This is a genomic window from Kitasatospora sp. NPDC004614, from assembly GCF_042873675.1.
Classification (GTDB): domain Bacteria; phylum Actinomycetota; class Actinomycetes; order Streptomycetales; family Streptomycetaceae; genus Kitasatospora.
Genome location: NZ_JBIALR010000017.1, coordinates 1 through 110,896 on the forward strand (window position 1 = coordinate 1; position 110,896 = coordinate 110,896).

At 71.9% G+C, this 110,896-nt stretch carries 107 protein-coding genes and 2 pseudogenes (1 of these 109 cut by a window edge); 46 read left to right on the top strand and 63 right to left on the bottom strand.

Annotated elements, in window-relative coordinates; all coding sequences use genetic code 11:
• A partial coding sequence (locus ACFYST_RS28020) for an ABC transporter ATP-binding protein (RefSeq protein ID WP_387866273.1) occupies positions 1 to 717 on the top strand: 717 nt, incomplete at its 5' end.
• A gap of 128 nt (positions 718 to 845) precedes the next feature.
• Here ACFYST_RS28020 and ACFYST_RS28025 read toward each other — a convergent pair.
• From ACFYST_RS28025 to ACFYST_RS28040, 4 genes are all read right to left on the bottom strand, one after another.
• On the bottom strand, positions 846 to 2,036 hold the full coding sequence (locus tag ACFYST_RS28025) for an acyl-CoA dehydrogenase family protein (protein ID WP_387866276.1): 1,191 nt from the start codon (positions 2,034 to 2,036) through the stop codon (positions 846 to 848).
• A gap of 73 nt (positions 2,037 to 2,109) precedes the next feature.
• A complete protein-coding gene (locus tag ACFYST_RS28030; protein WP_387866278.1) occupies positions 2,110 to 4,080 on the bottom strand; it encodes an acetyl/propionyl/methylcrotonyl-CoA carboxylase subunit alpha in 1,971 nt (656 codons plus the stop codon).
• A gap of 46 nt (positions 4,081 to 4,126) precedes the next feature.
• The gene (locus ACFYST_RS28035) at positions 4,127 to 5,725 is read right to left on the bottom strand and encodes an acyl-CoA carboxylase subunit beta (protein WP_387866281.1); all 1,599 of its coding nucleotides are present in this window, start codon (positions 5,723 to 5,725) and stop codon (positions 4,127 to 4,129) included.
• On the bottom strand, positions 5,722 to 7,374 hold the full coding sequence (locus ACFYST_RS28040) for an acyclic terpene utilization AtuA family protein (RefSeq protein WP_387866558.1): 1,653 nt from the start codon (positions 7,372 to 7,374) through the stop codon (positions 5,722 to 5,724). The genes ACFYST_RS28035 and ACFYST_RS28040 overlap by 4 nt, the downstream gene beginning before the upstream one ends.
• A gap of 300 nt (positions 7,375 to 7,674) precedes the next feature.
• Between ACFYST_RS28040 and gcvH the strand changes: the two genes are divergently transcribed.
• The 3 genes from gcvH (at position 7,675) to ACFYST_RS28055 (ending at position 9,867) form a co-directional block, all read left to right on the top strand.
• Complete coding sequence (gcvH, locus tag ACFYST_RS28045; RefSeq protein WP_387641249.1) at positions 7,675 to 8,058, top strand: glycine cleavage system protein GcvH; 384 nt, start codon at positions 7,675 to 7,677, stop codon at positions 8,056 to 8,058.
• 155 nt (positions 8,059 to 8,213) lie between these two features.
• A complete protein-coding gene (locus ACFYST_RS28050; RefSeq protein WP_387866283.1) occupies positions 8,214 to 9,200 on the top strand; it encodes an endonuclease/exonuclease/phosphatase family protein in 987 nt (328 codons plus the stop codon).
• A gap of 88 nt (positions 9,201 to 9,288) precedes the next feature.
• Entirely contained in the window at positions 9,289 to 9,867 is a 579-nt protein-coding gene (locus ACFYST_RS28055; protein ID WP_387866286.1) for a SixA phosphatase family protein, read from the top strand.
• 11 nt (positions 9,868 to 9,878) lie between these two features.
• Here the strand turns inward: ACFYST_RS28055 and ACFYST_RS28060 are convergent, their stop codons facing one another.
• Both ACFYST_RS28060 and ACFYST_RS28065 read right to left on the bottom strand, forming a co-directional pair.
• Positions 9,879 to 10,313: a VOC family protein gene (locus tag ACFYST_RS28060; protein ID WP_387866288.1), complete on the bottom strand. Its 435-nt coding sequence runs from the start codon at positions 10,311 to 10,313 to the stop codon at positions 9,879 to 9,881.
• Positions 10,314 to 10,391: 78 nt separating this feature from the next.
• Positions 10,392 to 10,544, bottom strand: a complete 153-nt coding sequence (locus tag ACFYST_RS28065) for a hypothetical protein (RefSeq protein ID WP_387866289.1) — start codon at positions 10,542 to 10,544, stop codon at positions 10,392 to 10,394.
• Between the two features lie 28 nt (positions 10,545 to 10,572).
• On the opposite strand from ACFYST_RS28065, the gene ACFYST_RS28070 reads away from it, so the two are divergent.
• Both ACFYST_RS28070 and ACFYST_RS28075 read left to right on the top strand, forming a co-directional pair.
• Positions 10,573 to 11,016 carry a hypothetical protein gene (locus tag ACFYST_RS28070; protein ID WP_387866291.1) on the top strand — a complete coding sequence of 148 codons (444 nt, stop codon included), beginning with the start codon at positions 10,573 to 10,575 and terminating at the stop codon, positions 11,014 to 11,016.
• A 24-nt stretch (positions 11,017 to 11,040) separates the two neighbouring features.
• Positions 11,041 to 12,102, top strand: coding sequence for a hypothetical protein (locus ACFYST_RS28075; RefSeq protein ID WP_387866294.1), 1,062 nt, complete (start codon positions 11,041 to 11,043; stop codon positions 12,100 to 12,102).
• A 23-nt stretch (positions 12,103 to 12,125) separates the two neighbouring features.
• On the opposite strand, the gene ACFYST_RS28080 is transcribed toward ACFYST_RS28075, so the two are convergent.
• The 5 genes from ACFYST_RS28080 to ACFYST_RS28100 form a co-directional block, all read right to left on the bottom strand.
• Positions 12,126 to 12,320, bottom strand: coding sequence for a hypothetical protein (locus ACFYST_RS28080; protein ID WP_387641232.1), 195 nt, complete (start codon positions 12,318 to 12,320; stop codon positions 12,126 to 12,128).
• A gap of 428 nt (positions 12,321 to 12,748) precedes the next feature.
• Positions 12,749 to 13,750, bottom strand: a complete 1,002-nt coding sequence (locus ACFYST_RS28085; protein WP_387866297.1) for a phosphatase PAP2 family protein — start codon at positions 13,748 to 13,750, stop codon at positions 12,749 to 12,751.
• Between the two features lie 233 nt (positions 13,751 to 13,983).
• Complete coding sequence (locus tag ACFYST_RS28090) at positions 13,984 to 14,607, bottom strand: MBL fold metallo-hydrolase (protein ID WP_387866300.1); 624 nt, start codon at positions 14,605 to 14,607, stop codon at positions 13,984 to 13,986.
• Between the two features lie 91 nt (positions 14,608 to 14,698).
• Positions 14,699 to 16,264, bottom strand: a complete 1,566-nt coding sequence (locus ACFYST_RS28095) for an AMP-binding protein (protein ID WP_387866303.1) — start codon at positions 16,262 to 16,264, stop codon at positions 14,699 to 14,701.
• A gap of 94 nt (positions 16,265 to 16,358) precedes the next feature.
• Positions 16,359 to 16,766, bottom strand: a complete 408-nt coding sequence (locus ACFYST_RS28100; RefSeq protein ID WP_387866305.1) for a heavy metal-responsive transcriptional regulator — start codon at positions 16,764 to 16,766, stop codon at positions 16,359 to 16,361.
• Between the two features lie 83 nt (positions 16,767 to 16,849).
• Between ACFYST_RS28100 and ACFYST_RS28105 the strand changes: the two genes are divergently transcribed.
• Positions 16,850 to 17,197, top strand: a complete 348-nt coding sequence (locus ACFYST_RS28105; RefSeq protein WP_387866306.1) for a hypothetical protein — start codon at positions 16,850 to 16,852, stop codon at positions 17,195 to 17,197.
• A gap of 228 nt (positions 17,198 to 17,425) precedes the next feature.
• On the opposite strand, the gene ACFYST_RS28110 is transcribed toward ACFYST_RS28105, so the two are convergent.
• Positions 17,426 to 18,367, bottom strand: coding sequence for a nucleotidyl transferase AbiEii/AbiGii toxin family protein (locus ACFYST_RS28110; protein ID WP_387866309.1), 942 nt, complete (start codon positions 18,365 to 18,367; stop codon positions 17,426 to 17,428).
• 246 nt (positions 18,368 to 18,613) lie between these two features.
• Here ACFYST_RS28110 and ACFYST_RS28115 point away from each other — a divergent pair, with 246 nt between their 5' ends.
• The 5 genes from ACFYST_RS28115 (at position 18,614) to ACFYST_RS28135 (ending at position 24,030) form a co-directional block, all read left to right on the top strand.
• Positions 18,614 to 18,769 carry a hypothetical protein gene (locus ACFYST_RS28115; protein WP_387641214.1) on the top strand — a complete coding sequence of 52 codons (156 nt, stop codon included), beginning with the start codon at positions 18,614 to 18,616 and terminating at the stop codon, positions 18,767 to 18,769.
• 112 nt (positions 18,770 to 18,881) lie between these two features.
• The gene (locus tag ACFYST_RS28120; protein WP_387641212.1) at positions 18,882 to 19,025 is read left to right on the top strand and encodes a hypothetical protein; all 144 of its coding nucleotides are present in this window, start codon (positions 18,882 to 18,884) and stop codon (positions 19,023 to 19,025) included.
• A 123-nt stretch (positions 19,026 to 19,148) separates the two neighbouring features.
• The gene (locus ACFYST_RS28125) at positions 19,149 to 21,536 is read left to right on the top strand and encodes a DUF4135 domain-containing protein (protein ID WP_387866311.1); all 2,388 of its coding nucleotides are present in this window, start codon (positions 19,149 to 19,151) and stop codon (positions 21,534 to 21,536) included.
• The gene (locus ACFYST_RS28130; protein WP_387866314.1) at positions 21,533 to 22,729 is read left to right on the top strand and encodes a hypothetical protein; all 1,197 of its coding nucleotides are present in this window, start codon (positions 21,533 to 21,535) and stop codon (positions 22,727 to 22,729) included. Before ACFYST_RS28125 ends, ACFYST_RS28130 begins: the two co-directional genes overlap by 4 nt.
• Positions 22,726 to 24,030, top strand: coding sequence for a JmjC domain-containing protein (locus ACFYST_RS28135; RefSeq protein WP_387866316.1), 1,305 nt, complete (start codon positions 22,726 to 22,728; stop codon positions 24,028 to 24,030). Before ACFYST_RS28130 ends, ACFYST_RS28135 begins: the two co-directional genes overlap by 4 nt.
• Here the strand turns inward: ACFYST_RS28135 and ACFYST_RS28140 are convergent.
• The 8 genes from ACFYST_RS28140 to ACFYST_RS28175 all read right to left on the bottom strand — a co-directional run bounded on the left by ACFYST_RS28140 (position 24,017) and on the right by ACFYST_RS28175 (position 31,829).
• The gene (locus tag ACFYST_RS28140) at positions 24,017 to 24,820 is read right to left on the bottom strand and encodes a hypothetical protein (RefSeq protein WP_387866318.1); all 804 of its coding nucleotides are present in this window, start codon (positions 24,818 to 24,820) and stop codon (positions 24,017 to 24,019) included. The genes ACFYST_RS28135 and ACFYST_RS28140 overlap by 14 nt on opposite strands.
• A 233-nt stretch (positions 24,821 to 25,053) precedes the next feature.
• Positions 25,054 to 25,980 carry a Gfo/Idh/MocA family protein gene (locus ACFYST_RS28145; protein WP_387866321.1) on the bottom strand — a complete coding sequence of 309 codons (927 nt, stop codon included), beginning with the start codon at positions 25,978 to 25,980 and terminating at the stop codon, positions 25,054 to 25,056.
• 103 nt (positions 25,981 to 26,083) lie between these two features.
• The gene (locus tag ACFYST_RS28150; RefSeq protein WP_387866323.1) at positions 26,084 to 26,500 is read right to left on the bottom strand and encodes a type II toxin-antitoxin system death-on-curing family toxin; all 417 of its coding nucleotides are present in this window, start codon (positions 26,498 to 26,500) and stop codon (positions 26,084 to 26,086) included.
• Positions 26,497 to 26,661, bottom strand: coding sequence for a hypothetical protein (locus ACFYST_RS28155; RefSeq protein ID WP_387866326.1), 165 nt, complete (start codon positions 26,659 to 26,661; stop codon positions 26,497 to 26,499). Before ACFYST_RS28155 ends, ACFYST_RS28150 begins: the two co-directional genes overlap by 4 nt.
• Positions 26,662 to 26,756: 95 nt before the next feature.
• Positions 26,757 to 27,689 (bottom strand): LysR family transcriptional regulator, encoded by a 933-nt coding sequence (locus ACFYST_RS28160; protein ID WP_387641196.1) that lies wholly within the window; start codon positions 27,687 to 27,689, stop codon positions 26,757 to 26,759.
• 253 nt (positions 27,690 to 27,942) lie between these two features.
• Entirely contained in the window at positions 27,943 to 29,133 is a 1,191-nt protein-coding gene (locus ACFYST_RS28165; RefSeq protein ID WP_387641194.1) for a glycine C-acetyltransferase, read from the bottom strand.
• Positions 29,134 to 29,179: 46 nt separating this feature from the next.
• Positions 29,180 to 30,211: an L-threonine 3-dehydrogenase gene (gene tdh, locus ACFYST_RS28170; protein WP_387641191.1), complete on the bottom strand. Its 1,032-nt coding sequence runs from the start codon at positions 30,209 to 30,211 to the stop codon at positions 29,180 to 29,182.
• Positions 30,212 to 30,542: 331 nt separating this feature from the next.
• Entirely contained in the window at positions 30,543 to 31,829 is a 1,287-nt protein-coding gene (locus ACFYST_RS28175; protein ID WP_387866328.1) for a hypothetical protein, read from the bottom strand.
• 59 nt (positions 31,830 to 31,888) lie between these two features.
• On the opposite strand from ACFYST_RS28175, the gene ACFYST_RS28180 reads away from it, so the two are divergent.
• Positions 31,889 to 32,272, top strand: a complete 384-nt coding sequence (locus ACFYST_RS28180) for a hypothetical protein (protein WP_387866330.1) — start codon at positions 31,889 to 31,891, stop codon at positions 32,270 to 32,272.
• 209 nt (positions 32,273 to 32,481) lie between these two features.
• On the opposite strand, the gene ACFYST_RS28185 is transcribed toward ACFYST_RS28180, so the two are convergent.
• The gene (locus ACFYST_RS28185) at positions 32,482 to 33,699 is read right to left on the bottom strand and encodes an FAD-dependent monooxygenase (RefSeq protein ID WP_387866333.1); all 1,218 of its coding nucleotides are present in this window, start codon (positions 33,697 to 33,699) and stop codon (positions 32,482 to 32,484) included.
• A 170-nt stretch (positions 33,700 to 33,869) separates the two neighbouring features.
• On the opposite strand from ACFYST_RS28185, the gene ACFYST_RS28190 reads away from it, so the two are divergent.
• Positions 33,870 to 34,835: a TetR/AcrR family transcriptional regulator C-terminal domain-containing protein gene (locus ACFYST_RS28190; RefSeq protein ID WP_387866335.1), complete on the top strand. Its 966-nt coding sequence runs from the start codon at positions 33,870 to 33,872 to the stop codon at positions 34,833 to 34,835.
• Here ACFYST_RS28190 and ACFYST_RS28195 read toward each other — a convergent pair.
• Complete coding sequence (locus ACFYST_RS28195; protein ID WP_387866338.1) at positions 34,808 to 35,872, bottom strand: ATP-dependent DNA ligase; 1,065 nt, start codon at positions 35,870 to 35,872, stop codon at positions 34,808 to 34,810. The genes ACFYST_RS28190 and ACFYST_RS28195 overlap by 28 nt on opposite strands.
• A gap of 119 nt (positions 35,873 to 35,991) precedes the next feature.
• Here ACFYST_RS28195 and ligD point away from each other — a divergent pair, with 119 nt between their 5' ends.
• Complete coding sequence (ligD, locus tag ACFYST_RS28200; protein ID WP_387866341.1) at positions 35,992 to 36,984, top strand: non-homologous end-joining DNA ligase; 993 nt, start codon at positions 35,992 to 35,994, stop codon at positions 36,982 to 36,984.
• A 7-nt stretch (positions 36,985 to 36,991) separates the two neighbouring features.
• On the opposite strand, the gene ACFYST_RS28205 is transcribed toward ligD, so the two are convergent.
• Entirely contained in the window at positions 36,992 to 37,786 is a 795-nt protein-coding gene (locus tag ACFYST_RS28205; RefSeq protein WP_387641173.1) for a class II aldolase/adducin family protein, read from the bottom strand.
• 156 nt (positions 37,787 to 37,942) lie between these two features.
• Here ACFYST_RS28205 and ACFYST_RS28210 point away from each other — a divergent pair, with 156 nt between their 5' ends.
• Positions 37,943 to 39,043 (top strand): helix-turn-helix domain-containing protein, encoded by a 1,101-nt coding sequence (locus ACFYST_RS28210; protein ID WP_387866344.1) that lies wholly within the window; start codon positions 37,943 to 37,945, stop codon positions 39,041 to 39,043.
• Positions 39,044 to 39,118: 75 nt separating this feature from the next.
• On the opposite strand, the gene ACFYST_RS28215 is transcribed toward ACFYST_RS28210, so the two are convergent.
• The 4 genes from ACFYST_RS28215 to ACFYST_RS28230 all read right to left on the bottom strand — a co-directional run bounded on the left by ACFYST_RS28215 (position 39,119) and on the right by ACFYST_RS28230 (position 43,120).
• Positions 39,119 to 39,355, bottom strand: a complete 237-nt coding sequence (locus ACFYST_RS28215; protein WP_387866347.1) for a chaplin — start codon at positions 39,353 to 39,355, stop codon at positions 39,119 to 39,121.
• A 203-nt stretch (positions 39,356 to 39,558) separates the two neighbouring features.
• On the bottom strand, positions 39,559 to 40,287 hold the full coding sequence (locus ACFYST_RS28220; RefSeq protein WP_387641164.1) for a succinate dehydrogenase/fumarate reductase iron-sulfur subunit: 729 nt from the start codon (positions 40,285 to 40,287) through the stop codon (positions 39,559 to 39,561).
• Positions 40,284 to 42,227, bottom strand: a complete 1,944-nt coding sequence (locus ACFYST_RS28225) for a fumarate reductase/succinate dehydrogenase flavoprotein subunit (RefSeq protein ID WP_387866561.1) — start codon at positions 42,225 to 42,227, stop codon at positions 40,284 to 40,286. The genes ACFYST_RS28220 and ACFYST_RS28225 overlap by 4 nt, the downstream gene beginning before the upstream one ends.
• A gap of 161 nt (positions 42,228 to 42,388) precedes the next feature.
• A complete protein-coding gene (locus ACFYST_RS28230) occupies positions 42,389 to 43,120 on the bottom strand; it encodes a succinate dehydrogenase cytochrome b subunit (RefSeq protein WP_387866350.1) in 732 nt (243 codons plus the stop codon).
• An 84-nt stretch (positions 43,121 to 43,204) separates the two neighbouring features.
• Between ACFYST_RS28230 and ACFYST_RS28235 the strand changes: the two genes are divergently transcribed.
• Genes ACFYST_RS28235 through ACFYST_RS28245 form a run of 3 tightly spaced genes read left to right on the top strand, consistent with a single transcriptional unit; the run spans position 43,205 to position 45,313 of the window.
• Positions 43,205 to 44,128: a LysR family transcriptional regulator gene (locus ACFYST_RS28235; RefSeq protein ID WP_387866353.1), complete on the top strand. Its 924-nt coding sequence runs from the start codon at positions 43,205 to 43,207 to the stop codon at positions 44,126 to 44,128.
• 24 nt (positions 44,129 to 44,152) lie between these two features.
• Positions 44,153 to 44,722, top strand: a complete 570-nt coding sequence (locus ACFYST_RS28240) for an MOSC domain-containing protein (protein WP_387866357.1) — start codon at positions 44,153 to 44,155, stop codon at positions 44,720 to 44,722.
• Between the two features lie 9 nt (positions 44,723 to 44,731).
• Positions 44,732 to 45,313 carry a hypothetical protein gene (locus ACFYST_RS28245; protein ID WP_387866359.1) on the top strand — a complete coding sequence of 194 codons (582 nt, stop codon included), beginning with the start codon at positions 44,732 to 44,734 and terminating at the stop codon, positions 45,311 to 45,313.
• 6 nt (positions 45,314 to 45,319) lie between these two features.
• Here ACFYST_RS28245 and ACFYST_RS28250 read toward each other — a convergent pair whose 3' ends face one another.
• A complete protein-coding gene (locus ACFYST_RS28250; protein ID WP_387866362.1) occupies positions 45,320 to 45,886 on the bottom strand; it encodes a Uma2 family endonuclease in 567 nt (188 codons plus the stop codon).
• A 107-nt stretch (positions 45,887 to 45,993) separates the two neighbouring features.
• On the bottom strand, positions 45,994 to 46,755 hold the full coding sequence (locus ACFYST_RS28255; RefSeq protein ID WP_387866365.1) for a PP2C family protein-serine/threonine phosphatase: 762 nt from the start codon (positions 46,753 to 46,755) through the stop codon (positions 45,994 to 45,996).
• A 481-nt stretch (positions 46,756 to 47,236) separates the two neighbouring features.
• Between ACFYST_RS28255 and ACFYST_RS28260 the strand changes: the two genes are divergently transcribed.
• Positions 47,237 to 49,378 carry a M4 family metallopeptidase gene (locus ACFYST_RS28260; protein WP_387866367.1) on the top strand — a complete coding sequence of 714 codons (2,142 nt, stop codon included), beginning with the start codon at positions 47,237 to 47,239 and terminating at the stop codon, positions 49,376 to 49,378.
• A gap of 57 nt (positions 49,379 to 49,435) precedes the next feature.
• Here the strand turns inward: ACFYST_RS28260 and ACFYST_RS28265 are convergent, their stop codons facing one another.
• The 3 genes from ACFYST_RS28265 to ACFYST_RS28275 all read right to left on the bottom strand — a co-directional run bounded on the left by ACFYST_RS28265 (position 49,436) and on the right by ACFYST_RS28275 (position 51,124).
• Positions 49,436 to 50,110, bottom strand: coding sequence for an HD family hydrolase (locus ACFYST_RS28265; RefSeq protein ID WP_387866369.1), 675 nt, complete (start codon positions 50,108 to 50,110; stop codon positions 49,436 to 49,438).
• A gap of 144 nt (positions 50,111 to 50,254) precedes the next feature.
• On the bottom strand, positions 50,255 to 50,515 hold the full coding sequence (locus ACFYST_RS28270; RefSeq protein WP_387641142.1) for a hypothetical protein: 261 nt from the start codon (positions 50,513 to 50,515) through the stop codon (positions 50,255 to 50,257).
• 330 nt (positions 50,516 to 50,845) lie between these two features.
• The gene (locus ACFYST_RS28275) at positions 50,846 to 51,124 is read right to left on the bottom strand and encodes a hypothetical protein (RefSeq protein ID WP_387641139.1); all 279 of its coding nucleotides are present in this window, start codon (positions 51,122 to 51,124) and stop codon (positions 50,846 to 50,848) included.
• A 435-nt stretch (positions 51,125 to 51,559) separates the two neighbouring features.
• On the opposite strand from ACFYST_RS28275, the gene ACFYST_RS28280 reads away from it, so the two are divergent.
• Together ACFYST_RS28280 and ACFYST_RS28285 are read left to right on the top strand one after the other, a co-directional pair.
• Positions 51,560 to 55,156, top strand: a complete 3,597-nt coding sequence (locus tag ACFYST_RS28280; protein WP_387866372.1) for an NACHT domain-containing protein — start codon at positions 51,560 to 51,562, stop codon at positions 55,154 to 55,156.
• A 48-nt stretch (positions 55,157 to 55,204) separates the two neighbouring features.
• On the top strand, positions 55,205 to 58,750 hold the full coding sequence (locus ACFYST_RS28285) for an NACHT domain-containing protein (RefSeq protein ID WP_387866374.1): 3,546 nt from the start codon (positions 55,205 to 55,207) through the stop codon (positions 58,748 to 58,750).
• Between the two features lie 12 nt (positions 58,751 to 58,762).
• Here ACFYST_RS28285 and ACFYST_RS28290 read toward each other — a convergent pair whose 3' ends face one another.
• From ACFYST_RS28290 to ACFYST_RS28300, 3 genes are all read right to left on the bottom strand, one after another.
• A complete protein-coding gene (locus tag ACFYST_RS28290) occupies positions 58,763 to 61,531 on the bottom strand; it encodes an AAA family ATPase (RefSeq protein ID WP_387866376.1) in 2,769 nt (922 codons plus the stop codon).
• Between the two features lie 133 nt (positions 61,532 to 61,664).
• Complete coding sequence (locus tag ACFYST_RS28295) at positions 61,665 to 63,818, bottom strand: M4 family metallopeptidase (protein WP_387866378.1); 2,154 nt, start codon at positions 63,816 to 63,818, stop codon at positions 61,665 to 61,667.
• A 513-nt stretch (positions 63,819 to 64,331) separates the two neighbouring features.
• Positions 64,332 to 64,589: a hypothetical protein gene (locus ACFYST_RS28300; protein ID WP_387866379.1), complete on the bottom strand. Its 258-nt coding sequence runs from the start codon at positions 64,587 to 64,589 to the stop codon at positions 64,332 to 64,334.
• Positions 64,590 to 64,717: 128 nt separating this feature from the next.
• Here ACFYST_RS28300 and ACFYST_RS28305 point away from each other — a divergent pair, with 128 nt between their 5' ends.
• The gene (locus ACFYST_RS28305; RefSeq protein WP_387866381.1) at positions 64,718 to 65,770 is read left to right on the top strand and encodes a DUF2599 domain-containing protein; all 1,053 of its coding nucleotides are present in this window, start codon (positions 64,718 to 64,720) and stop codon (positions 65,768 to 65,770) included.
• Here the strand turns inward: ACFYST_RS28305 and ACFYST_RS28310 are convergent, their stop codons facing one another.
• Positions 65,771 to 67,288, bottom strand: a complete 1,518-nt coding sequence (locus tag ACFYST_RS28310; protein WP_387641123.1) for an APC family permease — start codon at positions 67,286 to 67,288, stop codon at positions 65,771 to 65,773. It lies immediately after the preceding gene.
• Between the two features lie 66 nt (positions 67,289 to 67,354).
• Positions 67,355 to 67,816 (bottom strand): MarR family winged helix-turn-helix transcriptional regulator, encoded by a 462-nt coding sequence (locus ACFYST_RS28315; RefSeq protein ID WP_387866383.1) that lies wholly within the window; start codon positions 67,814 to 67,816, stop codon positions 67,355 to 67,357.
• A 78-nt stretch (positions 67,817 to 67,894) separates the two neighbouring features.
• Between ACFYST_RS28315 and ACFYST_RS28320 the strand changes: the two genes are divergently transcribed.
• The gene (locus ACFYST_RS28320) at positions 67,895 to 68,758 is read left to right on the top strand and encodes an SDR family NAD(P)-dependent oxidoreductase (protein ID WP_387641118.1); all 864 of its coding nucleotides are present in this window, start codon (positions 67,895 to 67,897) and stop codon (positions 68,756 to 68,758) included.
• 321 nt (positions 68,759 to 69,079) lie between these two features.
• Entirely contained in the window at positions 69,080 to 69,967 is an 888-nt protein-coding gene (locus ACFYST_RS28325; protein ID WP_387642142.1) for a chitosanase, read from the top strand.
• A 54-nt stretch (positions 69,968 to 70,021) separates the two neighbouring features.
• On the opposite strand, the gene ACFYST_RS28330 is transcribed toward ACFYST_RS28325, so the two are convergent.
• Together ACFYST_RS28330 and ACFYST_RS28335 are read right to left on the bottom strand one after the other, a co-directional pair.
• Positions 70,022 to 72,379, bottom strand: a complete 2,358-nt coding sequence (locus ACFYST_RS28330) for a glycoside hydrolase family 9 protein (RefSeq protein ID WP_387866386.1) — start codon at positions 72,377 to 72,379, stop codon at positions 70,022 to 70,024.
• 97 nt (positions 72,380 to 72,476) lie between these two features.
• Positions 72,477 to 72,623: pseudogene (locus tag ACFYST_RS28335) on the bottom strand (GntR family transcriptional regulator); the annotation flags it as partial.
• Between the two features lie 188 nt (positions 72,624 to 72,811).
• On the opposite strand from ACFYST_RS28335, the pseudogene ACFYST_RS28340 reads away from it, so the two are divergent.
• Positions 72,812 to 72,862, top strand: a pseudogene (locus ACFYST_RS28340) (hypothetical protein); the annotation flags it as partial.
• 118 nt (positions 72,863 to 72,980) lie between these two features.
• Entirely contained in the window at positions 72,981 to 73,322 is a 342-nt protein-coding gene (locus ACFYST_RS28345) for a hypothetical protein (RefSeq protein WP_387641113.1), read from the top strand.
• A 6-nt stretch (positions 73,323 to 73,328) separates the two neighbouring features.
• On the opposite strand, the gene ACFYST_RS28350 is transcribed toward ACFYST_RS28345, so the two are convergent.
• From ACFYST_RS28350 to ACFYST_RS28360, 3 genes are all read right to left on the bottom strand, one after another.
• Complete coding sequence (locus ACFYST_RS28350) at positions 73,329 to 74,504, bottom strand: 8-amino-7-oxononanoate synthase (protein ID WP_387866388.1); 1,176 nt, start codon at positions 74,502 to 74,504, stop codon at positions 73,329 to 73,331.
• Positions 74,505 to 74,604: 100 nt separating this feature from the next.
• Positions 74,605 to 74,829, bottom strand: a complete 225-nt coding sequence (gene infA, locus ACFYST_RS28355) for a translation initiation factor IF-1 (protein ID WP_043911924.1) — start codon at positions 74,827 to 74,829, stop codon at positions 74,605 to 74,607.
• A gap of 52 nt (positions 74,830 to 74,881) precedes the next feature.
• Positions 74,882 to 75,643 (bottom strand): GNAT family N-acetyltransferase, encoded by a 762-nt coding sequence (locus ACFYST_RS28360; protein WP_387866391.1) that lies wholly within the window; start codon positions 75,641 to 75,643, stop codon positions 74,882 to 74,884.
• 409 nt (positions 75,644 to 76,052) lie between these two features.
• On the opposite strand from ACFYST_RS28360, the gene ACFYST_RS28365 reads away from it, so the two are divergent.
• From ACFYST_RS28365 to ACFYST_RS28400, 8 genes are all read left to right on the top strand, one after another.
• Positions 76,053 to 76,220, top strand: a complete 168-nt coding sequence (locus tag ACFYST_RS28365; RefSeq protein WP_387866394.1) for a hypothetical protein — start codon at positions 76,053 to 76,055, stop codon at positions 76,218 to 76,220.
• Positions 76,220 to 76,870, top strand: a complete 651-nt coding sequence (locus tag ACFYST_RS28370; RefSeq protein ID WP_387866397.1) for a hypothetical protein — start codon at positions 76,220 to 76,222, stop codon at positions 76,868 to 76,870. The genes ACFYST_RS28365 and ACFYST_RS28370 overlap by 1 nt, the downstream gene beginning before the upstream one ends.
• A gap of 361 nt (positions 76,871 to 77,231) precedes the next feature.
• Positions 77,232 to 77,678, top strand: coding sequence for an RrF2 family transcriptional regulator (locus ACFYST_RS28375; RefSeq protein ID WP_387641097.1), 447 nt, complete (start codon positions 77,232 to 77,234; stop codon positions 77,676 to 77,678).
• Between the two features lie 84 nt (positions 77,679 to 77,762).
• The gene (locus ACFYST_RS28380) at positions 77,763 to 79,226 is read left to right on the top strand and encodes an MFS transporter (protein WP_387866399.1); all 1,464 of its coding nucleotides are present in this window, start codon (positions 77,763 to 77,765) and stop codon (positions 79,224 to 79,226) included.
• A gap of 95 nt (positions 79,227 to 79,321) precedes the next feature.
• Positions 79,322 to 80,161 (top strand): SDR family NAD(P)-dependent oxidoreductase, encoded by an 840-nt coding sequence (locus ACFYST_RS28385; RefSeq protein ID WP_387866401.1) that lies wholly within the window; start codon positions 79,322 to 79,324, stop codon positions 80,159 to 80,161.
• Positions 80,162 to 80,349: 188 nt separating this feature from the next.
• Positions 80,350 to 82,110, top strand: a complete 1,761-nt coding sequence (locus ACFYST_RS28390; RefSeq protein WP_387866403.1) for a hypothetical protein — start codon at positions 80,350 to 80,352, stop codon at positions 82,108 to 82,110.
• Positions 82,111 to 82,171: 61 nt separating this feature from the next.
• A complete protein-coding gene (locus ACFYST_RS28395) occupies positions 82,172 to 82,612 on the top strand; it encodes a hypothetical protein (protein WP_387866404.1) in 441 nt (146 codons plus the stop codon).
• Between the two features lie 53 nt (positions 82,613 to 82,665).
• Positions 82,666 to 83,820, top strand: a complete 1,155-nt coding sequence (locus ACFYST_RS28400) for a hypothetical protein (RefSeq protein ID WP_387866406.1) — start codon at positions 82,666 to 82,668, stop codon at positions 83,818 to 83,820.
• Here ACFYST_RS28400 and ACFYST_RS28405 read toward each other — a convergent pair.
• The 8 genes from ACFYST_RS28405 to ACFYST_RS28440 form a co-directional block, all read right to left on the bottom strand.
• Positions 83,766 to 84,290, bottom strand: coding sequence for a MarR family winged helix-turn-helix transcriptional regulator (locus ACFYST_RS28405; RefSeq protein WP_387866408.1), 525 nt, complete (start codon positions 84,288 to 84,290; stop codon positions 83,766 to 83,768). The genes ACFYST_RS28400 and ACFYST_RS28405 overlap by 55 nt on opposite strands.
• A 60-nt stretch (positions 84,291 to 84,350) precedes the next feature.
• A complete protein-coding gene (locus tag ACFYST_RS28410; RefSeq protein WP_387866410.1) occupies positions 84,351 to 85,208 on the bottom strand; it encodes a nitroreductase/quinone reductase family protein in 858 nt (285 codons plus the stop codon).
• Positions 85,209 to 85,310: 102 nt separating this feature from the next.
• Positions 85,311 to 85,790, bottom strand: a complete 480-nt coding sequence (locus ACFYST_RS28415; RefSeq protein ID WP_387866412.1) for a macro domain-containing protein — start codon at positions 85,788 to 85,790, stop codon at positions 85,311 to 85,313.
• Between the two features lie 39 nt (positions 85,791 to 85,829).
• Entirely contained in the window at positions 85,830 to 87,296 is a 1,467-nt protein-coding gene (locus tag ACFYST_RS28420) for a multicopper oxidase family protein (protein WP_387866414.1), read from the bottom strand.
• Entirely contained in the window at positions 87,293 to 88,294 is a 1,002-nt protein-coding gene (locus ACFYST_RS28425; protein ID WP_387866417.1) for a TIGR03842 family LLM class F420-dependent oxidoreductase, read from the bottom strand. The genes ACFYST_RS28420 and ACFYST_RS28425 overlap by 4 nt, the downstream gene beginning before the upstream one ends.
• A gap of 17 nt (positions 88,295 to 88,311) precedes the next feature.
• On the bottom strand, positions 88,312 to 89,700 hold the full coding sequence (gene hydA / locus ACFYST_RS28430; protein ID WP_387866420.1) for a dihydropyrimidinase: 1,389 nt from the start codon (positions 89,698 to 89,700) through the stop codon (positions 88,312 to 88,314).
• Positions 89,701 to 89,705: 5 nt separating this feature from the next.
• On the bottom strand, positions 89,706 to 90,548 hold the full coding sequence (locus tag ACFYST_RS28435) for a nitrilase-related carbon-nitrogen hydrolase (RefSeq protein ID WP_387866422.1): 843 nt from the start codon (positions 90,546 to 90,548) through the stop codon (positions 89,706 to 89,708).
• Positions 90,549 to 90,741: 193 nt separating this feature from the next.
• Positions 90,742 to 91,203, bottom strand: a complete 462-nt coding sequence (locus tag ACFYST_RS28440; RefSeq protein WP_387866425.1) for a hypothetical protein — start codon at positions 91,201 to 91,203, stop codon at positions 90,742 to 90,744.
• Positions 91,204 to 91,320: 117 nt separating this feature from the next.
• Between ACFYST_RS28440 and ACFYST_RS28445 the strand changes: the two genes are divergently transcribed.
• Both ACFYST_RS28445 and ACFYST_RS28450 read left to right on the top strand, forming a co-directional pair.
• Positions 91,321 to 91,926, top strand: coding sequence for a TetR/AcrR family transcriptional regulator (locus tag ACFYST_RS28445; protein WP_387641065.1), 606 nt, complete (start codon positions 91,321 to 91,323; stop codon positions 91,924 to 91,926).
• The gene (locus ACFYST_RS28450) at positions 91,923 to 92,288 is read left to right on the top strand and encodes a VOC family protein (protein WP_387866428.1); all 366 of its coding nucleotides are present in this window, start codon (positions 91,923 to 91,925) and stop codon (positions 92,286 to 92,288) included. Before ACFYST_RS28445 ends, ACFYST_RS28450 begins: the two co-directional genes overlap by 4 nt.
• 7 nt (positions 92,289 to 92,295) lie before the next feature.
• Here ACFYST_RS28450 and ACFYST_RS28455 read toward each other — a convergent pair whose 3' ends face one another.
• From ACFYST_RS28455 to ACFYST_RS28465, 3 genes are read right to left on the bottom strand one after another with little or no spacing between them, the layout of a single operon-like run.
• Positions 92,296 to 93,192, bottom strand: coding sequence for a serine hydrolase (locus ACFYST_RS28455; protein ID WP_387866430.1), 897 nt, complete (start codon positions 93,190 to 93,192; stop codon positions 92,296 to 92,298).
• Positions 93,193 to 93,249: 57 nt separating this feature from the next.
• Positions 93,250 to 93,813, bottom strand: coding sequence for a YrhB domain-containing protein (locus ACFYST_RS28460; protein ID WP_387866431.1), 564 nt, complete (start codon positions 93,811 to 93,813; stop codon positions 93,250 to 93,252).
• Between the two features lie 28 nt (positions 93,814 to 93,841).
• Complete coding sequence (locus tag ACFYST_RS28465) at positions 93,842 to 94,453, bottom strand: TetR/AcrR family transcriptional regulator (protein ID WP_387866433.1); 612 nt, start codon at positions 94,451 to 94,453, stop codon at positions 93,842 to 93,844.
• 237 nt (positions 94,454 to 94,690) lie between these two features.
• Between ACFYST_RS28465 and ACFYST_RS28470 the strand changes: the two genes are divergently transcribed.
• Entirely contained in the window at positions 94,691 to 95,125 is a 435-nt protein-coding gene (locus ACFYST_RS28470) for an ester cyclase (RefSeq protein ID WP_387641052.1), read from the top strand.
• Positions 95,126 to 95,138: 13 nt separating this feature from the next.
• On the opposite strand, the gene ACFYST_RS28475 is transcribed toward ACFYST_RS28470, so the two are convergent.
• The 3 genes from ACFYST_RS28475 to ACFYST_RS28485 form a co-directional block, all read right to left on the bottom strand.
• Positions 95,139 to 96,299 carry a hypothetical protein gene (locus tag ACFYST_RS28475; RefSeq protein WP_387866435.1) on the bottom strand — a complete coding sequence of 387 codons (1,161 nt, stop codon included), beginning with the start codon at positions 96,297 to 96,299 and terminating at the stop codon, positions 95,139 to 95,141.
• A gap of 461 nt (positions 96,300 to 96,760) precedes the next feature.
• Entirely contained in the window at positions 96,761 to 97,099 is a 339-nt protein-coding gene (locus ACFYST_RS28480) for a hypothetical protein (protein ID WP_387641047.1), read from the bottom strand.
• Between the two features lie 302 nt (positions 97,100 to 97,401).
• A complete protein-coding gene (locus ACFYST_RS28485; RefSeq protein ID WP_387866437.1) occupies positions 97,402 to 97,803 on the bottom strand; it encodes a spore-associated protein A in 402 nt (133 codons plus the stop codon).
• Positions 97,804 to 98,502: 699 nt separating this feature from the next.
• On the opposite strand from ACFYST_RS28485, the gene ACFYST_RS28490 reads away from it, so the two are divergent.
• Positions 98,503 to 99,453 (top strand): beta-ketoacyl-ACP synthase III, encoded by a 951-nt coding sequence (locus ACFYST_RS28490; RefSeq protein WP_387641041.1) that lies wholly within the window; start codon positions 98,503 to 98,505, stop codon positions 99,451 to 99,453.
• A 1-nt stretch (position 99,454) separates the two neighbouring features.
• On the opposite strand, the gene ACFYST_RS28495 is transcribed toward ACFYST_RS28490, so the two are convergent.
• The gene (locus ACFYST_RS28495) at positions 99,455 to 99,766 is read right to left on the bottom strand and encodes a hypothetical protein (RefSeq protein WP_387641039.1); all 312 of its coding nucleotides are present in this window, start codon (positions 99,764 to 99,766) and stop codon (positions 99,455 to 99,457) included.
• A gap of 156 nt (positions 99,767 to 99,922) precedes the next feature.
• On the opposite strand from ACFYST_RS28495, the gene ACFYST_RS28500 reads away from it, so the two are divergent.
• Positions 99,923 to 102,457: a DEAD/DEAH box helicase gene (locus ACFYST_RS28500; RefSeq protein WP_387641036.1), complete on the top strand. Its 2,535-nt coding sequence runs from the start codon at positions 99,923 to 99,925 to the stop codon at positions 102,455 to 102,457.
• Positions 102,458 to 102,588: 131 nt separating this feature from the next.
• Here ACFYST_RS28500 and cpt read toward each other — a convergent pair whose 3' ends face one another.
• From cpt to ACFYST_RS28530, 6 genes are all read right to left on the bottom strand, one after another.
• Positions 102,589 to 103,155, bottom strand: a complete 567-nt coding sequence (gene cpt / locus ACFYST_RS28505; protein ID WP_387866440.1) for a chloramphenicol phosphotransferase CPT — start codon at positions 103,153 to 103,155, stop codon at positions 102,589 to 102,591.
• Positions 103,152 to 103,616 (bottom strand): hypothetical protein, encoded by a 465-nt coding sequence (locus ACFYST_RS28510; RefSeq protein ID WP_387866443.1) that lies wholly within the window; start codon positions 103,614 to 103,616, stop codon positions 103,152 to 103,154. The genes cpt and ACFYST_RS28510 overlap by 4 nt, the downstream gene beginning before the upstream one ends.
• Before the next feature lie 5 nt (positions 103,617 to 103,621).
• Positions 103,622 to 103,801, bottom strand: a complete 180-nt coding sequence (locus tag ACFYST_RS28515) for a hypothetical protein (RefSeq protein WP_387866446.1) — start codon at positions 103,799 to 103,801, stop codon at positions 103,622 to 103,624.
• 70 nt (positions 103,802 to 103,871) lie between these two features.
• Entirely contained in the window at positions 103,872 to 104,744 is an 873-nt protein-coding gene (locus ACFYST_RS28520; protein WP_387866449.1) for an MBL fold metallo-hydrolase, read from the bottom strand.
• A gap of 158 nt (positions 104,745 to 104,902) precedes the next feature.
• A complete protein-coding gene (locus ACFYST_RS28525) occupies positions 104,903 to 105,631 on the bottom strand; it encodes a maleylpyruvate isomerase family mycothiol-dependent enzyme (protein WP_387866452.1) in 729 nt (242 codons plus the stop codon).
• Positions 105,632 to 105,711: 80 nt separating this feature from the next.
• Positions 105,712 to 106,248, bottom strand: coding sequence for a TetR-like C-terminal domain-containing protein (locus ACFYST_RS28530; RefSeq protein WP_387866563.1), 537 nt, complete (start codon positions 106,246 to 106,248; stop codon positions 105,712 to 105,714).
• A gap of 269 nt (positions 106,249 to 106,517) precedes the next feature.
• On the opposite strand from ACFYST_RS28530, the gene ACFYST_RS28535 reads away from it, so the two are divergent.
• The 6 genes from ACFYST_RS28535 to ACFYST_RS28560 form a co-directional block, all read left to right on the top strand.
• Positions 106,518 to 107,528 (top strand): zinc-binding dehydrogenase, encoded by a 1,011-nt coding sequence (locus ACFYST_RS28535; protein ID WP_387641022.1) that lies wholly within the window; start codon positions 106,518 to 106,520, stop codon positions 107,526 to 107,528.
• Positions 107,529 to 107,659: 131 nt separating this feature from the next.
• Positions 107,660 to 108,088 carry a carboxymuconolactone decarboxylase family protein gene (locus ACFYST_RS28540; RefSeq protein WP_387866454.1) on the top strand — a complete coding sequence of 143 codons (429 nt, stop codon included), beginning with the start codon at positions 107,660 to 107,662 and terminating at the stop codon, positions 108,086 to 108,088.
• A 117-nt stretch (positions 108,089 to 108,205) separates the two neighbouring features.
• Positions 108,206 to 108,499 (top strand): hypothetical protein, encoded by a 294-nt coding sequence (locus ACFYST_RS28545; RefSeq protein ID WP_387866456.1) that lies wholly within the window; start codon positions 108,206 to 108,208, stop codon positions 108,497 to 108,499.
• 96 nt (positions 108,500 to 108,595) lie between these two features.
• A complete protein-coding gene (locus ACFYST_RS28550) occupies positions 108,596 to 109,363 on the top strand; it encodes a hypothetical protein (protein ID WP_387866458.1) in 768 nt (255 codons plus the stop codon).
• A gap of 63 nt (positions 109,364 to 109,426) precedes the next feature.
• Positions 109,427 to 109,957: a hypothetical protein gene (locus tag ACFYST_RS28555; protein ID WP_387866460.1), complete on the top strand. Its 531-nt coding sequence runs from the start codon at positions 109,427 to 109,429 to the stop codon at positions 109,955 to 109,957.
• A 109-nt stretch (positions 109,958 to 110,066) separates the two neighbouring features.
• Positions 110,067 to 110,896: the 5' portion of an aminoglycoside phosphotransferase family protein gene (locus tag ACFYST_RS28560; RefSeq protein ID WP_387866463.1), read on the top strand. It continues 79 nt past the right edge of the window; the window shows 830 of its 909 coding nt (coding positions 1-830); the start codon lies at positions 110,067 to 110,069; its stop codon lies beyond the right edge, outside the window.

Sequence of the window (110,896 nt, forward strand, 5' to 3'; positions counted from 1 at the left end):
GGACTCGACACCCCCACCGCGGGCAACGCCACCGTCGCCGGCCGCGACCTCCTCACCATGACCCCCAAGGACCGGCTGAGCTACCGCCGCGAGGTCGTCGGCTTCATCTGGCAGCAGACCGCACGCAACCTTCTCCCCTTCCTCACCGCCGCCCAGAACGTCGCCCTGCCGATGGAGCTCCGCTCCGGCCACCGCGCCGCCAAACGCCAGCAAGGCCGCGTCACCGAACTCCTGGAAGCCCTGGACATCGCCGAACTGGGCCACCGCCGCCCCGCCGAACTCTCCGGCGGCCAGCAGCAGCGCGTCGCCATCGCCGTCGCACTCGCCAACGACCCCGCCGTGCTGCTCGCCGACGAACCCACCGGCGAACTCGACTCCGAGACCGCCGTCGGCATCTTCGAAGCATTCCGCACCGTCAACCGCGAACTCGGCACCACCGTCGTCGTCGTCACCCACGACCCGATGGTCGCCGGCGAAGTCCGCCGCACGGTCGCCATCCGCGACGGCCGCACCAGCAGCGAAGTCCTCCGCCGCACCGTCACCGACGAGCACGGCCAGGAGACCGTCAGCGAACGCGAATACGTCATGCTCGACCGCACCGGCCGCGTCCAGCTCCCCGCCAAGTTCCTCGCCGCCCTCGGCATGGAACACCGGGTCGCCGCCGACCTCGCCGCGGACCACATCGCCCTGTACCCGGACGACACCGACCAGGACTAACCGCTGGGCGGCGCAGCGCAGTTGGGGTGTGGCCGAGGTGGTGGCGGGCGGTGCGGGCGGTGGGCTTCGCCGGGCCGTGGTCGCGGCTTCCGGATCCGCCCGAGCGCCCGACCGGATCTGTGGATGCGTCAGTAGGAGCGGGGCAGGCCCAGGGTGTGCTGGGCGACGTAGTTGAGGATCATTTCGCGGCTGACGGGGGCGACCCGGCCGACCCGGGTGGCGGTGATCAGGGCGGCGAGGCCGTACTCCTGGGTGAGGCCGTTGCCGCCGAGGGTCTGGACGGCCTGGTCGACGGCTCGGCAGGAGGCTTCGCCAGCCGCGTACTTGGCCATGTTGGCGGCCTCGCCGGCGGCCAGGTCGTCGCCCGCGTCGTAGAGGTGGGCGGCCTTCTGGGTCATCAGGCGGGCGAGTTCGACCTCGATGGCGCACTGGGCGAGCGGGTGCGCGATGCCCTGGTGGGCGCCGATCGGCTTGTCCCAGACGGTGCGGGTGCGGGCGTAGCCGACGGCGGTGTCGAGGGCGTACCGGGCGATGCCGAGGGTGAAGGCGGCGGTCATGATCCGCTCGGGGTTGAGTCCGGCGAACAGTTGCAGCAGCCCGGCGTCCTCGTCGCCGACCAGGGCGCCGGCGGGCAGCCGGACGTCGTCCAGGAAGACCTGGAACTGCCGTTCGGGGGCAGTGAGTTCCATCGGTATGGGGCGGTACTCGAAGCCGGGGGTGTCGCGCGGGACGACGAACAGGGCGGGCTTGAGCTTGCCGGTGCGAGCGTCCTCGGTGCGGCCGACGAACAGGACGGCGTCGGCCTGGTCGATGCCGGAGATGAACACCTTGCGGCCGCTGAGCAGCCAGTCCTCGCCGTCGCGGCGGGCGACGGTGCCGATCCGGTGCGAGTTGGAGCCGGCGTCGGGTTCGGTGATGCCGAACGCCATCACCTTGCTGCCGTCGGCGAGGCCGGGCAGCCAGCGCTGCTTCTGCTCCTCGGTGCCGAACCGGGCGATCACGGTGCCGCAGATCGCGGGCGAGACGATCAGCATCAGCAGTGGGCAGCCGGCCGCGCCCAACTCCTCCAGCACGATGGCGAGTTCGCTGATTCCGGCGCCTCCGCCGCCGTATTCGACGGGCAGGTTGACGCCGAGGTAGCCCAACTTGGCGGCCTCCGACCAGAGTTCCTCGACGGGCTGGTTGGCGCGGGCCTTGCGCTGGAAGTAGTCGCGCCCGTAGCGGCGGCCGAGCGCGGCGACGGCTTCGCGCAGGGCGCGGCGGTCCTCGGACTCGATCAGCGGGGAGGCGGGTAGCGAGGTGGTGCGCGGTGCGGACATCACGGGGTCCTTCCGGGCGGGGTCGCCGGGCGGCGCGGATCGCACAACCGGCTTTCTGTTAAGGGGAGTTGGTTCAGGGTTCGGCGCGGACCACGGCGAGTACGGCGCCGGTCTCGACCTGTTGGCCTACGGTGACGGGGAGTTCGGCGAGCATGCCGTCGGCCGGGGCGGCGACCTGGTGTTCCATCTTCATCGCCTCCAGCCAGAGCAGCGGCTGGCCGGCGGTGACGGGCCGGCCCGCCTCGGCGGCGATCCGGATGACCGTGCCGGGCATCGGGGCGAGCAGTGTTCCGGGGGCCAACTGGGCTGCGGGGTCCGGGAATCGGTCGAGGACGGTCAGGGTGTGGTGTTCGGTCGGGCCGTCCACGAAGACCTGGTCGCCGTGTCGGGCGATCCGGTAGCGGCGGCGCAGCGGGCCGACCGCGAGGTCGACGGATTCGGCGGTGCTGCCGAGGAGTTGGACGTCGGGGTGGTCCTCGGCGAGCAGGCCGTCGCGGGTGAGGCGGTAGCGGACGTCGAGTTCGGTGCCGTCGCCGATGCGGTAGCGCTTGAGTTGCGGCTGGGAGGGGAGGTTGCGCCAGCCGGACGGTCCGGTGCCGGGGTGGCGGGCGGCGTCGGCGAGGGCTGCGGCGAGGGCGGCCAGTGGCGCGGATTTGCCGTCCTGGCCGAGGAGTTGGTCGGCGTGATCGGCGAGGAAGGCGGTGTGTACGGCGCCGTCCAGGAAGGCAGGGTGGCGCAGTGCGCGGACCAGCAGGTCGCGGTTGGTGGCCGGGCCGTGCAGGCGGGTGCGGGCGAGGGCGTCGGCGAGACGGCGGGCGGCGGCGCGGCGGGTGGGGGCCCAGGCGATCACCTTGGCGAGCATGGCGTCGTAGTGGACGGTGATCCGGTCGCCGCAGGTGCTCGTGCCGGCCGCGCTGCCGGTGCCGGTGCGTTCGCCTATTCCGGCGTCCAGGCGCAGGCCGGCGGGGGCCGGGAGGGTGTCGAACTCGACTTCCACGCCCGGGACTTCGAGCAGGTGCACGGTGCCGGTGGCGGGCTGCCAGTCGCGGGTGGGGTCCTCGGCGTACAGCCGGGCCTCGATCGCGCAGCCCTGGGTGGGCGGCGGGGTGGCGGGGAGCTTCTCGCCTTCGGCGACGGCGAGTTGGAGGGCGACCAGGTCGAGTCCGGTGACGGCTTCGGTGACGGGGTGCTCGACCTGGAGGCGGGTGTTCATCTCCAGGAAGGCGAGTCGTCCGTCGGGGGCGAGCAGGAACTCGGCGGTGCCGGCGCCGCGGTAGCCGATGGCGCGGGCGGCGGCGGTGGCGGCGGTGTGCAGGCGGGTGCGGAGTTCGGGGTCGAGGCCGGGGGCGGGGGCTTCCTCGATCACTTTCTGGTGCCGGCGCTGCAACGAGCAGTCGCGGTCGCCGACGGCCCAGACGGTGCCGTGCGCGTCGGCCAGCAGCTGGACCTCCAGGTGCCGGCCGGTGGGCAGGTAGGGCTCGCAGAACACCTCGTCGTCGCCGAACGCGGCCGCCGCCTCGGCCCGGGCGGCGGCCAGCGCGGCGGGCAGTTCGGCAAGGGTGCGCACCACCCGCATGCCGCGTCCGCCGCCGCCGGCCGCGGCCTTGACCAGCAGCGGCAGGTCGGCCTCGGCGGGCTCGGGCCCGACGCTCAGCACGGGGACGCCGGCGGCGGCCATCAGCCGTTTGGCGGCGGTCTTGGAGCCCATGGCGGCGATCGCGGAGGGCGGCGGGCCGACCCAGACCAGTCCGGCGTCCTGGACGGCCCGGGCGAAGCCCGCGTTCTCGGAGAGGAAGCCGTAGCCGGGGTGGACGGCGTCGGCGCCCGCGTCCAGTGCGGCGCGGATCAGCAGGTCGGCGCGCAGGTAGGTGTCGGCGGGCGCGGCGCCGGGCAGCCGGACGGCGGTGTCGGCCTCCCGGACGTGCCGGGCGTCGGCGTCCGGGTCGGCGTACACGGCGACGGTGGCGATGCCGAGGGTGCGGCAGGTGCGGAAGATCCGGCGCGCGATCTCACCGCGGTTGGCCACCAGCACAGAGCTGATCATCCGTCAGTTCGCTTTCGCTGTAGGGAAGTTGACCTTACTGGTGGCGCTACATCCGGAACACGCCGTAGCCGCGGGCGCCTTCGACCGGTCCGCTGTGGATCGCGGAGAGGCAGAGGCCGAGCACCGTCCGGGTGTCGCGCGGGTCGATCACCCCGTCGTCGTAGAGCCGGCCGGACAGGAAGGCGGGCAGCGACTCGGCCTCGATCTGCTGCTCGACCATGGCACGGATGGTGGCGTCGGCGTCCTCGTCGTAGGGCTGGCCCTTGGCGGCGGCGGACTGGCGGGCCACGATCGAGAGCACACCGGCGAGTTGCTGCGGTCCCATCACGGCGGACTTGGCGCTGGGCCAGGCGAACAGGAAGCGCGGGTCGTAGGCGCGGCCGCACATGCCGTAGTGCCCGGCGCCGTAGGAGGCGCCCATCAGGACCGAGATGTGCGGGACGGTGCTGTTCGACACCGCGTTGATCATCATCGCGCCGTGCTTGATGATGCCGCCCTGCTCGTAGTCGCGGCCGACCATGTAGCCGGTGGTGTTGTGCAGGAACAGCAGTGGCCGGTCGCGCTGGTTGGCGAGCTGGATGAACTGGGCCGCCTTCTGCGACTCCTGGCTGAACAGCACGCCCTGCGCGTTCGCCAGGATGCCGACCGGGTACCCGTGGACGGTGGCCCAGCCGGTGGCCAGGCTGCTGCCGTAGAGCGGCTTGAACTCGTCGAAGTCGGAGCCGTCGGCGATCCGGGCGATCACCTCGCGCGGGTCGAACGGCGCCTTCAGGTCGCCGGGGACGATGCCCAGCAGCTCGTCCTCGTCGTACTTCGGCGGCTCGTACCAACTCGTCGGCTGTGGGCCGGACTTGCGCCAGTGCAGCCGGTGCACCACCCGGCGGGCGAGGCGCAGCGCGTCGGGTTCGTCGAGGGCGAGGTGGTCGGCCAGGCCGGAGGTGCGGGCGTGCATCTCGGCGCCGCCGAGGGATTCGTCGTCGGACTCCTCGCCGGTGGCCATCTTGACCAGTGGCGGTCCGCCGAGGAACACCTTGGCCCGCTCCTTGACCATGATGACGTGGTCGGACATGCCGGGCACGTACGCGCCGCCGGCCGTGGAGTTGCCGAACACCACGGCCACGGTGGGGATTCCGGCCGCGGAGAGCCGGGTGAGGTCGCGGAAGAGTGCGCCGCCCGGGATGAAGATCTCCTTCTGGCTGGGCAGGTCCGCGCCGCCGGACTCCACCAGGTTGACCAGCGGCAGCCGGTTGCGCAGCGCGATCTCGTTGGCCCGCAGGGCCTTGCGCAGTGTCCACGGGTTGGACGAACCGCCGCGCACGGTGGGGTCGTTGGCGGTGATCACGCACTCGGTGCCCTCGATCACGCCGATCCCGGTGACCAGCGACGCGCCGACCGGGTAGTCGCTGCCCCAGGCGGCCAGCGGCGACAGTTCGAGGAACGGCGAGTCCGGGTCGATCAGCAGCTCGATCCGCTCGCGGGCCAGCAGTTTGCCCCGACTGCGGTGCCGCTCCACGTACTTGGGCCCGCCGCCGGCCAGCGCCTTGGCGTGCTCGGCGTCCAGCGCGGTGAGCTTCTCCAGCATAGCGGCGCGGTTGGCGGTGTACGCGGGCCCGCTGGTGTCCAGCCGGGTGGGCAGTACGGTCACAGCAGTGCCTCCGGGATGTCGAGGTGCCGGGAGCGCAGCCACTCCCCCAGTGCTTTGGCCTGCGGGTCGAACCGGGCCTGGGCGGCGACGCCCTCGCCGAGCAGGCCGCGGATGGTGAAGTTGACGGCGCGGAGGTTCGGCAGCAGGTGCCGCTCGATGGTCAACTGTGCGGTCTCCGGAAGGAGTTCGCGGAGCCTGTCGATGGTCAGGGTGTGCGCGAGCCAGCGCCAGCCGGCCTCGCTGCGGGCCCACACGCCGAGGTTGGCGTCGCCGCCCTTGTCGCCGCTGCGAGCGCCCACGATCAGGCCGAGCGGGGCCCGGCGGGTCGGGCCCCGCTCGGGCTCCGGCGGCAACTTCGGTTCATCGGGAGCGAGTTGTCCCGATCCCACCCGCCCGGGCTGGACGGCGACGGTGGCGCCGCCGGGCAGGTGGGCCAGGTGATCGACCTCCTTCGCGTCCAACTCCCTTGCCTCGAAGACGCCGTAGGGCGCGGCCGGGGCGGGCGGGGCGGTCAGGTGGAAGCCCGGGTAGCCGGCCAGGCCGAGTTCGACGGCGGCGGCGGTCAGGGCGCGGCCGACCTTGGCCTCCTGCGGATCGCGGGCGGTGAGCCGGAGCAGCGCGCTGGCCCGTTCCTCGGTGTCGGCGTCCGGGTGGTCGGTGCGGGCCAGCGTCCAGCGCAGTTCGGCCGGCGGGTCGGTCAGGGCCCGGGTCAACTGCCGTTGCACGAAGGCCGATTTGGCCTCGATGTCGAGCCCGGTGAGGACGAACTCCAGCTCGTTGCGATAGCCGCCGATCCGGTTCAGCCCGACCTTGAGGGTGGCCGGCGGGGCCTCGCCGCGCACCCCGTCGATCCGCACCCGGTCCGGCCCGTCCTGGGTGAGCGTCACGGTGTCCAGGCGGGCGGTGACGTCTGGGCCGAGGTAGCGCGGTCCGCCTGTCTCGTACAGGAGTTGGGCGGTGACGGTGCCGATGTTCACCACGCCGCCGGTGCCCGGGTGCTTGGTGATGACGCTGCTGCCGTCGACGTGCAGTTCGGCGAGCGGGAAGCCGGGGTGGTCGAGGCCCCCGTCGTCCCCGTGTTCGGCGAAGAACGCGTAGTTCCCGCCGGTGGCCTGCGCCCCGCACTCCAGTACGTGCCCGGCCACCACCGCACCTGCCAGCGCGTCCAGGTCTCCGGGCGTCCACCCGTAGTGCGCGATCCCCGGCCCGACCACCAGCGCGGCATCGGTCACCCGTCCCGTCACCACCACGTCCGCGCCGCCGCGCAGGCACTCGGCGATGCCGAACGCCCCCAGGTACGCGTTGGCGGCGAGCAGCGGGCGCCGCGGGTCCTCGCCCGTCCAGCCGAACTCAGGGGCTCGGGGCAGTAGTTCGTCGCCCGTCAGGTAGCCGATCCGGGCCTGCACGCCCTGCCGGTCGGCGAGTTCCCCGAGCGCTTCGGCCAGCCGCGCCGGATTGAGGCCGCCCGCGTTGACGACGATCCGCACCCCGCGGTCGATCGCCTCCGCGAGGCACTCCTCGGCCTGCCGCAGGAACGTCCGCGCATACCCCCGCTGCGGGTCGCGCAGCCGGTCGCGGGCCAGGATCAGCATCGTCAACTCGGCCAGGTAGTCGCCCGTCAGCACGTCCAGCGGGCCGCCGGTCAGCATCTCCCGGAACGCGGCGAACCTGTCCCCGTAGAACCCCGAAGCATTGCCGATCCGCAGCACGAAGCCTCCCAACTCCCGGCCGTCCGACCACCGTTCGCGATCCGGTCGCGACCGAGCGTGGCACTGGCCCGCCGACAAATCAAGCACGTGTGCTTGTTTTTCTGCCGACAGTGGCCCGCCCGCCCGCCTGTCAAGCAAAACTGACGTTTCGCCGGTTTTGCGGAGGAAATCCACCGGCGAGGAGACGGCCTCGGGCATGCTGAGCCTGCTGTGATCGACCCACCTTCCAGAGGAGCGAGCATGTCGACCATCCCTGCTGATCTGCGGTTTGCCGAGTCCCACGAGTGGGCGCGCCTGGAGGCCGACGGCACCGTGCTGATCGGAATCAGCGACCACGCCCAGAAGGCGCTCGGCGACGTGGTGTTCGTGGAACTGCCGGAGGTGGGGAGGGCCCTCAAGGCCGGCAACCCGGCCGGAGTGGTCGAGTCGGTCAAGGCCGCATCGGACATCTACGCGCCGATCGGCGGCAAGGTGCTCGCCGTCAACGAGGAGTTGAACGAGAGCCCGGAACTCCTCAACGACGAGCCCTACGACGCCTGGATCTTCAAGCTCCAGCCGACCGACAAGTCCGACCTCAAGAACCTGCTGGACGCGGCCGGCTACAAGAAGGTCATCGGCGAATAGCCGTCCGGCCGGACCCGACGGGCCCGGCCGCGGCCCGCACACGGCCGGGGCCCGCGCACAGCTGTCCGGAACTGAGCTCCGCCCCCGGACGTCTTCTCCCGACAACGGCGACCGGTGATCATGAATGCCACCGGCGCCCCCATCGGAGGAGCATCGTGGCTGACGGCAGGTCGGAAACCGGTTCACCCGCGCGGAGACGGTGGTGGCGTCCGACGCTGACCACCCTGTGCGGCCTGCTGCTGCTCGGACCGGCCGCCCTCGCGGCGGTCCGGGTCCTGGGCCTGGACGACGGGACCGTCCTCGCCCTGCCGATGGCCGGGCTGCAGTACGCCGCTCTGCTCACGCTGCTGCTGACGGCGGCGCTGGCCGTGCTGCGCCGCCGCTGGCTCGCAGGCCTGGCGGCCGTCCTGGTCGGGCTGCAACTGTGGTGGCTGGTACCGCGGTTCGTCCCGGACGGGACGGAGGTGCCGGCCGGTGCGCCGCGACTGCGGGTGGCCACCAGCAACGCCTACATGGGCAACATCTCACCGAAGGCGCTGGTCGACCTGGTCCGGTCGCAACGCCTGGACGCGCTGGCGGTCGAGGAGTTGAGCGGTTCGGCGGCGGACGCGCTGGACGCGGCGGGCATCCGCGAGCTGCTTCCGCACCGGGAGCTGCCGGACGGCACCGACACCGCGATCTACACCCGCCTGCCCGTGACGGCGGCCGCCGACCCGGCCTGGCCGACCACCAACGTGACGATCACCGTGGACGGCCGGCCGGTCCAACTCGTGGCGGTGCACACGTACTACCCCCTGGGCGACGCCCGCAAGTGGGCGGCCGGAATGCACGCGCTGCGGGACGCCGTGCCGGGCCGCAACCACAACGCGGTACTGCTGGGCGACTTCAACGCGACCCTCGACCACGCACCGATGCGGAGCCTGCTGGCCACCGGACTGGCGGACACGCACGACGAGTTGGGGGCCGGGCTGTTCCCGACCTGGCCGGAGCACAACCTCGACCTCCCGTACCTGCCGCCGATGCTCCAGATCGACCACGTCCTGCACGGCCCGGCGCTGCTCCCGGTGTCGATCGAGGAACACACCCTGGCCCGGACGGACCACCGCGCGGTGGTGGCCGAACTCGCCGTCCGCGACAGCTGAGCTCCGGAACGACGGGTAGCGTGCGGGGGAAAACGACCAAGCGATTCCGCCGGGCCGCACCACCGGCCGGCGGGCGAGGGAGGGCAACGTGAGCGCGGGTACCGGTCGCAGGCTTGTGCTGGTTCGGCATGCGCAGGCGGAGCGGGAGACGGCGGTCGATCAGGAGCGGCGTCTCGACGGGCCGGGGCGGGCGGAGGCGTTCGCGGCCGGCCGGTGGCTCGCGGGTCGCGGCGTCGCGCCGGATCTCGCGCGGGTGTCCGGCGCCCGGCGGACCAGGGAGACCTGGGAGTGCGTGGCCGCGGCGCTGTCGCGGCTGCCCGAGACGGTCCACGAGCAGGGGCTTTACGACCTCAGCGTGGAGATCCACCGGCGGGCGAACGGTATCGGCGAGCTGGTGACGCTGCTGCGGGAGACGTCCGACGACGTGGACGAGCTGGTCGTGGTCGGGCACAACCCGAGCCTGCCCGAGCTGATCGGGCTTCTCGTCGGACCGGCCGGCGGCGCACTCTCGCAGCGGGTGGCGGATTCCGGGTTCCCGACCGCCTCGGTGGCCGTCCTGGAGTTCGACGGTTCCTGGCAGGACCTCGGGCCCGGCGCCGCACGGATCACCGGCTTCTGGGCGCCGACGCAGGATGCCCGGCCCAGTGGTGGGCCGGGCATCGGGTGACGGGCGGACCGTCAGTCGAGGCAGAACTCGTTGCCCTCGACGTCCCGCATGTTCTGGCAGGACTCGTTGACCCCGTCGGCGATCAGGAGCTGCCCGCGGGTCGCGCCGAGGGCTTCGAGGCGGGCGCATTCGGCTTCGAGAGCGGCGAGGCGCTCCGCGCCGACCAGGCCGGTGCCGATCCGGACGTCGAGGTGGACGCGGTTCTTGACGACCTTGCCCTCGGGGACGCGCTGGAAGTACATCCGCGGGCCGACACCCTCCGGGTCGCTGGCCACGAACCAGGATCCGCGCGTCTCGGCCGGCTGCGCCTCCTGGTACGCGTCCCAGCTGTCGAAGCCCTCCGGCACGGCCGGGGGAACGTAACCGAGCGCCTCGCACCAGAAGCGGCCGACGCGCTCCGGCTCGGCGCAGTCGAAGGTGACCTGGAACTTCTTGACCGTTGGCATCGCGCCACCGTAGCAGCAGCCGATCTTGCCCTCGACCGAATTAAGCGGCGGCGCCGGACAGTTGACGCCAGGCGGGCGTCAGCCGCGGGTGGCCTCGAAGGTCCACACCTCGTCGGCGGCGGTCGGCGCGCTGCCCGCCCGGTAGCCGCCGTGCACGGTGATCCCGGTGAAGCCGGCCCGCTGCAGCATGGTGCGGAACTCCAGGCCGAACCAGAGACGGAGCGGCGACATGTCGGTGCGTCGTGTGATGCTCCGGCATATGGGAACGCTGATCGGCTACTTCGCCGCCACTGACGATGACGACGCCCTGGGGGCGATCGTCCGGGACGACGACGAGCCCTTCGGGGCGGGGTACGACGAGGTGGTGGTGAAGGGCATCGATCCGGTCGTGATGCTCGGGCCCGCCGAGGAGTTGGTGACGGGCCGCTCGCCCGCCGAACTCTGGGCGGACCCGCGGCGCGCGGCGCTGGTCGGCATGATCGAGGACGGCGAGGTGGTGGTGCTGACACTGTCGGACGCGTTCCGGGACGCGCTGGCGCGGCACGAGGACGCCGCGCTGCGCGAGGTCGCCGAACGGTGGGCGGTGGCCGAGGGCGTCCACTACGAGCCGGCCGACCTCGCCGATTTCCTGCGGGAGTTGGCCGGGCTCGCGTCGCGGGCGGTGGCCGGCGGTGCGCGGCTGTACTGCTGGGCCTGCCCCTGAGGGCGGACGGTAGGGTCGGGCGGCATGGCGGTCGATGCGGTGTTGCGTGGTGCGGTGGCCCTGCCGGGCGGGCGGGAGTTGGTGCTCGGGTTCGGGTGGGAGGGGCGCCCGGGTGCGCGCCGCGCGGCGCTGCGGGACGGGGCGCGGCTGGCGGTGTTCGAGCTGGACGCGGTGTTCGGCGGGCGGCCGGAGCCGTCCGTCACCTTTCCGCTGCCGTGGCCGGGCTGGTCGGGCGGGGTGCATTCGGTGAGCCCGGCCGGCGCGTTCGCCGCGTTCTCGGGGCAGCGCGCCGTCCGGGCCGTGAACCGTGACGGCTCGACCCGGTGGGAGTACCGGCATGCCTGCTGGGGGCCGGAGGTGGGGCATCCGCACAGCGGGGACGAGCAGCAGGTGTGCGAGGGTTCCGAGCACGGTTCCTGCCGGGTCTCGGACGACGGCCTGCTGGTGTGGGCGCACGTTCCGGTGTCGGGCCCGGACGAGGACGACTACGCGGAGGCGTGGGTGGTGCTGGACGCCGAGGACGGCCGGGAGCTGGCCCGCCTGCCGCTGGAGTCCGTCGCGGAGGGCTCGCACCAGCAGTCGCACCCGGACACCGGCCACGTGGGCCTGTGCGTCGGCATGGGGCAGGACGGCATCGGCCTGTACTGGGCGCGCTGGGACGGCGAACGGCTGCGCGACGTCCGCGTGGAGGAGGTCGGCGAGCGCATCCTGACCGACGTCCACCCCGAGCGTCCCGCCTACCTGACCGTGCAGCACGACGGCTGGGACGTCCAGCTGCACGACCTGGACGGCACGCTGCTCGCCGAGGGCACACCCCCGCCGTCCACCGACCCGGACAGCCCGGCCGGCTGGGACTGGCAGTGCGGCTTCGTCGACCCGCGCACCGTCCTCGCCTCCACCCTGGACTACGACGACGACGGCGCCCACTGGCTGCTGGACGCCGCCACCCTCACCCTACGCAACCGGCTCACCTACCCGCCCGGCCACACCCCGGGCTACGCCCGCCCCCTCGGCGACGGCACCTGGCTGACCTTCGAACCACGCTCCGGCCTCGTCCACCGCTGGTCGCTCGCGCCCACCGGCTGATCCACGAGCCGCGCCCGGACCGGTCAGAGGAGCCAGAGGCCGAAGCCGGTGACCAGGATGCCGGTGGCGATCAGGAGCGGGCCGAGGAGGTGGTCGCGCGGGCGGTCGGTGCCGGGGCGGATCCGGATGGTGGAGGCCAGGCCGATGCCGAAGAGCAGGACGCCGAGCGGGGTCAGGACCACCCAGAGCAGGGGCGCGACAGCGTAACCGGAGATCATCGGGCCGTCTGCTGGGTGGCGGCCGGTCGGGGGCGCCCGCCGGGCGCAGATGGGGCGTGGGGTGCGGCCATGGTGGGTCCTCCTGCGGTGTTCCGCACGACGCTACCTCCGTCCGTAACAAGACTCCGCCACGGATTGGCAAAGCCTTCACCGCGACCGTCGGGCGGTCGGGCGGGTTCCGGTTTTTGACGGCGCGTCAGCTCGTGCACGCGGTCCAACCGGCGGCGACGGGCGTCGTTCGATTCCCAGCGAACGCCCAGGAAACTCCCGGCCCGCTCGTAGGGGGGTTCCGCGAGGGTTGCGCGGATGGTGAGGAGAACGCGACGAGTGCGCGGCGGCTCTGCGGAGGTCGTGCGCAAAAAGCCCCCGGGCCCGGTCCGGCACCACCTTGCCGAAACCGGGGCCGGGGGCCCGGGGGAAATCGAGGATCAGCCGACCGGGACGGTGGTTGGCGTCGCGTTGACGGCGACGGCCTCCTGCTTCGCGGCGCGGGCCGCGGCCCGGCGGGCGACGAAACGGTTCACCAGGGCGACCGCCACCCAGGCGTAGGCCCAGCCGACCAGCACGTCGATGATGAAGTGCTCGCCGCCGTAGACCAGCGTGAAGCCCATGGCCAGGGGGTACGCGGCGAGCAGCACCCGCAGGGTGCGGCCGGCCCGGGGCCAGAACACCAGGGCGATCATCATCGGGTACGCGGAGTGCAGCGAGGGCATCGCGGCGACGTCGTTGGCGAAGCGGCTGCCGTTCTCGAAGATGGTGCCGGCCCGGTGCAGGCCGCTGTTCTCCAGGACGGCGTTGACTATCCGGTCGACGGCCGGCATGTGGTTCTCGATCCCGGCCAGCCACGGCGGCACGGCCGGGTACAGCACGTAGGTGAGGAAGCCGGCGAAGGTGATGGACAGGTAGCAGGCGAGGAAGTGCCGGAACCGGGTGTGGTCGCGCTTCCAGAGGACGGCGAGTATCACGAACACCGCGAAGAAGTGCGACATGTACACGCCGACTATCGCGTAGTCGTACCACTGCGGCCGGCCTGGGTGGTAGAGCAGGTGCTGAAGGCGCACCGTCCACGTATCGCCGAAGCCGAGGACCTTGTCGAAGGCGAGCTGGGGAGCGTAGTGCGGCTGCCAGGGCGTGTGCGCGCCGTAGCCTCTGAGCAGCGAGTACGCCCAGACCACGGCCATCACCGGCACCCAGTCGCGCAGCACGTACAGCCAGCCCTTGCGGCCGCCGCTGTGCACGGACGCGGCGACCAGCGCGCCGATCAGCCAGAGGAAGACCACGTCGTTGGCGTACGGCAGTCCGTAGACCGCGAGGTACCACCAGAAGGTGAGGGCGAACAGGGGCCAGGCAACGTGCCGGGGGCGGAGTCTGGTCACCAGATTGACCATCAGCGAGCGTGACCGGGCTGCCAAGTGGGACGAGTCGATCATGCGTCACGAAGCTAGCAAGACCGTCTTTGAGAAACCTCGAGCCGCGCGACCGGGCTCCCAGTGAATTCCCAGACGGCACACGGACGGGCCACGAGGGTGAGCCGCCTCCCCCGACGCCCCTCCGGCCCGCCCCGACGCCCCTCCGGCCCGCCCCGACGCCCCTCCGGCCCACCCCGGGGCCCGGCCGGCCCGGCGCTGCCGGGTGGCCAGGCGGGGAGGGAAAGCGCCCGGTCTCAGCCGAGCCGGACGGACTCGCCGACGGCGATGCGGGTGTAGCGGGCGTCCGCCTCGCCGTCGAGCCAGCCGTCGAAGTTCTCCCTGCCGGCCTCGCTGTGGTAGGCGTCGTGGATCGGGACGACCTGCCCTGGGCGGACGGCGCGCACCATCTCGATCGCCCCGCGCATCGTCAGCCACGGCCCGGTGGTGGGCAGCAGCAGGGCGTGCACCTCCTGGTCGGGGACGTGCAGCGAGTCGCCCGGGTGGTAGACGCCCTCGACCAGGTAGCCGAGGTTCGGGCAGTCCGGGTGGTTGTCGATCACCTGGGCGTGTCGCCCGCCGACGGCGCGCACCGCGAAGCCGCCGGCCTCGAAGCGCTCCCCCACCGCCAACGCCCGGACGCCGTCGCCCAGTTCGGCCGCGACGTCCTCGGGGGCGAACACCTCGAGTGCCGGGTCGGCCTTCCGGGCCGCCGCCAGCAGCTCGTGGTCCAGGTGGTCGCGGTGACCGTGGGTGATCAGCACGGCGCGGACTCCCGCGAAGGCTTCCGGCGCCGTCCAGCACCCCGGGTCGATCAATACGGACTTCTTCTCGTCGTCCTCGATCCGGACGCACGCGTGGGCATACTTCCTCAGCAGCATCCGGTCAACGTACCGGCCCCCTCCGGAGAGCCGCCGCCCTTTTTCCCCAGGCCCCCTGACGCCTCGTCAGTGCCGGGGGCTCCGGGAGTCGTCAGCGCGCCGCGGCCGCGCGCAGGCGCTTCTTGTCCGGCTTGCCGACGGGCGTCAGCGGGATCTCGTCGACCAGGTGGAGCACCTCGGGGGCGTAGATCCGCCCCTTGCGGGCGGTGACGAAGGCGCGGAGTTCGTCCAGGTGCGGCTGCCGGCCGGGGGCGGGGACGACGGCGACGTGGACGTGCTCGGTCTCCTGCTCGTCGCGGACGCCGAAGACCGCGCAGCGGGCGACCGCCGGGTGGGTGAGCAGGAGGTCCTCGACCTCGGAGGGGTAGACGTGCCCGCCGACCACGATGATCAGGTCCTTGGCCCGGTCGGAGAGGTGGAGGAAGCCGTCCTCGTCGAGGTAGCCGACGTCTCCGGTGTTCAGCCAGCCGTCCCGGAGCACCTCGGCGGTGAGGTCGGGCCGCTTCCAGTACCCGGCCATCAGGGTGTCGGAGTGCACGTGGATCTCGCCCTGCTCGCCGGCCGGCAGGTCGGCGCCGTCGAGTCCGCGGATCGCCACCTCGACGCCCGGCAGGGGGCGGCCGACCGGGACGGGTTCGCCGTTGGTGATCCGGTCGTGGTCCTCGGGGGCGAGCACGGTGATCAGCTGGGCCTCCGACATCCCGTAGCCGCCGACCAGGACCGGCCCGAAGACCTTGAGCGCCTCGCGGAGCCGGGTCGGCGAGGCCGCGCTGCCGCCGTAGATGATCTGCCGGAGGCTGGACAGGTCGGTGCGGCCGATCGCCGGGTGGTCGAGCAGCTGGTGGAGCAGCGCGGGCAGCACCCAGAACTCGGTGATGCGTTCGCGTTCGACGGCCCGCAGGACGGCGCCGGGGTCGAAGGAGCGCAGCAGGACCACCGTGCCGCCGCGGTACAGGGTCATGTCGGCGAGGACGCCGGAGAGGTGGGCGAGCGGGGTGGCGGCGAGCAGGCGGGGCGCGCCTTCGGCGGGGTCGCTGCCGACCGGGGCGTCGAAGATGCTGCGGTAGGGCCCGTGCAGGCTGAGGATGCCCTTCGGGATGCCGGTGGTGCCGCCGGTGTGGCGGATGTTGAGGTCGTCCTCGGGGCCGATCCGGACGTCCGGCGGTTCGGCGGGGCGGTGGGCGGAGGCGGCGATCACGTCCTCCGCGACGGCGCTGCCCGGGCCGAGGGCGAGAATGGTCGGGACGTCGATCAGCGGGATCAACTCGGGTGCGTCGGCGTACCGTTCGGCGTCGATCAGCAGCACGCCGGTGTCCACGCTGGTGGTGATCTCGGCCAGGATCGGGGCGCTCATGCCGTCGTACAGGTTCACCACCCGGGCACCGGCGAGGCCCGCCGCGAACCGGGCGCTCAGCGCCTCGGGGGTGTTGCCGGTCAGCAGGGTGACGGTGGTGCCGCGGGTGACGCCGCGGGCGATCAGTTCGTGGGCGAGGCGGTAGGTGGCGGCGGCGAACTCGCCGGCGATGATCTCGGTGCCGTCGGCGGCGACGACGGCCCGCCGGTGGGGGTCGGTGGCGAGGGACCGGAGGACTGTCGCGGGACCGCTGACGAACTCCGCGTCGGGCATGGCTACTTCTTCGTTGTGGTTGGCAACCATGGCCTCAGGCTAACCCCGCAGGGCCGCCGCACCGGGGAGGGATTGCGGGGAATTGGCGCGAACTGTCCGTCACCGGCGCATTTCTGACGGTGCGTCATGTCAATGTTTCGGGGCTGACGATGGTGCAGATACCGTCCGTGCCGCACGCGGCGGGATCGGTGCTCGCGGCGCGCGCGGCGAGGCCGCGCAGCGCCTCCCGGGTGGCGGCGAGGTCGGCCATCCGCCGCTCGATGTCGGCGAGGTGCTCGTGGATGAGATCGGTGACGTGGGCGCACGGCGCGTGGCCGTCGTCGCGCAGCTCGAGCACCGAGCGGATCTCGGCGAGCGTGAGGCCCGCCCGCCGCGCGTCGCGGACGAAGGCGAGCCGGGTCACCGCGGTGTCCGGGTAGTCCCGGTAGCCGCCCGGGGTGCGCGGCGGCGCGGGCAGCAGGCCGCTGTCCTCGTAGAAGCGGATGGTCTTGGTCGTCAGCCCGGCCCGGGCGGCGAGGTCGCCGATGCGCATGCCCTCCACGCTAACGCTTGACCTTCCAGCGCGGTGGAAGGTTTAGCCTCGGACGACGACCCGGAGGAGTGGAGGACTCGCCCATGCGCATCACGGTGCTGACGGTGGCGGACTGCCCGAACGCGCGCCCCGCGCTGGACTTGGTGACCGGCGCGCTGGCCGGACGGGAGGCCGAGGTGAGCCTGGTCGAGGTGGCAGACGAGGCCGAGGCCGCCCGGCTGGGCATGTACGGCTCGCCGACCGTCCTGATCGACGGCGCCGACCCGTTCGCCCCGCCCGGCGCGGAGCCCAGCCTGTCCTGCCGCCTCTACTGGCACGCCGACGGCACGATGTCCGGCCTGCCGGACGCCACCGCCCTCCGCCGGGCCCTCGCCGGGCAGGCCGCCCCGGCGCAGCACGGCAGGGCCGCGGACTGCTGCTCGACCGACTGACCGGCTCGGGCCTGACCGGCTCGGGCCTGACCGGCTCGGGCCTGGCCTGCCGGTCCTGTCGGATGATCCGGCGGCGCGCGCTCGGCAAGATCGGCCGGGCAGGCCGCCCCGGCGCAGCACGGCGGGGCCGCGGACTGCTGCTCGACCGACTGACCGGCCCGGGCCCGGCCGACCGGTCCTGCCGGATGATCCGGCGACGCGCGCTCGGCAGGATCGGCCGACCAGGGCCTACGGATGGAGCGGGGCGAGGGCGGTCCGCAGTCGTCCGAGCCACTCGTCGGCGGTGCCGGTGATCCGGGGGTCGGCGGCCCGCAGGTCCGCCCAGTCGGACGGGGCGACGGCGAGGGTGTCCAGCCGCAGCCGCCCGGGGTGGCCGGGTTCGCGGGCGAGGACGCGGCGGAGGAGGCCCGGGGTGAGGGTGCACACTTCGGCGAGCAGGACGGCGTCGTACAGGTCCTTGGCCCGGCCCCGGCCCTCGGCGCCGTGGCTGTCGGCGTGCAGCCACAGCAGCTTCCAGGCGAGCGAGAGTTCCCTGCTCGCCGTCCGCACCACCGTCGCCCCGGCGCCGTCACCGCGCGGCAGGGCCGTCAGCACGGGCGGCTCGGGCAGCCGTTCGTCGCGCGCGAAGTCGATGCTCACCTCGCCCGCCGGCCGCCCGTCCGCCGTCCACTGCACGGCGATCCGCACGCCCGGCACCTCGCCGTCGTCCTGGTACGTCCACCCGCCGTCGACGCGGACGGAGTCGGGGTCGAGCGCGATGCCCGGGGCGGCGACCGGGTGCCGGGCGATCAGTTCGCGCAGCACCGCCTCCGGCCCGTCGGTGTCGGTCTCGGCCTCCGGCACCCAGTGGCACCCCTCGGGTGGGAGGTGTGCGCGCAGGCCGCGCGTTTCGAACTCCTCGAACGCCCACATCTCGTACCGGGCCGCGCCGTCGGCCGCCTCGGGCCACTGCTGAACCGCCGTCAACTCCTCGACGTACGGGTGGGGGTCGGCCAGGTCGACGGGCACCAGGGTGGACGGCTCCACGACCCAGTCCAGGTCGGCGGGTTCGCGTGCCGCCTCCCCCACCCAGGCGGGCAGCACCATGCTCCCGCGCAGCACCAGCGCGTCGCCCCAGGCCGACTCCGCCAGCAACGCCACCAAGTGGTCGAGCACCGCCCGCCGTCCCACCCGTCACTCCCTTTCCGTCCCGTTCCGCGCGGGCGACAGTAGCGGGCCGCACGGACACCGGACCGGGCTGTGACAGCCAATGCTGGTGTTACGTGTGGAAGTTATGTTGACGAACCGGTTCCACTGGGTAAACACTTGCTGACGCGGTCACGTCATGCGTGGCCACGGCTGATTCGGTCCACCGCACGACGCCCCGTCACCGGATGTTGCGGTGGTCAGTCGTGCACTCTTGCCAGGAGGACTCTCGTGGAAGCTCCTACCCTGCAAGCACCCAAGGGCGAAACCCTCGTCACCGACGCGGAGTTCGACCTCATGGTCGGCGAACTGGAGCTGGACGCTCCGGAGCACACGCCGAGCGCCTCGACCTGCGCCATCAACCACATGTACTGCGCGCTGCAGTAGGAAATCCCGGCGCGCCGTACCTGGAGCAACTCCCCCGAAAGAACGTCGCGGTGCCGCCGGATCCGGCGGTGCCCGACTCCTGCTGTGCCACTTCTACCGACAGGAGAAATCGATGGAGACGACCGTTGCTTCCACCCTCACCGTGGACGAGGAGTTCGACCTGGTGATCGGCGACCTGGAGCAGAGCCTTCCGGCGGACAGCGCCGCGCCGACGGCCGGGACGTGCGCCCGCATCTACTGCAGCCCGTACCTCTAGGCCTCACGGCCGAACAGGCCTCACGGCCGAACAGGCCTCAGGCACCACGCAGCACCACGACGCCGCGCGGCCGGCCCGACCGGCCGCGCGGCGTCGCGCATCGACCACCCGACCAGGAGCCGAATGGAACTGCGCGACCACGGCAGCACCGTCCGTGCGCCCGAACTCCCGCCCGTGACACGCCGGTTGCTGACGGCGCTGGCCGAGGGCGGGGCCGGCCGGGCGTTCCCGCCGGTGGCCGTCCCCGGGCCGGACGGCACGCTCGCCGTCGAACGCCCGCTGGGCGGCCCGTCCGAGGCGCGGGCCCTGGAGCACGCACTGGCCGACGCCCGCTTCGCGCCGCTGCACGAGGTGCTGCGGCAGATCGACGCCTGGTCCGCGCGGGCCGGCGCCGACCCCCGGCTGATCGATCCGCAGGCACTGCGGCCGGAGAACGCGGACCTGTTCGGGCCGCTGCTCACCGAGACCCTGGAGAGCTGCGTCGGCGGACCGCCCGAACGCGCCGCCGCCTTCGCCGCCGGGCGGGCCGGGCAGTTCCTGGAGTTCCTCACCCTGTTCGTCGAGCGGCTGACCCGCGACCGGCCCTCCGAACACCGGGTCACCGGCCTGTGGGCGAACGGCGACGAGACCCACAACGGCGGCCAGCGGGTGCTGCGCGTCGAATTCGCCGACGGCGCCCGGCTGGCGTACAAGCCGCGCCCGGCGACCGGCGAACTGCTCTTCCTGGCCACCGAGGGCTCGGTGTTCGCCCTGCTCGACGCGCTGCCCCCGGCGTCCGGCCCGGTCCGGCTGCCGACCATGCGGATCCGCCCGGGCAGCGGCCCGGACCGGGCGTGCTACTCCTGGCAGGAGTGGATCGAACCGCCGGACGCGTGGGGCGTCCTGCGCGCCGACGGCGGGTTCAGCCTGCGCGGTGCCATCCTCGACTCCACTGCGGCAGACCGCTACTGGCACCGCGCCGGGTCGCTGGCAGCCGCCGCGTTCGCCTTCGGGATCACCGACCTGATCGGCGGCAACCTGCTGATCGGGCAGCGCCCGGAGGACGGCGAACCGCTGCCTTTCCCGGTCGATCTGGAGGCGTACTTCGCCGACACCAAGCGCCTCTTCGAGACCGGGCTGCTGTTCGATCCCGCGGTCTCCGCGCAGCACCACACCGGCCTGGAGAACCTCGCGCGCTGGTGCGACCTGGACGGCCCCGCGACCTGCTGGCGCCCCCAACCGGACGGCTCGCTGCGCCTGGAGCGGCGAACCTTGCCGCTGACCCGGACCGAGACCCGCACCGTGGTCGGCGACACCGGGGGCCGCACCGGATACGGCCCCCACCTGACGGCCATGCTGCGCGGCATGTTCGACGCCTGGACGCTGATGTGCCGAAACCGGGCCCGGATCGCCGAGTTCCTCGCGGAGCGGGCCGCCGGCCACCTCGTGCGGGTGATCGCCCGCCCGACGGCCGAGTACCCGGACGGCGGCGAACTCCCGTTCAGCGACAGCGAGTCGGAGCAGCTCGCCCGCGGCGACGTCCCGTACTTCTTCCGCACCGCCGACGGCGGCCCGCTGCTCGCGATGCGGATGCCGCCCGGCCGCGAACCGCGCACCGACCCGGCCGACGCCCCGCAGTGGAGCGCGGACCGCCCGTGGCCGCCCGTCGCCGCCGTCCGCGAGGGCGGCAAGCTGGACCTCGCCGGCCTCGGCATCGCCCTGCGCGACGCGGTCGAGCACGTGTACGGCGACCTGGATCCGCAGCGAGAAGACCTGTACGACCCCGGGCGCGGAGTTCGGCTGAGCCTGCGCGGCCCCCGCGAGGGCGAGGTGTCCTTCGACTGGCCCGGGGCGGCCCGCCGCATCACCTACCTGTGGGACGAGACGACCCTGCGGCTGCGCATCGACCCGCTGAGCAGCCCGGCCGCCGAGGTCCGCGAACGGCTGCTGCGCCTGGGCCGGATCGACGCCTCGCTGCGCGACCCCTGGGCCCTCGGGGGCTTCACCGACACCGAGCTGGAGGCGAAACTCGACCGGCTGACCGCCACCGGGATCGCCTGGCTGCGCGGCGTGGTCGCCGAGCACGGCTGGCCCGGCCACGGCCTGGTCGGCAGGGAGGCCGCCACGGTCGCGAGCGCGCTGCTCCAGCACCACACCGGCGACCTCGCCTTCGCCCGTGAGTGCCTGGCGCTGATCGAGGCGGCGGCCGAGCGCGGCGACATGCACCGGCGCGACGCCGCCTACCTCGCCGACTCGCTGCGCCGGGCCGAGGGCCGCCCGCAGCTGTACGGCACGAAGTTCGAACGGGTCGCGGGCGGCGAACTGCGCCCCTGCCCGATCGAGGACGGGGACCGGGTGGACGAGCGCCGCGCGGCCGTCGGCCTCCCCCCGCTCGCCGACTACGCCGCCCTGCTGGCGGAGAAGTACCCGGCGCCCGAGAACCACCCGGCGCCCGAGAACTGCCCGGCGCCCGAGAACCACCCCGCGCCCGAGAACTGCCCGGCGCCCGAGAACGAAGGGGTCAAGGCGTGATCGCGACCGACTGGACCGAACTCCTCGCCCGGGTCTGGGGCAAGGAGCCCGCGCTGCTCCCGGCACCCGCCCCGGCGGACCCGGCCCACCTGCACCGCACGATCGTCGCCGCCTGCGAGCCGTTCCGGGCCGGCACGGTGTTCCGGACGCTGCCGCAGGTCCGCCTGCACACCGCGCTCGGCTGGCTCGGCGCGCCGGGGCGGCTGCTGCCCGACGCCGCCGACGCGAGCCCGGCCGACTACCAGGCCCGGCTGCGCGGCGAACCAGCCGGCAGCGGGCCGGACGCCGGATTCCTGCTGAGCGTCCGCCAACCCCTGCACACCGACTGGCCGTTGTGGTCGGCCGTTCGCGACACCCTCACCGAGCTGTGGCACCAGGTCGGCTGGCCGTGCCTGCCGGTCGAGGCCGAGCTGACCGAGGGCGACGGTTTCACCCGCGCCCGGGGCCTGGGCCGCGCCTCCGACCACGCGGTCCTGACCTGGGTGCTGGCGGGCACCATGGAGGCCGAACTGCCCGAGGCGGACGGCGGGTTCCGCGTCCTGCGGGCCACCGCCGGCGAGCTGCTGTACTGGCCGGAGGGCTCGCGCTGGCGCGAACACCACCGCGACGGCTGCATGACGCTGCGGATCTCCGTCCCCCGCGCCCAGCGCCTGGCGACCGGCGCGGTCAAGAACCTGCTGGCCGAGGACGTCCGGAACCGCCTGGAGTACGACGGCACCGTGCCCCACCTGCCCTTCCCCCCGCCCACCGACCGGCCGCCCGGCCCGGCCGCCCCGATGGTCGCCGTCGGCGAGGCGGCCCGCGCGGCGGCCGGGGGCGCGGAGCTGCCCGCCGCGCTGCGCACCCGGTGGGCGGCCTGGTACTCCACGGCCGGACTGGAACCCGCACCCGAGCCCCGCGCCGACGTCCCCCTCACCCCCGGGCACCATCTGCGGGTGGCGGGCGGGATCGTCCGGCTGCCCGACGGGCCCGGCCGCTGGATCTGGGCCGTCAACGGGCACGCCTTCCCGATCGCCGGGGCCGCGGGCGAGCGGATCGCCCAGCAGCTGCGGCCCGGCCGCGAACTGACGGTCGGCGAACTGTGCCGGGCGGTGGGCGCGGACGAGCACAACGGCGCCGTGACCGCGCTGCTGCGCAAGCTCCACCGGCTGCGGGCGATCGACCTGACCGGCAGCGAGAGGACGGACCGATGACGACGGCACACGCGAGCGACCTGGCCGTCGTCCAGGGCCCGCTCGACTGGGACGAGTTCACCACGCACTACTGGGACCGGCGACCCGTGCTGATCAAGGGCGTCCTCCCGGCGCCCTACGAGCCGCCCGAGGTCTTCGCCGCCGCCACGATCGCCACCCGGCCGCCCGGCCCGCACCTGATGCCGCCGAGCGCCCAGTTCGCCGTCGGACGCTTCCAGCAGTCCGAGCCCGCGACGTGGTTCCCGCGCGCCGAGGACGGCGCCTTCGACGGCTACCGGCGGCGGCTGGACGCCGAGTTGGCGGCCTTCTCGCGGGAGACCCGGTACGCGCTGATCGTGCACGCCTTCCACGCCTTCCACTCCGGCCAGTGGGAGCGCCAGCGGGCGTTCTTCGAACCGCTGTGGGAGCGCACCGGAATGCCGCTGTCGGGGGCGATCACCACGCTCTTCCACGGCAGTTACGACCACACCCCGGTCGGCGTCCACAAGGACCGCTTCGCCACCTTCCTGTTCGCCCTCGAAGGCCACAAGCGGATGCGGTTCTGGCGCGAGTGCCCGTGGACCGAGCCGGTGACCACCAAGCTGGACTACCAGGCCCACCTGGACACCTCGTTCACCGCCGAACCCGAGCCCGGCGACCTGCTGTACTGGCCCTCGAGCTACTACCACGTCGGCGAGAGCGTCGACGGCAGGGCCGCGACCAGCGTCAACGTCGGCGTGCCGCGCGAATCGCACCGCGCGGTCTACGACGTGGACGACCTGCTGCTGGGCCTGGACCCGGACGCGATGGTCGATCCGGACGCCGCCCTGGTGCGGCTGCCCGCCGCCACCGCCCCGCTGTCGGTGCCCGAACCACCGGCGGACGGCGCGCTGCCCGAGGCACTGGAGCAGACCCTGCGGGTCTTCCAGGAGTACCGCGACCCCGGCCTGATGGCGGAACGGGTCGCCTCGCTCTCGCTCCGCAACATGAGCGCGTCCGGCCTGTGCCCCGTCCCGCCGCCCGAGCCGCCGCGGCCCCTGGACGACGGCACGGCGGTGCGGGCCCGCGCCCGGGTGCTGTACGAGCCGGTCGGCGGGGCGCTGCTGTGCGCCGCCAACGGGCACGTGCTGCGCAGCACGCTGACGCCGCCGCAGGCGCAGCCGCTGCTGCGCCGGCTCGCCGAACGGGAGCCGGTGCCGGTCGGCGAGTTGCTGGCCGCCCTGCCGTCCGCCGCCCGCGCGGAGGCCCGCCGCCTGCTGGAGGCGCTGGAGAGCTTCCGCGCCCTGACTCGCGACCAGGAGGAATCTCTCACCAGATGGTGACGTCGAGCTTGACCAGGCCGAGGTCGTACGGGATGTCGGCGATCCGGAGGGCGATCACGGCGCCCTGGCTGCTGGTCAGGCAGAGCGTCGCGCCGGCCCGGATGCCCTTGGCGTCGTTGGCGGGGCGTTCGGCGGCGGTGGCGTAGCGGAAGCTCTTGATGGTGCCGGCCCGGGCCGCTTCGCGGCAGGTGGCCTCGGTGACCCCGGTGCCGGGCGCGAGCACGGCGGCGAGGTTGCCGAGCACCAGGGTGGGCGCCGGGTGGTCGTGGGCGACGAGCTCGTAGGACTTCTGGTCGGCCTCGGGCATCGCGTTCCAGTCCTCGTCACTGACCAGGGCGGAGAGCGGCTTGTCGTTCGGGGCGTCCAGGTCGATCAGCTCGTAGCCGGTGCTGACCACGTCGATCTGGAACGAGACGGTGCGCGGCGCGCGGACGCTCGGACTGGGCTCGGCGGACGGCGACGGGAGCGGCGGCGACGGCACGGGCGTGGAAGCGGGTGGTGACGGTGGTGCGTGGGGGGTGCTGACGGCTCCGGGGGACTTGATGCCGATGGGGAGCGCCGTGATGATGCCGGCCGCGTTCATGGCGAGGACGGCGATCGTGGCGACCGTCCCGATGATGGCGAGCGACAGCAGCATGGCGCGCCGGTCGGCCGGGGTGTCGGGGGCCTCCCAGGAGATGCCTTCGCGGCCGGCGTGGAACGTCACCCGGTCCGGGTGGCCCGCGGCGGGGTGCGGGCCGTCGGGCTGCTCACCGTCGTGAGGCGGGTGCCCGGAGTCGGGTGCGGTCACGTGGCTCTCCTGCGGTCAGATCTCGTCCGCCACCGTACAGTTGCGCCGCCGGCCCCCGGCCGCCGTCCGATGCCTGGTCAGGGGCTCGTCGGCGGCCGGTCGGCGGCTGCTCTGCTGGGCGGATGCCCCGTCCCGCGGCCGGTGGAACTGATCCTTTCGGGGTGCGCACCGATCGGGTGAATCGCTCGTTCGAGCGACCCGTGCAGGGGCCGGGGCGGTTCGAGATCCGAACGTCAGGCGGTCTCGAGGCGCTCCACGATCAGTTCGCACAGTTCGTGGGTGCGCAGCGCGTCGGTGGCGTCGAGGGTCTTGCCGGCCCGCAGCGCGTCCAGGAAGTGCAGCACCACCTGTTCGATGCCGCGCTGGCGGGCGACCGGCACCCAGTCGCCGCGCCGGCGGACGGTGGGCTGGCCCTTGTGGTCGACGATGTCGGCGAGGTTGTGGACCTCGCGCTTGGAGTCGGCGCCGGACACCTCGAGGATCTCCTCGGTGGAGCCGGAGACCCGGTTCATCAGGCCGAGCGCGGTGAACCCCTCGCCGGCCAGCGTCAGCACGACGTGCTCGACCAGGCCGCCCCGGACCCGGGAGCGGACGTCCACGTGCTCGATCTCGCCGGGAGCCAGGAAACGCAGCGTGTCCACCACGTGGATGAAGTCGTCGAACACCAGGGTGCGGGCCTGCTCGGGCAGTCCCTCGCGGTGCTTCTGCAGCACGATCAGGTCGCGCGGGCGTTCGGCGGCCAGCAGGTAGCCGGGGGCGTGGCGCCGGTTGAAGCCGACCATCAGCGATCGCCCGGTGCGCCCGGCCAGGTCGACCAAGTGGCGTGCCCCGTCGAGGTGGTAGGCCAGCGGCTTGTCCACGTACACGTCGACGCCCCGGGTGAGCAGCTTCTCCACGATCGGGACGTGCTGCTCGGTGGCGGCGTGCACGAACGCGCCCCGGATCCCGGAGTCGATCAGCTCGTCCAGGTCGGTGGTCCGGAACGGGATCCGGTAGGCGTCGCCGATCCGGTCCAGCTTGGCCCGGTCCCTGGTCATCAGCCGCAGGTCCAGGCCGGGTTGCGCGGCGAGGACCGGCAGGTAGGCCTTCTGCGCGATGTCACCGAGCCCGATGACACCGATCGGAAGGGCGGCGGTGAGGTCCGTCTCGTTGTCGCTCATTCTGGGCACTCCTGCAAGGTGGTTGACGGCCGGCGCGGGCCACCCGGCAGCATATGTCAGACCGCTGTTGAGCAGTCAGGACGCGGGTGGCCCGGCCGGTTCGTCAGCCCTCCCGACCGCCCGGCACCGCCGCCGGTGCGCCCAGCATGCGGCGGAAGTCGGCGACCGCGCCGGGCAGTTGGCCGGCGTAGCCGCCCTGCGCCAGGCGCAGCACGAAGGCGACGGCGTCGTCCGGGTGCGGGTCGGTGTAGGGCTGGTGGTTGTAGTCGAGGAACAGCAGCATCGACTCGAAGGTGGTGCGCTTGTTCCGGTCCGTCATGGGGTGGTTGCGGGACAGGGATTCGCCGAGGGCGACCGCCTTGGTCCACACGTCCGGGTAGGCGTCGGCGCCGAACACGGAGGCCTGCGGGCGGCCCAGCGCGGATTGCAGCAGGGAGCGCTCGCGGACGGTGGCGACGTCGCCCAGCAGGTGGGTGATGTCGTCCTCGTCGAGGAAGTCGGTCGGCTGGACGGTGCTCACAGGTCGGCCAGCCTCTCCAGCGTCTCCGCGTTGGCCGCGCGTATCCGCGCCACCAGGGCGGCCCGCCGCTCGGCGCGCTGCGCGGGCACCCAGGCGTGGCGCCGCGGATCGTGCTGCTCGTCCTGCTCCTGCCTGCCCTGCTGCTCGTGCTGCTGCTCCATCGCGGCGCGCCCCCTCCCGGTTCCGTCGGTTCGGGCACCGACGGTAGTGAACCGGAAGCTCTCCGTCCACCGGTTTAACGGCGGCGGGAAAGCCGTCAGACGGCTTGCCCGGCGCGGCGGTCGAGGTGCCCGGCGGCTTCGGCGAGGGCGTGCAGGACGGGCCGGATCAGCGGGTGGAGTTCGGCGCCGGCCCTGGTCGCGGCGAACACCTTGCGGGTGGCGAGGGCGCTGGTGACGGGGCGGACGGCGACCCGGCCGCGGTCGGCGGCGCGCAGCGCGGAGCGGGGGACGAGGGCGACGCCCGCGCCGGCCGAGGCGAGTGCGGTGACGGCGCTGAAGTCATCGGAGGAGTGCATCAGCCGGGGCTGGAAGCCGGCGTTCTCGCAGGCCAGCAGGACCACGTCGTGGCAGGGGTTGCCGGGGTAGGGGCCGATCCACGGTTCGTCGGCGAGTTCGGCGACGGCGACGGGGCCGGTGCCGGCGGCGAGCGGGTGGTCGAGCGGGAGGACGGCGTCGAAGGGTTCGGCGTACAGCGGGAGCCGGGTGAGCCGCCGGTCGTCGGGGCGTGGCGCGCCGCGGTACTCGACGGCGACGGCGATGTCGGCGCGGCCGTCGAGCAGCATCGGCAGGCTCGCGTCGCCCTCGGAGTCGCGGGCCTTGACGCGCAGGCCGGGGTGGGTGCCGGCGAGTGCGGCAATCGCGGGGGCGAGGACCATGGCGATGCCGGTGGCGAAGGCGGCGACGGTGACTTCGCCGGCGGCGCCGGAGCTGTAGGCGGCCAGGTCGGCCTCGGCGCGTTCGAGCTGGGCGAGGACGGCGTCGGCGTGGCCGAGCAGGATCTCGCCGGCGGCGGTGAGGCGGACGCCCCGGCCGTCGCGGACCAGCAGGGTGTGGCCGGTCTCCTGTTCGAGGGCGGCGAGCTGCTGGGAGACCGCGGAGGGGGTGAGGTAGAGCGCGGCCGCCGCGGCGGTCACGGTCCGGTGGTCGGCCACGGCCCGCAGGGTCCGTAGCCGTCGTGCGTCGATCACGGGTCAATTCTGCCAGCGCCGCGGGACTGCTCCGTACGGGTGGCCGGAGGGTGGCGCGGGGAGCCGAGGAGGTTGGCTCCCCGCGCCTTTTGCGAGCCGCCCGGGGGATGGGATGGGGGCGGCACGAAGGGTGGCGCGGGAAGCCGGGGGGTTGGCTCCCCGCGCCTTCGGCGGGCCGCCCGGGGGATGGGATGGGGGCGGCCCGTCGCGGATGGCGCGGTTGAGGGTTCGGCCCGCGCCAGGCTGTAGGGGTCTACTCGCCGAGCGCGGCGCGGGCGTCGATGAACGCGGCGATGGCGCGCTCGACGTCCTCGGTGCTGTGCGCGGCGGACAGCTGGACCCGGATCCGGGCGGCGCCGTGCGGCACCACCGGGTAGGAGAAGCCGATGACGTAGACGCCGCGCTCCAGCAGCAGCTCGGCGAGGCGTCCGGCCTTGGCGGCGTCGCCGACCATGACGGGGGCGATCGCGTGCTCGCCGGGCAGGATCTCGAACCCGGCCTCGGTCATCTTGGTGCGGAACAGCTCGGTGTTGGCGGCGAGCTTGGCCCGCAGGTCGTCGCTGGTCTCCAGCAGGTCGAGCACGGTGAGCGAGGCGGCCGCGATCACCGGGGCGAGCGAGTTGGAGAACAGGTAGGGGCGGGAGCGCTGGCGCAGCAGGGCGACGATCTCGCGGCGGGCGGCGACGTAGCCGCCGGACGCGCCGCCGAGGGCCTTGCCGAGGGTGCCGGTGATGATGTCCACGCGGTCCATCACGCCGTGCAGTTCGGGCGTGCCGCGGCCGGTGGGGCCGACGAAGCCGACGGCGTGCGAGTCGTCGACCATGACCATCGCGTTGTAGCGGTCGGCGAGGTCGCAGATCTCGGCGAGCGGGGCGATGTAGCCGTCCATGGAGAACACGCCGTCGGTGACGATCAGCCGGCGGCGGGCGTCCTGGGTGGCCTTGAGCTGCTGCTCCAGGTCGGCCAGGTCGCGGTTGGCGTAGCGGTGGCGGCGGGCCTTGGAGAGCCGGATGCCGTCGATGATGGAGGCGTGGTTGAGGGCGTCGGAGATGACGGCGTCGCGCTCGTCCAGCAGGGTTTCGAAGACGCCGCCGTTGGCGTCGAAGCAGGACGAGTAGAGGATGGTGTCCTCCTGGCCGAGGAACTGGGAGAGCCGCTGCTCCAGTTCCTTGTGCACGTCCTGGGTGCCGCAGATGAAGCGGACGGACGCCATGCCGTAGCCCCAGCGGTCCAGCGCCTCCTTGGCGGCGTCGACCACCTTGGGGTGGTCGGCGAGGCCGAGGTAGTTGTTGGCGCAGAAGTTGAGCACCTGGCCGCCGGTGCCGGAGGTGACGGTGATCTCGGCGGACTGCGGGGTGCCGATGACGCGTTCGGGCTTGAAGAGGCCGGCTTCGCGGATCTCGGCGAGGGTGGCGGCGAGGTCGTCGCGGACGGTGTCGAACACGGGGGTGTCGCTCCTAACGAAAGTCAGCGGGCTTGCCGAGAGAGGCTTACAGCGTGGTCCAGTCGAGGATGACCTTGCCGCAGTTGCCGCCGGCGGCCTCGTCGAAGGCGGCTTCGAAGTCCTGGGCGGCGTACCGGCCGGTGATCACCGGGCTGAGGTCGAGTCCGCCTTCGAGCAGCACGGACATCGCGTACCAGGTCTCGAACATCTCGCGGCCGTAGATGCCCTTGATGGTGAGCATCGAGGTGACCACGGCGGACCAGTCGATCGGGAACTGGTCGGCGGGCAGGCCGAGCATGGCGATCTTTCCGCCGTGCGTCATGTTGGCGATCATCGACTGCATGGCCTCGGGGCGGCCGGACATCTCCAGGCCGACGTCGAAGCCCTCGCGCAGGCCGAGCTTGTGCTGGCCGTCCTCGATGGTGTGCTGCGAGACGTCCAGGGCGAGGGTGACGCCGAGCTTGCGGGCCAGCTCCAGGCGGTACTCGGAGACGTCGGTGATCATCACGTTGCGGGCGCCGGCGTGCTTGGCGACGGCGGCGGCCATGATGCCGATCGGGCCGGCGCCAGTGACCAGCACGTCCTCGCCGACCATCGGGAAGGACAGCGCGGTGTGCACGGCGTTGCCGAACGGGTCGAAGATGGCGGCCACGTCGAGGTCGACGGGGACGCGGTGCACCCAGACGTTGGAGGCGGGCAGGGCGACGTACTCGGCGAACGCGCCGTCGCGGTTGACGCCCAGGCCGATGGTGTTGCGGCACAGGTGGCGGCGGCCGGCCAGGCAGTTGCGGCACTTGCCGCAGACCAGGTGGCCCTCGCCGCTGACCAGGTCGCCGACGTTGATGTCGGTGACGGCGGCGCCGAGCGCGGCGACCTCGCCGACGAACTCGTGGCCGATGGTCATCGGGGTCTTGATGGTCTGCTGGGCCCAGCCGTCCCACTTGCGGATGTGCAGGTCGGTGCCGCAGATGCCGGTGCGCAGGACCTTGATCAGGACGTCGCTCGGGCCGATCTCCGGTTCCGGGACGTCGGTCATCCACAGGCCGGGGGCGGCGTCCAGCTTGACGAGTGCCTTCACTGCGAGGGCTCCTGACGCGAAGTGCGGGCGGTCCTGCGGTCGGCAGGCCCGGGGTCGGCCCGGCGTGCGGCGGTGGACCGCCCGGGCAGGGTGAAATCTGCCTGGTCACGGGGGGTGCGGTCCATCGAGGAATTCTTAACGGGTGCCACAGCTGGGCTGAACGATCGTGCCCGAGCAGGGTGGCGGGGCGGCCTGCGGCGTGCCGTGATCCACCCGGACGGAGCAGCGCGCCGTGCCGCTGGCGGCCGCGCTGCGCGCCGTCCACCCCTTGACATGGTCTTGACAGTCTGGATTGCACAGGTCCTCCCCCACCGGGACCGGTGCCGCCTCGTCAGAACGGCGGCGCTCCCCAACCAGCCTCCGGCTTCCCCGAGTTGGCCCCGGCTCCCCGCTGCGCTCCTGCGCCGCCGCTCACGACCGGCAGGTAGTGCGCCAGGTACGCGAGGTGCTCGGGGTCCACCTCGTCCGGCCGCCTGCGCTCCCCGATCGCGTCGATGAGGCTGCCCTCGACGAAGAAGCGGTAGGCGAAGATCTCGGTGCTCGGCGCGTTCCAGAACAGCTCCGGGGGCTTCGGCACGACCAGCTCGCCGTCCGGCCCGTAGTAGTCGCCCGGGGCGCTGGTGAGGTCGCGGTCCGAACTGACCACCGCCGACTGCCCGTTGTGGTGCAGGTACAGGTACCAGACGATGCAGCTCTGCTGGTCCCGGAAGAACGCCACCAGCCGGTCGGCCGGATCGAGCGGGCTGGGCACCGGGCCGGCCACGTCCGTCCACGCGCCGCCGCCGACCCGGTCGAGGCAGCGGTGCAGACCGGACCTGGTGATCAACGCCAGGAAATCCGCCGGGAGTTCGAGCCCGTCCCGGGCCAGCTCCGCCGCGATCGGGTCCGTCACGGCGGTACGGTAGTCCAGCGGTTCGCCGATCTCGCCGAACCACGCGTAGTCGCCGACGAAGGACGCCTCGTCCAGCGGCGGCACGCTGTCCAGGGCGTAGGCCTGGAACCAGGCGAAGGTCCGGTCCCGCCCGTCGTACGGCCGGTAGGGCCCGATCCCGTACCCGGCCCAGCACGCCGGCAGCCGCACCGCCTCCGGGCCGTCACCGATCACGCCGTGCGCCGCCGCGACCACCCGCGCGGGCGGGCTCCGCCGCACCTCCGGCAACTGGACGTCCGGGTGGCCGAGTTCGCCCGGCAGCGGGTCCCGCTCGGACGGGTGGACCGGCGCGGGCCCGGTCGCGGGCACCAGGATCCGCCCGAGGTCGTCGCGCCGGTCCTCCGGCCACCGGTCGTCGATGGCCCGGGCGGCGGCGGTGCAGTCAGGACACTCGTCCCGGCCGCCGCCCCACATCCCGAACGGCGACCCGGCCAGGTCCGGCCGCTCGATCCCGCACAGCGTCCGCCGGAAGTACCCGTACGCGTGCCGCCGAGCGTCCGGCAGCATGTCCGTCCAGGCCGCCTCCCATCGCAAGTCCCACTCGCTGTACGCCTGCCGAACGATCGCGCCGTCACCACCGACCCGCACGACCGCGAAGCACCAGGTACAGATCCAGACCTCACGCGTCCACCGCGAAGGCGGCAGATCCCACTTGGCCAGGTCGTGGTCACAGATGTCACAGCGCATGACGCATGATCATGCCGCCCGCCCCCGACAGCCGCTGCCCGGGCACTATGCTGCGCCGCGTGACCGAGCCATCGAACACACGCCTCGCCGAGCTTCTCGACAGCCGGGACGGGCACGCGCCCGCGCCCGAGGCCGTGATCTCCGCGCTGTTCGAGGGCGGGGCGTTCATTCCCGTCACCGCCGACTGGAAGGTGATGTTCCTCCCTGACGACGAGATGCCCCCCACGCTGCTCGGCTTCACCGGCGCGGACGTCGGCGCGGAACTGCTGCCGTCGGCCTCCGCGATGGTGCACTGCGACGCGGCACGGCTGCGGGACATCCTCGAGAAGACCGGCGTCGCCCGGCTCGGGATCCGCTCCCGGAACTGGCAGGCATTCTTCACCGCGCAGATGCTGCGCGAGTGGGCGTCCTACGGATCCGAGGCGGAGCTGAAGCTCGACTGAGCCACCGACCCGGTCGCCGTCGCCCTGCGCGACGCGCTGGTCCGGCGGATCCGCGAGTTCGACCGCCAGGCCCTGGACACGGTCCGCCACGACCCCGAGTCCGGCCAGGTCCGGGTGGTCTCCCGCGAGTACGACAACCCACCGGCGGACAGCCCCGCGCCCCAGCCCCCGGCCAGGCGCCGCTGGTTCGGCCGCTCCTGACGGCGAGTTCAACTCCGCTGCGAAAACAGCACGTTGGCGTAGTCCGGCAGTTCGATGTCGCCGGCCTTCGCGGCCTGGGCCTCCATCAGGGTGCGCAGCGGGCGGCGGGTCATCCAGCGCATGGAGGCGGCGCGCAGTGCGATCATCGTGCGGCCGTTGGGGGCGTAGCCCGCCATGCCGCCCGGGGGGAGTTCCTGGGCCTTGGCGGCGTAGGGCTTCATCCGGTCCTGGAAGCGGGCGAAGGCGGTGGTGAAGTCGCCGTTGGCGGTGGCGAGCTCGCCGGCCAGCAGGTAGGCGCCGACCAGGGCGAGGCTGGTGCCGAGGCCGGTGAGGGGGGTGGGGCAGCAGGCGGCGTCGCCGATCAGGGCGGTGCGGCCGCGGGTGTAGCGGTCGAGGCGGACCTGGCCGAGGTGTTCGAAGAAGAAGTCGTCGGCCTCGGCCATTGCGGCGAGCAGCCGGTCGACCTCCCATCCGGCCCCGGCGAAGCGGTCGGTGAGCAGGCGCTGCTGGGCGGCGCGGTCGCGGCGGTCGTGGGCGAGGGGGGCGGAGCGGAAGCTGAGTCCGGCCTTGACCTCGCCGGGGGCCCGGCCGGGGCGGGCCATCGCCACCCGCCCGCCGGGGGCGTTGTACATCAGGAACCAGTCGTCGAGGTCGAGTTCGAGGCGGGCGGTGAACCAGGCGGTGTAGCCGCCGATGGGGACGAAGTGCTCGCTCTCGGGGCCGAAGGCGAGGCGGCGGACGGTGGAGTGCAGGCCGTCCGCGCCGACCACCAGGTCGAAGCGGCGGGGCGGGGCGTTCTCGAAGGTGACGTGCACGCCGTCGGCGTCCTCCCGGAGGGAGGTGATGGTGTCGTCGAAGAGGTATTCGACGTCGTCGGCGGTGGCCCGGTAGAGCACGGTGGCGAGGTCGTCGCGGAGGATTTCGAGGTCGGAGACGATGCCTTCGCCGCCGAAGAGTTCGGTGGGCAGCCGGGCGATGTGCTTGCCGTTCCGGTCGACGAGTGCGAGGCCGCGCTGGTCGACGGCGACCTGCCTGGCCTGGTCGAGCAGGCCCATCCGGTCGATGACGGTGCGTCCGGCGCCGCGCAGGTCGACCGCCTGTCCGCCGGGGCGGGGCGCGGGGGCGCGTTCCACCACGACGGGACGGAAGCCGGCCTTGCGTAGCCAGTACGCCAGGGTGGGTCCGGCTATGCCGCCGCCGGAGACGAGGATGTCCGCGTTCTTCATGGCACCGAACGTACGCCGTACGCTCCGCACTACGCAACCTGCAACGCCTCGATTTCAGCGATTGCTGCACTAGTGCACTAGTGCGCTCCGGGGCCGCCCGAACCCTGGTACGGTGCCAAGTCCGGCAGCTAGCATGGGCCGACTGGTGCACTAGTGCGGAGGTGGAGCGGGTGGACCGCTACGAACAGATCGCGGGCGAACTCCGGCAGCGGATCGAGCGCGGCGAGCTGCGGCCCGGCGACCGGGTGCCGTCCACCCGGGAGATCACCCGCCGCTGGAACGTGGCGATGGCCACCGCCACCAAGGTGCTGGCGGAGCTGCGCGGCCAGGGCCTGGTCCGGGCGGTCCCCGGCGTCGGCACGCTGGTCGCCGAGGCCGCCGCGCCCGCTCGGGCACAAGCGCCGGCCCGGCCCGCCGCAGGCGAGCGGCAGATCCCCCGCCGGCTCACCGTGGAGGGCGGCCTGACGCCGGATCGGATCGTCGCGGCCGCAGTGGAGATCGCCGACAACGAGGGCCTGGAGGCGCTGTCGATGCGCCGGGTCGCGGCCGAGCTGGACGCCGCCACCATGTCGCTGTACCGGCACGTCCCCGACAAGGACGGCCTGGTCAACCTGATGATGGAGCAGGTCTTCGCCGCCGTCAGGTTCTCCCCCGCCGACGCCGAACTGCCCTGGCGGGCCCGGCTGGAGCTGGCCGCCCGGCTGATCTGGGACCTGTTCCGGGCGCACCCCTGGCTGGCCTCCGCGCTGTCCATGACCCGCCCCCAACCGCTCTCCAACGCCCTGCCGTTCGGCGAGTGGGTGCTGTCCACCCTGGCCGCCGAGGGCCTGGATCTGCAGACGGTGCTCACCGCCTACCTGACGCTGTTCAACTACGTCCGCGGCACCGCGCTCAACCTGGAGATGGAGGCCGCCGCCGAGGCCGCCACCGGCCAGGACGCCGAGGCCTGGATGGACCAGCAGGAGCCCCAGTTCATGGAGCTGGTCGCCGAGTACCCCACCTTCCTCCGGCTCACCACGGAGGGCTACGACTTCGACCTCGACCAGCTCTTCGACTTCGGCCTGCAACGCCTGCTGGACGGCTTCGCCGCGCTGATCAACTCGGCCGCTCAGCCCAGCAGTTCGCCCAGGTCGTAGGAGACCGGCTCCTCCAGCTGCGCGTACGTGCAGCTCTCCGGCGTGCGGTCCGGCCGCCAGCGCTTGAACTGGGTGGTGTGCCGGAACCGGGTGCCCTCCATGTGGTCGTAGCCGACCTCGGCGACCCGCTCGGGGCGCAGCGGCACCCAGGACAGGTCCTTCTTGCCGGTCCAGCGGCTGACCGCGCCGGGCAGCCGGCTGCTCGCCTGGGCCTGTTCGTCCGCCCAGGCCCCCCACGGGTGGCCCGCCAGGTCGTCGGCGTCGAGCCTCAACGGGGCGAGTTCTTCGGCGAGTTCGCGGCGGCGGGCCATCGGGAAGGAGGCGCTGACGCCGACGTGCTGGAGCCGTCCGTCGGGGTCGTACAGGCCGAGCAGCAGGGAGCCGACCACGGGGCCGCTCTTGTGTTCGCGGTAGCCGGCCACCACGCAGTCGGCGGTGCGGGCGTGCTTGACCTTGAACATGGTGCGCTCGCCGGGCCGGTAGGGGGCGTCGAGCGGTTTGGCGACCACTCCGTCCAGTCCGGCGCCCTCGAAGCGGGAGAACCAGCCGCGGGCGGTGTCCAGGTCGGTGGTGGCGGGGGCCAGGTGGACCGGCGGGGCGGCGTCGGCCAGCAGCTGGGCGAGTTCGGCGCGGCGTTCGACCAGCGGGCGGGCGGTGAGGTCGTCGTCGTCGAGGGCGAGCAGGTCGAAGGCGACCAGCGAGGCGGGGGTGCGCTCGGCGAGGGTGCGGACCCGGGACGCGGCGGGGTGGATGCGTTCCAGCAGTTCCTCGAAGTACAGCCGCCCGTCGTGCGCGACGACGATCTCGCCGTCCACCACGCACCGCTCGGGCAGCTGCTCCCGGACGGCCTCCACCACCTCGGGGAAGTACCTGGTCAGCGGCTTGCCGGTGCGCGAGCCGAGTTCAATCTCGTCGCCGTCGCGGTACACGATCGCCCGGAAGCCGTCCCATTTCGCCTCGTACTGCATGCCGGGCGGGATCGCGGTCACGGCCTTCGCGAGCATGGGCGAGACCGGTGGCATCACGGGTAGCTGCATGCCTCCGATGGTCCCCGGCCCGCCCGCGGCGCCGCGGCGTGTCGGGGCGCCCCGGCGTGTCGTCCACCCTGCCGTACCGCAACGCGCGGTGCATGGGCGGGCCGCCTAGCGTGGACGGCATGGCTTCTGCTGTGGAACTGGAGGTCGGCGGCCGGACGGTGCGGCTGTCCAACCCGGACAAGGTGTACTACCCGGAGCCCGGGTACACGAAGCGGGACGTCGCCGAGTACTACCTGGCCGTCGCCCCCGGGGTGCTGCGCGGCCTGCGTGACCGGCCGACCACGCTGCAGCGCTTCCCGGAGGGCGTGGACGGAGAGTTCTTCTACCAGAAGCGCGCGCCGAAGGGCCGCCCGGAGTGGCTGCCGACCGCGCGGATCGCCTTCCCGTCCGGTCGCAGCGCCGACGAGATCTGCCCGACCGAGGAGGCCGCCGTGCTGTGGGCGGCCAACCTCGGCTGCCTGACCTTCCACCCGTGGCCGGTGCGCCGCGCGGACACCGAGCACCCCGACGAGCTGCGCATCGACCTCGACCCGCAGCCCGGCACCGACTTCACCGACGCGGTCCGCGCCGCGCTCCGACTGCGGCCGCTGCTGGAGGAGTTCGGCCTGACCGGCTGGCCGAAGACGTCCGGCGGCCGGGGCCTGCACGTGTACGTGCCGATCGAGCCGCGCTGGACGTTCACCGACTGCCGGCACGCCGTCATCGCGCTCGGCCGCGAACTCGAGCACCGCACCGGCGGCGAGGTCACCACCAAGTGGTGGAAGGAGGAACGCGGCGAGCGGATCTTCGTCGACTACAACCAGATGGCCCGCGACCGCACCATCGCCTCCCCGTACTCGCTGCGCCCCCGCCCGCAGGCCACCGCCTCCACGCCGCTGCGCTGGGAGGAGATCGAGCAGGTCTCCCCCAGCGACTTCACCCTGCGCACCCTGCCCGAGCGGTTCGCCGAACTCGGCGACCTGCACGCCGACATGGAGCGCCGACCCGGCTCCCTGGAACGCGTGTTGGAGCTGTACGCGCACCAGGACGCCGGCGACCTCCCCTACCCGCCGGACCACCCGAAGATGCCGGGCGAACCGCGCCGGGTGCAGCCGAGCCGGGCCAGGAAGTGACCCGCCCTCACTCGAAGAGATCGGGCTGTTCGCGGGTGATCTGGTCGTACAGCGGCTGGTAGTTGACCCAGCCGGCCAGGTCGTTGCCGATCTGCCGGTAGGTGAGGGCGGCGTTCTCGGGCGAGATCGGGATGGTGGGGCCGGCGGCCTGCGCGAGCAGCTGGACCTGGCAGGAGCGCTCCATGGTGATGAACCACCAGGCGGCGGCGTCCACGGTGCTGCCGACGGTGAGCAGGCCGTGGTTGCGCAGGATGACGGCCTTGTGCGGGCCGAGCGCGGTGGCGATCCGCTCGCCCTCCTCCAGGTCGGTGACCAGGCCGGTGTAGTCGTCGAACAGGGCGTGGTCCTGGTAGAAGGCGCACACGTCCTGGGTGATCGGCTCCAGTCGGCGGCCGAGCGCGGACAGCGCCCGCCCGTGGGTGGAGTGGCTGTGCGCGGCGGCGACCACGTCCGGGCGGGCCCGGTGGATGGTCGAGTGGATGACGAACGCGGCCTGGTTGACCGGGTAGCGGCCCTCCACCACGGTGCCGTGGTGGTCGACCAGCACCAGGTCGCTGACCTTGACGTGCTTGAAGGACATGCCGAACGGGTTGACCCAGAAGTGGTCGGTGAGTTCCGGGTCGCGGGCGGTGATGTGCCCGGCGACGCCCTCCTCGAACCCGAGCTTGCCGAAGATCCGCAGGGCGGCGGCGAGGCGTTCCTTGCGGTGGCGGCGTTCCTCCTCGACGGTGTCGAAGGTCGGCGGCAGCCGGAAGATCAGGTCGCCGGGCAGGCGGTCGAGCAGGGATTCGGTGTCGGACATGGCGGGTGACCTCTCCGTGGGGTGCGGGGCGGGCACAGCTCACCAGGGCCGGGCGGGCCGGGCATAGGCTTGCGGCGCCCAACGTGGACGGCACCGGTTGTCCGCCGGGGCCAACCACAGACGGGGACCGGGCAAGCGCAGGAGGGGGGACGGCCGGTGGAGGCGTTCGTGCGGCTGGTGGCCGGGCGCACCGAGGACCCGGAGGTGCTCGCGGCGGCGGTGCGGGCCGCGCGCGCCGCGTCCGAACTGGTCGCCGCGCTGCCGGAGCGCGAGGTGCGCCGGCACACCCGGGCCTTGCTGGACGGGGTGCGCTCGGCGTTGCAGGGAGACGGCGAGCCGGGGGTGCAGGCGCTCGCGGCGGCTGCCCTGCTGGGTTCGGACCGGGCGCGGCAGGGGGTGCCGGTGGCGGCGCTGCTGGACGGTTTCCAGGCGGGGCGCTCGCACCTGGTGGAGGCGGTGATCGCGGAGGGCCGCCGGTGCGCCGTCCCGGCGGACGAGCTGCTGGACGGCGTGACCCGGATCGATCACATCACCATCACGCTAGCTCGCCGGATGGTGCAGGAACACCGGGTGGCGGAGCTGGCGGCGGCCCGCACCGCCCGCGAGGGACGCGCCCTGACGCTGCGTCAACTCCTGCACGGGGAACCGGTGGAGGCGCTCGGCGCGCCGCTTTCGCCGACCGGCCGGTACCGGTGCGTGGTGACGGCGGTGAGTGATCCGGCGCTGGCGGGGCCGCTCGAGCAGGCCCTCGTCGCGGCCGGTCCCGGCCTGTGCGGTTTTGTGGACGGCCGGCTGGCGGCGCTGACCGGACCCATGCCTGTCCTGCCGTTCGACGGCCCGACCACCGTCGTCACGCCGCCTGCCGAACCGTCCGGTCTGGCCCCCCTGTACGCGCTGGCCCGGCGCGCCCTGCGGGCCGCCGAGTCGGCCGGCCTGACCGGCCTTCACCGGCTGGCCGACCTCGCCCTGCTCACTGCCACGCCCGCCGACGGCGAGCTCGGCGCCCTGCTGGCGGGCGACCTGCTGGGCGCCCTGGACCGGGCCGATCCCTTCCACCGGGAACTCGCCGTCACCGCTCTGGCCCAGCTGACCCACGGTGGCCGCACCGACCGGACGGCCGCGGAGCTGCACGTGCACCCCAACACGGTGAAGTACCGGCTGCGGCGACTGCGCGAGCTGACCGGCGCCGACCCGCTGACCGACGGCGTCGAGCACACCGCGCACTGGTGGTGGGCGCTGCGCAGCTGGCTAGGCTGACTGCGGGGTGCCGCCCCGGGCCCGCCCGCAGTGCGCGGCGGGCCCGAGCGGCACACGGACCTGCGGGGCGGTCGGTCACTCGTTGACGCAGATGTTCCCGACCGCCGGGTTGAACGCGCCGATGACGTTGATCGAGTTGCCGCAGACGTTGAGATCCAGGTCGATGGGGACCTGGATCAGGTTGCCGGAGAGGACGCCGGGCGAGTTGGCGGCCACACCGTGCGCGGTGGCGTCGGCGACGGCGGAGCCGGCCCCGACGAGCAGGCAGGCCACGGCGAGTCCGGAAGCGGCGAGGGACGTGCGAACACGCATGATTTCTCCAGGTGTGATGATCCGATAAGCGGACCTCGATCACACCTGTTCGAACCGCGCCAACGCCCACATTGCACAGATCGTGGGCGTGTCCATCGGCCGAGCCCGCCCGGGTCCGGTCAGCTCCGCAGGAACTCGCGGCCGAGCCCGCCCGGGTCCGGTCAGCTCCGCAGGAACTCGCGGCCGAGCCCGCCCGGGTCCGGTCAGCTCCGCAGGAACTCGCGGTTGAGCCGGGCGATTCCGGTCAGCGGGATGCCCTTGGGACAGGCGGTGGCGCACTCGCCGGTGTTGGTGCAGCCGCCGAAGCCCTCGTCGTCCATCGCGCCCACCATGTTCCGTACCCGCGAGGCGCGTTCGGGCGCGCCCTGCGGGAGGACGTTGAGGTGGACCACCTTGGCGGCGGTGAACAGCATCGCCGAGCCGTTGGGGCAAGCGGCGACGCAGGCCCCGCAGCCGATGCACTCGGCGTGCTCGAAGGCGAGGTCGGCGGCTTCCTTGGGGACGGCGGTGGCGTGCGCCTCGGGGGCGGCACCGGTGGGTGCGGTGATGTAGCCGCCGGAGCCGATGATCCGGTCGAGGGCGGAGCGGTCCACCACCAGGTCGCGCACCACGGGGAAGGCGCCGGCCCGCCAGGGTTCGACGTCGATGGTGTCGCCGTCGTTGAAGTGCCGCATGTGCAGCTGGCAGGTGGTGGTGCGTTCGGGGCCGTGGGCCTGGCCGTTGATGACCATGCCGCAGGCGCCGCAGATGCCTTCGCGGCAGTCGTGGTCGAAGGCGACGGGGCGCTCGCCGCGCAGGATGAGTTCCTCGTTGAGGGTGTCCAGCATCTCCAGGAAGGACATGTCCTCGCTGATGCCGGAGACCTGGTAGATCGTCATCTCGCCCGGGGTGTCCGGGCCCTGCTGGCGCCAGATGCGCAGGGTGAGGTTCACGCGTAGCTCCGCTGGGTGGGGTGGACGTGCTCGAAGACGAGCTCTTCCTTGTGCAGGACGGGCGCTCCGCCGGTGCCGGCGAACTCCCAGGCGGCGGCGTAGCTGAACTCCTCGTCCCGGCGGGCGGCTTCGCCCTCGGGGGTGGCGGATTCGGTGCGGAAGTGGCCGCCGCAGGACTCGCTGCGGTGCAGCGCGTCCAGGCACATCAGTTCGGCGAGTTCGAAGTAGTCGACCAGCCGATTGGCCTTCTCCAGCGCCTGGTTGAGCTCGGCGCCGGTGCCCGGGACCTTGATCCGCCGCCAGAACTCCTCGCGCAGTTCGGGGATCCGGACCAGCGCGTGCCGCAGGCCGGCCTCGTCGCGGGCCATTCCGCAGTTGTCCCAGAGCAGTTCGCCGAGTTCGCGGTGGAAGGAGTCGGGGGTGCGGTCGCCGTCCACGGACAGGATCAGGTTGAGCCGGTCCGTCACCTCGGCCTCCACCTCGGCGAGTTCGGGGTGGTCTCCGGGGACGGGGTCGAGCGGGGTGCGGCCCAGGTAGTCGTTGAGGGTGGGCGGCAGCACGAAGTAGCCGTCGGCGAGGCCCTGCATCAGGGCGCTCGCGCCGAGCCGGTTGGCGCCGTGGTCGGAGAAGTTGGCCTCGCCGATCGCGAACAGGCCGGGGACGGTGGTCTGCAGGTCGTAGTCCACCCACAGGCCGCCCATCGTGTAGTGGATCGCCGGGTAGATCCGCATCGGCACGGTGTACGGGTCCTCGGCGGTGATCCGCTGGTACATCTCGAACAGGTTGCCGTACTTGGCCTCGACGGCGGCCCGGCCGAGCCGGGCGATGGCGTCGGCGAAGTCCAGGTACACCCCCTGCCCGCCGGGGCCGACGCCGCGGCCCTCGTCGCAGACCACCTTGGCGGCCCGGGAGGCGATGTCGCGGGGCACCAGGTTGCCGAACGCCGGGTAGATCCGCTCCAGGTAGTAGTCCCGCTCGTCCTCGGGAATCTGCCCGGGCGGCCGGGTGTCGCCCTTCGCCTTCGGCACCCAGATCCGGCCGTCGTTGCGCAGCGACTCGCTCATCAGCGTCAGCTTGGACTGGTGGTCGCCGGAGCGCGGGATGCAGGTCGGGTGGATCTGCGTGAAGCACGGGTTGGCGAAGTACGCGCCGCGCCGGTGCGCGCGCCAAATGGCCGTCGCGTTCGAGTTCTTGGCGTTCGTCGACAGGTAGAACACGTTGCCGTAGCCGCCGGTGGCGAGCACCACGGCGTCCGCCAGGTAGGAACGGATCTCGCCGGTCACCAGGTCCCGGGCGACGATGCCGCGGGCCCGGCCGTCGATCACGATCAGGTCGAGCATCTCGGTGCGCGCGTGCAACTCGACGTTCCCGGCCGCGATCTGCCGTGACAGCGCCTGGTAGGCGCCGAGCAGCAGCTGCTGGCCGGTCTGGCCGCGGGCGTAGAAGGTGCGGGAGACCTGGACGCCGCCGAACGAGCGGGTGTCGAGCAGGCCGCCGTACTCGCGGGCGAACGGCACGCCCTGTGCCACGCACTGGTCGATGATCTCCACCGAGACCTGGGCGAGGCGGTGCACGTTGGACTCGCGGGCGCGGAAGTCGCCGCCCTTGACGGTGTCGTAGAACAGCCGGCGGATCGAGTCGCCGTCGTTGCGGTAGTTCTTCGCTGCGTTGATGCCGCCCTGCGCGGCGATCGAGTGAGCGCGCCGCGGGGAGTCCTGGAAGCAGAACTGCACGACGTGGTAGCCCTGTTCGGCCAGTGTCGCACCGGCCGCGCCGCCGGCCAGGCCGGTGCCGACCACGATCACGGTGTGCTTGCGGCGGTTCGCCGGGTTGACCAGCTTGGCCTCGAACCGCCGCTGGTCCCAGCGCTGTTCGATCGGCCCGGCCGGGGCCCGGGTGTCGGCGACGGGCGCGCCGACGGTGTAGTCGAGGTAGCTCATCGGGGCCTTCCCGGAAGTCGTGTCGTGCGCGGTCTGCCCGTTGTCATGGGCGCTCGTCGGGCCGGTCCCGCCGGCGCCGTGGGCGGTCTGCCCGTTGTCGTGGGCGCTCGTCGGGCCGGTCCCGCCCGCGTCGTGGGCGGTCTGCCCGTTGTCGCGGGCGTTCATCGGACCAGCCCGGTCATCACGGCGACCGGCACCGACGCGAAGCCGACGGTCAGCAGCAGCGCCAGCGCGTTCGCGGCGAACTTCAGCACCCGGTCGCGGCGCGGGTTGTTGACGCCGAGGGTCTGCGCGGCGCTCCAGAACCCGTGCCGGACGTGCAGCCCGAGCGCGAGCACCGCCAGCAGGTAGATCCCGCCGCCGTACCAGGTCGAGAACGAGGCCACGATGTTCTGGTACGGGCGGCCCTCCTCGGCGGCCGGGTTCACCGTCAGCGTGGTCAGGTCGAGGATGTGCCAGACGATGAACAGGCCGAGGATCACCCCGCCCCAGCGCATCGTCCGGGTCGCGTAGCTGGCCCGCCGCCGCCGGTGCACGTACTGCTGCGGGCGGGCCCGCAGGTCGCGGCGGGAGAGCTGGTAGGCGGCCACGCCGTGCGCGACCACGGCCGCCAGCAGGACGGCGCGGGCCAGCCAGAGGAACCAGCCGAAGTGCAGCAGCGGCTGGCCGATGGTGCGCAGCCAGTACGCGTAGCCGTTGAGGTCGTCCGGGCCGAAGAACACCTTGAGGTTGCCCAGCATGTGGGCCACCAGGTAGGCGAGCATCAGCAGCCCGCTGACGGCCATCACCGCCTTCTTGCCGACGGAGCTGCGCCACAGTGCCGCCGCGGCGGACGGATGCCGACCGGGAGTGGGGGTCCGGTTCACCCGGTTTGTCCGGGTAGCAGAAGCCATGGGCATGACGGTAGGCCCGGTGCGCAGGAGCTGTCCAAGACATGAAAGCGCTGCCCACGATAGGAAATGCCTATGATGGCTGCTGTGCAGTTGCAGCAGCTCGCCTACTTCGTCGCCGTCGCCGACGCCCGGCACTTCACCCGGGCCGCCGAACTGACGCACGTCTCACAGCCGTCACTCTCGCAACAAATCCGTTCACTGGAACGGGAGTTGGGCGCGGAGCTGTTCCACCGCTCGCGCTCCGGCACCTCGCTGACCGATGCCGGGCAGGCCCTGTTGCCGCTCGCCCGGCGCATCCTGGCCGACGCGGAGAGTGCCCGGCGGGCCGTCGCCGAGACGGTGCAGCTGCGCCGGGGCCGGGTCCGGTTCGGGGCGCCGCCCTCGCTCTGCGCCAGCCTGGTGCCCGAGGTGCTGCGCGCCTACCGGGCGCTGCACCCCGGGGTGGACCTGCGGCTGACCGAGGGCGGCTCGCGCGACCTGGTCCGCGACCTGGAGGCCGGCGAACTCGACCTCGCCCTGATCATCGCCGCGCCGTCCGCCACGCCCCCCGGCCTCTCCGTCACGCCGCTGCTGCACGAGGACCTGGTGCTGGTCTCCGCCGAGCCGCTCCCCCGCCGCCGGGCCCGGATCACCGACCTGCGCGGCCAGGGCCTGGTGATGTTCCGGGAGGGCTACGACGTCCGCGAGACCACCCTCGCCGCGTGCCGGGCCGCCGGCTTCGAACCTTCCTACGCTGTCGAGGGCGGCGAGATGGACGCCGTGCTGGCCGCCGTCCGGGCCGGTCTCGGGCCCGCCGTCGTCCCCGGCATGGTCGCCGCCCGCTCCGGTCTGCGCTCCGCCCCCTTCGCCCCGCCCGGCCTGGGCCGCACCATCTCCCTCGCGCACGGCCGCGACCTCCCGCTGACCCGTGCCGCCACCGCCTTCCGCGGCACCCTGCTCGCCTACCTGGTCGACGCCGACCGCGCCGGCTCCCTCCCGCCGGGCACCCGCCTGCTACCGCCGGACTGACCGCGGCCTACCCTTATGCTCCGCATGTTCGTTCGACGAGAGGCGGCCCGGATGTCCGGCAGCGTGGTGGCGGTCAGCAGCAACGGCGAATACTCCTTCAGCAAGCCCAACCGGGCGGGCATCCGCCTGCTCGAGGGCCTCGGCGTCGAGGGCGACGTGCACTCCGGCGTCACCGTCAAGCACCGCTCCCGGGTCGCCCAGGACCCGACGGTGCCGAACCTCCGCCAGGTCCACCTGATCCACGCCGAGCTGTTCGACGAGCTGGCCGAGGCCGGATTCACCGTCGCCCCGGGCGAGTTGGGCGAGAACGTCACCACCCGCGGCATCGACCTGCTCGGCCTCCCGGTCGGCACCCTGCTGCACCTCGGCCCGGAGGCGGTGGTCGAAGTCACCGGCCTGCGCAACCCATGCGCGCAGATCGACAACTTCCAGCACGGCCTGCTCAAGCAGGTGGTGTTCCGCGACGAGAACGGCGACACCGTCCGCAAGGCGGGCATCATGGGCATCGTCCGCACCGGCGGCCCGATCCACCCCGGCGACACCATCACCGTCACCCTCCCGGACGGCCCGCACCGCCCGCTCGAGCGGGTCTGACGGCCCGGCATGAACGTTCCCGAACTGCTGGAATCCGCCAGCCTGTTGGTCCCCCAAGGAATCGCCACCGAGAACGACCTCACGATCGACGACGTCTGGGACTACCTCGCCCACGACGAGTGGGAGATCGCTCTCGACCTGCTCGAGGACCTCGGCGACGCCCACCCGCTGCCGCTCGCTTTCTGGGAGACCCTCGGCACGGCCGCCGAGCAGATGCAACTGAAGACCAGCGCGGCCTGGTGCCACTGGCGCCACTACGAAACCCGCCACGGCATCATCCGGGTCGACCTCACCCTCCTCCCCGCCACCGAGAGCCGACGCCAGACCCCCTTCTCCGGAGCCGGCGACCTCCGCCCCATGTGGAACATCGGAAACCGCACCCCCACCGGCGACCCGACCCTCGACATCGCCCGCCTCTGGGTCGAACACACCCCCGCCCTCGGCCCCGGCGAACGCTCCTCCGCACGCCTCGCCCCCCTCACCCCCACACAGTGGCGACACCTTCAGCCCGGCGCGACGATCACCATGCACGAAGACCGCACCATCGCCGGAACGGCCGTCGTCCTGGAGCTGCTGCCGCCAACCGCATAGCTCCCGTCAGAACCGGCTGGTGTCGAGCTCCAGATCGAACGGCGCGGGCAGCCGAACGGCGCTACCGAAGGGGTGCGGGCCGTCGATTTCCTGGTAGCCCAGACGTCCGGGGGCGGAGAAGACGGTGCACTCGCGCTGTTGACGGTCCACCAGCAGGTAGATCGGGGCGCCGTACTGGCCGTAGCGGCGGCGTTTGGTGGTGCGGTCGGTCTCGCCGTTCGACGGCGAGGTGACCTCGACCACCAGCAGGGTCTGATCGGGCAGCAGGGCACCCTCGGTCTTCGCGGCGAGCTCGGCCGGGACCACCGCCAGGTCGGGGATGAACCAGTTCTCGCTGCCCGGCAGGTCGAGGTTGCCCGACCCGGAGACCAGGCCGAGTTCCTCCAGACGCGGGGTGAGCTGCCGACGAACCACCTCGGCGGCGTTCTCGTGCGCCCAGGACGGCGACATGGGCGTGATGACTCCCTCGATGATCTCGGCACGATCACCCGCGACGTGCTGAACTGCGTACTTCAGAGCCCTCTCGGGGTCACTGACGCGATAGTCCCGGGGGACATGGGCTGCCGTGCTCATGGCGCACCTCCTCTGTTCCCGCCCGATTCTCCTCCGAAAGCCACGCCCACGCGTCGAACCAGCAGGCCGTTCACCGTTTCGGGTTCGCGGCCTTGGGCGGTCTCTCGTCAGTCGTCGATCCGGACCAGCGCGACGGTGATGTTGTCCGGGCCGCCGGCCCGGATCGCGGCGCGCCAGAGTTCGACGACGGCATGCTGGTCGTCCTCGTCCGCGTCGCCGTCGGCGATCAGGGCCGTCCACTCCTCCGGCGGGACGGGGTCGCTGAGGCCGTCGGTGCAGAGCAGGTAGCGGGCGCCGGGGCGGACGGGCAGGCGGGTGACGTGCGGGGCGAGGGCGTCGCGCGGGGTGGCGCCGCCGAGGACGCTGGTGACCAGGTGAGTGGTGCGCTGGCCCTCGGCGAGCGGCGGGCTGTCGTCGGTGGTGAGCAACTCCGGTCCGGTGTCGGTGAGTTCGTAGACCCGGCTGTCGCCGACGTTGAACACGAACACGGACTCGGCGGTCAGCGCCAGCCCGGCCACGGTGGTGCTCATCCCGGTCAGCGCGGGGTCGGCGTCGGCCGCGTCGTGGAGGGTCTCGTGGCCGGCCTGCAGCGCGTCCCGGACGGCCTGCTCGTCGGTCAATCCCCCTCCGGTGGAGGCGAGTTGCCCGGCGATCAGCGAGGAGGCCAGGTCGCCGCCCGGGTGGCCGCCCAGTCCGTCGGCGACCGCGACCGTCAGAGCGGTGGCGCCGAGTGGGAAGTAGAAGGTCTGCGGGCTGTCGGTGGCCGTCGCGCAGAGCGTCCACGGCCCGACCGCCACACTGTCCTCGTTGTGCTGACGCACCACTCCCGTGTGGCTGAGCACGCTCACCGCGATGATCGGCACGACCATCCACCTCTCTCCGAACTCTCCCGCTCGCGCGATCCGTTGCGCGGCCGTGACGTCAAGCCAAGCACACCCGGACGGACACCTTCCGCCGAGGGGCCCGGGCGCAACTCCGGCCGGCCCGCGCGGACTCCGTTCCCCGGGCATTCCCTTCGTCAAGAGAATCCGGTGGAATGCCCCTGCTCTCGCCTGGTGCGGGAATTGCGGGCGTCAAGGCTCCTTGCCCCTTGACCGGTTCCCGGGGTAGCTTGGCGCGACCGTCAACTTCCTTTTCCGGAAGCTTTACTGGCCGCACTCCAGATGGGTTCCCTACGAAGTGACGGCCCCTCCCCTTGCCATTCCCTTGCCGTTTGTCGGTGCCATGTCGCAAGGGTGGGAAACGGTCCTAGCGTCCTGCCGCCGAGCCGAAATCCGGCCGCGACACCACAACCCCTACGGTGTCGCCGGTCGTCCCCCAACCGACCCCGGCCCGGCGGGAGGAATTGCGATGAACCGTAAGACCGCTCTGGCGGCAGCTGTTGCGGCCGCCCTCACCCTGGGCACCGCCGCGACGGCCACTTCGCAAGGCGTCGCGCAGGCCAGCCCCACCGCGCAGTCCGGTGCCGGGTTCCAGGCGATGAGCGCCGTGGGCCGGCTCGCGGCCATGGACCAGGCCGGCAAGGAGGCCGCCGCCACAGCGAAGGCGCTGGGCCTCGGCCCGGACGAACGCCTGGTCGCCAAGGACGTCCTGGTCGACAACAACGGTGCGCGGCACGTCCGTTACGACCGCACCTACCGCGGGCTGCCGGTGGTCGGCGGCGACCTGGTCGTGCACCGCGCGAAGAACGGGACGATCACCTCCACCACCTGGGCCCACCAGGGCGCCGTCCAGGTCGCGGGCGTGACGCCGAAGCTGACCGCCAAGGACGCCTCCGCCACGGCCGAACGCAGCGCCAAGCACGTCAAGCAGGCCCGCACCACCAACCTGGACACCAGCCAGCTGGTGGTCTGGGCTGTCGGCAAGACCCCCGCGCTCGCGTACCGCAACACCGTCACCGGCGCGGGCGAGGCCGGCGCCAACTCCCGGGAAGCCGTCGTGGTGGACGCCGCCACCGGCACGGTGCTGGACCAGTACGAGACCGAGCAGGGCATCTCCGGCACCGGCAACGGCGTCAACGTCGGCCAGGTCACCCTGGAGACCAGCCAGGACGGCAGCGGCAACTACACGCTGACCGACGCGCTGCACGGCTCGACCATCGTCTACGACTCCAACAACAGCCCGCAGTCCAATCCCGCGCAGAACGCCAACACCTTCACCGACACCACCGACAACTGGGGCGACGGCACCACCGCCAACCGCGAAAGCGCCGCCGTGGACGCCTCGTTCGGCCTCGCCAGGACCTGGGACTTCTACAAGAACACCTTCAACCGCTCGGGCATCCGCAACGACGGCCGCGGCGCCCCCGCGTACGTGCACGTCGACAACCAGCTGCTGAACGCGTTCTACGACGACAGCTGCTTCTGCATGTCCTTCGGCGACGGCTCCTCCCAGAACAACAACACCCCGCTGACCGCACTCGACGTCTCCGGCCACGAGATGACGCACGGCGTCACCGCCGCCACCGCCAACCTCAACTACTCGGGCGAGTCCGGCGGCCTCAACGAGGCCACCTCGGACATCTTCGGGACCATGGTCGAGTTCTACGCCAACGACCCGGTCAACCCCGGGAATTACTACATCGGCGAGAAGCTCAACATGGGCAACGGCTACCTGCGCCGGATGGACGACCCGACACTCGACGGCAGTTCACTCGGCTGCTACAACAGCAACGCGGGCTCGGTCGACGTGCACTACTCGTCGGGCATCGGAAACCACTTCTTCTACCTGACCTCCGAGGGCACCGGCGCCAAGACCATCGGCGGCCTCCCGCACAACGGCACCACCTGCAACGGCGACAGCTTCAGCGGCATCGGCAAGGACAAGGCCGCCGCCATCTGGTACCGCGCCCTGACCACCTACATGACCTCCACCACCGACTACAACGCCGCCCGCACCGCCACCCTGCAGGCCGCCGCCGACCTGTACGGCGCCAACTCCCAGGAGCAGTACATCGTTTCGAAGGCCTGGGCCGCCGTCTCGCTCGGCACCGCCCTGCCCAACCCCGGCGGCGGCACACCCACCCCGACCCCGACCCCGACCGGCACCCCCGGCGGGGGCGACGCCCTGGTCAACGGCGGATTCGAGCAGGGCACCACGGGCTGGACGCAGAGCGCCAACGACATCACCAACTCCAACCAGCAGCCCGCCCACGGCGGTTCCTGGTACGCCTGGATGATGGGCTACGGCTCCACCGCCGGCGAGACCCTCTCGCAGAGCAACATCGCGGTGCCCGCCGGAACACCCAAGCTGACCTTCTGGCTGAAGGTGACCACCCAGGAAACCGGCACCACGCCGTACGACACCCTGAAGGTCAACGTCAACGGCACCACCGTCGCCACCTACTCCAACGCGAACGCCAGCGCCGGCTACGTCCAGAAGACCGTCAACCTGAGCGCCTACGCTGGGCAGACCGTCAGCCTGCAGTTCGCCGGCCAGGAGGACGCCTCGCTGGCGACCACCTTCCTGGTCGACGACGTGAAGATCGGCTGACCGGCCGCGGTGATCGGGAGGGTGCCGTGCGGGACGGCACCCTCCCGGTCGCTTTTCTCAGACCTGCTCTACGCCGCCGCCATTGCCGCTGCCGCTCCGTGACCAGCCGCGCCGCTCGCCCTCGTCGATCAGCCGCCGCCCCGCCGCCCACAGCGCCGACGACGCGTCACCGATCACCGCCTTGCGGGCACGCACATCGTCCGCCGTCACCCCAGGGGTGCGCCAAGTACCGCCGTGCGCCATCCAGTTGAGCAGCAGCGGCTGCAACCGGTCCATCGCCTTCGCGAACCGGGCCTCCGGGGTACGGCGTTCCTCGAACTCGTCCCACAACTCCCGCATCCACCGGGCCTGATCCTTCGGCAACAGCCCGAACAACTCGTCCGCAGCCGCGGACTCGCGCTCCGCCTGATCAACGCCCGCCTCCGCGTCGTACAGCGGCGTGTCCCCGGCGTGGATCTCCACCAGGTCGTGCAGCAGGACGAGTTGGACGGTGCGGCCCACGTGGATCGGCTCGTCTGCGTACTCGGCGAGGAGGGTCACCATCATCGCCAGGTGCCAGGAGTGCTCGGCGTCGTTCTCGCGGCGCTCGGCCGCCACCAGCGGCGACTGCCGCAGAATGGTCTTGAGCCGGTCGATCTCGACCAGGAAGGTCAGTTGGGCACGCAGACGCGCGTCGATGCCGTCGGGGAAGGGCGTGCGGTCCACCAGCAGGGGGTGCGGAGCGTCACTCATGAGGCCCATCGTGCCACGGCGCTGCCACTTGACGCTCAATCAGTTTGCTGGATTCCCAATGGGATCCGGTTGCCTTGCGCCGACACGCGGCGGTGCCCGGCGGGAACCCCGACCGCCGGGCACCGCTCTGCAGTTCTGGCCGTTCTAATAGGAGGCACCCGCTCCGTTGAACGCGCCGGAGACGCCGCTGTCGTCGGCCCAGATCATGAAGTCGGTGTGCTGAACGCCGTAGGGGGACACGACGGAAGTCGTGTCGGCCTCGCCGGCACCGCTCTGGTTCGCGGCGAACTGGCCCTGGTCGAAGTTTGCGCTGAGGTCTTCCTGGGCGGACGCGAGGCCGGCGCAGCCGACGACGAGCGGGGCGGCGAGAGCGCTGACGGCCAGAACACGCTTGATAGCACGCATGAGAATCTCCTCCGAGTAGTTGTTTCGGCGGCGGGGCGCGGCGGTGGCCCCGCCGACTCCAGAACGCCACGGGATCCGGAGGCCCGCAAAAGGGTGCTGCCTCCGTGTGGTCCCGACGATCCGTCAGCCGCCCTTGCGCCAGCACGGGAGGGGCGCCTCGCAGGTTCACCCCTGAGTGGTCGCCCGGGCTGCACCGGCGCCCGGGGCCGGGTCGCCTGTCGAACAAGTGGTCGACCCGCTCGGCGGCGATGCCCGCTGCCTCGACACACGAAGGTGCCCGGCGGGTGGGGTTCCCGCCGGGCACCTGAATGTGATTCTTCCGGTCAGCCCTTAGAAGTGGGCACCGGACTCGGTGTGCGAGCCTTCGACGCCCTCGTCGCCGGCGAAGACACAAGCCTCACCGTGCTCGACGCCGCCCGGCTCGACCTCGGAGAACACCTTGGACTCGCCGGCGACCTCCTCGTTGGCGACGAAGTGGCTCTGCGAGAAGTGGGCCTCGGGGCCTTCGTGGCCTTCGTGGCCTTCGTGGGCGGAGGCGAGTCCGGCGCAGCCGATCACCAGGGGGGCGGCGAGGGCGCCGATGGCCAGAACACGCTTGATAGCACGCATGAGAATCTCCTCCGAGTAGTCGTTTCCGGCGGGGCTCGGTGGTGGCCCTGCCGAGATCCAGACAGCCACGGGATCCGGAGGCCCGCAAAGGGAACATGCGTCCGTCTGGTCCTGACGGGACGTCAGCGACCCTTGCGCGGGCGGGGGAACAGCGGTCCGAAGGTTCACCCCTGGGTGGTCGCCCGGGAAGCGCACGCGGGTCCGAATCGGACGTTCGCGAGCCACTGTGACGATCCGTCAGAAAGCGGACAGGAAAGCGCTCCACCGGCAGGCACTCCCCTTCGAACATGTGGCCGGTAGTCGGCATCGGGCTGTCCTGACGTCCCGGCCGGGCCGAACCCGATTGACCGATCCGTTACCTGACGGGCCGTCGAACCGCGTCGCGACGGCCCGATAGGGTTCGGGCGGGGGCAGGCGGAACGAGGGGGCAGCGGGATGTCATTGGTGGCGACGGCGGCAGGGCTTCTCGCGCGGCTGGTGGCGAAGCCGCTCACCGACGCGGCGATGCGGCGCGAAGAAGTGCTGCGCGTCCTCAAAGCCGTGAAACTCGACCCGCGCCGGCCGCCCCGGGACTTCGACAGCATCTACACCATCGCCCTGATCGAGTACTGCAACGACCGTTCGGCGTCGGTGCTCGCCGTCTTCCGTAACACCTACGTCCTGGATGCCTTCCGCCGCTCCTTCCACGACCACGACTGGACCCGGCTGCGCCGGGAGATCACCGAGGCCGTCGAACGCAACCGGGAGACCGGCGAGTTCGGGCACCTCGACCACGGTTTCGACGAGCACGTGGACGGCTTCGTCACCGCGTTCGACTCCGTCCTGAACAACAGCCGGACCCCGCACGAAATCCGCTCCGACGCCAAACTCGACGCCCTGCTGGAGCAGGCCGGCCGCACCCGCGACGAGGAGGAACGCCACCGGCTGCACATCGAACCGGCCCGGTCCCGCCTGACGCCCGCGCAACGACTCGCCCAGGACGCCACCGAATGGTTCCGCGCAGTCGGCTACGGAATCCACCACGAGTGGCCGGCCCCCGACGGCAGCGTGGCCCTGCTGGTGGACATCCCGCGGCTGCGGCCCGGCCAGTTCGACCGCATGCTGATGCTGTGCGTAGAAGGCGAGTTGGGCCCGCACCACCTCAACCTGCTCGCCGAACTCACCGAGCAGCACCGCGCCGCCGAGGGCTGGGGCATCGCCCGCCTGCGGGTCAGCGCGGCCGCCCGCGAGTTGGCGGACCGGAGCGAAGACCGCCTGTACGCCTACGCGTTCGACGACCTGATCGACCTGGTGGCCGACTTCGAACCGTACCTGGCGTGGGTGGAGGAGGAGGTGCGACGGCGCGGCATCGACACCCGGTACGTGCCGCTGTCCTGCGAGAAGGCCGAGATCGACCCGGCCACCGGGCAGCCTCTCGCCACCAGCAGGTACGACTGGAAGAGCGGCGGCCTGGACGACTACGTGGCCCGCTGGCTGGACGAGCCGGCCAAGCAACACCTGTCCGTGCTCGGCGAGTTCGGCATGGGCAAGTCCTGGTTCGCGCTGCACCTCGCCTACACCATGGTGCAGGCGTGGCGGGACGCCAAGCGGCGCGGCGTGCCCCGCCCCCGGATCCCGCTGCTGATACCGCTGCGCGACTACGCCAAGCAGACCACGGTGCAGGGCCTGCTGGCGGAGTTCTTCTTCAACAAGCACAAGGTCAACCTGGGCAGTTCCGACGTGGTGCGGGTGCTCAACCGAATGGGCCGGCTGCTGCTCATCTTCGACGGCTTCGACGAGATGGCCGCCCGCACCGATCGCCACACCGTGGTTGCCAACTTCTGGGAGCTCGCCACCGTGGTCGAGCCCGGCAGCAAGGTCCTGCTGAGCAGCCGCAAGGAACACTTCCGCCACGCCCAGGAGGCGCGCGAGCTGTTCAGTGCGAAGGTGGGGCTCCCGCGCGCCGGAACTGCTCTGGACGGGCCCGTCTTCGACATCGTCGACCTGGTGCCGTTCGACGACGAGCAGGTGGAGATGCTGCTGTCGTTCGGGCTCGACGAGCCGCAGGTCCGGATGGTCATGAACCACCCCGATGTTCGCGAGCTGATGCGCCGTCCGGTCATGTCGGAGCTGGTGATCGACGCGCTGCCGGAGATCGAGCAGGGCGCGGAGATCGACCTCGCCCGGATCTACCTGTACGCGATCAGCCGGAAGATGGACCGCGACATCCACGCCGAGCGGACCTTCACCTCGCGCGCCGACAAGCTGTACTTCCTCTGCGAGGTCGCGTGGAAGATGCTGTCCGAGCAGAAGTTGAGCCTCAACTACCGCGACTTCCCCGAGCATCTGCGTTCCTGCTTCGGCAGCGTGGTCGAGAGCGCAAAGGATCTGGACTATTGGGAACAGGACATGCGCAACCAGGGCATGTTCGTGCGGGACGCCGAGGGCAACTACGGTCCGTCGCACAAGTCCCTGCTGGAGTTCCTGGTCGCGTTCAAGTTCGCCGGCGAACTCGGGCTGCTAAGCGACGACTTCCTCGCGGCCGTCCAGCCGGCCGAGCAGCCGTCGGACGGTGTCGAAGCCGAGTGGACCTGGTCGGACTACTTCGCGTCCCGGTCTCCGGAGGGTGCCTTGCCGGCCCTCGGCCGGTTCGTTCCCGAACCGGTCGAGCTGTTGGGAAAGACCTTAGGCCACATGCCGGCTGAGGCCGCGGTCCTTCACTTCCTCAGCTCGATCGTCAGGTCCCGACCCGCCCACCAGAACCGTCTTCTGGACGTCGCTCGGGCCACTGAGGACACCAAGCTGCACAGCCCGAGCTGGCTCGCCGCCAACTGCCTCAATCTCCTCCTCGCCACGGGCCACAGCCTGGCGGGACTTGATCTCAGCGGGCTCGACCTGGAAGGCCTCGGCAACGGGTATTCGGACCTCACGCTCTCGTTGGCCGGCGCAGACCTGCGCAGCACGCTGATCGAGGGCGTCCGGGCGCACAGCACCGATCTCTCGGGAGCGGACCTACGCGAAGCGCGGATCTCCGACACCAGCGTGCTCGGCGACGAGGACGTCAGCGGACCTTACGTCTGTGGGCTGATGAACTCCGACGGCGCACTGATGATCGCAGCCATAAGCGGGGCTCTGCTCTGGCCCGACGGCCAAATCGCCTCGACACCGAGCAGCGTTCCGGCACACGCGCGCCTCGACACCCAGCTGCAGAGATGGGACGCCGACACCTTCCGGGCGGGCCGCAGGCTGGTCGACCTGCGCACCGGGACGATCACGGCGACAACACGAAGTCCCGCCCCTGCACTGACCGTTCAGGACAGCCTTCACGTGTTGCTGACCTTCTCGGACTCACCCGTGCCCCGATTCATCCTCACCGACCCCGAAACCGGGCAGTCCGCAGGTGAACTCGTGCTCCCGCTCGGAGAGGACGACAACTACACCACCATCCCGGGCAGCGGTCACCTGTGCCTCCTGGCCGTGACACAGGACTCGCTCCGCTTCCTCACGGCCGACCCCGCGCCTTCCGGCGGATGGCGGCCGGTGGAGATCGCTTCCACAGCCGGCAAGCCGTACAGCCGCATTGGGCTGACCCTAGGGGCAGAGAGCGCCCTGCTCTACTTCGACGGAACGCCGGTTGCGGCCGCCGACAGCACCACGGCGAGTGCGTTGCTCGACCCGGATGGACTGTCTCTCCCGTTCGGGGAGGACATTGAGCAGTTCGTATTCCGTGCTGCCTCCGGAATGGCGGCCGCCGCACTGGCCGACCACCGTCTCTGCGGCTGGCAGCCCGGCAGCCCGGCCACCGAGCCGTCGTGGGAGGTCGGCGTACCGGCCCTCGGCATCCAAGCCCTCTTCGCCCCGCCCTCCGGCGACCGCCTCGCCGTGCTGACCCGCCTCGGAGAGCTCTGGCTGCTCGACTTCCGCACTGGCGAGATGCTCGACCACGCCGCCCTCACCGACCGCCTGCGCGGTGCCCGGTTCTCCCGTGGTTGCGGGCTCGACGACGCGACCCTCGACGCGATCGTCCGGCTCGGTGGCCTGGTCTCCGACTGAGGGTCTGTCCGGCGGATAGGGTTCGGGTGGAGCGAAGGGGGCAGCGGGATGTCGGTGGTTGCGACGGCGGCAGGTGTGCTCGGGAAGTTGGTGGCTAAGCCGCTGACGGATGCGGCGATGCGGCAGGAGCGGGTGCTGCGGGCGTTGAAGGCCGTCAGGCTGGATCCGCGGAAGCCGCCGCAGGACTTCGACGGGATTTACGCCGTCGCGCTGATCGAGTACTGCGCGGGTCGTGCGGAGTCGGTGCTGGCGGTGTTCCGGGACGAGTACGTAGTCGGGTCGTTCCGCCGGTCGTTCGAGCTCCGGGATCTGACGCGGGTGCGCCGCGAGGTCGCCGAGGCGGTCGAACGGAACCGGGAGACCGGGGAGTTCGGGTATCTCGGGCACGGGTTCGAGGAGCACGTGGACGCGTTCGCCGCCGCGTTCGAGCAGGTGGTGGACCGGACACGGGCGCCGCACGAGGCGCGGTTGGAGGAGACCGTCAAGGCGCTGCTCAGCCAGGTGAGCCGGACGCGGGACGAGGAGGAGGGCCGGCGGCTGCGAATCGAGCCCGGGCGGGCCGAGCTCACGCCGGCGCAGCGGCTGGCGCGGGACGCCGAGGAGTGGTTCCGGGCGGTCGGGTACGAGATCCGGCAGGGGCAGTGGCCGGTCGGGGAGGACGCGATCGCGCTGCTGGTCGACATTCCGCGTCGCCGGGGGCGCTTCGACCGGACGGTGATGCTGTGCGTGGCGGGCGAGTTGGGGCCGCACCATCTCAACACCCTTGCCGGGCTCGCCGATTCGACCGACGCGGCGGAGGGGTGGGGCATCGCCCGGCTGCGGGTGAGCGCGGCGGCCCGGGCGCGGGCGAAGGCGAGCGAGGACCGGCTGTTCTGCTACTCGTTCGACGAACTCATCGACGAGGAAGCCGACTTCGAACCGTACTTGGCCTGGGTTGAGGAGGAGGTGCGACGGCGCGGCCTCGACACCCGCTACGTGCCCCAGTCCTGCGAGAAGAGCGAGATCGACCCGGCCACCGGGCTGCCGATCGCCACCAGCCGCTACCACTGGCAGGACGGCGGCCTGGACGACTACGTGGCGCGCTGGTTGGACGAGCCGGCCAAGCAACACCTGTCCGTACTCGGCGAGTTCGGCATGGGCAAGTCCTGGTTCGCACTGCACCTGGCGCACACCATGGTGCAGGCATGGCGGGACGCCAAACGGCGCGGTGTGCCGCGTCCCCGGCTGCCGTTGCTGATACCGCTGCGCGACTACGTCAAGCAGACGACCGTGCAGGGCCTGCTGGCGGAGTTCTTCTTCGACAAGCACAAGGTGAACCTGCGCAGCGCCGAGGTGGTCCGGGTGCTCAACCGGATGGGCCGGCTGCTGCTGATCTTCGACGGCTTCGACGAGATGGCGGCCCGCGCCGACCGCAACACGGTGGTGGCGAACTTCTGGTCGCTGGCCTCGGCGGTGGACCAGGGCGCGAAGGTGCTGCTGAGCAGCCGCAAGGAGCACTTCCGGGACGACCGGGAGGCCCGCGACCTGTTCGGCGCGAAGATCACCACGGCCGGACACGGCGCGACGGCGGACGGGCCGATCTTCGAGATCGTCCAGCTGGTGGAGTTCGAGGACGAGCAGATCGAGCGAATGCTCCGGCACCGGCTGGAGGAGGACAAGGTCCGCGAGGTCATGCGGCACCCGGCCGTACGGGAGTTGATGCGGCGACCCCTGATGTCCGAGCTGGTGATCGACGCGCTGCCGGAGATCGAGCAGGGCGCGGAGATCGACCTCGCCCGGATCTACCTGTACGCGGTGCGGCGGAAGATGGACCGCGACATCCACGCGGAGCGGACGTTCACCTCACGCGCAGACAAGCTGTACTTTCTGTGCGAGGTCGCCTGGGAGATGTTCTCCACTGCCCGGCTGGCCCTCAACTACCGTGACTTTCCGGACAGGTTGCGTTCGTTCTTCGGCCCGGTGGTGCAGCGGGACGCGGACCTGGACTTCTGGGAGCAGGACATGCGCAACCAGGGCATGCTGGTGCGCAACGCGGAGGGCGACTACGGCCCGTCGCACAAGTCGCTGCTGGAGTTCCTGGTGGCACTGAAGCTCGCGGGTGAACTCGGCCTGCTCACCGGCGACTTCCTGGATGCCGTCCGGGTGGCTGACTCGACGGACGACGACGCCCGGACGTGGTCCGAGCATTTCGCGGCCCGCGGCGCGGACGGGAGTCTGCCCGCACTGACCGCCTTCGCGCCCGAACCGGCCGAGGCGCTGGCCGATACCTTCTGCGAACTTGGGCCGGACGACGCGGTGTTCGAGTTCCTGGCCACCATGGTCCGCGAGCACCCGGACCATCGCGCCCGGCTGCTGGAACTGGCGCACGCGAGCGGCCCGGGCAGGCCGCTGCTCAACTGCCTGCGCCTGCTCGCCGAGGCCGATGGCCATCTGGAGGAGGCGCGGCTGGCCGGACTCGACCTCAGGGGGCTCGGCGCCTGGGTAAAGGACATCCGTCACCTCTCGCTGGCGCGCGCGGATCTGCGTGGCGCGGACCTCACAGAGGCGGACCTGAGGGGCACTGACCTCGCCGGGGCCGATCTGACGGGCGCGCAGCTCTCGTCGTCGATCCTCCTGACCGCCGAGGGCTGGAACGGTCTGCTCACCGCTGGCGGGGAGCTCGTGGTCTGGCGGAGCGACCGGGCGTTGTATTGGCCCGGTGGCCTCCCGGCCGGGCCTCCCCAGCGGTTCGACCTCACCGATGCCCTGTTCCTCCACGAGTGGACCGAATCTGTCTGGTGGACCGCCGACTTCGAGTCTGGCCGGCTGGTCGACACCCGGGCCGGCCGGCCCGCGAGCGGCACTGTGTTCAACGGGTCGATGCTGATGCCCGTCCACTGGCGTGGCCGACAGGTGCTGATAGAGCCGACGGAGGGTCGCTTCCACGATCCGCAGACCGGCCGGGAGATCGAGTACTGGACTCCGCCCGCCGGCGGCGCCCGGCACTGGGTGATTCTCGGCGGTGACTTCCGGGCTAGCGTGATCGCCATCGACGACGACCGGATGCTCTACCTCGTCCCCGACAGTGACGCGCCGAACGGCTGGCGGACTGTCGCGGTGCTGCACCATGACGGCGACGACGCCCAGGCGGGGTCCGGGGACAGTCAGCTGGTCCTTCTCGGCGGGCGCCCCGTCATGGCGATCGACGCCATTGCCCAGCAGGCTCTCGTCCGGCCCGAGGGCCTGCCGCTGCGGGTCGAGGGGGACACCGACCTCGAAGCGTTCGCGTTCCGTGCCGCCATCGGGCTGGCGGTGCTCGCCCAGCACGGGCGGCTCACGGCGTGGTCGATGGCGGCGGAGGCCGTCGATCCGGTCTGGGAGTGCGCCATCGGGGTTCCGGTCAACGGGATCTGGGCCGACCCCGCCGGTGAGCGGCTTGCCGTCGCGACCAGGGTGGGCGAACTCTGGCTGCTCGACTTCCGCACCGGCGAGATCCTGGCCCGGACCCCGCTCACCGACCGCCTGCGCGGCACCCGGTTCTCCCGGGACTGCGGGTTCGACGACGACACCCTCGCCACCATCGTCCGGCTCGGCGGCATCATCGTCGACGGCTGACCAACACCCCACCTACTCCTGGCACTTCGCCAACTCCGCCCGCCCCCGCACCCCGTACTGCCGGAACAGCCGGGTCAGGTTCGCCTCGACGGCCTTCACCGACAGGTGCAGCGTCGCCGCGATCTCCCGGTTGGTCGCCCCGGTGCGGATCAGCCCGAGGATCTGTTGCTGGGTCGGCGTCGGGTCGGCCTCCAGCGCGTCGAGCGAAGCCAGCACCTTCTCGACGTGCCGCAGCCACGGCAGGCACCCGGCGGCCGTGTACAGCTCCTGGGCGTCCTGGAGGGCGGTGCGGGCGGCGGCGCGGCGGCGGGCGCGGCGTTCGAGGATGCCCAACGCCAGGTGGGCGCGGGCGAGTTCGAGGGGGTAGGGGTGGGCGGCGGGGAGGAGGGCGCGGAGGGTGTCGGCGGCGTGGCGGGGGTCGGTGAGGGCGGTGAGGTGGGCTTCGGCGCGGTGCAGGCCGAGGAGGACGACGTCGCGGCCGAGGCGGGTGGCGCGGTCGCGGGCGTCGGCGAGGGTGTCGGCGGCGTCGGCGGGGCGGCCGGAGAGAGCAAGTGATTCGGCGAGGTCGGCGTCCACCAGGAACAGGCTGGGGTCGGTGAACTGCATGCGGCGGAGCAGGAGTTGGCAGTGGGTGAGGTGGTGGACGGCCATCGGGAGGTGGCCGAGCAGGAAGGACGCCCGGCCGCGCAGTCCGTGGGCGTAGGCGAGCCATTCGTGGTCGTGGTCGTCCTCGGCGGCGCGGATGGCGGAGTCGAGGAGGTGGGCGGCGCGTTCGGCGGTGCCGCCGTTGAGTTCGGCGGCGCCGCCGAGGACGCGGGCGGGGCCGGGGGTGGGTTCGATGCGTTCGCGCAGGTCGTGGGCGGCGCGGCCGGCGGCGTAGGCCTCGGTGCAGCGTCCGGCGCGCTCAAAGACGGAGGCGGCGATGTAGAGGACGTTGGCGAGGTCCTCGGTGCGGCCGGCGGCTTCGGTCTCGGTGCGCAGGGTCTCGACCTCGGCGAGGGCGCGGTGGGTGTCGCCGCTGCGCAGGGCGGCGACGGCGAGGCCTTCGCGGCAGACGACGGCGGCGGCGGTGGGGGGTCGGCCGGCGGCGAGGCGGCAGCCGCGTTCGAGCAGGGCGAGGCCGTGGGCGGGGTCGGTGAGCAGGGTGATGGGGCCGCGCAGGGCGAGGAGTTCGACGAGCAGGTCGGGGTTGTCGGCGTGGTCGGCGTGTTTCTCGGCGGTCTCGAGTTCGGCGAATCCTGCTGCCCGGTCGCCGCGGTGCAGGGCGCGGACGGCGCGTTCCTGGTGGACGGCGGCGGTGAGGGCGGGGTGGCCGCCGGTGTCGTCGGCGGCGGCGGTGAGCAGGGCTTCGGCGCCGGGGTGGTCGGGTCCGAGCAGGCGGGCGAGCAGGAGTCGGGCGTGCACGCGCAGGTCGGCGGCGGGGGCGGTGAGCAGGGCTTCGGCGCTGGCGCGGGCGAGGTCGGGCAGTCCGGCGGCGGCGGCGTTGCGGGCGGCTGCGAGCAGGCGGCGTCCGGCGGTGTCGGGGTCGGGGGTGTGGTGGGCGGCGTGGCGGAGGAGTTCGGCGGCGGTGCCGGGGGCGCCGCGGGTGAGGGCGGTGTCGGCGGCGCGGGTGAGCCGGGAGGCGAGCCGCGGGTCGGGGTGTTCGGCGGCGAGGGCCTGGTGGCGGACCTGTTCGACGGGGTCGGCGGTGAGGGCGGCGAGCAGGCGGTGGGCGTCGCGCAGGGCGGCGGGGGTGGCGTCGGCGAGGACCACTTCGGCGATCAGGGGGTGGCTGAACTGGGGTGTGCCGGCCGGGATTTGGCGGACGATGCCGTGGCGGTGGGCGGCGGCGAGGGGTTCGGTGACGGTGGCGGGCAGGCCGGTGCCGGTGCGGGCGGCGGCGAGCACGGTGAGGGCGGCGCGGGCGGTGTCGGGGAGTTCGGTGAGGCGGGCGGAGACCAGGGCGCGCAGCCGGTGCGGGACGTCGAGTGGGCGGGCGGGGTCGGCGGCGAGTGCGGCGTCGCTGCCGCCGGCGGCCAGTGAGCGGCCCAACTCCAGGGCGTAGTACGGGTTTCCGCCGCTGACGGCGTGCACCCGGCCGAGCGTGAGGCCGCTGAGGCGCAGGCCGAGCCGTTCGCGCAGCAGGGCGCCGGTGCCGCGTTCGCCGAGCGGGCCGACGGGGAGGTCGAGGGCGGTGGGCGGGCAGAGGGCGCCCATGGTGGGGGCGGCGTCGGCGTGTTCGGTGCGTTCGGTGACGGCGAACCGGACCCGGCGGTCGGTGAGGCGGCGGGCAACGAAGGCGATGACCTGGCGGCTGGCTTCGTCGAGCCACTGGGTGTCGTCGAGCAGGACGAGCACGGGGCCGCGTCCGGCGAGCCGTCGCAGGGTCTCCAGGACGGCGACGCGGACGGCCAACGGGTCGGTGGCGGCGCCGGGTTGGGGGGCGCGGTGCAGCAGCGCGCATTCGAGGGCCTGCCGCAAGTGGCTGGGGAGGAGTTCCTCTGCGAGCGCGGGGAGGGTCTCGCCGAGCAGGTCGATCAGGGCGAGGTGCGGCAGCTCGGCCTCGGCGGCAGTGGGGCTGCTGCGCAGGACCGACTCCCCTGCCGCGTCGGCCTGTTGGGCGAGTGCGTCGAGCAGTGCGGTCTTGCCGATGCCCGCCGGGCCGTGGAGCAGGACGCCGCCGGTGGCGGCGAGGGTGGCACGGATGTCGGCGAGCATTTGCGCACGGTCGACGAGTGCGGGCCTGGCCGGACCTGCCGTGGTGTTGACTGGTCCGGCCGGGCCGGGGAGAAAGCCGGTCATGGCGGTCAGTGTGCCGCCTTCGCCGGGCTTGCGCGAGGGTGTCACATGAACACGACACTGTCGCGACTCAGCGTTAAGTCCCCTTTAAGACTGCCCGATCGGGGGTCGACCGGGCAGTGGGCAGGTGGCCTGGTCAGCCGATGCCGACGTCGTCGAGCAGGAAGGTGGTCGCCAGGTAGGCGTCCTCCTGGCCGGCGAACTGAAGGTTGACGGTCTGGCCGCGGTAGGCGCTCAGGTCAATGGTCTTCTGCACGTATCCGGCGCTCGCGTTGGCGTTGGAGTAGGTGGCCAGGGTGGCGCCGTTGACGTTGACCTTCAGGGTGTCGTACGGCGTGGTGCCGGTCTCCGCGGTGGTGACCTTCAGCCAGAAGGTGAGCTTGGGGCTGCCGGTGGCGGGCACCGCGATGTTGCTCTGCGCGAGGGTCTCGCTGTTGGCGGAGCCGTAGCCCATCATCCAGGCGTACCAGGAACCGCCGTGCGGGGTCTGCTGGTTGGAGTTGGTGATGTCGTTGGCGCTCTGTGTCCAGCCGGTGGCCCCCTGTTCGAAGTCGCCGTTGGTGAGGGCGTTTCCGGGGTTCGGGTTGCCGGTGGGCGAGCCGGACGGGGACGGGCTCGGGCTGCCGGTGGAGCCGCCCGGGTCGGGCAGGGCGGTGCCGAGCGAGACGGCGGCCCAGGCCTTCGAAACGATGTACCGCTCCTGCGAGTTGGCGCCGTACAGGTCGGCGGCGGCCTGCAGGGTGGCGGTGCGGGCCGAGGAGTAGTTGGTGGTGGAGGTCATGTAGGTGGTCAGGGCGCGGTACCAGATGGCCGCCGCCTTGTCCTTGCCGATGCCGTTGAAGTTGTCGCCGTTGCACGGGGTGCCGTTGTGCGACAGGCCGCCGATGGTCTTGGCGCCGGTGCCCTCGGCGGTCAGGTAGAAGAAGTGGTTGGCGATGCCGGAGGAGTAGTGCACGTCCACCGAGCCGGCCCGACTGCTGTAGCAGGAAAGCGAGTTGCCGTCGGCGGCCGGGTTGTCCATCCGGCGCAGGTAGCCGTTGCCCATGTGCAGCTTCTCGCCGATGTAGTAGTCACCGGGGTCGGTGCTGTTGTTGGCGTAGAACTCGACCATGGTGCCGAAGATGTCCGAGGTGGCCTCGTTCAGGCCGCCGGACTCGCCCGAGTAGTTCAGGTTGGCGGTGGCGGCGGTGACGCCGTGGCTCATCTCGTGGCCGGACACGTCGAGGGCGGTGAGCGGCGTGTTGCCGTTCTGCGAGGAGCCGTCGCCGAACGACATGCAGAAGCAGCTGTCGTCGTAGAACGCGTTCAGCAGCTGGTTGTCCACGTGCACGTAGGCCGGCGCGCCGCGGCCGTCGTTGCGGATGCCGCTGCGGTTGAAGGTGTTCTTGTAGAAGTCCCAGGTCTTGGCGAGACCGTAGGAGGCGTCCACGGCGGCGCTCTCTCGGCTCGAAGTGGAGCCGTTGCCCCAGGAGTTGGTGGACTTGCTGAACGTGCGGGCGTTCTGCGCCGGGTTGGACTGCGGGCTGTTGTACGAGTCGTAGACGACCGTGGAGCCGTGCAGCGCGTCGGTCAGCGTGTAACCGCTGCCGCCCTGGCTGGTCTCCAGGGAGACCTGGCCGACGTTGACGCCGTTGCCGGTGCCGGAGATCTCCGGGTTGACCTCGTACTGGTCGAGGACGGCGCCGCTTGCCGCGTCGACGAGGACCGCCTCACGGGTGTTCGCGCCGGCCTCGCCCGCGCCGGTGACGGTGCTGCGGTAGGCGAGCACCGGGACCTTGCCCACCGCCCAGACCACCAGCTGGCTGCTGTCCAGGTTGCTGGTGCGGGCCTGCTTGACGTGCTTGGCGCTGCGCTCGGCGGCCTTCGACGCGTCCTGCGTGGAGAGCTTGGGCGTCACACCCGCGACCTTCAGCGCACCCTCGTGCGCCCAAGTGGTGGACGCGACCTTGCCGTTCGCGGCACGGTGCACCATCAGGTCGCCGCCGACCACGGGCAGGCCGCGGTAGGTGCGGTCGTAACGCACGTGCCGGGCACCGTCGTTGTCGACCAGGACGTCCTTGGCCAGCAGACGCTCGTCCGGCCCGAGGCCCAGCGCCTTCGCTGTGGCGGCGGCCTCCTTGCCGGCCTGGTCCATGGCCGCGAGCCGGCCCGCCGTGCTCATCGCCTGGAAGCCGGCACCGGGCTTGGCGGTGGGGCTGGCCTGCGCGACGCTCTGCGAAGTGGCCATCGCGGCGGTGCCCAGGGTGAGGGCGGCCGCAACAGCTGCCGCCAGGGCGGTCTTGCGGTTCATCGGATATTCCTCCCACCGAGCCGGGGTTGTTGGTGGGGGACGGCCGCCGACACCGAGGGGGTGTGGTGTCGCGGCCGAATTCGGCTCGGCGGCAGGACGCTAGATCCACCGGGGGCTCCCGCGACATTCCCTCGCCGACCCCACAAGGGCGACGCAAGGGTGATCCTTGGCCTTTCACGGGGCCACCCCTGACGCGCTGTCAGGGTGCGATTTGCCCCGGCGCGTCGACCCTGCGCGTTGCCGAGTTGCCGAATCATTCGGCGCAGCGACAACCCGAGCCCCCACCGATCGAGCCCCTCGTAGACCAGCGCCGTCCGGCTCCGTCCATGCACACGCTCACCGGGTCGGTGGAAGCACTCGCATTCCCCGCGATGCACCTCGATCAGCGAGTCCGCACCACGCCACCAGCCGTCCGCCCGCAGTGCTGCCGTACAGCGGGATCGGCCGCCCGGCGGTCAGGCAGAACTCCTCGTTCGGGCCGATGTAGAACGCGAACGGCACGGACGCCCGCTGCTACCCCGCCCAGAACCACCAGCCGTGCTCGTCCTCCTCGGGTACGTCCGCAAGGAACGGCTTCGGCCCGCCCTCGTAGTCGTTGGCGGGTGGGAGCACCAGGCCGCCCCACGCCTGCTCGAAGGCGGCCATCCGGTCGATGACTTCCTCAGGTATGCCGTGCTCGCGCCACCAGCTCCGGTTCAACGGTGGCCGAGGTGTCCGCACGCCGTGGATGGCGACGAAGCGGCGCGCCCGGTCGGTCAGTTCGGCGCTCATACGGCCGAGAGCACGTGGCGGCCGTCAGGGCACATCACTCCCCCGTCCCGGCAGATTCTCAAGTGACCGCGAACTTTGGCTCTTTCTGATCCTGCGTACACCATCCATCTCCACGGATACTGCTGGTCATGAACGGACCAGCAGCTCCGCGGTTCCTCGCCACCCTCGCCGCCTTCGCGGCCGGCGCCTCCCTGCTGACGACCATCCAGGCCACCCCCGCATCCGCCGAAGTCATCTGCGGCACCTACTCCGTCGACGGCGCGATCTGGACCGAGTACACCCAGGCGCCCGGCGTACGGCAGGCCCTCGGCTGTCCCAAGAGCGACGAACTCGGCCTGCCGGACGGGGTCGGCCGCCGGCAGGTCTTCGACAACGGCTCGATCTACTGGAGCCCGGCCGCCGGCGCGCACGCCGTGTGGGGGCTCATCGGCGACGAGTGGGGTCAACACGGCTGGGAGGGCGGGTACTTGGGGTACCCGATCAGCGACGAGTTGAAGAACCCCGACGGGGTCGGCGTCCGCCAGCAGTTCCAGGGCGCCACGGTGTACTGGTCCCCCAGCACCGGGGCGCACGCGGTGCACGGCAACATCGGCTGGTGGTGGGGGCAGTACGGGTACGAGCGCGGGACGTACGGCTACCCCACGAGCGACGAGTACAGCACCGGAAACGTCGGCGGCAACGTCGACGACAACAAGGGCGTGCGGCAGGACTTCCAGTCCGGCAAGTACCTGCTGTGGAGCGGCGGCCAGGCCGACGCCTTCGAGGCCTGCCAGTCCGCGTGCATCGGCTACGGCGGCATCACCAACACCAAGTGGGTGGTCAAGACCGAGGTCTACGTCAACTGGACCGACAGCCGCTACACGTCCGTCCACGTCACCCCGACGCCCGCCGCGTTCAAGAAGGTGCTGGGCGGCGACGACGCCGCGAGCGACGTGAACGAGGACTGGCGGCAGGTGTGGTCCAACACCCGGATGTTCCCGGGCGCCACCCAGACCGCGCAGAACTCGACGTACCAACAGCTGCTGTGCCACGCGGAGTTCTCCTACCCCGACACCAGTGGCGGCCACCTCGGCGGTCCGACCTGGGACTTGGAGACCTGGCGCCCCGTCCTCACCGGGAACAGCGACGCCGTCCTCAAGAAGATGCTCGCCTCCAAGTGCAACTGGGACACCGACGGCTGACTACGCGGGCGGCTCGGCGGCCGGGTGCTGCCGGGCCGTCAGGAACTCCTCGCGGATCTCCTTCTCCCCGAAGGGCCACGCCCGTTCGAGCTTCGCCCAGACCAGGTACGCGGCGCCGCCGAGCGCGACCCAGGCGAGCGACCATTCGATCGGGTGGATACCGGGGTTGGCCCGGTCCGCCCAGCCGTAGATGACCAGCCAGCCGATCGCGGCAACGACCGAGGGCACCGGGTAGAGCCACATCCGGTAGGGGCGGGCGAGGGTCGGCTGGCGGCGGCGCAGCACGGTGACGGCGGCGATCTGGGCGAGTGCCTGGACGATCACCATGACGGTGGTGAGCAAGGTGATCAGGACCGTCAGCGGCGGGTGGGCGGCGGAGTTGCCGAGGTGCCGGGCGATCAGGAAGCCGGCGGCGGTGACGGCGCCCATGGTGAGCAGGCCGAGCACGGGGAAGCCGTGCCGGGGGTGGAGCCGGCCGAAGGCGCGGAAGAACATGCCGTCGCGGGCGGCGTCGTAGGGCACCCGGGAGCCGCCGAGCAGTCCGGCGTACACGGAGGCGAAGGCGGTGATCAGGATCAGTCCGGTGACGGTGTCGGCGGCGGCCCTGCCCCAGGTGTGCTCAAGTACGGCTGCGGCGACGGACTTTGAGGCGACGTTGTCCGGGTCGAGCATGTCCTGCCAGTGGACGACGCCGAGCACGCCGATCTGCATCAGCAGGTAGATGGTCATGATGGCGAGGATCGAGAGGATGATCGCCCGGGGCATGGTGCGGCCGGGGTTCTTGATCTCGGCGCCGAGGTAGGAGGCGGTGTTGTAGCCGAGGTAGTCGTAGATGCCGATGGTCAGGCCGGCGGCGAAGCCGATCCAGAACTGTCCATGGGTCAACTCGACGGCGTGGGCGGGCCATTCGAAGGCCATCGAGGGGTGGAAGTCGGTGATCGAGGCGAGGATCACCGCGCCCACCGAGACGATCATCACGCCCCACAGCGCGACGGTCAGCCGCCCGATGTTCTCGACCTTGCGCCACAGCAGCAGCACTACCAGCGCCAGCACGGCGACGCCGACCACGTCGCCCTGCACGGTCGTCATGCCCGGCCACAGGTAGGTGAGGTACTGCACCAGGCCCTGCACGCCGGTCGACATGATGAGCGGGATGAACAGCATCGCCGTCCACACGAACAGGAACGGCATCAGCCGTCCGGTGCGGTACTGGAACGCCTCCCGCAGGTAGACGTAGGTGCCGCCGGCGCCGGGCAGCGAGGCCCCGAGTTCGGCCCAGACCAGGCCGTCGACCAGGGCGAGCAGCGCGCCGGCGATCCACCCGATGACTGCCTGCGGGCCGCCGAACGCGGCGACCATCAGCGGGATGGTGACGAACGGGCCGATCCCGCACATCTGGCTCATGTTGATCGCGGTGGCCTGGAACAGGCCGATTCTCCGGCTGAAACCTGCGGACACTGGACGCTCCGGGGGTGCGGGCGAGTGAAGTGTCCGCCTCAAGTTAAGGACGTTGACCATACCCGTCAATAGTCCGCACAGGAACGCGGAACCGCTCCGCCCATGGCACCGCTCCGCCCGCGGCGCCTACGACCGCTCGCGTCGCTTGAGCTTCGCCCAGATCCGCTCCAGCGCCTCGATGTCCCCGTCGTCGAGCCGGTCGTCGAAGGACTCGGCGAGCGCGGCGCGGCGGGTGGCGTCGGCCTTGGCGAAGGTGTCGCGGCCGGCCGCGGTGAGCGCGATCCGGACGGAGCGGGCGTCGGTCGGCGACGGGAGGCGCTCGACCAGGCCGCGTGCCACCAGCGCGTCGGTGACGCGGGAGACCTGGCTGCGGCTCAGCAGGGTCTTCTCCCCCAGGTCGGAGGCGGCGACCGGCCCGTCCTGGCCGTCCAGCCAGAGCATCACCTCGAACCAGGACAGCGGCAGGTCGTGCGCGCGCCGCAGGGCCCGGTCGGCCTGCGCGGTGAGGGTCACGCCGGCCCAGACGAGGCCGTAGAAGGCGTGGTCGCGGGCGGTGAGTTCCCCCAGGCTGAGGTCGGAGCGTTTCATTCCCCCACCGTACCAATTTGCGTGTGCGCACACACACTCCTATGGTGTGTGCACACACACGCACTATGGAGGCCCCTCGTGAACGAGACCCGCACTGTTCTGATCACCGGCACCTCGTCCGGCATCGGCCTGGCCGCCGCCGTCGCCGCCGCCTCGGCGGGCTTCCAGGTGGTCGCCACCATGCGCGACCCCGCGAAGGCCGGTCCGCTGCGCGAGGCGGCCGAGGCGGCGGGGGTGGCCGGGCGGGTGCAGGTGAAGACGCTGGACGTCACCGACCCGGCCTCGGTCGCCGACTGCGTGGCGGAGGTGGTGGCCGAGCACGGGCGGCTGGACGCGCTGGTCAACAACGCGGGTGCCGGGGTGGTCGGCACCGTCGAGCAGAGCGGCACCGAGCCGTTCCGCCGGGCGATGGAGGTGAACTTCTTCGGCGTGGTGGAGGCGACCCAGGCGGCCATGCCGCACCTGCGGGCCTCCGGCGGCCGGGTGGTCACCGTGACCAGTGTCGGCGGTGTGGTCGGGCAGCCGTTCAACGAGGCGTACTGCGCGGCGAAGTTCGCCGCCGAAGGCTTCCTGGAGTCGCTCGCCCCGGTCGCGGCGAGTGCGGGCGTCAGCGTGACCGTCGTCGAACCGGGCGCGGTGGCCAGCGAGTTCGTCGCAAGCCAGCAGCTCGACATTCCCGCCATGCTGGCCGAGGCCGGCCCGTACGCCCCGGCCATGGAGGCGTACCTCGATCGCGCCCGGGCCTCGTTCGGCAACGCACAGAGCCCCGCCGACGCGGCCGCCCCGATCGTCGCGGCGCTCACCGCCGAGCGGCCGCCGTTCCGGATCCAGACCTCCGAGTCGGCCCGCGGCTTCGTCGGCACCAAGCTGTCCGACCTGGACGGCGCGGCCGTTCAGGAGTTGACCGGAGGCTGGGTCGGGAAGACGTCGTTCCGTTTCTGAGATAACGTCAGGGCCCGTCCGGATCCGGACGTCCCGAGCCGGTGGGTGGAACCTTCGGGCGTGCGACGGCTGTTGGTCCGGCCGACCGTCGCCCCGCTCCCCCGGGCGGGGCGGTAGCCGACAGGAAACGGAGCCCGACCCATGCAGAGCGGCGCGAACCGCACCAGATCAGGTAGAGGGCCGCGGCCCGTCCAGCTGGCGCTGGCCGTGGGGGTGGCCGCGGCAGTGACCGCGGGCATCGCCGTGGTCGGCCCCGAGGGCGAAGCCGCTACCGGCCGGCGTCACGGCGCGGCCTCGGCCCCGCCGTCGACCGCCGGATCCATATCGAACTCCCCTTCCCCGGCGGCGAGTTCCTCGGCCTCCCCGTCCGCGACCGCGCTCCCGTCCGCACCCGGCTCTTCCCCGTCCACCGCCCTCCCGAGCGCGACCGGCACCGCCACCGCCACCTCCCAGGCGGCGCCGAAGCCGTCGCCGACCGCGGCAGCGACCACCGCGCCCGCCACCACCCGGCCGGACCTCACCGACCCGAAGTGGAAGGAGTACGCGCAGGAGTTGGTCTCCAGCGCCGAGAACTCCACCCTCGACTGGCGCTCCCAGTACCCGTACATCGAGGACATCGGCGACGGCAACGGCTACACCGCCGGAATCATCGGCTTCTGCTCCGGCACCGGCGACCTGGCGGACGTGATCACCCGCTACACCGCCCTCAAGCCGGGCAACATCCTCGCCAAGTACCTGCCGGCGCTGGCGCTGCTCGACGGCAGCCCCTCGCACCAGGGCCTCGACCCGACCTTCGTCGGCGACTGGCAGCGCGCCGCGCAGGACCCGGCGCTCCAGCAGGCCCAGAACGAGGAACGCGACCGGCAGTACTTCACCCCCGCGGTGAGTCAGGCCAAGACGGACGGGCTGCACGCGCTCGGCCAATTCGCCTACTACGACGCGCTGGTGGTGCACGGCCCGCAGGGCTTCGCCGCGATCCGCGCCACCGCCCAGACCAAGGCCAGGACGCCCGCGAAGGGCGGCGACGAGACCGCCTACCTGGACGCCTTCCTGGACGCCCGCAAGGCCTACATGCTGGCCGGCAACCCGAACCGCAACACGTCCAGGATCGACACCGAGCAGCGGGTCTTCCTGCGCGCCGGCAACCTCGACCTCCAGCCCCCGCTGAACTGGCAGGTGTACGGCGACAGTTACACCATCCCTGCCTGACAGCCCCACCATCCCGGCCTGACAGCCCCACCGCTCCGCCGGCACCCCGGGATGTCACCCCGGGGTGCCTGGCACCACCAGCCGGTCCAGGTCGGGCGCGGCGCCGGACGGGTTGGCGAAGGTGACGCTGTTGCTGCCCGCCGCCAGCGCGAGCGCCACCGTGACGGTGCCGGGCGCGGTGAAGGCCCCGGTCGGTGCGAAGCTCACGCTCTGCACCGGGCCGCCGTTGACGGAGAGTTCGGCGGTCCGGGCGCCGGCCGACCCGTTGGTGTAGGCGATCTGCACCCGGTACGTCCCGGCGGTGGCGACGATGACGCCGTTGACGGTCAGCGCGCCCGTCCCGGCGGTGACGGTGCCCAGGTAGCCGACCCGGTTCCCGCCGGAGCAGTCCGCGCAGGCGAGCACGGCGGCCCGCCCGGTGCGGGTGTTGGCGGTGGCCTCGGCCTCGTAACTGACGGCGCTGCCAGGGGTGGTGGGCGCGTTCACGGCCTGCTGGAGGGCGGCGCCGATGATCGCGGAACCGGTCATGTCGATGGCGGGCTCGGAGGTCTGCCAGGAGCGCACGTCGTCCACGTACCGGCTGCTGTGGCCGGTGAACGCGTTGAACGGGTCGGCGCCGCCGGGCGGGCAGGCCTTCATGCCGTCCTGGTAGCTGCCGAGTCCGCCGCTGAAGATACTGGACGCGTTGGGCCCGTTGACCACCGCGCCGATCGGGATGGCGCCCGTCCCGTCGGTGGATCCGTTGAGGTTGGCGACCTGGTGCTGGATGCAGTGCGGGAAGGTGGTGCCTTCGCCGACCATGAAGCTGGTGCCCCACGGGTTCGCGCCGAACAGCCAATTGCGTTGCTGAGTGGCGTAGTTGTCGAAGGAGGTGTCGCCGCTGGCCTGCTTGTAGAGCGCCTCGGTGGCGAGCAGGCCGAAGCTGTGCGAGTCGGCGTCGAAGTCGGTGTAGACCCCGCCCGCGTGGAAGATGTCGGCGGCGGCGCGGTCGGCGCCGACCTTGGTCTGCCGCTTCAGGTCGGCGACCAGATCGGCGGAACTGACGGCCAGCCCGCCGGGGTTGCCCGCGCCTGCGATGGCCCGGATCAGGTCGGCGTGGGCGAGCGCGCTGGTGTCGTACAGGTTGAAGGTGTCACCCTTGTCATTGGCCAGGTAGCCCTTGGCCCAGTTGGCGGCGGCGGTCAGATAAGGCGTGGCGTTCTGACCCAACTGCTGGGCGGCGAGGGCGAGTTCGGCGCCACCGAACTCCATGTCGTCGCGCCAGGTGGACTCCGGGTAGTAGTCGTTCGGCGCGGCGGTGGTGAGCGGGTTCGGCGGGGCGGAGGTGTTCGCCAGCGCGTACAGCGAGGTCGCTGCCTGGTAGTACGCCTGCGCCTGGGTCGGGTTGGTGGCCGCGTTCACCTGGGCGGCCAGCGCGAACGCGGCGGAGACCCGCCCGGCCAGGTTCGGACTGACCTGCCCGCCGGGCGTGTTGGCCCGGAACACCGGCCGGTGCGCGGCGGCGTAACGGTCGGCGGAGGTGCTGTCGGAGTCGTCCCTCTCGGGCAGCCGCCACAGGTCGTGGTCGCCGACGAAGCTGCCGCTCGCATTGCCGGACCCGATACCGACCTGCAGGTACAGCGTCTTGCTCGACTGGTCCCACATCCGGTTCAGCCACGCCGCACCGAACTGCGCCTCCGCACCGAGTGCGGCAGGCGCGCCGCTGCCGAGTGCGCGCTGGGCGGCGAGCAGGACGGCGTCCGCGTAGGCCGTGGTGTGGGTGAACTTCAGATAATCACCGGCGTCGAACCACCCACCGCTGACGTTCACCGGCCCCGCGATCTTCGACAGGTCGCTGTTGGTGATGACGTCGGAACCACCGCTCTGGAACGACGGGACGGCGTAGACGTTCGCGCTCGCGTCGTTCAGGTGAGCCGGCTTCCGGCCGAGCGGGCCGGCGACGGTGTCGGCGCCGTCGCGCTGGGTCTGGAAGAAGGTGACACCGTCCGCGACGAACCTGCCGTACAGCGCGGCCGGGTCGGCGACCTTGAAGTTCGGCGAGGTGGCGCTGACACCGCCGGCGACCACCACGCGGTAAGTCCCGGGCGCGGTAAGGCCGGTGAGGGTGATCGGGTAGACGGCCGGATACGCGGTGTTCCACGAACCGAGACTGGTCGTGCCGACAGTTCCGGTCCTGACGGTGGCGCCGGACGCATCGACCACGCTGTAACTCGCGGACGAGACCGCGGCGCTGGTCATCAGATACGCCTGCTTCGCCTCGCCGGGCAGGAACCCCGCCTGGTCGATCCGCACCACTCCGATGGTGGCGGCCTGCGCGGGGCCGGCGGCGAGGGTGAGCGGGGTGGCGGTGAGCGCGGCGGCGAGAAGGCCGCCGAGGGCGGCGCGTCGGGCTGGTCTCCTGGGCGTGACCATCAGCAGCTCCCAACAGTTAGGAAGTATTCCTTACCGTCCCAGGAAGCTAGAGCGCTGGCCGGACGCGGTCAAGACTCGACGCGGAGCCGCCGCCCCGTCAATCCGGCGTCGGAGCGGTCACGTCGAGCGTGAAACTGAACCGATCGCCGCGACACAGCGCACGAACCAGCTCCAGCGGCCGGCCGGCGTCATCGCGGCTGCGGCGGTGGAGCAGCATCGGAAGAGCGGGCGGGGTGCCGAGACGGCGCTCCTCTGCGGTCTCGACCGCCCCGAGCGCGAATTGATCGGCCGAACCCCGACCCGTGCAGCGACGGAAACGGCAAGGCCGACCTGCGGATCGCGGAGAGTGAGAACGACCCGAAGACCGCCGCCGACGCCGCCGAGTTCCTCGCCCACGGCAACCCGGACGAGGTGTTCCTGCACTTCGACGAGGTGGACGAGGCCGGGCACACCTACGGCGGCGCGAGCAGCCAGTACCTGTCGGCGCTCCACACCGTGGACGGGCTGGTCGGCCAGGTGCTGGCGGGGCTCAAGCACCGACGAGTTCTGGACGGCCGCGCAGCTCGCCCAGAGCCGGGAGACCAACGTCCGGGCGCGCAACGTGTTCGCGGTCGCCGACTCCGACGAGTGGGACGACAAGGCGCACGGCGCCGGTCAGTTCGACTCGACGCTGATCTCCCCCGCCTACCCGGTGGCCGGCCTGAGCCGCGGCACGCTGTCCTTCGCCACCGACTACAAGATCGACGGCCCGCAGACCGGCGACGTGTACGTGGTGTTCGACAACGGCGCCCCGCAGCTGGTCAAGTCCTACCGGGCCGACCTGAACACCGTCGAGCACCTGGCCGTCACCGTTCCGGCGGGCGCGTCCACGGCGCGCTTCCAGTTCCGCTACACCGGCACCAACTCGGCGTTCTGGACGGTCGACCAGGTCGTCTTCAACTGACCGGGCCTATCGCGTCTTGACCACCACGCCGACTGCGAACGCGATCTGATCGTCAGCCAGGTCGGCGCGGGCGGTCAGGCGCAGCCGGGGCACGCCGTCGGGGACGGACGGGGGGCGGAAGCAGCCGACCGCGAGTCCTTCGTCGCGGCAGGCGGCGGCCCAGCGCACCGCGTGCTCCGGGTCGTCGGCCCGCACCGACACCACCGCGCCGTCGGGTGCGGTGGCGTCGAGTCCGAACTCGGCCAGGCGGGTGGAGAGTTCGCGGGCCACCCGGAGGGCGTCGTCGGCCCGGCCGGGTTCGGCGCGCAGCAGGCGCAGCGCGCCGAGGGCGGCGCCGACCGCGGCCGGGTTGAGGCCGGTGTCGAAGATGAAGGTGCGGGCGGCGGAGATCAGGTGCCGGATCACCCGTTCGGGGCCGAGCACCACGCCGCCCTGGGAGGCGAGCGACTTGGAGAGCGTCGCGGTGGCGACCACATCGGGCTGGCCGGCGATGCCGAAGGCCGCTCCCGCGCCCGCGCCGCCGGGGCCGAGCACGCCGAGGCCGTGGGCGTCGTCGAGGACGAGTGCGGCGCCGAACTCGCGGGCGGCTTCCAGGTGTTGGTCGAGCGGGGCGGCGTTGCCGTCGACCGAGAACACCGAGTCGGTGACCACCAGGGCGCGCCGCTGAGTGCGGACGGCGAGCGCTTCGCGGACGGACTGCGGGTCGCAGTGCCGGGCCCGGGCGACCTGGCCCTTGGCGAGGCGGCAGCCGTCGATCAGCGAGGCGTGGTTGTGGGCGTCGGAGACGATCAGGGTGTCCGGGCCGGCGAGTGCGGTGAGCACGGCCAGGTTGGCGGTGTAGCCGGAGGAGAACACCAGGGCCGCCTCGTAGCCGCAGAACTCGGCGAGTTCCCGCTCGAGTTCGGTGTGCGCCGCGGTGGTGCCGGTGACCAGGCGGGATCCGGTCGACCCGCCGCCCCAGCGCAACGCGGCCTCGGCGGCCGCGCCCGTGACCGCCGGGTGCCTGGTCAGCCCAAGGTAGTCGTTGGACGCGAGGTCGAGCACCTCGTCCTCGGCGGGACGGCTGCGCAGCCGCCTGGTCAGCCCGGCGGCCTCCCGTTCGGCGGCCGCCGCGTCCACCCAGTCGAACACCGTCTCCGGGCGCGCGCCCCGCGTCCCCGTCCTGACCTGCGACTCTTCCATGCCCGGCACTCTGTCATCCTCCCCCGCCCGGGGGCAACGGCCGCCACCCCGATGTGCGCCTTCGCACACGCCGGGGTGGCGGCCACTGCCCGACGGCGAGTCAGTTGCGGTAGCGGAACAGGATCCGGCCTCGGGTCAGGTCGTACGGGCTGACCTCGACCAGTACGCGGTCGAACGGGAGGATCTTGATGTAGTTCTTGCGGATCTTTCCGCTGATGTGGGCGAGCACCTGGTGGCCGTTCTGGAGTTCCACCTTGAAGGTGGCGTTGCGCAGGCACTCCAGTACGGTGCCCTCGATTTCCAGGCCTTTGGCGATACGCGGCAAGACAGCTCGTTTCTCGAGTCGGTGAAGCGAAATGTGGTGGGTGGTGCCGGAGTCAGTGCGGGCGGCGCACCAGTTCGGCGAGGTGGCCCGTGCGCCGGGCACCGAAGTGCTCGAACAGGGTGGTGGCGGCGGTGTTGGCCTGGTCGATCTCCGTCCACGCGGATTCGATGCCGGCCTCGTCGAGCGCGGCCAGCGCGTGCCCGAGCAGGGCCCGCCCCGCCCCGCGCCGCCGGTACTCGGCACGCACGGCGAGCAGCCCGATCCGGGCCCGCCTGCCCCGCGACACCACCCGGATCAGCCCCGTGTACTGCCCGTCCACCACGGCGACGGCGTACAGCGAAGGATCCACCAACGTGTCCCCCGCCGGGCCGGACCTGAGCTCGACGGGCATCGTGTGCCAGCCGACTTCAGCCTCGACCTGCGCCCGCACCTCACGGTCGAGCTCACGCAGCAGCCGCTCGTCCGCCGTACCGGCAGGAAGAATCGTCACGCCCTCCAGGACCTGACCGCCACCGTCCGCGCGGGTGGGCAACAGGTACTCCCACTCACGCCGCTCGACGGCGAACCCGGCCCGCTCCCAACGGGACGCCAGCTCGGCATCCCCGCCGCCGACCAGCGTGTGCAGCACGGTGCCCGACAGCTCGCCCAGCATCGCCTCGGCAAGCGGGTCGAACGCCTCGTCCTGCCACACGTCGATACTGACGAAGAGTCGGCCGTCGGGCCGCTCGGAGACATCACCGTGGCCGACGATCCGCTCGTCCGCCACCGCCTGCCACTGGGCCTCGTCGACCCGGGAAATCATCACAGTGTTCATGGCTGTCGCCCTTCGAAAGTGCCTGCATACCAAGGCGCTCCCGACAGCAGCTCAATCAGCCGCACACCGTGAGGAAAAGGGGGAGCACCCACCTTGGTCCAGCTCTCATGGGTGTTCACCTCCTCGCGTCCTGTCACGGTGATCCGTACGTTAGCAACCGCCCTTCGCCCCCGCCAAGCGATTTAATTTCCCACCGCGCTGTCCTGTCTCACGTGAGGTTGCCGCTGCCTCACCGGACCTTGGTGGCCCCGGACTTGGTCCCGGTCGTTGTTGCCGATGAGGGCCAGGCCGGTCGGGCGGCGTCGACCATGGCCATGAGCCGCCACCTGGCCTGCCGGCGATGCTGAACCGGCCCGGCTGAGCGATCGGTCGCCTTCGAACGTCCGCACGGTGATCGGTAGGGTGCGCAGTGACGTACCGCCGCCACCGGCGCGGAGCGGGACCAGGGGCCGCGCCGATCGGGGACGCGATCAACAGCGACACCAACATTGACGCGGTGACCCACCAGTTCGACGGCGAGAAGCCGGCGCCCGCCTACCGGGTGCCGAAGACCCGGATCGAGGAGGCGTTCGGCTGATGGCACGGCGGGGTCCCAAGGCGGAGCAGGCGTACCGCGAACACCTGGTGGGCTGGATGCGGCTGCCGGAGGCGCACCTGGAGCCGGGAGAGCGGCTGTTCGGGGTCTGCGACCTCGGGCTCGACCCGTACGTCCGGCGGGAGCTTCCCCGGCGGCACCGGGTCGAGAAGCCGCCGGTGCCCGGCCGCGAGCCGGCCCGGCCCGGCAAGGGGCGGGGCTGTCTGACCGTCCTCCTGCTGCCGTTCCAGCTGCTCAACGTGGCGGGTTGGGTCGAGGAGCTCGGCGAGGCGCTGTTCGAGAAGAGCTTCAAGGGGCTCCGCCGGGCGCTTCACGGCAGGCCGCTCGTGGGCGGATGGGGTTCGCTGGCCGGTCGGTTCGTGATCGCGGTCCGTACCGGGCCGCTGCGCCACCGTGCCTTTCGGCACAACCGGGCGCTGCTGGCGGTCACCGAGCGGCGGGTACTGCTGGTGGACCACGACAACGGTGAGCTGATGGGTGCCTTCGGCCGCGCGGAGCTGCACCGCACCGGCGTCCGCCGCTCCCGCCAGCCCGCACGGGTGGACCTGGTCTTCGCGGACGGTTCGCTGCTTGCCGTGGTCGCCGACTCCCCGGCCGACGCGGATTCCCTGTCCGCACTGGTCCGGGGGTAGGGAAGAGAGAGGCAGAATCGGCCGCCCGTGCATGCAGTCAGGATCTTGCGGGCGGCTTGGACGTTTGGAGGGCGGTGACGGGTCGGCAGCCCCAGGAGCGTCCGCTCCGCGAGGGCGCGCCGCTGCGTCCCGGTCAGTACCCACAGCCCGTCCTGCTGGGCGCCCACAGCGGCGTCGGTCCAGTCCTCGGCCGCAGCCGGCCGCGCAGCGAAGCATGGTCCGCCGGGCGATGACGGCCGCGCCGCGAAGCATGGTCCGCCGGGCGATGACGGCCGCGCAGCGGATTGACGTCCGGATCGAACCGCCACTAGCGTGGTTGCAGTTGGATCGGCGAGGCGACCGTCGCGAAGGGATCATCACGGTGAGCATCAGCAGCAGGAGCGCGGTGGCGATCCACGCACTCACCATGCTGGGGCGCTGGGACCACTCGCTGACATCCGCGGAGATCGCGGAGAGCCTGGCCAGCAATCCGGTTCTGGTGCGGCGGATCCTCGGCAGCCTGCGGGACGCCGGCCTGGTCTCGTCCACCGAGGGGCGCAACGGCGGCTGGTCGCTCGCCCGGCCCGCCCGCGAGATCACGCTCTACGACGCCTACACGGCGGTGGAGGCGGGGCCGATCCTGTCGCGGCACCCGCACCCGCCGAGCGCCGAGTGCGAGGTGGGGCGGAACATGCAGAAGCTGCTCGAGGCGGAGTTCCAGGACGCGGAGCGGGCCATGAAGGAACGGCTCGGGCGGACGACGATCGCCCACCTCGTCCGGCAAGTGCTGGCCAGTGAGCGCGAGCTCGCGCAACGCGTCACCAGCTGATCGATGGCGGAGGCAGTGCCTCCGCCGCTTTTTTGCCCAAACTGTAACTATCATGGTGGCGGTAAGTCACCCGAAGGGCCTCGAATGACTTCCACGTCGACAACGACCGGGCGGACCGGCTCGGGGATGGGCTTACTCGCCGTCCTGATGCCGGCGATCCTCGTCACGGTCACGGCCAGCGACATGGTCAACCTGATGCTTCCGACGATCGGGTCCGAGTTCGGCGCCTCCGAGGCGGAACTCGCCTGGGTCGTCACCGGCTTCCTGCTGATGTTCTCCGTCGGGATCCCCCTGTACGGCCGCATCTCGGACCGGGTGAGCCTGCGCCGGCTCTTCGCGTTCGCGCTCCTCAGCTACGCCCTCGGGAGCCTGATCTGCGCGCTCTCCCCGAACCTGGCCGTGCTCGTTGCCGGGCGGATCGTGACGGGCATCGGCGCGGCCGCGATCCCCGTGCTGTCGGTCATCGCCGTCACGACGCTGCTGCCGCCGGAGCGGCGCGGTGCCGGGATCGGCGTCGTCTCGGCCGGTGCGGGCGTCGGCACCGCCGCCGGGCCGGCGCTGGGCGGCGGCATCGGGGAGGCGCTCGGCTGGCCCGCACTGTTCTGGATCACGCTCGTGGTCTCGCTGCTGCTGGTCCCGGCCCTGCGGGTACTCCCGGACGAGGCTCCGCAGGGCTCGGGCCGACTCGACCTCCCGGGCGGCGTCCTGCTCGGCCTCGGGGCCGGTCTCGTCCTGTTCGGCATGACCCGGGCGCAGGTCTCCGGCTTCACCGACCCGCTGTCCTGGGGCAGCCTGCTGGTCGCCGTCGCGGCGCTCGTGGTCTTCGGGGTGCGCACCGTCCGGGTCGATCAGCCGTTCGTTCCGCCGTCGCTGTTCACCGACCGCGTCTACCGGACCGGCATCCTCGTCGCGTTCCTGGCGATGGCCGTCAATCTCGGCGGTCTGGTGTTCGTCCCGCTGCTGCTCGTGGAGGTCAACGAACTCCCCCCGGGAAAGGGCGCGTTGGTCATGATCCCGGCCGGCGTCGTGACCGCGCTCCTCTCGCCGTGGATCGGACGCCTCGCCGGCCGCGTCGATGCGCGGGTCCTGGTGCTCCTCGGGCTCGGCCTCATCGGGCTGTTCTCGCTGTTCCTCTCGTCCTTCGCCGGCGGCTCCCCGGTGGTCTTCGCCGGTGCCGGGATCCTCGGGCTGAGCATCGGCTTCATGTTCGTGATGACCACCATCATCGGCGCCGCGGCGAGCGAACTGCCCCCCGAGCAGGTCGGTGCCGGCCTCGGGATCCTCCAGGGGGCCCAGTTCCTCGGGGCCGGTACCGGCCCGGCCGTGTTCGGTGTGCTGGTGTCCGCGAGGCAGCAGAGCGGCAGCGACGCCATCAACCCCCTCTTCTCCGGCCACCACGGCTCGGCCTACTCCGACGTCTTCCTGGCCATGGCCGTGGTCGTCGTCCTCACGCTCGTCCTCGCGTCCCGGATGCGTCCCGCACCGGCGGTGGAGGGCGAGGCGGCTCCGGCGGCCTCGTCGGCGCAGGAACTGAACAACGTCCAGTAGGAACAACGTCCAGTAGGAACGCGACTCGTCCCGTCCAGGGCGGGATCTCTTCTGCTGCGCAGAACCTCACGACCCAGTGTTCCGAGGAGGATCACGTGAAGACCGTTGTTGTCACGGGGGGCACTTCCGGTATCGGGCAGGCGCTCGCCAACACCTGTCTCGGCCGGGGCGACCAGGTGGTCGTCATCGCTCCGGACCCGGTGAAGGGGAAGAAGTACCTCGACGCGGCGCAGAAGTCGGGCGCGGCCGACCGCGCCTTCTTCATCGAGGCCGACCTCAGCCTCGTCAGCGAGAACCGGCGCGTCATCGCGGAGATCAAGGACCGGTTCGAGGCGGTGGACGTACTCGTGCTGTGCGCGCGGTACTTCCGCAGCCGTCGGCTGGTCACCTCCGAGGGCATCGAGCACAACTTCGCGCTCTACTACCTCAGCCGGTACCTGCTCGGGTACGGCCTGGCCGACCTGATGAACAAGGCCGAGACTCCGGTCGTGATGAACATCGCCGGTCCCGGCGTGGGGGCGCCGGGCATCCACTGGAACGACCTCGGGCTCGAACGGGGCTACGACGGCTGGTCGGCCATGTTCCAGGGCGGCCGGCTCAACGACCTCCTCGGTGTCTCGTTCGCCGAGGACGGGAGCGCGCGTCGCGCCCGGTACGTGCTGCTGTTCCCCGGTGGGACGCGCACCGGTTTCGCGGGCGAGTTCGACGCCGTCACCGCGGCGCACATCGACCGGATGAAGCGGGCCGCGCAGCCGGTCGAGTTCACCGTCCCGCCGATCCTCGAGATCGTCGACTCCCCGCCTCGGGAGCCGCTGAGCGCCTTCGCGGAGGGCACGCCCCTCAGCCTGCTGCGCCCTGCGTTCGACAAGGGCGCCGCGGCGCGGCTCGACAGCATCACCAGGGAACTCCTGCGCGAGAAGGCGGGCGCCTCATGACGAACGGCCCGCAGCCGGTGCCCGCTCCGCGCTGAATCGCCGCCCGCCCCCGCGGCGGCTGGAACGAACCCCCGAAATCCTCCACAACATCCGCCACCGGCCGGCCACAGGTGCTGTCGGGGGCGCGTGGCAGGCTTGGCGGGTCCGCGAAGCGGGGAAGGTCCGGGGCGAACGGGAGGGGGCCGGAGATGCAGCGTCAGATCAGGTCGGCAGCGGTGGGGTTGGCGGTGTGGTGGCTGTGGATGCCAGTGACCGCCGGGCTGGTGTGGGTGGTGAAGCATGCGGTGTTCGGCGGGTTCGGGCAGCAGGACCAGAGCTATGCGCTGTGGCTGAAGCGGCAGTTCTTCCCGCACGGCGGGCTGGTCGATGCCGCGCCGCTGTTCTGGTTCTGGATCGCGGTGGGGTTGTGCGGCACGGTCTGGGCGGTGGTCTACATCGTGGACGAGTCCGGGGTGCCCTTCGGCGGTTGGCGGTCGGTGCTCTCCGTCTCGGTGGTGCTGCTGGCGCTGGTCGGTTCGCTGGTGCGGGCCGGCACGGGCGTGTGGGACAACGACAAGGACGCGGGCCGGTTCTACGCGACGGCGACGATTCTCGACGTGCCGGCCGGCGGCTCCACGCCGCCCCGTTCGGTGCTGCCGGTGACGGAGCACTCCCGGCCCGGTGACGGCAGCCGGTGCGATCTGGTGGGTACGGCGGACGTGCCGGCCTGCGTGAAGACCGCGTCGATGCCGGCCTTCGACTTCGAGGCGCGCACCGCCTCGTACGCGGCAGCGACCAAGGCGCTCACGGACAGCGCCGGCCTCTCCTCGGGCGTTCATCTGATGAACCACAGCCTGCACTACCTGCCGGGCGCAGCCAGTGGCGGCGCGTGGACTGCGGTGCTGGACGGTTCGGGCGAGCAGCCGATGGAGGGCGTCGCGGTCTGGGACGGCAAGTCCAACTCGGTGGTCAGCTGCGCGTTCCGCGGCGACCACGCGTTCAACCGGGCGTTCGGCGGGACGGGCGCGGTCAGCCTGCGCAACCTGCTCGCCGAGAGGTTCCCGGGCCTGGTCTACAGCGACCAGGACATCTGGGGCTACTGCGACGGCCCCGACCCGCGCACCGCCCAGCCGGTGGTGGTCATCTCGGTGGCCCGGGAGACCGGTTGGAAGCAGCGCACCGTCCTGGCCCCGGCCGGGGTGCTGGTGCTGCGCGGGTCGTCGAACGGGAAGCCTGATGTGACGTACCGGGCGCAGGTCGAACCGGGCGAGCTGCCGGGGGCGGTGTACCCGGCGTCGGTGGTGCGCTCGCAGATCCACGAGGTGCAGTGGCTGGGCGGCCGCGGCGCGAAGGACGACCAGGGCTTCGGTTTCGCGCACACCTCGGCGGGTACCAACGCCACCAACCCCGGTGAGTTCCTGCTCCGTTCGAAGGCGGACGGCCACCTGTACTACGTGACGCCACTGGTCCCCCGCGAGAGCTCCTCCCAGCTGGTGGTGGCGTTCGCCGTCCTCCAGGCGGACCGGGCCGGCGGCGGCCTCAACGACCTGCACGTGTACGTCCGCAGCGACGACGCCCCCGCCGTGAACCTGGACGTGCTGGCCAGCCGGATGGTCTCCTACATGGCGCAGCAGACCTCGATCACCATCAGCGCCGGCCAGGGCGGCGCACTCCAGGAGATCATCCCGTTCGGCCGGGACATGTGGCGCGGCTTCGTGGACTTCAGCGGCCAGACCCAGGACTACATCGACCTCTCCGGCGACGCCACCGTCACCCCCAACCTGGTCTCCCTCACCGGCCAGATCCCGGCCCCGGGCGGCCAACCCCAACCCCAACCTCAACCCCAGCCCCAGCCCTCGGGCCAACCCACCGCCAACTGCGGCGGCGACCCGAGCCAGCTGACCAACACCCAACTCGCCGCCTGTATCGCCGAGTTGTCGAAGGCCCTGCAGGGCCGGGTGAAGGACTGACGGAACACCCGCCGCGGGCCGGTCATCGTCCCGGCCCGCGGTCGGTGGAGAGGCGAGTGCAGTGAACCCGCTACTCTGGGAGTCCGGCGGCGTCGTCGCCGAGCGCATCGTGTCCACGGCGCTGAGGGTCCCTGCCGCCCTCGCCAGGTTCGGGCGTCGGTGCGAGATCCGGCAGTTCGACACCGACGCCACCGTCGAGGACGTCCGGGTGATCATCTGCATGGGCGCGGTCCGGCTCGCCCTCGACTCCTCAGCGGCCACCGACTCCGACGACGCGGCCCGAATCCCGGCCGCCGACATCGCCCGGTCCGTCAGCACCCGACCCGCCCACGAATTCCTCACCGCTCTCCCCCGCCATCTCCCGCCCCGTGACCGGCAGTCGGCCGATCGCCTCATCGCCCTCATCGACTCCACGAGCGGCCCGGCGGCCATCCGCTGGGAGCGCCTCTCCGTACTGGTCAGGGACTTCACCGCCACCTACGACCAGACCCACCGGCCGTAGAACCGCCGGTCGGGGCGGATACGGTGAACGCGATCGAGGAGAGAAGGCGCACGATGACGGTGCCGAGCATCGAGACGGCCAGGATCTGGCAACGCCGGCTGCGGAACGTCGAGCCGGGGCTGACGGACCACGAACTGGACGCCGTGGAGGCCCGGTTCGGGTTCCGGTTCGCGCCCGACCACCGGGTGTTCCTGGCGGCGGGCCTGCCGACCGGACCGCGCTGGCCGGACTGGCGGCACGGCGATCCGGAGGCACTGCGCGAGCAACTCGCCTGGCCGGTCGAGGGCACGCTGTTCGACGTCCGTAGCAGCGGGTTCTGGTATCCGCGCTGGGGTCCGCGGTCGGAGGACGCGTCGGAGCGGGAGCGGGTCGCCCGGGCCGCGCTGGCGTCCGTGCCGCAACTGGTGCCGCTGCACGGCCACCGCTACCTGCCGCCGGCGCCGTTCGGGCCGGGGCACCCGGTGCTGTCGGTGTACCAGACCGACATCATCGAGTACGGCCATGACCTGGCCGACTGGCTACGCGTCGAGTTCACGAACATGCCCGGCAACCGCAACGCGCGCCCCGTCTTCACCGTCCCGTTCTGGTCGTACTTCGTGGTGGGCGATCCGGAGAGCACCGTCACCACCCCGCACGATCCGACGGCCACCACCGCGGCCGAGGCGGTGGAGTACCTGCGGATGCTGGCGCTGGAACGGCTGGTGGGCCGCCAGGTGTACGACGATCAGCTGATCACAGCGGGCCTGGTGGCGGACGCACTCGGCGTCGACGCGCCCTCACTGCCGCGCCTCGCCCGGCTCCCGGAGAAGGAACACGACCAGGCGGTACCCCTCTTCGAACAGGTGCTGGCCGAACTGCGGCTCTCCGACTCCCTCCCCGCCGACGACACCGACCTGCCGTACGAGCGCGCCCGCTGGGAACTGGTCCGCTGGTGGCTGCGCCTGATCGTGGACGGCGGCCTGCGCGCCTCGACCGGCATCAGCGTGATCACCCACGGCGGCTGGGCCCCACTCGCCCGCCCGGAATCACTCCGCCCACTGATCGACCTCGGCCCGGAACGCCTCTCCCCGGACGCCCTCAGCCGCACCGACCTGGCCCGCGCGGCCGTCACCGAGGCCCGCCGCCTACTGGCCGGCCCCTGGCCGCCACCGCCCTACTCGCCGTCCGAGCCGTCCGAGCCCGCCGCGCCCGCCGCGCCCTGCTCGTAGGCGGTCATGGTGCGGACGAACAGCGCGCGTTCGGCGGGCGTGAGCGGGGCGAACGCGGCCTGCCAGGCGGCGGCGCCGTTGGCGAGCCAGCGCTCGATCGCGGTGCGGGTCGCGGGGTCGCAGCTGAGCGAGACGATGGTGCGGCGGCGGTCCGAGGGGTCGGGGCAGCGCTCCAGGACGCCCTGACGGGTGAGGTCGCCGACCATCAAACTCACCGTGGTGGGCGCGACTTCGAGCCGCGCGGCCAGCGTCCCGACCGGCATCGGGCCGTCGTACACCAGGTACGAGAGCAGCGACAGGTGCCGGGGCGCGAGCTGGAAGCCGGCCAGCGCGTCGGGAACGGCGATCCGCTTGACCCGCGCCGCCACCCGGGGCATCAGCAGCAGCATGGCCCGCACAGCGTCCGGCGCGGTCAGGCCGCCGTCGGTCAGGCCGCCGTCCCGCTCCTGCTCGGACTCCGCGCGGGCCATCCAACCTCCAAGCGCTGTCCGATTCCTGGCCGCCGGGCCCCACCGTACCGGACGGGCCGGTCAGCGCGGCGGGTGCGGGGCGGACGGCGGCCGCAGGTGGGTCTCCTCGTACGCGAAGTGGGCTTCCAGGCCGTCGGTGAGCCGGTCGAGTTCGGCGCGCAGCTCGGCGACCTCGACGCCGGGGGCCGCCAGCCGCTCCTCGAAGCGGGTGAGCGCTTCGGCGACGGTGCGGTGTTCGACGCGCAGCCGGGCGAGGGCCGGGATCAGCTGGGGGTACTGCTGCTCGAAGGCGGTGAAGGCGCCCTCCTCGCGGGTGTGGTGCATGCCGAGGCCGTAGCAGAACTTCAGGCAGCGCTCGCGCAGTTGGGCGGCGAGGTCGGGTCCGGGCACGGGGCCGGCGTCGTCCAGGCGGGTGCGCAGCTCGGCGAGCTGGCGGCGCAGGTCCTCGTGGTGGAGCCGGAGTTGCTCGATCACCCGGCCGGCGAGTGCGGGGTCGGCGGAGAGGTCGAGCGGGTGCAGCGCGAGGACCGGGATGGTGCGGTCGGTGCGCTCCTCGAAGGTGGCGAACGACGGTACGCGGCGGGCCTGTTCGGCGTACTGGTGGTCGCGTTCGGCGGGGCCGAGTTCGACGGGGCGGACCGAGAGGGTGGTCACCCCGCCCTCGCCGTCGGGGAGTTCGACGATGCCGCCGCCCGCGGCGATCAGGTTGCGGTACCACTGGGGGTGCGCGGCGTCGCCCCCGTTGGAGCCGAACACCAGGTAGCGGCCGCCGTCCTGGTGGTAGACGAGCGGTGTGGTGCGGGGCTGGCCGGTGCGTCGTCCGGCGGTGGTGAGGAGCAGGATCGCGGGGAAGTCCTCGACGTGTCCGCCCTGCGCCCGGAATTTCCTGATGACCCGCTGGTTGAAGCTCTCGTCCATGGCTGTCCCCCACTCCCGGATTATGTTTGCAAGCAAAGATAACCTAGGCAGACCGCCGCCACCCGGTCAACACCCCACACTGGCCCCGCCCTTGAAGACGCGTCAGAAGTCGTAGACCGTCACGGCCGTCCCGCGCGCGGTGAGCCGCGCGGTCACCAGCGGCTCGACGCGCTCCCAGCGCCCGCCCGCCAGCCCGCACCCGATCCGCGGCATGTGGACGGAGGCGCCGAGGCGGCGGGCATGGGCGCCGAGCGTGTCGAGGGCGGTGTCGATGGCCTCGTAGCGGACGGGGACGCCGGTGGAGCGGCCGGTCCTGATGCCGCGCTGGCCGACCATGTTCGCCACCCACAGGTACGACTCGACCTGCACCAACTGCACCGCACCGAGCCCGAAGTCGTTCCCCGCCCGCTCCCGGTGCCACCGCCGGTACGCGGCCTCCGGTTCGGGCCACCGCCGCGACAGCGCGAGCACGAATCCCTTGCCCCACCCACCGAGGTCGTTGCAGACGTGCGCGATGATCCGCACGCCCTTGCCCTGCGGCGCGGTGGCGTCGCCGCGCAGATAACTGATCGTCTGTTCCATCCGGGCAGCATCCCAGCCCGCACCGACACCACCCGCAGGTCAGTGCGCGTGCGCGGGGCCCGCGTACGTGCGCGGCACCGCGCTCTCCGTTCCGGGGGCGACGGTGACGAACTGGCCCATTATTCCGGCGTCCTCGTGGCGCAGGACGTGGCAGTGGTACATGTACGGCTCGACGGGGTCGCTGAACGGGCCGAACTGGACGGCCAGGCGGACGGTGGTGTGGGCGGGGGTGAAGACGGTGTCCTTGTGGCCGCCGGTGGGGGTGCCGTTGGCGTTCAGGACCTGGAAGGCGACTTCGTGGATGTGGAAGTTGTGGGAGGCGCCGGTGCTGTTCTCGACCTCCCAGATCTCGACGGCTCCGGCGGGGACGACCTCGTCGATCCGTTGCATGTCCATCGGGCGGCCGTTGATGCTGTCGCGTCCGCTGAGGGTGAAGTGACGGACCTTCGCGTCGGCGGGCGGGACGATGGGGGCAGGCGCGGGGAGGCCGGCGGGGAGGCCGGGTGCGGGCCGCAGCTGCTCGGCGGCGACGAAGCGAATCAGGTCGAGGTCGCCCATGCCGATGTCGATGCCCGTGTCGAGGGTGCGCAGCACGACGTTGTCGCCGGGGTCGAACCCGACCACGATCTCGGCGCGTTCGCCGGGGGTGAGGGCGAGCGTGCCGGTCTCGACGGGTGCGGGCAGCAGGCCGCCGTCGGTGGCGACCAGGTGGAACGGGCGGCGGTCGGCGAACGCCAGCTGGTACATGCGGGCGTTGGAGGCGTTGAGCAGGCGCAGCCGCAGGCGGGTGGTGGTGACGTCGAAGCGCGGGTTGTAGGTGCCGTTGACCAGGATGCGGTCGCCGAGGATGCCGAAGGGGCCTTTGAGCGGGTCACCGTCGATCCGGCCGTGGTCGTCGAGGTTCTTGTCCTGGAGGATCAGCGGGATGTCGTCGGTGCCGTAGCCGGTGGGCAGTTCGGCGTCGTGGTCGTCGTCGATCAGGAACAGCCCGGCCAGGCCGCGGTAGACGTGCTTGGCGGTGGCTCCGTGCGGGTGGGGGTGGTACCAGGTGGTGGCGGCGGGCTGGTCGATGGTCCAGGTGGGGGTCCAGCGGTGGCCGGCGGCGATCAGTTGGTGCGGTCCGCCGTCCATCCGGGCGGGCAGCCGCATGCCGTGCCAGTGGACGGTGCTGGCTTCGGGGAGGGCGTTGCGGACGGTCATCGCGATCCGGTCGCCGCGGCCGGCCCGCAGGGTGGGGCCGAGGTAGGCGCCGTTGAAGCCCCAGGTGGTGGTGGGTTTGCCGGGCAGCAGTTCGAACTGCCCGGCAGCCATGATCAGTTCGAAGCGGCGGACGCCGTCGAGATCCGCCGGGGGGTGCAGCAGCGGCGGGATCCGCAGCGGGGTGGACAGGTCGAGCGGCGGGGGCGCGGGGTGGTGCCCGGTGCCGGGTCCGCAGCCGGCGGCCAGGCCGGCCGTGCCGGTGGCGCCGGAGAGTGCGGCGAGCGCGAGGAAGGTGCGCCGGTTCAACGGGCCAGCGCCGGGATGACGTGCTCGCCGTAGGCGTCGATGGTGGCTTCCCGGGCGTCGTGCATCGCGTACACCGCGAACTGGTCGACGCCCGCCTCGCGCAGGACGCGCAGCTTCTCGATGTGCGCCTCGACGGGGCCGAGCAGGCAGAACCGGTCGACGATGCCGTCGGGGACGAAGTCGGTGGAGGGGTTTCCGGCGCGGCCGTGGTGGCTGTAGTCGTAGCCGTGCCGGTCCTTGATGTAGGCGGTGAGTTCCTCGGGGACGAGGTCGGAGTGTTCGCCGTAGCGGGCGACCAGGTCGGCGACGTGGTTGCCGACCATGCCGCCGAACCAGCGGCACTGTTCGCGGGCGTGGTCGAGGTCGTCGCCGACGTAGGCGGGCGCGGCGACGCAGACGGTGATCGAGGCGGGGTCGCGGCCGGCCTGTTCGGCGGCGTGGCGGACGGCTTTGACCATCCATTCGGTGAGGTAGGGGTCGGCGAGTTGGAGGATGAAGCCGTCCGCCTTCTGTCCCGTCAGGGCGAGCGCCTTGGGCCCGTAGGCGGCCATCCACACGGGCAGGCGGCCGTCCTTGATCCAGGGGATCCGGATCGGGGTGCCGTCGACGACCGCCTCGCGGCCCTCGGCGAGGTCGCGGATGGCGTCGATGGCCTGGCCGAGCCGCGCCAGCGTGTTGGGGCGGCGGCCGGCCACCCGCATCGCCGAGTCGCCGCGGCCGATGCCGCAGACGGTGCGGTTGCCGTACATGTCGTTGAGGGTGGCGAAGGTGGAGGCGGTGACCTCCCAGCTGCGGGTGCCGGGGTTGGTGACCATCGGGCCGACGCGCAGCCGCTCGGTGTGTTCGAGGATCCGGCTGTGGATCACGAACGGCTCCTGCCACAGCACGGCGGAGTCGAACGTCCAGCCGTAGCGGAAGCCGCGCTGTTCGGCGCGGCGCATCAGTTCGACGACCTTGGCGGCCGGCGGGTCGGTCTGCAGGACGAGTCCGAAATCCACTGCGGGAATCTCCGCTCTCAGAGGTACTGGCAGGTGGAACGGGGCAGGAAGGCGCCGTGTCCGGGGCGGCCGAGGTAGTGGCCGCGGTCGAGGACGACCTCGCCGCGGGACAGCACGGTCTCCACCCGGCCGGTGACGGTGCGGCCCTCGTACGCCGAGTAGTCGACGTTCATGTGGTGGGTGGCGGCGGACAGGGTGTGGGTGGCGTGCGGGTCGTAGATCACCACGTCGGCGTCGGCGCCGGGGGCGATGGTGCCCTTGCGCGGGTACAGGCCGAACATCCGGGCGGGCGCGGCGCAGGCGATGTCGATCCACCGGCGGCGCGTCAGGTGGCCGTCCACCACGGCCTGGTGCAGCAGGTCCATCCGGTTCTCCACGCCGGGCAGGCCGTTGGGGATCTTCGAGAAGTCGCCGCGGCCGAGTTCCTTCTGCCCCTTGAAGCAGAACGGGCAGTGGTCGGTGGAGACCACCTGGAGGTCGTCGGTGCGCAGCCCGCGCCAGAGCGCCGCCTGGTGGTCCTTGGGCCGCAGCGGCGTGGAGCACACGTACTTGGCGCCCTCGAAGTCCGGTTCGGCGAGGTTGTCGGTGGACAGGAACAGGTACTGCGGGCAGGTCTCGCCGAACACCGGCAGGCCGAGGTCGCGGGCGGCGGCGAGTTCGGCGAGCGCCTCGCGGGCGGAGACGTGCACCACGTACAGCGGCGAGCCGGCGACGCGGGCGAGTTGGATGGCGCGGTGGGTGGCCTCGGCCTCCAGCAGCGCCTTGCGGACCTCGCCGTGGTAGCGGGGGTCCCTCTCGCCGCGGGCGAGCGCCTGCTCGACCAGCACGTCGATGGCGGGGCCGTTCTCGGCGTGCATCATGATCAGCGCGCCGGTCTCGGACGCCTGCTGCATGGCGCGCAGGATCTGGCCGTCGTCGGAGTAGAAGACGCCCGGGTAGGCCATGAACAGCTTGAACGAGGTGACGCCCTCGCCGATCAGTCCGGGCATCTCGCGCAGCGTCGACTCGTTGACGTCCGACATGATCATGTGCAGGCCGTAGTCGATGGCGCAGCGCCCGTCGGCCTTGGCGTGCCAGGCGTCGAGTCCGGCGCGCAGCGAGGCGCCCTTGGACTGCACGGCGAAGTCGACGATGGTGGTGGTGCCGCCCCAGGCGGCTGCCCGGGTGCCGGTCTCGAAGGTGTCGGAGGCGTTCGTCCCGCCGAACGGCAGCTCCATGTGCGTGTGGACGTCCACGCCGCCCGGGATCACGTACTTGCCGCCGGCGTCGAACACCCGGTCCGCGGCCCACTGGTGGCGGCCGGGCAGGCCGAGTGCGACGACGGTGCCGTTCTCGATCAGCACGTCGGCGGGCATCTCCTCGGCGGCCGTGACGACCAGTCCGCCGGTGATCAGGGTCCGGGTCATGGCGCTCACGCCTCGGTCAGCGGGCCGTAGGCGTCCGGCCGGCGGTCCCGGTAGAACGCCCACTGTTGGCGCACCTGGTCGATCTGGTCGAGGTCGAGGTCCCGGACGACGAGTTCCTCGCGCTTGTCGGAGGCGACCTCGCCGACGAACTGGCCGCGCGGGTCGACGAAGTAGCTGCTGCCGTAGAAGTCGTTGTCGCCGTACTCCTCGACGCCGACCCGGTTGATCGCCGCCACGAAGTACTCGTTCGCGACGGCGGCGGCGGGCTGTTCCAGCTGCCACAGGTAGGCGGACAGGCCGCGGCTGGTCGCCGACGGGTTGTAGACGATCTCCGCGCCCGCGAGCCCGAGTGCCCGCCAGCCCTCCGGGAAGTGCCGGTCGTAACAGATGTTCACGCCGACCTTTCCGACCGCCGTGTCGAACACCGGCCAGCCGAGATTTCCGGGCTTGAAGTAGTACTTCTCCCAGAATCCGCGCACCTGCGGAATGTGGTGCTTGCGGTACTTGCCGAGATAGCTGCCGTTGGCGTCGATCACGGCGGCGGTGTTGTAGTAGAACCCGGCCTGCTCGATCTCGTAGACGGGGACCACCATCACCATCCCCAGCTCCCGCGCGAGCGCGCACATCCGCTGCACGGTCGGCCCGTCCGGGACGGCCTCGGCCCACCCGTAGTGCTCGGGTTCCTGCACCTGGCAGAAGTACGGCGCGTTGAACACCTCCTGGAACCCGATGATCCCCGCCCCCTGCGCGGCGGCCTCCCGGGCGGCGGCCTCGTGCGCCGCGATCATCGATTCCTTGTCGCCCGTCCACGCGGTCTGGAACAGGGCAGCCCTGACGACACGACTCATAGTCGTACTCCTCGCTCGAAGGCCCGGCGGAAGAGGCACCGTAGATCATCGAGACTAGGAGGTGCACGGGAAATGCCGGTGTGCCACGCGGAAGACGACGGAAAGTCAACATAGGGACGATTTACGGATAGTCCGTTTTGCGGTGCCGAAATCATCCCGCCGTCCACCGCCAACTCGCCGCCCCGGCACCGCTTCACCCGTCCCACGCGCTCTCCCCCAGCCGCCAATGCCACCAGCCCAGACCCGCCCCCAACCGCTCCCCCGCGAACGGATCAGGGAGCGTCCGACGGCGGAACTCCGCATCCAACGGACCTACCAGTCGCCCGAGTTCGGCACGGGAGCGACCCGGCAGGAAGAGCAGGACCTCGCCCAGCACGTCCCGCGAGTGCCGGACGTCGTCGCCGGCGCACCCCGGGCAGGACGGGCACAGGGACTCCCGCGGGTACAACGGCCGCCCACCGAAGGGATGCAGGAACGCCCGGTACCGCCGCAGCGCAAGCCCGGTGGCGCCGGGGCGCAGGAAGAAACTCGGCCGCTCGCACTCGGCCCGGTGCACATCCAGGCTCGCGGCAGCGGACAGGCCACGGATCCTCGGCGGCGGATCGACGAACGCGACGGTGGCGGCCCGGAGGGCGCCCGGCCGATTACGCGGCATCGGCCTTTCGACAGCTGATCATCCTCGCACCCTGCCACGCCAAGTGCCGTGCTGTCACCCGGTTTTCGCCCTTGCCCGGCTTGACCGGAGTGAGCGCTCACTCCGATACTGGCGCCCATGACCGGGACCCCGACCGAACGGCGCCGCAGAGCACCGTCGATGGACGCCGAACAGCGGCGCGAAATGATCGTCCGGGCCGCGCTGCCGCTGGTCATCGAGTACGGCAGCGCGGTGACCACCCGCCGGATCGCCCGGGCCGCCGGGATCGGGGAGGGGACGATCTTCCGGGTCTTCGCCGACAAGGACGCCGTGCTGGACGCGTGCGTCGCCGAAGCGTTGCGCCCCGAGCCCGCGCTCGACCGGCTCGCCCTGATCCCGCTGACGCTGCCGCTCCCCCACCGGCTCACCGAGGCCGCCACCGCGCTGCGCGCCCACCTGGACCGGCTGGGCGCCCTGCTCGGCGCGCTGCACACCACGCGCGGACCCGCCGCCCGCACCGGCGAGGCGCCCGACCGCACGGCCGGCACCCTCCCCGTCCGCCGGGCACTGGCCGAACTCATGGAGCCGGAACGGGAGTTGCTCCGCCTGCCGGCCGAGCGCCTGGCCTCGCTCTTCCTCGCCCTGCTGTTCGCCGGCGCGGCCGACGCACCGCCCCTGGACCCGGCCGAGCTGGTCGATGTCCTGTTGCACGGCGCCCTCGACGACCCGGAAGGCCGATCGTGACCATCACCCTGAACCACACCATCGTCCCGGCCGTCGACAACCAGGCCGCGGCCCGGTTCTTCGCCACCGTGATGGGCCTGGAGTACGCCGGCCCCGACCGCCACTTCGCCCCCGTCCGCGTCAACTCCACGCTGACGCTGGACTTCCTCACCGTCCCCGACCCCGCCGGCCACCACCTGGCGTTCGACGTGGACCCGGCCACCTTCGACGGCGTCCTCGCCCGGCTGCGCGCCACCGGCACCCCGTACGGCAACGACCCGTCGGCGCCCGACAACGGCCGCATCGACCACCCGCTGTGCGCCCGGGGCCTCTACTTCACGGACGACGCGGGCAACCTGTTCGAGGTGATGTCCCCCGCGTGAACCCGTCTCAGGCACCCAGGGCAGCCACGGCCCGGGCGGTGGCGGTGCCGATGGCGCGGTTGATCGCGGCGTCGTCCGCGCCGGGCAGCGAGCGGGTGAAGACGGCGGCGGCGTACTGGCGGCCGTCGGGGAAGGAGACCACGCCGATCTCGTTGCGGGGAATGCCCAGCAGGCTGCCGCTCTTCGCCGCGACCCGCACCGGCGGCCGGAACCCACCGGCGATCCGGTGCCGGGTCAACTGCTGCCCCATCACCTCCCGCACCCGCGCGCACGCGGCGGCCGGGCCCGCCTGGTCCGTCCAGATCAGGCGCAGCAGGGCCGCCATGTCGCGCGGGGTGGTCCGGGTCCCCCGCGACGGGTCCATCGCGCGGACGCCCGGCAGCTCCGCGTCGGCCCGGGCCACTTCCTCCGCCGGGGCGCCGGCCGCCCAGGTCTGGAGGTCCGCCCAGTCGGCGCGGCCGAGATCCTCGCCGATGGTGTCGAGCATGGTCCGCAGGTCGGCCGTGACGAACGTGCCCGTCAGCCCGAGGCGCGCCGCCGTCGCGTTCACCGCGTCGACGCCGACGCGGCGCAGCAGCGCGTCGGTTGCCGGGTTGTCGCTGATCGTGAGCATCAGGACAACCATGTCCCGCAAGGAGAGCACCGCGTCGTCCGCGAACAGCGAGCTCCCGACCGGCCCCGGCGTCCGCTCGGCGGCAGTCAGCGTCACCCGCTCACGCGGGTCCAACCGGCCGTCGGCGAACGCGGTCTCCGCCTCCAGCGCGATCTGCACCTTGAACACCGAGGCCGGGACCACCGGTTGATCCGCGTTCAGCACGATCTCGCCGTCGCCCACCACCGGCCGGACGCACAACGCGCCCTCGCAGCCTGCCTGTTCGAATATCTCGCGGATGTCGTGTGCCATGCCCCCGATACTGCCAGTGACGCGGCGCGCAACGACCACGGGGTGACCCCCGGCTCCTCACACCATCGGATTTCCGCCGCCGGCCCGGACGGTGTGGACGGCGAGCACCGGGTTGAGGGGCTCGACGAGTTCCGCCGTCGCGACGGCCGCCAGGTGTGCCGGGACACCACCGTCCCGCAGGGCGCGCACGTACTGAAGGGCCTCGGTGGGCGTCAGGACCGGGAGTCTCCGGCGCAGCGCCCGCACGGCATGCAACTTCCCTTGCCCGGTGTCGAGTTCGCGGATCTCGTCGTGCAGATCGTCCACCGCGGTGCGCACCGGGAGCCCGCGGATCCGGGCGCGGTAGTCGGCCTCCCAGTCGCCGGTCACGGCGGAAACGGTGCCGACCGAGTGCAGGCCTCCGTCGAGCCGGTCGACGAGGTACAGACCGCAACCGCCCGGCAGGTGCGCCGGGTCCCCGGTGCGGGCGAACTCCTCGGAGGTGTACCCGACGATCCAGACCAGCTCGTGCTCGGCCGTGCCCGTCACCACCATCCGCTGCCGCCCCGCGACCGGTTGGCGCCGGTACTCGCTCTCCAGCTGCTCCTCGACGACCCGGATCGCGGTCTCTCGTTCGATCATGCCCCCAGCATCCCGCCCGGGCCGGTCGTCAGGCCGCGGCGGGCAGCAGGCGGTTCAGGGCGTGACGGGTGCGGGTGGCGGCGAGCGGGTCGCGGAGGAGCTGGAGGGACTGGTTGAGCGCCAGGTAGATCCCCGTCAGCTCGTGGACGATCTGCTCGGGGTCGGTGTCGGCGGGCAGTTCCCCGGCCTCGATCGCGAGCCGGACCTCGCCGGCCAGGCGGCGGCGCCACACCAGCAGCAGCCGGGCGACGTTCCTGCGGACGGGACCGTCATGCGCGTCGAACTCGACGGCGGCGGTGGTGAACAGGCACCCGCCGGGGAAGACCTCGCGGGCATGCTCCAGGTACGAGATCCAGCTCTCGCAGACAGCGCGCAGCCGCCGCAGCCCGGGTTCGGCGTCCACGGCCGGCTCCCAGACGAGGGTGGTGAAGAGCGCGGACGCCCGTTCCAGGGTGGCGAGCTGGAGGGTCTCCTTGGTGCCGAAGTGCCCCAGCACGCCGGCCTTGCTGAGCCCGAGATCGGTGGCCAGCCGCCCGATGGTGAGCCCTTCGAGGCCGTCCACCGACGCCAGCGCCACGCTCCGGTCGACAATCCGGTCCCGGGTCCGACGCGCCTCGGCCACGGTGTTGCGCGGGCTCATCGTTCCCCTCTCGGTCGCGCGGTGCGGTCCGGAAATCCTACGTGGTGCCGGCCTGGTGCGGTGAACCCGGCTGCCGGGTGGAGCGGCAGGTCAGGGTGCGGGCGGTGGCGAGTGACCCGGGTGGCTGCTTCTGAGTGAACGGCCACCGCGTCCATGCGCGCCGGGGACGGGGCGGGGGGAGGATTCGGGCGTCGTGCGCCGGTCCGACGGCGCGGCCGAACGTGCGGAGAGGCGCCCATGTCCATCGAAGAGAACAAAAGTCTGGTCCGCCGGTTCTACCGGGAGATCGATGCGGGCAACCTGGAGGCCATGGACGAGCTGGTCTCCGCGGACTACGTGGACCACTCGCCGCCGCCGTTCCCCGGGCTCGCGCCCGGACGCGAGGGGCTGAAGCAGGCGTTCCGCCTGTTCTGGGAGGCCACCCCCGGGGTGCACGAGATCGAGGACCAGATCGCGGAGGGCGACAAGGTCGTGACCCGGCTGACGGGCCGCGGCACATGCGTGGGCGACCTGCCGGGCATCCCGGCGACCGGGCGGCCGATCACCATGACGGCGACGGTGGTCCACCGCATCGAGAACGGGAAGCTCGCCGAGAAGTGGTCGGACAAGGACGTCCTCGGCTTCCTCCAGCAGCTCGACGTGATCCCGCCGCTCGACGGGCCGCCCGAGTAGGCCGGGTGGGCACTCAGTCCCGATCGGCGTCCCGGTCGGCGTCGAACAGCGGGTCGAACGGGTCTCCGTCCGGACCGACGACGAGGCTCGCCGCGGCCACCGGTCCCCGGGAGAGTTCGGCGAGCCGGGCGAGGGCCGTCGCCTCGGAGGGCAGCGTGGCCGGGTCGAGGCCGAGGGCCCGGGCGGCGCGGTCCCGGCGGGCGCCGAGGTCGGGGATGTCCGCCCGGTAGTCGTCGGCAGCGTCCCCGAGCCCGTCGAGCGAACCTCCGCGCACCTCTCCCCACCACGGCACGGCGAGGCACAGGCGCACCAGTTCGGGCAGCCCGACGGCGAGCAACCCGGCCTGGCCGTCGAGGCTCACGTACACCACCGGACGCTCCTCGCCGCCCTCACCGACGAAGCAGTACGCGTCCCCGCTGGCCGCCCGCGCGAACTGCTCCAGCCGGGCCCCGGACGCGAGCCGTACCCCGTCCTCCAGCTCGTGGTCGTCAGGGCTCGTCGCGTCGAGGTCCGCGACGGCGGCGAAGAACGCGACGGCGTCCTCGTCGCCGGCCAGCAGCGGCAGCAGCAACTCCGACGAGAGCGGTGCGCGCAGCTCGGCGTGGAGGCGCGTCGAGGTGTCGACGGGCAGGCCCAGGCCGGCGTGGCGGAGCTCGTTCGAGAAGCCTGCGATCAGGTCGAGGTCGCGCAGCTGCCGCCGCAGTTCGGCGGACATCGCCTCGTCCGGGTCGGCATCGAAGAGTTCGACCGTCTCGGACAGCTGCTCCAGGTGCTGTTCGACGGCCTCCAGCGCCCGGCCGCTGTTCCAGCTCGCGTACTTCCGGCAGCCGAACAGGTAGGCGTGCGCGGCGTACAGCGCAGCCGCGGCGGCAGACTCGTCGGCGTCGTCCGGGCCGTGCTGGCCCTCGTTGTGGCAGTACTCGCTGAGCATGTACTCGGCGACGCCGCGGTTGATCGCCGCGAAAGCCGTCGAGTCGCCGAGCACGCCCTCCCACACGGCGTCCAGCAGCGGCCGCAGGCTCAGCGTGAACGGCGCCCGCTCACCCTCGGGCAGAGCCTCGTGCCGACGCATCAGCCGCTCCGCGACGCCCGCCGCAAAGACCTGCCGCTCCTCGGACGACACCGACCTCAGCCGCTCCGCCACCACCGCGTCGAGTTCCTGCCAGGTGTCCATTCGAGCCGCCCACGAGTCCGCCACACCGACGCACCCCGCGCCGACCGCGACGATCATGCCCTTCCCCACCGACAACTCGCGGCTGCGGAGGCGTCGAGCACGTGCCGAAGGATCGCCACGACGTCGAAGCGGAGCCGGAGCGCGTCGGACGGCGCCTCGCCGAGGGCGGAGCAGAGACCCGGGGAGGTCAGCGGCCACGCCAGGTGGTGCGGCGTTCCGCCCCGCCGGAGCAGGGTCCGGCTTCCTCCGCCGTCCGGGACCGCCATCTGCAGAGGGACGACGAGCAGCAGGCCGAAGCCGGACCGGACCGGACCGGAGGAGAACACCGGCCGTGCGGCTCCTGCCGAATAACAGAAAGCGGCCGGCGTCGTGACCCTTGAGGACCACGTCCTGGACGGTGGCACCGTTCCGGGCCGCCAGGCCGGCGGCGATGCCCCGGAAGTCGGTGACCACCAGCAGCATCAGGGCGACAGGTGAGGCGCCGCGCAGCACATCAGCCCGCCGCGTCCCACCACCGCGGGGCCATCAGGCAGAGCCGGAGCAGCCCGAGCACGTCCGGGCTCTGCCTGGCCGTCGAGGCTGACGTGCGCCACCGGGCGCGCCTCGCCGCCTTCGCCGATAAAGCAGTACACGTCCCCGGTGGCCGCCCGCGCGAACTGTTCCGGCCAGCCCCGGATTCCGTCCCCCAGTTCGAAATCGGCCGGGCCAGTCGCGTCGAGGTCCGTGGCGGTGGCCAGCAGCGGCAGCAATGGCCGGAAGATCGTTCGGTTCACCGCGCCACCACAATACGTGGCGCTCAACTGTCGGCACCTCGGGTCCGATTGGCCATCGTGCGAGCCAAGGAACGCGAAAAGGCGCCTGCGCCGCAGGGTTTTGTGCCGTTATGGCGGTCTCCGTCGATGCCGGTCCGGGCATTACCCGAGCGTGGCCAAAATCGCGCCAAGAAGGGACTTGACCGAAATCCCGAGAAGCGAATTACCGCGAACTCCGAGGGCCTCGATTCCAAATTTCAGGATATTGCCAAGAAATGGCAGAAGAATGGCCGACATGGGACGCCGGCCATTCTTCCGCTTATCCGGTCAGTGCGACGCGGGTTGCGGCATCAGCCGCAGTGCGAGTTCGACTGCGACGCGTAGGAGCCGCCGATGTTGCCGCCCCAGTCGATGCACGAGCCCGGCGCGTAGACGTAGACCGGCCCGGCGTACGTGGTGTAGTTCCCGAAGTCCCCCTGGTATCCGCTGCCGTCGGACCGCTCGATCCAGGCGCCCATGTACACGGCCGACCCCGAGCTGTTGCGCACCGTCACGACGCAGTTGGTGGAGCCGTTGTAGGTCAGAAACACGGTGCCGCCGGTGACCGGCAGGATGCTGATCACGGAGTACCCCGAGCCGCAGGCGCCGTTGTACGTGGCCGCCTGGGCGACGGACGGGGCGATCATCAGACCGGCGCTGGCGGTGGCCAGCACAGCCGCACCGGTCACGAGCCGCTTGACGTTCTTGAGCATGTTCCCCTCCGAGTTTTACCGATTCCAGGTACGCATCAGAAGGACATCTTCCGGCCCCACCAGCCCTACCAGGAATTCGCGGACAGAACGTGACCCGCATTCGCTCCGGGCCAACGGCGAGAACATTCGCACCGCATTCGACCGACCGTCAAGGGGCCCAACAGAACGGCACTCAAGATTCTTTTCTCGGATCCGAAGATCGATTTCCGAATATTGGCGATGGAAATGATCTCGACGGTTGGGCATACCAGGCGTAAGCGGACATGGCCCCGCATGGCGGAATTCTGTCACGCCAGCCACTTGAGTCGGATACGGCCTTGACGAGTACGAAGGGATTTGAAAAATTGTGGGCCGCCCCACGACGGACGATGATGGCCGGGCGGGGCGCTTCAGAGTCCCGGTGAGCCCATGAGTGCGGAGGCCAAGTCGATGCATGCGTTCGGATCCGACCGGCACGAATGCGTCGAAGCTCCGACCGTCCGGATCTCGTGGTGGATCCCTGGGCAGCGAAGAGGGCTGTGACCACCAGCGGGGACCACCATCAGCACGGGCAGGACGCCACGTAGCGGGCCTCCCGCCGGTCGGCTGTCCGGCGGAGCCGTGACGCGCGGCGTTTAGCTTCCGATCGGTCGGTTGCTATATTCCAGGCCGTTGCCTCCGGCGCGCGGCCGGTGGCCGTTGTTGCGGAAGGGAACTGCCATGCCCGGAGTCCGTATCGCCGGTCTCGGCCACCACCAGCCCAGCAGGGTGCTGACCAATGACGAGTTGGCGGCCATGGTGGACACCAATGACGAGTGGATCCGGCGCCGGACGGGTATCGCCACCCGCCGGATCGCGGGGCCGGACGAGTCGGTGACGGACCTCGCCGCGACCGCCGCCGCGAAGGCGCTGGCGGCATCGGGGCTGGAACCGGCGGAGATCGGGCAGATCACGGTGGCGACGTGCAGCGCGATGGACCGCTGCCCGTCGATCGCGGCGCAGGTCGCGGCCCGCCTGGGCATCCCGTCCGCCGTCGCGTTCGACGTGAACAACGGCTGCGCGGGCTTCTGCACCTCGCTCTCCCTGGCCGACCACTCGCTGCGCGCGGGCGCCGCCCGCCACGCGCTGGTGATCGGCGCGGAGAAGATGTCGGACGTCACCGACTGGACGGACCGCCGCAGTTGCATCCTGCTCGGCGACGGCGCGGGCGCGGCGGTGCTGTCGGCGACCGACGGCCCGGGGACCGGTGTCGGGCCGGTGGTGTGGGGGTCGGATCCGTCGCGGGCGAGCGCGGTGCGGCTGCTGGACGCCTGGCAGCCGCGGTTCGAGCAGGACGGGCAGGCGGTGTTCCGCTGGGCGACCACGGAGCTGCCCGCGCTGGCCGAGCAGGCGTGCCGGGCGGCCGGGTTGAGCCCGGCGGAGCTGGACGGGGTGGTGACGCACCAGGCGAACCTGCGGATCATCGAGTCGCTGGTGCAGAAGCTGGGCCTGTCCGAGAACGCGGTGATCGCCCGGGACGTGGTGGACTCCGGCAACACCTCGGCGGCGTCCGTCCCGCTGGCGCTGGCGAAGCTGGTGGAGCGCGGTGAACTGCGCTCCGGCGCCCGGGTGTTGCTGTTCGCGTTCGGCGGCGGCCTGTCCTGGGCCGGTCAGGTCGTCACCTGCCCCTGACTCATTGACCGGAGTCGGTGCAGGTGATGGTCAGGCGGATCGAAGCCGGCGGCGGCGGGGAGTCCTGGTAGGGGGCGATCCACGCGCCGACGCCGGTGGCGCCGACGGCCGTGGTGTGCACGCGCTGGTCGGGCCCGAGCGGGGTGCCGTCGCCGTTCGTCACGTGCACGTCCGAGGGGTTGACGCCCTCGGGGCAGATCGCGACGACTCCGCTCGGGGCGCCGGTCGCGGCCACCGTCTCGGTGAACGCCGCGGCCGGTCCGGCCGCCATCGCCAGGGCGGCAACAGCCAGGCCGGCAACTCGCTTGCGCATGAGGGTCCTTCCGTCGGGTCGCCCCCGACGGTTCCGGGGGCGGGCCGCCCGATCATCCCGTAACGCACGGCGACAAGCCAGGCACGGACCGGAATCGCCAGGGCGCGTCGGCGGCAGCACGGGCGGACCGTGCGGGCCCGAGCTTTGCTCATGGTCATGTCGGACGGGCAAGATAGCGGAGTGACCCTCCTGGACCTGATGCCGAAACCCGCCACGCCCGACTCGCTGTTCGAGACCTTCGCCGAGTGGGCGTCGGAGCGCGGCATCACCCTCTACCCCGCCCAGGAGGAGGCGCTGATCGAGCTGGTCTCCGGGAACAACGTGATCCTGGCGACGCCGACCGGCTCCGGAAAGTCCCTGGTCGCGGCGGGCGCGCACTTCGCCGCGCTGGCCGAGGGGAAGCGGACGTTCTACACCGCGCCGATCAAGGCGCTGGTGTCGGAAAAGTTCTTCGACCTGTGCAAGATCTTCGGCACCGAGCAGGTCGGCATGATGACCGGCGACGCCTCGGTCAACCCGACCGCGCCGATCATCTGCTGCACCGCCGAGGTGCTGGCGCAGATCGCGCTGCACGACGGCCCGCGCGCCGACATCGGCCAGGTCGTGATGGACGAGTTCCACTTCTACGCCGAGCCGGACCGCGGCTGGGCCTGGCAGATCCCGCTGCTCGAACTCCCGCAGGCGCAGTTCCTGCTGATGTCGGCGACCCTCGGCGACGTCCGCCGCTTCGAGGAGGACCTGACCCGCCGCACCGGCCGCCCGACGGTCGCGGTGCGTTCGGCGGAGCGCCCGGTGCCGCTGTTCTACGAGTACCGGCGGACGTCTCTCCACGACACGCTGGAGGAGCTGCTGAACACCGGTCAGGCGCCGGTGTACGTCGTCCACTTCACGCAGAAGGAGGCGGTGGAGCGGGCGCAGTCGCTGATGAGCATCAACATGTGCTCGAAGCAGGAGAAGGACGCGATCGCCGAGCTGATCGGAAACTTCCGTTTCACCACCAAGTTCGGTCGGAACCTCTCGCGTTATGTCCGGCACGGGATCGGTGTGCATCACGCCGGCATGCTGCCGAAGTACCGGCGCCTGGTGGAGCGGCTCGCGCAGGCCGGTCTGCTGAAGGTGATCTGCGGCACCGACACGCTCGGCGTCGGCGTCAACGTGCCGATCCGCACGGTGCTGTTCACCGCGCTGTCCAAGTACGACGGGCAGCGGGTGCGGATCCTGCGGGCCCGCGAGTTCCACCAGATCGCCGGGCGCGCGGGCCGGGCCGGCTTCGACACCGTCGGCCAGGTGGTCGCGCAGGCGCCCGAGCACGTGGTGGAGAACGACCGGGCGCTGGCGAAGGCCGGCGACGACCCGAAGAAGCGCAAGAAGGTCGTTCGCAAGAAGGCCCCGGACGGGTTCGTCTCGTGGACCGAGGAGACCTTCGAGCGCCTGATCGGCGCCGACCCGGAGCCGCTGGTCTCCCGGTTCAAGGTCAGCCACGCGATGCTGCTGTCCGTCATCGGCCGCCCGGGCAACGCGTTCGAGGCGATGCGCAAGCTGCTCACCGACAACCACGAGGACCGCCCGGCGCAGCGCCGCCACATCCGCACCGCGATCGCCATCTACCGTTCGCTGCTGCAGGGCGGCGTGGTGGAGCAGCTCGACCAGCCGGACTCCGAGGGCCGCAGGGTGCGCCTGACCCTGGACCTGCAGGAGAACTTCGCGCTGAACCAGCCGCTGTCCACCTTCGCGTTGGCCGCGTTCGAACTGCTCGACCCGGAGTCGCCGTCCTACGCGCTCGACGTGGTCTCGGTCGTCGAAGCCACCCTGGACGACCCGCGGCAGATCCTCGCCTCGCAGCAGAACAAGGCGCGTGGGGAGGCCGTGGCGGAGATGAAGCGCGACGGCATCGAGTACGAGGAGCGGATGAACCGGCTCGAGGAGATCACGTACCCGAAGCCGCTGGAGGAGCAGCTCGGCCACGCCTACGACGTGTACCGCCGGGCGCACCCGTGGATCGGCGACCACCCGTTGCAGCCGAAGTCCGTGGTCCGCGACCTGTACGAGCGCGCCATGACGTTCACCGACTACGTGGGCTTCTACGAGCTGGCGCGCACCGAGGGCATCGTGCTGCGCTACCTGGCGGGCGCGTTCAAGGCGCTGGAGCAGACCGTCCCGGACGACATCAAGACGGACGACCTGAAGGACGTCATCGCCTGGCTGGGCGAGCTGGTCCGCCAGGTCGACTCCTCGCTACTGGACGAGTGGGAGGCGCTGGCCAACCCGACCGAGCCGGAGGCGGGCGAGGTCCGCCTCGACGACAAGCCGGCGCCGGTCACCGCGAACTCCCGCGCTTTCCGGGTGCTGGTCCGCAACGAGCTGTTCCGCCGGGTCGAGCTGTGCGCGCTGGAGCACTACGACTCCCTCGCCGAACTCGACGGCGAGGACGGCTGGGACGCCGACCGCTGGGCGGACGCGATGGACGGGTACTGGGAGGAGTACGACGACCTCTTCACCGGCCCGAACGCCCGCGGCCCGAAGATGCTGCTGATCGAGGAGGTCGAGGACGAGGGCCTGTGGCGCGTCCGCCAGATCTTCGACGACCCCAACGGCGACCACGACTGGGGCATCTCCGCCGAGGTCGACCTGTACGGCTCCGACGAGGAAGGCCGCGCAGTCGTCAAGATCACGGCGGTGGGCGCGCACTGACGCCCCGGCGGCCCCCCGCACACTCAGCCCGCGGGGGGCCGCTGCCAGGTCGTGGTGTTGCACCACTCGGCCGGGAATCGGACGGTCATCGCGAACCTCGCTGCACAGTCGGTCGATCGGACCGCTGCACGCTAGCGACGACCACCGACAGTCCTCGGGCCCGGTCGGGCCAGCCGCTCCGTGATCGCTCGGGCGCACTCGGTGGGCCGGGTGCGGGTGGTGTCCACCTCCAGGTCGTAGTGGACGCCTTGGTGCACCCTTTCCGCCTGGTCCTCGGCCATGCCTGTCGTCCGATCGGGCCGGGCCCGCTCGCGCGCGGCCGCCTCGGCCGGGTCGCAGCGGACTCCGACCCAGAGCACGTCCAGGCCCAACAGGGCCTCGCGCCAGCGCTGTTGGGACTCCGATCCGGAGAGGAACACGTCGTCGACGATCACGCCCGCCCCCGCCCGCACGGTGGCGGCCACACCGGCCATCCAGGCGGCCTCCAGCCGCCGGAAGGTGTCACCGACGGTGACGGTGCCGTCCCCGCCGAGGTCGATCCCGGCGTCCCCGGCCAGCAGTTCCGGGGGCATCGCCTCGATCAGCCCGTCGATCCCGAACGTCAGCCAGGGCTCCGGCAGTTGGGCCTGCAACGCGCGCGCGAGGCTGCTCTTTCCGCTGCTGGAACCGCCGTTGAGTACGATCACCCGAATGGTCATCGGGCCACGGTACCCGCCTCGGGTGCCCACTCCTGACCGGAGAGCGGGGTCCGCAGCTCCGCGTGGAGGCGGATCGAGGTGTCGATGGGCAGTCCCATCTCTGCGTGGCGGAGCTCCTTCGAGAAGTCGGCGATGAGATCGAGATCCCGGAGCTGGCGCCGCAGGTCGGCGGCCAGCGCCTCGTCGGAGTCGATCGGAAGCTCGTCCTCCGCCGTCTCGGCCAGGTACTGGAGGTGGTGGTCAACGGCTTCCACCGCCCGGCCGCCGGCCCGAACGGCGAAGTCGTGGCAGCCGAACAGGTAGGCGTGCGCGGCGAACAGTATCGCCGCCGCGGCGGGCTCGTCCGCGTCGTCCGGGCCGTTCTGGCCGTCGTTGTGGCAGTACTCGCTGAGCATGAACTCGGCGACGCCGCGGTTGACCGCCGGGAAGGCCGTCGAGTCGCCGAGGACGCCCTCCCACACGGCATTCAGCAGGGGGCGCAGGCGCAGCGTGAAGGCGCCTGCTCGTCCTCGGGCAGCGCCACGTGCCGGCCCATGAGCCGTTCCGCGACGCCGGCGGCGAAAACACCGCGCTCGCCGGGCGGGGCCGCCTTCAGCCGTTCCTCCACCAGCGCCGACAGCTTCTGCCACGGGTCCGTTCGAGCCACCTCCGGGTCGTGATGCCCGCGTGCCCACGCCGGCAACGACCGTGATCCCAAGCGCCGGTGACAGCCGTCCTCACCACTGATGGGCGTCGAAATCCACTGGCACGGGCGCCAGTTGGCCGACGTGGGCGACCAGGGCGCGCAGTTGTTCGGCCATCTGTTCGGCGGGCAGGTGGTTGCGGTCTCCGTGGCCCGGGAGGATCCACTCGAACCGGAGGTGGGGTGCGACGCGGGCGAGTGAGGCGGCCTGTTCCTCGATGGAGTACCAGGTGACGTGTTCGGCGACGGCCAACGCCCCGGCGGCGCGCGACCAGTAGAGGCTGTCGCCGCTGAAGCAGTACCGGTCGTCGGCGAGGAACAGCACGCTGCCCTCGGTGTGGCCCGGCAGGGGGTGAGCGACGACGCCCTCGGCGATCTCGACCGGATCGGTGCCGCGCAGCACCCGGTCGGCGTCCGGCGAGGAGTTCAAGTCGCCCTCGTGGATCCAGAGTTGAGCACCAAAGTGGTCCGCGTAGACGCGGCCGTGCGCGGCGTGGTCGCGGTGGGTCAGGAGGACGTCGGTCACCCGCCCGTGCTTCTCGTAGCGGGTGGCGAGCGACTCCGACCAGCGCGGCGTGTCGATCATCATCACGGTGCCGTCCGGCCGCCGCAGCAGGTAGGAGTTGGCGGCGGCCGTGCGCCGCGAATTGTGGCCGCAGAGCAGGACGTTGGCGTCGATGGCGAGCGGGAACGGGTCCGCCGCCGGGTCCAGCGGGCCCGAGTGCCGGCGGATCGAACGGGTGTGGCAGGCGAACGCGGCGGCATTCACGGCCGCCAACTCCGTTGCGTCGCGTGGCTGTCGCACCAGTTCGGAGCCCCGGCCCACCTGCACGATCAGGCCCGGCGCGAGCTGCCGCGCCACGTCGCACCCGGTGCATCGGTCGTCCACGTACCAGTCTTCGCCCATGGCTGTCCTCCGGAGAGTCGATTTCCGTCAACGGGCCGGTGCGGCCCGGCACTTCAAGAGGTATCCCGAGCGGGGCGAAAAGTGGAAGAGGCGTAGATCTTGTGATTCGGCGAGAGTGACGCTCTGACTACGGACGGCTCGCAATCCGGCCGGACGCCTCAGTAGAGGAACGGCGGCGCGGGGAGCGCGAGAGCGTTGCGCACCAGCAGGTCCGCGCCCGGGGATCGACCCATCAGCCAGGCCAGCAGGGCATGTTGCGGCCCGCCGACCACCGGCTGACGCGGCCCGGAGGTGCCGTACGTGGCGCCGGTGTCGGTGGCGTGCAGTCGCATCGCGGGTGCGTGCTCGCGTGCGGCGAAGGAGGCCACCACCCGGCCGAGCATCGCCTCGACGAAGTCGGCAGGCCAGTGGGCCGGCGTGTAGCCCGCGTTCAAGTCTGCGTGGTGGACCAGCACTTCGCACAGCCGGGCATCGGCGGCGCGCAACGCGGGGCGCTCCTGGCCGCGAGTCCAGCGGACGGTCCGGTGCCACGCCCCGGGCGGCATCCGCCGGTACTCGGCCTCGAACTCGCCCGCGCTGCACCGGAGGTCGGCCAGCAGCTCGGCCGCGCCGCGGCCCTCGCCCGCCTCGATCTGCTCGTCCCGGGCGGCCAGGCTCGGGTACTCCGCCGCTTCCACCCCCGTCCGTGCCCAGCCGAGCAACCGCCGGCCACCGTCGGCGTTGCGCGCCAGATGGGTCAGCACGTGCCCGCGCGACCAGCCCGGCAGCAGCGACGGCGCGCGGACGTCGGCGTCGGTGAACCCGGACGCCGTCCGAAGCAGTTGGCCGGTCGCGGCGGCGAGCTGCTCCAGCGCCGCCGCCGGGTCGAAGTCGGTGGGGTCGGTCATCCCCCGGACATGCCCGGCACACCCTCCCCGGAATCGGACCCGGACCAGCACCGTCGCCGGTCAGCGCACGGCGGTCGGCCTCAGCGCGGGGCCAGGCCGTCCACCACCAGGTCCACCAGGGAGGACAGGAACTCGGGGGTGACGGGCTCCCCGAGCAGCAGGTGGCGCGCGAACAGCGGGCTCATCAGCGCCTCGACCGCCGCCCGGGCATCGACGTCCGGCCGGATCTCGCCGCGCCCGGCGGCCCGGCGCAGCAGGATCTCGGCGCGTTGCAGCCGCTCGGCCCAGTAGGCGTCGCGGCCGCTGCGGGTCTCGGCGGTGGCCGGGGCGATGCTCAGGTGGAGCAGCGCGGGGCCTTCGGGGGTGTCGAGGAACGCGCCGAGGGCGGTGAGGAGTTGGCGCAGGTCCTCGCGGAGGCTGCCGGTGTCGGGCAGTGGCAGGGCGTGGTCGGTGTAGTCGGCGAGTGCCTCGCGGAGCAGGTGTTCGCGGGTGCCCCAGTTGCGGTAGACGGACGTCTCGTGCACGCCGGCGGCCGCCGCGACGGCCGAGACGCTGGCGGCGTCGAGTCCGCCCTCGGCGAGCAGGCGCACGGTGGCGTCGAGCACGGCCCGTCGCATGGCGGCGCCGCGCCGGCGCAGTGGGGTGGCGGACCTCCCCTCGGGCAGTGCGTCGCCGGTCGGATCCGGCCCCGCAGGCCCGCCCGGCTTCTTCGTGGATCCCGTCCGCTTCTCCTTCGACACGCCCGAAGCCTAACGCAGGCCTCCTTGCATTGCGGTGTGTCGCGTCGTAGCCTCAGCAATGCAAGTCGCCTTGCGATACACCTCCGGCAGGGCGCTGCGGCAACGAGGCCGCCGACGAGTTCGCCGTCGGCCGGAGAGGATCGACCATGGCCCGGATGCGTGCCGTCCGCCTGCACCTGCCCACCCGCAAGCTGAGCGTCGAGGAGGTGGAGCGTCCCGTCCCCGGCGCCGGCCAGGTGCTGATCAAGGTCGAGGCGGCCGGCGTCTGCCTGTCCGACGTGCACCTGATCGAGGGCTCGCTCACCCCGCTGTACCTGCCGGGCGAGAGCGTCACCCTCGGGCACGAAGTCGCGGGCACCGTCGCCGAGTTGGGCCCGGACGCAGGCGCCTGGCAGGTCGGCGACCGGGTCGTGCTGCAGGCCGGCGAGAAGCGCGACGGCACCACCTGGACGCGCGGTGTGGACTACGACGGCGGCTGGGCCGAGTACGCGCTCGCCCGCAAGGACACGCTGATCCGGCTGCCCGAGTCGATCCCGTTCGAGCAGGGATCGATCATTCCGGACGCGGTCTCCACCCCGTGGGGCGCCATCACCACGACCGGCCAGATCCGCCCGGCCGAGCCGGTCGGCGTGTGGGGTGTCGGCGGTCTCGGCGCGCACGGCGTGCAACTGCTGCGGGCGATCGGCGCGAACCCGGTCATCGCGGTGGACCCGTCCCCCGCCGCCCGCGAGCGGGCCCTCGCCTTCGGCGCGGACCTGGTCCTCGACTCGGCCGACCCGGAGCTCGCCGCGAAGATCGGCGCCGCGACCGGCGGGGCCGGCCTGGCCGCCGCGTTCGACTTCGCCGGCGTCCCCGCCGTCCGCGAGCAGGCGCTGACGGTACTCGGCGCGCACGGGCGCCTGGTGCTCGTCGGCCTCACCGACCAGCCGCTGACGGTCGCCAACAGCGTCCGGTTCTCCTACCTCCAGCAGCAGATCCGCGGCCACTACGGCTCGGAGGAGAACGCCGTCCCGCAGCTGATCGCGCTCGCCGCCGGCGGCCGGCTGGACTTCTCCCGCTCGGTCAGCGAGGTGCTCCCGCTGGAGCAGGCCGCGGAGGCCGTCGAACGCCTGCACACCAAGCAGGGCAACCCGATCCGCCTGATCCTCAAGCCCTGACGTCCGGCCAGTTGGCCCGGCCCGTCCCGTCATCTCCCGGGGCGGGCCGGGCCGTTTGCGTTCGAGCGCACTCCAACTCCTACGGTGTCCGTCGTTCCCCCGACACCGACCAACCACTGGAGACCGCTCTCATGACCCCCACCGCCGCGCACCCCGAAGCCACCACCCGCCAGCAGCGTTTCGAGCACGGCCTCGACATCCTCGGCCGGATCGACGGCGAGGCGGGCGAGAACGTGCTCGCCGCACTGTCCGACGTCTCGCCCGAACTCGCCCACCAGGTCGCCGCCTGGGGCTTCGGCGAGATCTACTCCCGCCCCGAACTCGCCCCGCGCGATCGCCAGTTGGTCACCCTCGGCATGCTCACCGCGCTCGGCGGCTGCGAACCGCAGCTCCGGGTGCACGTCAACGCGGCGCTCAACGTCGGCCTGACGCCGCAGGAAATCGTCGAGGCGCTGCTGCACTCCGCCGTGTACTGCGGCTTCCCGCGCGCCCTGAACGCCACTTTCGCCGCCAAGCAGGTCTTCGCCGAACGCGGTCTGCTGCCCGTCGTCCCCGCGTGACCGTCCATGCGTACGCGTACGCCCGCTCGGCGCACGGGAATTGCGGCGGCTCCGTCGGGAAGCGAGGTTGGGCCCGGGGCACTTCGGCCCCGCTCACCCCAATCCCAAGGAGTCACCGTGCGACGTCTCGCAACCGTGCTCGGCACCCTCGCCACCGCGGGCACCATCGCCCTCACTCTGCCCGGCGCGGCCCTGGCGGCCAATGGAGTGCTCTTCATCGCTCCCAACCAGACCATCAACAATCCGAGCGGCTGCTACAACGCGCAGATCTTCCCGCTCATCCTGCGCAACAACACCGACGAGTACGCCCTCGTCTACGACGGCCCGAACTGCACCGGCCAGGTGATCACGGTCGTTCCTCCGGGCGGCAGCACGACCCAGGAGTTCGGCGCCAGCGTGTTCATCAAGTAGCGACGGCCCGGCCCGCTCCCGGCAAGTGGGGTGCACAGTTGCCCTCCAAGCAGAAACGCAGCTGACAATCACCGCTGCCTTCGAGACCATCGGGCCGTGACCACAGAACCGCACCTGCTGTCCCTCCGCCTCGTCGTGCCGCCGCTCGGAAACCGGCAGGCCACAGCGGTGGAGTGCCGGCCGATCGTCGACGGACGGGACGTCCTGGCCGAGGTGTTCGACGAGGGCCCGGCCGTCGATCCCCGCGATCTGCTGGGCCCGAGAACGCCGCTGCTCGCAACCGACACCCCTCGCGAGGTGCGGCTCGCCGAGGCCGGCTGCACCGAGGCCTGCTGCGGCGCGATCTACGTCACTGTCCGGCGCGACGGTCCGCACGTGGTCTGGGACGGCTGGCGCAACCCGGTCGATGCCGAGGGCGTCGACCTCCCGGAATTCCGGTTCGACGCCGCCCAGTACGCGGCCGAGCTCCGCCGGGCCGGAGCGGATCACTCCTGGGAATGGCCGGCCCGAACAGTCGCCAGGCTGCTGGCGGAACGGCTCCGGGAGCGCACCGACTGGCTGACCGCCTGGGAGTGCGAGCTGCAGGACGTCTCCGCCTGGCCCTGGGAACCCGACCGGATCAACGTCCTGTTCTTTCACCCCGGCCGCGCCGCGATCAGCGAGGACCGCTCCTGGCTTCAGTTCAAGCTGACCGTCCCGATCTCGGCCGACCGCCCCGCCGACCAGGCGGAAGCCCTTGAGGCGCACCTCACGGCCGAGGATCCTCGCGAGGTCGCCGAGGTCTGCGGAGGTTCGAAGAAGTCCGCCGATCGACTCGGCTACCCCTGGCCCGGACCTCGACGGCGCACTCGCGGGTCCGTGTGACGGTAGCCCCTCGAGGTCCGCCGGCCCATGAACATCTCTCGCGGACAGCATCGGAAGGCTGCCATGAATCTCAAGATCACGCTCAACCGCGTCAAGTGCATCAACACCGAGAACCAGAGCGGAGCCGACGATTTCTACGTGGTGGGAGCCACCGTCGCCGGAGGAAAGACCCAGCCGGCTCTGGTTTCCCCCATGCAGATCAAGGACGGGCAGGAGCTTCCGTTCTCCGCCGACCAGCGCGTGGTCTTCAACGGCCCTGTCACGGACACCGATACGCTGCACCTCGGGCTTGCCGCCTACAACCAGGACTCGAAACGCGACTGGCAGCAGCGTGGGGACGCGGCCGCCAGAATCACCGCCGCGGCAGGGGCGCTACCCGTCCCGACCGGCGAGCTGCTCGTGTCGACCGCGGGCACGGCGGCGAATGCGGTCCTCGGCGGACTCGACCCGGACGACAAGCTGGGGCAACTCGCCCTGGACGTGCCGATCAAGGACCTGAAGCCGGGTACCGACAAGAAGTGGACGTGCAGCTCGAAGCCGGGCGCGGTCAACTCCTGGCAGTACGAGGTGTATTACACGGTCGAGAAGGCGTGAGGGTCCGCCCGCCGGGTCCGCGGACGGCACCCGGCGGCTACCCCTTCCCTGCTTGCGCGGGCCGGAATTCCGTTCGCAGCGGAACGGGCCCGTATTGAATACTCGCGGCATGACACTGCACGAGGACGAGATCCCGACCGACGAATCCGTGGTCCGCCGCCTGCTGGCCGAACAACGGCCGGAGTGGGCCGAGTTGCCGATCCTCGCGGCGGGGTCGGGCACCGACAACCGGATGTTCCGGCTCGGGGACGAGTTGCTGGTGCGGCTGCCCCGGACGCCGGGGACGGCCGGCGCGGTGCGCAAGGAGCAGGTGTGGTTGCCGCGGCTGGCAGCGGAGTTGGCGTGCGGGGTGCCGGAGCCGGTGCACGAGGGGGTGCCGGGGGGCGGGTTCCCGTTGCCGTGGTCGGTGTACCGGTGGATCGAGGGCACCGAACCCGGTCCGGATTCGGTGCCCGACTGGGCGGCGTTCGGAGCGGAGTTGGCGGCGGCGGTCCGCAGTCTGCACGCCGTCCCGCTGCCGGACGAGAGCGAGTGGGGCGGCCTGCACTGGTACCGGGGTGGGGAGTTGACGGCCATCGCCGACGCGATCGACGAGTACTTCGCGCAGGCCCGCGCCCTCTCCGGTCTCGACCTGGACCTCGACCGGCTCCAGGCGATCTGGCACCAGGCGCTCACCCTGCCCGCCCCGTCCGGCCCCCGGGTGTGGCTGCACGGCGACCTGAAGCCGTCCAACCTGCTGGTCCGGGACGGCCGGCTGCGCGCGATCATCGACTTCGGCGGCCTGTCGGTCGGGTTCCCGGACGCCGAGCACGCCCCGCTGTGGGACTTCCCGGCGGCCGCCCGCCACGCCTACCGGGCGGCGCTGGACCTCAACGAGCAGACCTGGCAACGGGCTTGTGGCTGGGCAGTGGCGGCAGCAATCAGCGGGGTGCCGTACTA

What these genes read in the sequence shown, in the direction of transcription:
- ACFYST_RS28025 (WP_387866276.1), bottom strand. Translation starts at nt 2,036, where the DNA reads ATGTCCGCACCGCGCACCACCTCGCTACCCGCCTCCCCGCTGATCGAG.
- ACFYST_RS28030 (WP_387866278.1), bottom strand. Translation starts at nt 4,080, where the DNA reads ATGATCAGCTCTGTGCTGGTGGCCAACCGCGGTGAGATCGCGCGCCGG.
- ACFYST_RS28040 (WP_387866558.1), bottom strand. Translation starts at nt 7,374, where the DNA reads ATGCTGACCGGCGGCCCGCTGGACGTGCTGACGGGCGACTACCTGGCC.
- gcvH (WP_387641249.1), top strand. Translation starts at nt 7,675, where the DNA reads ATGTCGACCATCCCTGCTGATCTGCGGTTTGCCGAGTCCCACGAGTGG.
- ACFYST_RS28060 (WP_387866288.1), bottom strand. Translation starts at nt 10,313, where the DNA reads ATGCCAACGGTCAAGAAGTTCCAGGTCACCTTCGACTGCGCCGAGCCG.
- ACFYST_RS28065 (WP_387866289.1), bottom strand. Translation starts at nt 10,544, where the DNA reads ATGTCGCCGCTCCGTCTCTGGTTCGGCCTGGAGTTCCGCACCATGCTG.
- ACFYST_RS28070 (WP_387866291.1), top strand. Translation starts at nt 10,573, where the DNA reads ATGGGAACGCTGATCGGCTACTTCGCCGCCACTGACGATGACGACGCC.
- ACFYST_RS28075 (WP_387866294.1), top strand. Translation starts at nt 11,041, where the DNA reads ATGGCGGTCGATGCGGTGTTGCGTGGTGCGGTGGCCCTGCCGGGCGGG.
- ACFYST_RS28080 (WP_387641232.1), bottom strand. Translation starts at nt 12,320, where the DNA reads ATGATCTCCGGTTACGCTGTCGCGCCCCTGCTCTGGGTGGTCCTGACC.
- ACFYST_RS28085 (WP_387866297.1), bottom strand. Translation starts at nt 13,750, where the DNA reads ATGATCGACTCGTCCCACTTGGCAGCCCGGTCACGCTCGCTGATGGTC.
- ACFYST_RS28090 (WP_387866300.1), bottom strand. Translation starts at nt 14,607, where the DNA reads ATGCTGCTGAGGAAGTATGCCCACGCGTGCGTCCGGATCGAGGACGAC.
- ACFYST_RS28095 (WP_387866303.1), bottom strand. Translation starts at nt 16,264, where the DNA reads ATGGTTGCCAACCACAACGAAGAAGTAGCCATGCCCGACGCGGAGTTC.
- ACFYST_RS28100 (WP_387866305.1), bottom strand. Translation starts at nt 16,766, where the DNA reads ATGCGCATCGGCGACCTCGCCGCCCGGGCCGGGCTGACGACCAAGACC.
- ACFYST_RS28105 (WP_387866306.1), top strand. Translation starts at nt 16,850, where the DNA reads ATGCGCATCACGGTGCTGACGGTGGCGGACTGCCCGAACGCGCGCCCC.
- ACFYST_RS28120 (WP_387641212.1), top strand. Translation starts at nt 18,882, where the DNA reads ATGGAGACGACCGTTGCTTCCACCCTCACCGTGGACGAGGAGTTCGAC.
- ACFYST_RS28125 (WP_387866311.1), top strand. Translation starts at nt 19,149, where the DNA reads ATGGAACTGCGCGACCACGGCAGCACCGTCCGTGCGCCCGAACTCCCG.
- ACFYST_RS28135 (WP_387866316.1), top strand. Translation starts at nt 22,726, where the DNA reads ATGACGACGGCACACGCGAGCGACCTGGCCGTCGTCCAGGGCCCGCTC.
- ACFYST_RS28145 (WP_387866321.1), bottom strand. Translation starts at nt 25,980, where the DNA reads ATGAGCGACAACGAGACGGACCTCACCGCCGCCCTTCCGATCGGTGTC.
- ACFYST_RS28155 (WP_387866326.1), bottom strand. Translation starts at nt 26,661, where the DNA reads ATGGAGCAGCAGCACGAGCAGCAGGGCAGGCAGGAGCAGGACGAGCAG.
- ACFYST_RS28175 (WP_387866328.1), bottom strand. Translation starts at nt 31,829, where the DNA reads ATGCGCTGTGACATCTGTGACCACGACCTGGCCAAGTGGGATCTGCCG.
- ACFYST_RS28185 (WP_387866333.1), bottom strand. Translation starts at nt 33,699, where the DNA reads ATGAAGAACGCGGACATCCTCGTCTCCGGCGGCGGCATAGCCGGACCC.
- ACFYST_RS28195 (WP_387866338.1), bottom strand. Translation starts at nt 35,872, where the DNA reads ATGCAGCTACCCGTGATGCCACCGGTCTCGCCCATGCTCGCGAAGGCC.
- ligD (WP_387866341.1), top strand. Translation starts at nt 35,992, where the DNA reads ATGGCTTCTGCTGTGGAACTGGAGGTCGGCGGCCGGACGGTGCGGCTG.
- ACFYST_RS28205 (WP_387641173.1), bottom strand. Translation starts at nt 37,786, where the DNA reads ATGTCCGACACCGAATCCCTGCTCGACCGCCTGCCCGGCGACCTGATC.
- ACFYST_RS28215 (WP_387866347.1), bottom strand. Translation starts at nt 39,355, where the DNA reads ATGCGTGTTCGCACGTCCCTCGCCGCTTCCGGACTCGCCGTGGCCTGC.
- ACFYST_RS28225 (WP_387866561.1), bottom strand. Translation starts at nt 42,227, where the DNA reads ATGAGCTACCTCGACTACACCGTCGGCGCGCCCGTCGCCGACACCCGG.
- ACFYST_RS28230 (WP_387866350.1), bottom strand. Translation starts at nt 43,120, where the DNA reads ATGGCTTCTGCTACCCGGACAAACCGGGTGAACCGGACCCCCACTCCC.
- ACFYST_RS28240 (WP_387866357.1), top strand. Translation starts at nt 44,153, where the DNA reads ATGTTCGTTCGACGAGAGGCGGCCCGGATGTCCGGCAGCGTGGTGGCG.
- ACFYST_RS28245 (WP_387866359.1), top strand. Translation starts at nt 44,732, where the DNA reads ATGAACGTTCCCGAACTGCTGGAATCCGCCAGCCTGTTGGTCCCCCAA.
- ACFYST_RS28250 (WP_387866362.1), bottom strand. Translation starts at nt 45,886, where the DNA reads ATGAGCACGGCAGCCCATGTCCCCCGGGACTATCGCGTCAGTGACCCC.
- ACFYST_RS28255 (WP_387866365.1), bottom strand. Translation starts at nt 46,755, where the DNA reads ATGGTCGTGCCGATCATCGCGGTGAGCGTGCTCAGCCACACGGGAGTG.
- ACFYST_RS28260 (WP_387866367.1), top strand. Translation starts at nt 47,237, where the DNA reads ATGAACCGTAAGACCGCTCTGGCGGCAGCTGTTGCGGCCGCCCTCACC.
- ACFYST_RS28265 (WP_387866369.1), bottom strand. Translation starts at nt 50,110, where the DNA reads ATGAGTGACGCTCCGCACCCCCTGCTGGTGGACCGCACGCCCTTCCCC.
- ACFYST_RS28270 (WP_387641142.1), bottom strand. Translation starts at nt 50,515, where the DNA reads ATGCGTGCTATCAAGCGTGTTCTGGCCGTCAGCGCTCTCGCCGCCCCG.
- ACFYST_RS28275 (WP_387641139.1), bottom strand. Translation starts at nt 51,124, where the DNA reads ATGCGTGCTATCAAGCGTGTTCTGGCCATCGGCGCCCTCGCCGCCCCC.
- ACFYST_RS28280 (WP_387866372.1), top strand. Translation starts at nt 51,560, where the DNA reads ATGTCATTGGTGGCGACGGCGGCAGGGCTTCTCGCGCGGCTGGTGGCG.
- ACFYST_RS28285 (WP_387866374.1), top strand. Translation starts at nt 55,205, where the DNA reads ATGTCGGTGGTTGCGACGGCGGCAGGTGTGCTCGGGAAGTTGGTGGCT.
- ACFYST_RS28290 (WP_387866376.1), bottom strand. Translation starts at nt 61,531, where the DNA reads ATGACCGGCTTTCTCCCCGGCCCGGCCGGACCAGTCAACACCACGGCA.
- ACFYST_RS28295 (WP_387866378.1), bottom strand. Translation starts at nt 63,818, where the DNA reads ATGAACCGCAAGACCGCCCTGGCGGCAGCTGTTGCGGCCGCCCTCACC.
- ACFYST_RS28300 (WP_387866379.1), bottom strand. Translation starts at nt 64,589, where the DNA reads ATGAGCGCCGAACTGACCGACCGGGCGCGCCGCTTCGTCGCCATCCAC.
- ACFYST_RS28305 (WP_387866381.1), top strand. Translation starts at nt 64,718, where the DNA reads ATGAACGGACCAGCAGCTCCGCGGTTCCTCGCCACCCTCGCCGCCTTC.
- ACFYST_RS28310 (WP_387641123.1), bottom strand. Translation starts at nt 67,288, where the DNA reads ATGGTCAACGTCCTTAACTTGAGGCGGACACTTCACTCGCCCGCACCC.
- ACFYST_RS28315 (WP_387866383.1), bottom strand. Translation starts at nt 67,816, where the DNA reads ATGAAACGCTCCGACCTCAGCCTGGGGGAACTCACCGCCCGCGACCAC.
- ACFYST_RS28330 (WP_387866386.1), bottom strand. Translation starts at nt 72,379, where the DNA reads ATGGTCACGCCCAGGAGACCAGCCCGACGCGCCGCCCTCGGCGGCCTT.
- ACFYST_RS28350 (WP_387866388.1), bottom strand. Translation starts at nt 74,504, where the DNA reads ATGGAAGAGTCGCAGGTCAGGACGGGGACGCGGGGCGCGCGCCCGGAG.
- ACFYST_RS28360 (WP_387866391.1), bottom strand. Translation starts at nt 75,643, where the DNA reads ATGAACACTGTGATGATTTCCCGGGTCGACGAGGCCCAGTGGCAGGCG.
- ACFYST_RS28370 (WP_387866397.1), top strand. Translation starts at nt 76,220, where the DNA reads ATGGCACGGCGGGGTCCCAAGGCGGAGCAGGCGTACCGCGAACACCTG.
- ACFYST_RS28380 (WP_387866399.1), top strand. Translation starts at nt 77,763, where the DNA reads ATGACTTCCACGTCGACAACGACCGGGCGGACCGGCTCGGGGATGGGC.
- ACFYST_RS28390 (WP_387866403.1), top strand. Translation starts at nt 80,350, where the DNA reads ATGCAGCGTCAGATCAGGTCGGCAGCGGTGGGGTTGGCGGTGTGGTGG.
- ACFYST_RS28400 (WP_387866406.1), top strand. Translation starts at nt 82,666, where the DNA reads ATGACGGTGCCGAGCATCGAGACGGCCAGGATCTGGCAACGCCGGCTG.
- ACFYST_RS28405 (WP_387866408.1), bottom strand. Translation starts at nt 84,290, where the DNA reads ATGGCCCGCGCGGAGTCCGAGCAGGAGCGGGACGGCGGCCTGACCGAC.
- ACFYST_RS28410 (WP_387866410.1), bottom strand. Translation starts at nt 85,208, where the DNA reads ATGGACGAGAGCTTCAACCAGCGGGTCATCAGGAAATTCCGGGCGCAG.
- ACFYST_RS28415 (WP_387866412.1), bottom strand. Translation starts at nt 85,790, where the DNA reads ATGGAACAGACGATCAGTTATCTGCGCGGCGACGCCACCGCGCCGCAG.
- hydA (WP_387866420.1), bottom strand. Translation starts at nt 89,700, where the DNA reads ATGACCCGGACCCTGATCACCGGCGGACTGGTCGTCACGGCCGCCGAG.
- ACFYST_RS28435 (WP_387866422.1), bottom strand. Translation starts at nt 90,548, where the DNA reads ATGAGTCGTGTCGTCAGGGCTGCCCTGTTCCAGACCGCGTGGACGGGC.
- ACFYST_RS28440 (WP_387866425.1), bottom strand. Translation starts at nt 91,203, where the DNA reads ATGCCGCGTAATCGGCCGGGCGCCCTCCGGGCCGCCACCGTCGCGTTC.
- ACFYST_RS28445 (WP_387641065.1), top strand. Translation starts at nt 91,321, where the DNA reads ATGACCGGGACCCCGACCGAACGGCGCCGCAGAGCACCGTCGATGGAC.
- ACFYST_RS28455 (WP_387866430.1), bottom strand. Translation starts at nt 93,192, where the DNA reads ATGGCACACGACATCCGCGAGATATTCGAACAGGCAGGCTGCGAGGGC.
- ACFYST_RS28460 (WP_387866431.1), bottom strand. Translation starts at nt 93,813, where the DNA reads ATGATCGAACGAGAGACCGCGATCCGGGTCGTCGAGGAGCAGCTGGAG.
- ACFYST_RS28465 (WP_387866433.1), bottom strand. Translation starts at nt 94,453, where the DNA reads ATGAGCCCGCGCAACACCGTGGCCGAGGCGCGTCGGACCCGGGACCGG.
- ACFYST_RS28470 (WP_387641052.1), top strand. Translation starts at nt 94,691, where the DNA reads ATGTCCATCGAAGAGAACAAAAGTCTGGTCCGCCGGTTCTACCGGGAG.
- ACFYST_RS28475 (WP_387866435.1), bottom strand. Translation starts at nt 96,299, where the DNA reads ATGGACACCTGGCAGGAACTCGACGCGGTGGTGGCGGAGCGGCTGAGG.
- ACFYST_RS28485 (WP_387866437.1), bottom strand. Translation starts at nt 97,803, where the DNA reads ATGCTCAAGAACGTCAAGCGGCTCGTGACCGGTGCGGCTGTGCTGGCC.
- ACFYST_RS28490 (WP_387641041.1), top strand. Translation starts at nt 98,503, where the DNA reads ATGCCCGGAGTCCGTATCGCCGGTCTCGGCCACCACCAGCCCAGCAGG.
- ACFYST_RS28495 (WP_387641039.1), bottom strand. Translation starts at nt 99,766, where the DNA reads ATGCGCAAGCGAGTTGCCGGCCTGGCTGTTGCCGCCCTGGCGATGGCG.
- ACFYST_RS28500 (WP_387641036.1), top strand. Translation starts at nt 99,923, where the DNA reads ATGTCGGACGGGCAAGATAGCGGAGTGACCCTCCTGGACCTGATGCCG.
- cpt (WP_387866440.1), bottom strand. Translation starts at nt 103,155, where the DNA reads ATGACCATTCGGGTGATCGTACTCAACGGCGGTTCCAGCAGCGGAAAG.
- ACFYST_RS28520 (WP_387866449.1), bottom strand. Translation starts at nt 104,744, where the DNA reads ATGGGCGAAGACTGGTACGTGGACGACCGATGCACCGGGTGCGACGTG.
- ACFYST_RS28525 (WP_387866452.1), bottom strand. Translation starts at nt 105,631, where the DNA reads ATGACCGACCCCACCGACTTCGACCCGGCGGCGGCGCTGGAGCAGCTC.
- ACFYST_RS28530 (WP_387866563.1), bottom strand. Translation starts at nt 106,248, where the DNA reads ATGCGACGGGCCGTGCTCGACGCCACCGTGCGCCTGCTCGCCGAGGGC.
- ACFYST_RS28535 (WP_387641022.1), top strand. Translation starts at nt 106,518, where the DNA reads ATGGCCCGGATGCGTGCCGTCCGCCTGCACCTGCCCACCCGCAAGCTG.
- ACFYST_RS28540 (WP_387866454.1), top strand. Translation starts at nt 107,660, where the DNA reads ATGACCCCCACCGCCGCGCACCCCGAAGCCACCACCCGCCAGCAGCGT.
- ACFYST_RS28555 (WP_387866460.1), top strand. Translation starts at nt 109,427, where the DNA reads ATGAATCTCAAGATCACGCTCAACCGCGTCAAGTGCATCAACACCGAG.